This window comes from Carboxydothermus ferrireducens DSM 11255, assembly GCF_000427565.1.
Taxonomy (GTDB): Bacteria; Bacillota; Z-2901; order Carboxydothermales; family Carboxydothermaceae; genus Carboxydothermus; species Carboxydothermus hydrogenoformans.
In genome coordinates, this window is sequence record NZ_ATYG01000001.1 from 1 (window position 1) to 113602 (window position 113602).

Below are 113602 nucleotides of genomic sequence, written 5' to 3' on the forward strand. Positions count from 1 at the left end.
AATACCTACCCAGAAACAATCTCACGATTATATTGTGCCTGGTCCAGCAGCAAAAAGAAAGTCTAATTTCCAGTTTTCAAAGAACAATTTTTATAAAATCTAAACGGTTTTTATTACCGTTTAAAGATTGCTTCTAAAAACATTATACGAGGAGGAGAGCTATGGACAATCGGGAGTTGTGGAGGGTGCTAAATGTTGATTTAGAAAAGCATGATGAATTTTTAGCCCCGGTACCGGCGGTTTATCGTGAGCTTTTTTTAAATTGTCCCAATCGTCCCAGGGCAATGGCTTATTTTGATGCGGTAGTGGGGGATATTCACGGTATCCGGGTACATGAACTTTATAACTTAAAACAAGAAGGCAAAAAGGTTTTTGCTACTTTTTGCGTTTATGTACCGGAAGAAATAATAAACGCTACCGGCAGTGCTTGCATCGGTCTTTGCGGTGGTGCCCAGTATACGGTACCGGCGGGGGAAACGGTGTTACCGCGTAATCTCTGCCCTTTGATTAAGTCGGCGATGGGTTTTAAAATTGAAAGGATTTGTCCTTATTTTCAGGTGGCCGACTACGTGGTTGGGGAAACTACCTGTGATGGCAAGAAAAAGGCCTGGGAGATTTTAAATGAATATATTCCAGTTTATGTAATGGAGCTACCTCAGAAAAAAGAAGAACGGGATCGGAAATTCTGGGAAGAGGAAATTAAAGATTTTGCGCAATTTGTGGAAGAAAAAACGGGAGTTAAACTAAATGCAGAAAATTTAAGGGCGGGCATTGAAAAAATAAACAAAAAAAGAAAAGCTTTAAAAAGGCTTTCCGATTTAAGAAAGCACAACCCGGCTCCCATCCATGGCCTTGACGTACTGTTAATTAACCAGCTGGCCTTTTTTGATGACCCCGAGCGTTTTGCCACAAAGGTTAATGAACTGTGCGACGAATTGGAAGAAAGGGTGGCTAAAGGCGAAGGGGTAGTTTCCAAAGATGCTCCACGAATCTTAATTACCGGTACTCCCCAGCCCATACCCCACTGGAAAATCCATGCTTTAATTGAAGGCGCCGGCGGTGTTGTAGTGGGTGAGGAAACCTGCATTGGGGAACGATATTTTAAAGATTTAGTAGAACCGGCGGCGGATGTGGAAGGCATGCTTAAAAATATTGCGGCCAGGTCTTTAAAGGTAAATTGTGCCTGTTTTACCCCTAATACCGGCAGGCTTGAGGATATCTTATCTATGGTGCAAAAACTTCAGGTAGATGGAGTTATCCATTATTCTCTGCAGTTCTGCCAGCCCTATGGAGTGGAGAGTTACTTAGTCGGACGGGAATTGGAGAGAAGAAATATTCCTTTCTTAAAGCTCGAAAGTGATTTTTCTGAAGAAGACCAGGGGCAATTAAAAACGCGGATTGAAGCCTTTTTGGAGATGATAAAGTAGTGTTTGCAGGATTAGATTTGGGCTCAACCAACTCAAAACTGGTGATTATTAAAGAAGATGGAAGTTATACTTTTAAGGTTGTCCCTACCAGGTATGAACCGGTGAAAGCCGGGGAGTTATTACTGAAAAATACCGGTGAAATTAGGAACTTAGTTGTTACCGGCTACGGACGGGTAGCTTTTAACCGGGGAAAAGTCGTAACGGAAATAACCTGTCAGGCCAGGGGTTGCCACGAATTATTTCCGGAAGTGGATTATATCTTAGATTTAGGCGGTCAGGATGCCAAAATTATTAAAAAAGATGGTCAAGGAAGGGTAGTTAATTTTTTAATGAATGATAAATGCGCTGCCGGTACGGGGAGATTTCTTGAAATAATTTTAACGGCAATCGGTGATGATTACCGGGATGAGGATTTGATTAATGAAGAAAATGCCGTGCCTATCAATTCCATGTGCACGGTTTTTGCCGAATCGGAAGTCATTTCTCTCCTTGCCCGGGGAACTCCCAAGAGAGCAGTAATTGCAGGATTATTTAAAACAACCGCCAAAAGATTGGCTAAATTTGCAGAAAGCCTTGGTAAGCCTCGAAAGTTGATTTTTACCGGAGGAGGAGCAAAATATCCGGCTTTAAGACTGTTTTTGCAAAAGGAAATGGGTGTCGAGGTGGTTGTACCCCCAGAACCATCGGTGACCGCTGCCCTGGGTGCGGCTTTAATTGCCAGAGAAACCGGGAGTTAACCCTCCCGGTTTCTTTTTAAATTAAAATTTTCACAAATGCAGGAATTGTTGAATTAATGCGAATTTTGTTATAAAATGTATACAGAAAACTTAATACGGCGGATGAAGGCAGCAGGAGAGACCCGGTTTTTCGGGCGCCGAAGGAGTAAGCCTTTAAAGTGTTGCTTGGCTTTAAAGGTGAAACTCTCAGGCAAAAGGACTGTTGCCGGACGAAACTCTGGAGAGTCCCTTAAAGGGCACCCACGGGGAGTTTAATCTCTCAGGTCAAAGGACAGAGGCTAAAGCAGTTTGTTTTAGCTATCTGTCTTTTTTGTTTTTCTTGGGATGAAAAAAGTGTTGCTGTTAAAACTATTAAAAAGGGGTGATGGGATGGAGAACTTGAAAAGGACGCCGCTTTATGAGGAACATATTAAGCTTGGTGCGAAAATGGTTCCCTTTGGCGGATGGGAGATGCCGGTCCAGTATACCGGTATTTTAGAAGAACATATGGCCGTTCGAACCGATGTAGGCATGTTTGATGTTTCCCACATGGGGGAAATAGAAATTACCGGAAAGCAAGCGGAACGGTTTGTTAATTACCTTATCACCAATGATGTTTCCCGCCTTAATTCCGGCGACGTAATTTACACTACTATGTGCTATCCCGATGGAGGTACTGTTGACGACCTTTTGGCTTATAAGTATTCGACCGAACGGTATTTGCTGGTGGTAAACGCAGCCAATAAAGATAAAGATTTAGCTCATATTCTCCAATACAGGTGGGACGATGTTACTGTTACCGATTTATCCGACGAAACCGCCGAAATTGCTTTGCAGGGTCCAAGAGCTCAGGAGATTTTGCAGAAGTTAACCGCTTTTGATTTAAATCGAATTAAATATTTTGGTTTTGCCGAAATTGAGGTTGCAGGCGTTCCCTGTCTTGTTAGCCGCACCGGATATACCGGTGAAGATGGCTTTGAAATTTATTTTGCTCCAAATTTGGCTCCAAAAATCTGGAATGAACTCTTAAATCTTGGTGTCAAGCCGGCAGGTCTTGGTGCCCGGGATACGTTAAGATTTGAAGCCTGTCTTCCTTTATACGGCCATGAACTTTCCGCCGAAATCACACCCTTAGAAGCCGGACTGGGCTGGGCCGTTAAGTTTAATAAGGAAGATTTTATAGGAAAAGAAGCTTTACTTGCCCAAAAAAATGCCGGGCTTAAAAGAAAAATTGTTGGTTTGGAAATGATTGGAGCAGGAATTCCACGCCAAGGCTACGAAATAGTATTTAACCAAAGGGGAGTAGGTTTTGTCACCTCCGGTACCTTTGCACCGTTCCTTAAGAAAAACCTGGCAATGGCTATGGTGGATCTTGAGGCGGCGGAAATTGGTACCGAGGTGGACGTAATCATTCGGGGGAAGGGCGTGCGTGCCCGCGTAATTTCAAGACCATTTTATAAAAGGGGGAAATAAGCATGAGTGTGGTACCTAAGGATTTAAAGTACAGCCGTGAGCATGAGTGGATTAAGGTAGATGGCAATATCGGTATTATCGGGATTACCGATTTTGCCCAAAAATCTTTGGGAGATATCGTATTTATTGAGCTTCCCGGTGTGGGGGATGAAATTTCCGCCGGAGATAGCTTTGGAGTTGTGGAGTCGGTAAAAGCTGCTTCCGACTTATATGCTCCCGTTTCCGGAAAAGTTGTGGAAGTTAATGAAGAAGTTATTGAATCGCCGCAACTGGTAAATGAAGACCCCTATGGTAAGGGGTGGATGATTAAAGTGGAAATTAGTAACGAAGCGGAGTTAGACGAACTGCTCTCCCCCGAAGATTACGAAAAACTTCTCGAAGAGGAAGGCGAGTAATTTGAAATATACTCCCCATACCCCGGACGAAGTCCGGGAAATGTTAAGTAGCCTTGGCTTAAGTAGCATCGAGGAATTGTTTTCGGACATCCCGGAAGAGGTTAAACTTAAAAGGCCCTTAAATCTCCCTTCCGGGATGTCGGAATTGGAAGTAAAGAAACACCTGGCAAACTTAGCGGCTAAAAACGGTTCGGCGGATAAGTATACCGTTTTCTTGGGAGCAGGGGTATACGACCATTATGTCCCGGCGGTGGTCAACCACATTTTGCTGCGCTCGGAGTTCTATACCGCTTATACTCCTTACCAGGCGGAAATGAGCCAGGGAGTTTTACAGTCGATCTTTGAATATCAGACCATGATTTGCGAACTAACCGGTCTTGACATCACCAATGCCTCGATGTATGATGGCGGTTCGGCTTTGGCTGAAGCCGCTCTGATGGCGGTAAGCCAAACCCGGAGAGATAAAGTTTTGGTGTTAGCCACCGTTCATCCCGAGTACCGAAGTGTGGTAAAAACCTACACCTGGGGCCCGGAAATTGAGGTAGTAGAAGTGCCCTATAAAAACGGTACCGTTGACCTGGAAAAATTAGAAGAACTAATAGACGATAAAACTGCCGCGGTCCTGGTGCAACATCCAAACTTTTTTGGCCAATTAGAACCGGTTGAGGAAATCAGCCGTTTAATTCACGCCCAGAAAGGCCTGCTGGTGGTGGCAGTAGACCCCATTTCTCTGGGTATTTTAAAACCACCAGCGGAATACGGCGCTGATATTGCCGTGGGCGATGGGCAGGCTCTGGGTAATGGCCTTGCTTTTGGTGGTCCGCACCTTGGCTTTTTTGCCGCCCGGAAGGATTTAGCCCGCCGGATGCCGGGACGCCTCGTAGGTTTAACTACCGATAAAGAGGGTAATCGCGGCTTTGTTTTAACCTTGCAGGCGCGGGAGCAGCATATTCGGCGGGAAAAGGCAACTTCCAATATCTGCAGTAACCAGGCTTTAAATGCCTTAGCCGCAACCGTTTATCTGGCTACTGTTGGCAAGAAAGGATTAAAAGAAATTGCTCTGCAAAGTTTACAAAAAGCCCATTATGCTTTTGAACGTTTAATTGGTGAAGGTTACGAACCTTTATTTAGCGGACCGTTCTTTAAAGAGTTTGTGGTAAAAGTTAAAAATGAAGAAGAAATTACCCAAAAACTTCTAAAACATCATATTTTGGCGGGGCCGGGTATCAGCCGTTTTTATCCGGAGTTAGCACCCGCTTTAATGATTGCGGTTACGGAAAAACGCACCCGGGAAGAAATTGACAATCTGGTGGAAGTACTGGGAGGTGACCGGTAATGGGAAGCTATCCTCTGATTTTTGAATTATCTAAAGAAGGAAGAACCGGCTTTGAGCTTCCTGAGTTGGATGTTCCCGCTAAAGATATCAATAATCTCATTCCTGAAGAAATGCAAAGGAAAACCGAACTGGACCTCCCGGAAGTGGCTGAAGTAGATGTGGTTCGTCATTATGTGGGCTTATCCCGGCGGAATTTTGGCGTGGATAACGGCTTTTATCCTCTGGGAAGCTGTACCATGAAGTATAACCCCAAGATTAACGAAGACACTTCAAGGCTTGCCGGCTTTGCTGAACTTCATCCCTATGTGCCCGAGGAACTTGCTCAAGGGGCTTTAGAGCTGCTGTACGATGCGGAACAGTACCTTAAAGAAATTACCGGCATGGATCGTTTTACTTTCCAGCCGGCGGCGGGAGCCCACGGAGAATTTACCGGATTGATGATCATAAAAGCCTACTTGGAGAAAAAGGGCGAGAAGCGGACAAAAGTCATCGTTCCCGATTCTGCCCACGGTACCAACCCGGCAACCGCTGCCATGTGCGGTTTTAATGTGATTTCCATTAAGTCCAATGAACGGGGACTGGTAGACCCGGAGGAACTGGCAAAAGTTTTGGATAAAGAGGTTGCAGCATTAATGCTTACCAACCCCAATACCCTGGGACTTTTTGAAGAAGAAATTGTAAAAATTGCCAGAATGGTCCATGATGTCGGCGGGCTACTGTACTATGATGGAGCTAACTTAAATGCCATTATGGGGGTAACCCGCCCGGGAGATATGGGCTTTGATGTCATGCACATTAACCTTCATAAAACTTTTTCCACTCCCCACGGTGGCGGTGGACCCGGTTCAGGACCGGTAGGGGTTAAAGCCCATTTAGCCGAGTTCCTGCCGGTACCGGTGGTGGAGAAAGACGGAGATCGGTACTACTTTAATTACAACCTGCCCAATTCCATCGGCAAAGTAAGGACTTTCTACGGCAACTTCCTGGTAGTGGTTAAAGCTTATACTTACTTAAAAGCTTTAGGTGGCGAAGGCCTTACCGATGTCAGCCAAAAAGCTGTTTTAAACGCTAACTATTTAAGAGAAAAGCTGAAAAAATACTTTTATCTGCCCTATGACCGGCTCTGCAAGCACGAGTTTGTTCTGTCCGGTAAGTGGCAGAAGGAAAAAGGGGTTCGGACTTTAGATATTGCTAAACGCCTGTTGGACTATGGAGTTCACCCACCGACCATTTACTTCCCGCTTATTGTTGATGAAGCGTTGATGATTGAGCCCACGGAAACCGAGTCCAAGGAAACTTTAGACCGGTTTATTGAGGTAATGATTGCAATAAGCCGGGAAGTAGAGGAAAATCCCGAACTTCTCCATGAAGCTCCCCACGTCACCCCGGTGAAGCGGCTGGATGAGGTGGGTGCAGCGAGAAATCCAATTTTGAGGTGGAGTAAAGATTGGCAAAAATAACTTTCGTTTATCCCCATAAAACCAAACCGGTTACCGTTACCGGCCCCCACTGTGCCTTAAACTGCGCCCACTGTGGGGGCCATTATTTAAAAAGTATGCTTCCTGTAGAAAAAATACCGAATTTGCAAGAAGTTAAAAGTTTATTAATTAGCGGTGGCTGTACTAAAGACGGCAAAGTCCCGTGGTTAAAACATGCCGAGTTTTTAGCCGACCAAAAAGGAAACTTGAAATACAATTTTCATGTGGGATTAATCGATGACGACCGGGAAATTGACCTTTTGGCCCAAATAGCCGATACGGTGTCCTTTGATTTTGTGATAGATGACGAAACAATTGCTAAAGTTTATCACTTAAATAAAACCGGGGAAGATTATTTAAACACCTACCGGAAACTTAAGACGAAAGTTCCGGTGCTACCGCATATAACTGTTGGCCTTCTCGGTGGAGAAATTAAAGGGGAATTTGAGGCAATAAAAGCTCTTTTAGAATTTAACCCACCGGCAATTGTGTTTATTATCTTTCGCCCTACGCCTGATACTGACTTTTCTGACCGTCAGCCGCCGGAAATTGCCAATGTTGTGGAGGTTTTTGAATATAGCCGAAAACTTTTTCCGAAAACCCCGTTATATTTAGGTTGCATGCGCCCCGGAGGTGAGTACCGGAAAGAAATTGACTTAAAAGCGTTGGAGCTGGGCTTTGCGCGGATTGTGCAGCCCCATCCGGAGGTAGTGAAAAAAGCCCGGGAATTGGGATATGAAATTGAGGAAGCGGGAGAGTGCTGCGTGTTATGAGGGCATCGATTGGGACCCTGGCGGCGTTAAAGCTTAAAAAAGTCAAGGTAGAGGCTCTTCCCACTACTGCATATTTTATGCTCGGTGAAAAGTGCCAGCATGATTGTGCCTTTTGTTCCCAGGCGCGCTCCAGTCACGCCACTCCTGAGCTTTTATCCCGGGTAACCTGGCCAAAAATAGAGGAGGAGGCGGTTTTTAAAGCGCTGGGGGAGGAACCTTCTGAAATACGCCGGGCTTGTTTTCAAGTCGTACGCACTAAAGAAAGTTTTGCGGAAATTTTGGAGAAGGCCAAAAAGTTAAAAGAAAAAGCGGCAATACCTCTTTGTGTTTCGTATAATGTTCGGGATGCCATTGAGGCTCAACAGATATTTGCGGCCGGGGCTGACCATATAAGTCTTCCTTTAGACGGTGCGGTTAAAAGGGTTTATGAAAAAGTTAAAGGCAAAAATTATGAGAAGTTTTACAATAAGCTTCTGGACTTAGCCGAGAAGTTTCCGGGGAAAATAGGTACCCATTTAATTGCGGGCCTTGGGGAGACCGAAGAGGAAATGCTGAAAGTAATGGACGATCTTCTAAAACACCGGATTACCATAGCTTTATTTGCTTTCACTCCCGTACCCGGGACCCGGTTAGAAAAAGAAAGTCCACCGGATATAAAAAGTTACCGCCGGATTCAAGCGGGTTTTTATCTTTTAAAAAAGAATTTAAAAAGTATTTCTGAATTTACCTTTAGAAATGGACGGGTAGTAAGCTTTGGTTTGACGCGGGAGGAAATTCTGGAAATTTTTCAGGATGGCGAAGCTTTTCGCACCAGCGGTTGTCCTGACTGTAACCGTCCTTATTACAACGAACGGCCGGGAGGAACAATATATAATTATCCTCGCCCGTTGACTCCTGAAGAAAGAGAGCGGTGTTTGGAAGAACTTTTAACCGAACTGGAGGTGTAGTATGGAAACCTGGCGCTTTATCGATCACGGCTCCTTTTCCGGAGCAGAAAATATGGCGATTGATGAAGCATTATTACAGGAAGCTATAAATAATCACGGGGCGCCGGTTTTACGCTTTTATACCTGGACCCGCCCGACTTTAAGTCTGGGTTATTTTCAAAAAGCTCAGGAAGAGGTGGATTTTTCCGAATGTGAAAAATTGGGGGTTGATGTGGTACGCCGGCCTACCGGTGGGCGGGCGGTACTCCACGAATTTGAACTGACTTACTCGATTGTTGGCAGCATCCAGCATCCCAAGCTTTCCGGAACGGTTTTGGAGTCGTATTTAAAAATAAGCAAAGGTCTTTTACTGGGTCTTAAAAACCTGGGAATTGAAGGGGAAATTGCCGAAGGGAAAAAAACATCCGATTTATCGGCAATTTGCTTCGAAGCCCCTTCCTGGTACGAGTTGACGGTTATGGGGCGAAAAGTTATCGGAAGTGCCCAGGTTAGGCGGGGAGATTACCTTTTGCAACACGGGGCTATTGTTATAAAAATGGATGTGGATAAACTTTTTCGGGTACTAAAATTTAAGTCTTTAGAGCAAAAAGAACGAATACGGGCAAGTTTTCACAGAAAGGCGGGAGCTATTCATGATTTTTCATCCCGGGAATTTTCGCTGGCGGAAATAAAAGAAGCGTTTTTGGCGGGGTTTTCCGAAGGGTTTGAAGTTAATTTTATACGAAGTGAACTCTCCTTAAAAGAACGTGAACTCAGTAGGCAATTACTGAGGGAAAAATATAATACCCGGGAGTGGTTGTTTCGCTTTTAAAAAGCCCTGGCATGAGCCCGGGCTTTTTAAGTTTGATCCAAACTTGTCAGTACCGGATCAAACATCTTAATTTGGCAGGTAGTACCGTTCCAGTGGCGACAAGCTTCACAGCTTTTAGTACTGGTTTTACCGGTTTTTGCAGAAAATTTTGGGCAGTTTAATCCTACCAAGTTGAGCTGGTCGGAACTGGCGTAATTGGTCATTTTTCCACCTCCCGTTTTTCTCCTTTATTTTTTGAAGTAAAAGTTTTAAATATGCATTTAGTTAGTAAAAAACGGGGAATACTAAGAAAAAGATTTGCCGGGGGTGGAATGATGCGGGAAAACGTAGGTACCTGGGATGCATTTTTACGCAGTTCCATGGGAGCAATGCTTCTGGGGTTAGGTATCGTAAACAAATCAAAAAGTCTAATTTGTGTAGGAGCTATGGAGCTGGCCACGGGGATCACCCGCTGGTGTCCGGTGTTTGAGCTTTTTGGAATAAATACGGCCGAAGAAGATTTTTATTTTGAAGAGGATGAAGAAGAAATTTCTATTCCGTCGCCTAGTTAAACGCCTAAATAAGGGACGGTTCTGTAATTTGCGTTTTAACGCCTAATTTAAGAACCGTCCCTTTTTAGTGCTATAAACGCAAATAGTGGAACGGACTTTAAAATTATTCCATTATCCTTTTTTCACCGGAAATCGCCTGCAACGGCTTGATATCCTGGGTAACTTCCAAGACCCCCATAAACTCTCCTTTTTCATCCCTAACAGCAATATAACGGATCAAAACATATTTTCCTTGATAGTGAATCCAGAAATCTTCAAAATCTTTGCGCCCGGATTTTAAATCGTCCACTAACTTTTCTACAATATGGACGCTGGCCGGGGGATGGCAGTTTTCAACCCTTCGGCCAATAATGGTTTTGGGTCGGACGAAAACCCTCTCCTTACTTTCGGAAAAGTATTTTACGATGCCATCTTTGTCCACAAAAGTTATGTCTACCGGCAGGTGGTTAAAGATTAAACCTATTTCTTTTTGGGTTAAAAGACCGGTACTAAACTTTATATAACCTTCCTTTGTTATTTCCTGGTTCTTTACTGAAATTTCCCGCTTTGGTTTCCACCCGGTTTGCGGTTCAATTAAACAATAACCTATTTCATCGCTTTGTTCGTAAATTGCCCACCATTCGTCTTCGGATAGAGTTTCGAGACACATGGGAAATAAGATTTTTTCTTCCTTAAAAATCATTTCTTCAATTTTTGCCAAAACAGCTTCGGTTTTTTTCAGAAGCTCTGCTTTTTTGTCTGGATCGTAATGTAATGCTAAAAGGCGGGCTTCCTTTAACGCTGCCCGGATTTCATCATCAACTCCCCACATAACTTTGGGTGGCCCCATGATGTTGTGCTTTTCTAAAAAAGGAAAGAGGAGGTTTTCTTTCCGGCTGTAATGTTTATCTAAATCGTAAAGGAGGTTTAATTTTGCGGTAAGTTCTAATGAGATGTTTTTTTCTTCGCCGGCGGTGGTTGCTTTAAATTTTGCTAAAATTTCCCTTATTTCCTCGATGAGCTTTTCCACCGCGCGGTTTTCTTCTTTAAAGGTATAAACCGGATGGCCGGGCTGGGTTTCCGGGGCAGGTTGTTCTTCTAAGGATTCTTTAAAGACTGCGGCGTGAACGTCGCAGAGCCGTTGAACTTCTTCCACAGGTAAGCCTTCCTGTATCAGCATTTGTTCAATTAAGGTTATTTCGGTAGGAGCAACATCTTTTATAATCTCATCAAAACGCTCTTTTACTTCTTCTACCGTTTTGCCCCGGTGTAAATCTAAAATAATTTCCTTAATGGCTTTTTTTCTAAACTCCCGGTTGTTAATAAGTTCACTCATAAAAACCCCTCCTTTTTAATTCTGTCTTTAGTTTATCCCAGATTTTTCTACTTAACAGTGATATATTTAACAATTTTTGCATAAATTTTTACAGGATTTTTTAGGAGGTGAGAGTTTGAAAGTTCGCTATGTACCTTTAAGGCCAAACAAAAACTTGGAAATAGCGGGGAAAATTTTTCTTTTAATTGGTCTCATTTATTTACTATTTTTAGTTTTTTCCTGGGGGTATGTTAAGGTAGATAAAATTTTGCGGGACAAAAGCTTTTCCGAAATTATGAAGGAAGAAAAGGCCAATAAACCAAAAATTATGGCCAAGCAGCGAAAACTTTTAGAAGAAAGGTATAATCTTACCCCAAAAACTACAACCGAAGTAACCATGAGCGGGGGAAAACCGCTTCCGGTAGGACCTACTGCTAAACTAAAAAATGGTCTTACTTTTGAAGATTTAGCCAGTATGTCTCCCGAAGAAATTAAAGAAAAAGGTGTCTTTCCCTATTTGCCGTTACCCCACCCCCACCCTCAGAACGGCGGGATGGTTTTTCCACCGGTGCAGACTAAGATTCACCCGGAGTTAGTGCGCTTTGACGTTGATTTCGATTTACCCGATGCCTTTTTACCGGAATTTCCTCCGCCTCTATATCTTACCACCCATCCCGAATTGGGGGATGTATCCAAAGGAAAAGAAATTACCTTGGATAACTATTACGAACTTTTTAAAGATATTTTAACTCCGGTGCAATTAGAAGGCCTCAGGCTTCTTTTAACCAAGTTTCCCCAGCAGCAGTTTAACGCTACTGATGACCGGAAAAGTGAAAAACCAAGCCTTGGGGTGTCGTGCTTTGATTGTCACGTCAACAGCCATACTACCGGACAATTCCATTTAAATCCGGATAATCGCCCTCAAGAAACCCGTTTTCGAATTGATACGGTGAGTTTAAGGGGCACCCATATTCAACAATTATTTGGTTCTAAACGCTCCATTCGTTCGGTAGAAGATTTTTGTGAATTTGAGCAGCGGTCAGCTTATTTTGACGGTGATCATACTTTGGCGGCCAAAAAAGGAATAAACCCGCTTTCCCGGGAGCAGGTAATGCATATGGCCCAGTTTATCAATATCATTGATTTTCCGCCGGCACCCAAATTAAATCGTTATGGCAGGCTTAACCCGGCCAAAGCTACCGAAAAGGAACTTTTAGGAGAAAAAATCTTTTTTGGCAAAGGTAAATGCGGCTACTGCCATCCGGCACCGTACTATACCGACCAGTTAATGCACGATTTAAAGGTGGAGCGCTTTTACCAGGGTCGGCCGGAAGGGCCCATCAAAACTTTTACCTTAAGAGGACTTAAAGATTCACCGCCTTATTTTCACGATGGCCGCCTGTTAACCATTGAAGATACGGTAGAATTTTTTAATCTTGTCCTGGAATTAAAACTTACCCGGGAAGAAAAGGAAGCGCTCGTTGCGTTCCTACGCCAGCTTTAAAACTAAACGCCAAATTTGGGGACGGTTCTTTTTTTAGGCGTATAAACGCAAATATAAGAACCGTCCCTTTTTGCTTTATCTTTTTGCGGAAGTGGTGTATTTTAGGGGTAGGGGGTGTAAAAAGGTGGAGATAGTGCTGCGGCCGATTGGCTACGTGCGTAACAGCTTTAATTCCAAAGAAAAAATGGATTACGATGAGGATATTTCGGAAATTGTAGTCTATGAGGAATTTGTTCCGGGGCTTTACAGGATTGAAGACGAAGAGTACATAACTATTATTTTTTATTTTCATTTAAGCAATGAAGAAAAACTCATTACTGTTAGAAGAGACGGCAAGGAAACGGGGGTTTTTGCCTCGAGAAGTCCCAATCGTCCCAATCATTTAGGGATTGCCACCGGAAGGCTTTTAAAACGGGAAGGAAATGTCTTAACTGTAAAGGGAATTGACTGCTTAAACCAAACACCAGTTTTGGACATTAAGCCTAAAAGCCGGAAATTTGACGGGGTGGATGGGTAAATGGTGGAGTTTGTTTTTCTCGGAGATTCTTTAACTTACGGTTTTCCTTATGGACCTACCGCTTCCTGGGTAAATCTTAGTGCAGAAAAACTTGGAGTAAGTTTTCTTAATCTCGGAGTTTGCGGGGATACTTTAGAGGATATGAAGGAAAGATTTAAAAGAGAGCGGATTTTAGGTAATACCCTCGTACTTTTAGGGGGTACCAATGATATATACGTTAATCGTCCGACCTCAGAAATCTTACAGGATGCCCGGGAGATAATAACTGTAGCGAAAGAAAGAAATTTTTCTGCCATCGTATTAGCTTCTCCTCTGCCGGTTCTGGAAGAAGAGTGGGCTGATGAAAGATTAAAGATACTTGGAAAAAAATACCGGGAAATAGCCGGTGAATTGGGGGTAAAATATTTAGATTTTTACGAACCGTTTAAAAAGCTTTTAAAAAATAATCCGGGAGTTTTAATAGATGGTCTTCACCCCTCCCGGGAGGGTTACCGGTTTATGGCTCAAATCTTTTTGAGCTTTTTGGGTATTGAAAATGATTTTTAGTCTAAATTACTCAAAAAAAAGCAAAAATTAAAAATAAGTTAAAAAAGCTAATAAATCCTTGCTAACAGTCACTTTTTCCTGCAAAAATAATATATAATAATAAAAAAGTTTGCGGGAGTGTTTGGCTTTGAACGATAAAAAAGTTTCCTGGGCAAGACTTTCGATTATCTCCAATACTCTTTTGGTGCTTTTTAAGATAGTTGTCGGCTTTTTTACCGGTTCAGTAAGTATTATCGCCGAGGGCTTACATTCGGGAGTGGATTTATTGGCTTCCATCATTACCTTTTTTTCCGTGAAAGTTGCCAGTCGACCGGCGGATGTTCGGCACCCTTACGGCCATGGTAAAGTGGAAAATATTGCCGGAACAATTGAAGGGCTTTTAATTTTTTTAGGAGCGGTATTAATAATAAAAGAAGCTTTACCCAAGTTTTGGCATCCGGAAATGCCCGAAAGCCTTGGCTGGGGCATGGGAGTCATGGCAGTTTCATCTTTGGTTAATTTTTTTATTTCCCAAACTTTATTAAAAATTGCCAAAGAAACCGATTCTCCAGCCTTAGAAGCGGATGGCTGGCACTTAAGGACCGATGTTTATACCTCTGCGGGTGTGTTGTTGGGTCTACTTTTAATCAAACTTACGGGTATAACTTACTTTGACCCCATTTTGGCTTTGATTGTAGCCGGTATGATTTTAAAAGCAGCTTATGAGATTACCTTTGAAGGCTTTGCCAACATGGTTGATACGGCATTGCCGGAAAAGGAGATTGCTTTAATTAAAGATTCCATTGCCAATTACGGCGAAAAGTTTCTGGAGTTTCACAAGTTACGGGCTCGGAAAAGTGGCTCGGAGCGGTTTATTGATTTGCATTTGGTGGTACCGGAGAAGCTGTCGGTAAAAGAAGTTCATGACCTTTGCAATAAAATTGAGCGGGATATAGAAGAAAAGCTACCCAATTCGCACGTCTTAATTCATGCCGAGCCCTGCCAGAAAGAACAGCGCCAATGTGAAGATTGTCCTTATTGTTCCGAAAAAAAAAGCTAACCGCTCAAAGGTTAGCTTTTTTTTCATCTTTGGCTTTTGGCCAGTACTGGTCTAAAAACTCGGCGGTAAGCATTCCCGCTAAGATGAAGAATGCACCAATTCCTTGCTTTGCCACTAAACTTTCTCCGCCAAAAAGGACGGCAAAAAGCAAGGCAAAGACCGGCTCTAAGGTAAAGATGAGGGCTACGTGAGAAGCGCTGGTAAACTGCTGGGCTTTGGATTGAACTAAAAAAGCAAGGACGGTAGCAAAAATAGCGGTAAAAACAATTGCATAGTAAACTTCGTTAGGGTAGGATTTAAAAGGCTCTTCCAGCCACAGAGCCGCGGGCAGGCTTAAAACTCCTACGGTAGCAATTTGCCCGAGAGTTAACGAAGTTGCGGAAAAATTAGGAGAAAAACGCTCCACCGAAACAATTTGCATACTGAAAAATAATGCTCCGGCTAAAGTTAAAAGGTCTCCTGTATTAAAGCCGGCTTTAAAGTCAAAGGACATTATAAATAATCCCAAAAAAGATAATCCGGTACCGAAGATGACCCCTGGGGTTACCGGTTTTTTATTTAAAATACTGCTTAAAACCGGTACCATAACCACGGCCAGGCCGGTAATAAAACCGCTATTAGCTGCGGAAGTGTATTTTAAGCCGATGGTTTGTAAGATATAGCCAAGCCAGAGAAAAAAGCCGGCAATACTGCCGAAAAAAACTCCTTTTGGCGAGAAGCCTTCTTTTTGTAAAAGTAATGGTAAAAGGAAAAAAGTGCTAAGGAGGAAGCGAAAAGATAGAAAGGAAAAAGGTTCAATATTGGCCAAAATATTTTTAATAATGACAAAAGTTGTTCCCCAGAAAGCGGTGACTGCGATTAAACTTATATCGGCCAAGAGTTGTTTGGTTTTTAGCTCCATAATTTCCCTCCATTTTTTTAAGTACCTTTATATTATACAAAACAATTAATCGTTTGGAGAAGAACGAAGAAATAATCAGAAAATTTTAACATTGACTAATTGTACTAAACAATTTATAATTATTCAAAGGTTGATTCTTTAATATACTAAAGGGTATTAAAGGAGGAATTTTTAAATGAAAAAATTTGGAGCTTTGTTCTTGGTTGTCGTTTTAACCTTGGGGCTTATCCTGACAGCCTGTGGCAACAAGCAGGCGGAGCAAACAAACAGCGCCCAAAACCAGGAGCAGAAGCAGGAGCAAAAACAAAAAATTGTAGTGGCTTCCGATACTTCTTACGCTCCTTTTGAGTTTCAGGATCCTTCTACCGGAAAATATGTAGGTTTTGATATGGACTTAATTCAGGCAATTGGCGAAGCGGTTGGCTTTGAAGTGGAAATTAAAAGTATGAACTTTGATGGAGTTTTAACTTCGGTGCAAAGTGGTACGGTTGATGCGGCTATTTCCGCCATTTCGATTACCGATAAGCGCAAAGAAGTTATGAATTTTAGCGAACCGTATTACGATTCGGGTTTGGCCATTGTGGTAAAAGGTGACAACAACACCATTAAAGGTATTGATGATTTAAAAGGGAAAAGGGTAGCAGTGCAAATTGCCACTACCGGTGCCGATTATGCCAACGAGTTAAAAGCTAAAGGCATTGTGAAAGAGGTAAAAACCTTTAATACTCTTCCCGATGCTTTAATGGAACTTAGGAACAACGGTGTTGATGCGGTAATTAACGACTGGCCGGTTAATGCCTACTATATTAAGCAAAGCTTTTCCGATTTAAAAATGGTGGGGGATAAGTTAACCGGAGAATCGTATGGTATCGCTGTTCCCAAGTCCAAACCGGAAATTTTAGCCAAAATTAACGAAGGCTTAAAGAAAGTGAAAGAGTCGGGTAAGTACGCCGAAATTTACGAAAAGTGGTTTGGAGAAAAACCAAAGAACTAATTGAGGTGGCTTAAGTGGAACTAAAATGGTCGGTAGTAATTGAATCTTTACCTTTATTAGCAGAAGGTGCTTTAGTAACGCTTAAAATAACGGTTATTGCAGTTACGTTGGGGAGTATAATCGGTTTATTTGCGGGGCTTATGCGCATTGCGCGTAACCCCCTTTTAAAATTTATAGCTCGGGTTTATGTGGATTTTATCCGGGGGACACCTTTATTAGTGCAAATATTTATTATTTATTACGGTTTTCCCCAGCTCTGGGCAGCACTTACCGGTGGCCAGCCTCATGCTATTTCACCCTGGGCAGCGGCTATTGCCTCCACCAGTATTAACAGCGGGGCGTATGTGGCAGAGATTTTCCGGGCGGGAATCCAATCGATAGACCGGGGACAGATGGAAGCAGCCCGCTCTTTAGGGATGACTTACGGACAGGCAATGCGGTACGTTATTTTGCCCCAGGCGTTTAAGCGGGTAATACCGCCGCTGGGTAACGAATTTATAGCTATGCTTAAAGATACCTCACTATTATCGGTGATTGGTTTTGAAGAGCTTGCGCGCCGCGGAGCTTTAATAATTGGTTATAATGCCCGGGCTTTTGAAGTGTGGTTTGCTGTGGCAGTTTTATACCTGATTATGACCCTCCTGATTTCCCAGTTGGTGAGCTATACCGAAAGGAGGCTTAAAACCGGTGATCACCATTAAAAACCTTCACAAAAAATTTGGCAAGCTTCACGTTTTAAAAGGCGTAACCACTCACATTAAAGAACGGGAAGTAGTGGTGATCATAGGGCCTTCCGGTTCGGGGAAAAGTACCCTGTTAAGGTGCATTAACCTTTTAGAAACTCCCACTTCCGGCGAAGTGTGGGTGGATGGTTTTAACCTTACTGACCCCAAGACCGATATTAATAAAGTTCGTACGGAAGTGGGGATGGTGTTTCAGCGGTTTAACCTTTTTCCCCATAAAACAGCTTTAGAAAACATTACCCTGGCCCCCATTAAGGTGCGGGGCATGAAAAAAGATGAAGCGGAAGCGATTGCTTATGACCTTTTGAAAAAAGTGGGGCTTTCCGACAAAGCCCATGCGTATCCCGACCAGCTGTCCGGCGGTCAGCAGCAGCGGGTTGCCATTGCCCGGGCTTTGGCCATGAAGCCTAAAGTTATGCTGTTTGACGAACCGACTTCTGCTTTGGACCCGGAGATGGTTGGCGAAGTTTTAGAGGTAATGTTGGAACTTGCCCATGAGGGGATGACGATGGTGGTGGTAACTCACGAAATGGGTTTTGCCAAGGAAGTGGGCCACCGGGTATTGTTTATGGATGAGGGGGTAATTGTGGAAGAGGGAAAACCCGAGGAGATTTTCCAGAACCCCCAGCAACAGAGGACCAAAGACTTTTTAAGTAAAATCTTACATGTTTAAAACCCCGCCGAGGCGGGGTTTTTTATTTTCAATGGAAGAAGTTGTGTTATAATAGGGCAAATAGGGCAAAAAGTGCTGGGAGGGTAAAGTTTATGGAAGTGACCTTAAAAAATGGGCAAAAGGTGAAAATCCGCAAAGTCAGTTTGGAAGATGCCGAAGAGCTTTTAGCATTTTATAAAAGAGCAACCAACGAAACTACTTTTTTGGCTTATGGACCGGGAGAATTTAACTTTACTGTGGAACAGGAAAGAGAATTCATTAATGGACATCTTCAAAATAAAAAAGCCTTACTGGCAGTAGCCGACTGCCGGGGAAGGATTATTGGAAGTGTAAGCTTTAAGCCGGGTTTAGGTACGCAGTTTTCTCATTTTGGCGAAATGGGGATAGCAGTGTTACAAGAGTTCTGGGGACTGGGAGTTGGATGGGCTTTAATTTCTTATTTAAAAAAATGGGCAAAAGAGACGGGGATAAGGAAAATTAACTTAAATGTTCGGGTAGACAACAAAAGGGCTATTTCCTTATATGAAAAAGCGGGCTTTACTTACGAAGGACGGATTAGCCGTCATTACTTAATTAACGGTGTTTTTTATGATTCGTACATTATGGGATTAGAAATAGATTAAAGGTGGAGGAGTTTATGTTATACTATTTAGCCATTAGTTTGACTATTTTTTCAAATATTATTTACCATGTTACGCAAAAGTTGATTCCCCCTAAAGCCAATCCTTTTTTAGTTTTAACTTCAACTTATCTTACAGCAGCTTTTTTATCGTTGTTGCTTTCGCCAGTATCTAAAGGTAAAGCAAAGTTTGTTTTTGAACTTTCAAAGTTAAACTGGGTAGGATTCGCTCTGGGGATAGCTATTTTTGGTCTGGAACTGGGATTTTTACTGGCGTACCGGGCCGGCTGGAAGATAAGTACCGCTGCTTTGTTTTCCAATGCAGCGGTAAGCCTTTTTTTAATCCCCATTGGGATTTTATTTTTTGGAGAAAAATTAACCGTAACAAAAGTTTTGGGAATTATCTTTTGTTTAATAGGGCTCTGGCTTCTGGGTTAAAATTTTTCCTTGGCGTAAATATATGAAAATGTTATAATTAAAATTAAAGAATATTATAGAAGGGTGATGGTTTGTGGATATTTACGAATTAGCTGCAAAGCTGTCTCCTTTTTTTGCCAGAAAGGAGGAAATTGCCGGCACCGTTCTTTTTATTCAGGGAGAATCTCTTGGGCGAGGGGATGAGGAACTCGGGAAAATTCTGATGAAAAATTTTCTTACAACCCTGGCGGGGAATGATGAACTTCCCGAAGCTTTATTGTTTGTTAACTCCGGGGTAAAGTTAGTGGTGGAAGGCTCTCCGGTATTAGGACCTTTAAAAATTCTTGAAGAAAAAGGAGTTTATCTCGGGGCTTGCGGGACCTGCCTTGATTATTTTAAGATAAAAGATAAGGTAGTGGCCGGCGAAGTAACCAATATGGGAAATATTGTGAATTATTTAACAAAAAGCTTGAAAGTCGTAAGCCTTTAAAAATTTTTAAAAAACCAAGAAAAAGTGATGTAAATGAATTTAATGGGGTAATTTAAAAGAAAATCAAAATTTGACCGGTTGACCAACCGGTCAAATTTTTTTTATATTATTATTTGACTGACTGGTCAGTATAAATCTTAAAAGGGGGTGTGCAGGTGATTCAGTTTAAAGATGTTAAATTTAGTAAGGATCCCCGCTTTAAACCTCTCACTTTTTCCGTAGAACAGCCGGGGATTGTAGGAATTTACGGACCAGCAAAGACCGGTAAGACTGCCTGCCTTTTAGCAATGATTGGTGGCGTGAGACCGGTTGCAGGATCAATAACGGTTTTAGGTTTAAATCCGGTGAAAAAACAGCGGGAAATAAGACAAAAGGTGGGGCTTTCTTTTGTAGAAGGGGTTTATGAGCCGTACTTTTCCCTCTCAGTTTTTGATAACTTTAAATTTCAAGGAGCTTTGTTAGGGAAAAAAGTCACACCCGTCGAGGTGGATAGACTTTTGGAGAAGATTGAAGCAAATTTTACAAAAGAAAGTATAATTGCCGATTTAAATCCTTTACAGAGAATTAAAGTTGGTTTAGCCCTGGCTTTACTTGGGGAACCACCGGTGGTCTTAATTGATGAACCCTTCAGGAACCTCACCTGCCTTGAACGAAAACATATTGAAAAAATTCTTGTAAATTTAAAGCAAGAAGGGAAGTTAGTTATTTATACCACTTTAAAAGAAGAAGAGCTTGGTATTGCCGATACAGTAGTGGACGTTGTGCAAGGAGGTGTAAGCAATGAATTTCTTGAAAATTGCGCGGGTCGAGCTAAAACAGCTTCTTAGTACCCGTCAAGCCCGAGTAGCGTTAATTGTGATAATTTTAATGCCGTTACTGTACAGCTTTGTTTATTTGTCAGCGTTTTGGGACCCTTATGGCAATCTAAAAAATTTGCCGGTAGCGGTAGTTAATTTAGACCGGGGTTATAACGACGGAAAGGAAAAAATCAATGCCGGGAAAGAGCTTGTAGACGAGCTAAAAAGCAATAATGCGGTAAAATGGTACTTTGTTGAGGAAAAGGAAGCTTACCGGGGGTTACTGGGAGATAAATATTATTTAATAGTAAAAATACCTGAGGATTTTTCCGAGAAGTTATATAAAATGAAATCGTCGGATCCCCAAAAAACCGGGATTAAGGTAATTTATAACGAGGGCAAAAACTATCTGGCAGCCCAGTTAAACAGCCGGGTGGTTTTAGAATTAAAGCAAAAAATAGAAGAGAAAATAGTTAAAGAAGCAATGACTACTCTTCTTGAGAAAATGGACGACTCTTTAAAAGATGTGGAAAAAGCTGCTGATGGCAGCGAAAAGCTTGAAGGGGGTATCAAACAGGCGTACAACGGAAGTACGGAGTTAGCAAAGGGCGGGCAAAAAATAGCAGCAGGGGCCAAAAAACTTGCAGCAGGCACGGAGCAGCTTTATCAGGGAAGCAACCGGTTAAAAAGTGGAACCATGGAATTTAGCCGCAATATGTCGGTGTTTGCCGCCAAAATGGAGGATGTTAGACGCGGAAGTGAAAAAATTTATGAAGGGCTAAAACTACTTCCCGGAGATGAGTTAGGAGGTCAGTTTGCTGAATTAAACGGTGGGGTTAAAACCGTTGCTGACGGAGCTTATGGGATTTACAGCGGAAGTCTTACTTTAGAAAGAGGAGTAGCCAATCTTGCTGCGGGTAGTAGCGGTTATATAGCGGGTGTTAATTCTTTTTTGTCAGGGGTAGAAAGCTTTTGGAGTCAAGTGTCTTCCGGCTTAAAACAATTAGCTGCTGGTTATAATCAGCTTTTAGACGGCTTAAACAAATTGAAAGATAGCTTGCAAACGGGAACTACATTGGTAGCCGGAGTAGATCAATCCCAAAAAGCTGTCCAAAACCAAATTGAGCAAGCCTTAGATATCTTAGAAAATTACAAAGCTAACCATCCGGACCCGGAAATAGATAAGGCTATAAATTCTCTAAATGCAGCTAAAGAGAATTTAACAATGATTAATCAATATAATACCGGACTTTCAGCTTTGGTTAGCAAAGGCAATGAAGGAATTTCAGAGCTAAGTTCATCCCTTACAACATTAAATCTTGGACTCACGAACTTAATAAACCAGGGAGAAGAGGGTTATAAAAGTAAGTTAAAACCGGGAATGGTGGCTTTAGAAAAGGGTGGTCAGGACTTAACCGCAGGATTTAGCCAATTGCAAGATGGCGTTGGCACCCTGGTTTACGGCAGCAAGAAGCTTTCGGAAGGTACAAATCGTTTAGCATTGAAGACCCAGGAAATACCGGCTAAAATGGAAGAGCTGGGTAGAGGACTATCGGCTTTAAAAGATGGTTACAATCAACTGTATAACGGGATAAATCTTCTGGCAGAAGGAAGTAGTAAGCTTAATAATGCGGCATTGGCCCTTAGTAACGGAACTGCTTCCTTGAATAGCGGAATCTTGCCTGTAAAAAATGGAGCTTTGGAGTTAGAAAAGGGAGCGTTAAGGTTATCGACTGGCCAGGCGGAACTAAATGACGGTTTATTTAAGCTTTATAAAGGTTCCCAGGAGCTTACTTCAGGGCTTAAGGCCGGGGTAGAGGAAGGAAAGAAAGAGCTAACTCCTTCCTTAAAAGAAAAAAGGGCTAAAATAATTTCCGATCCGGTGGAAGTTAAAGAGGAGAAAAAATATTATGTTCCCAACTACGGAACCGCTTTTACTCCCTATTTCCTTCCGCTTTCCCTCTGGATTGGTGCTTTGGTGCTGTTTTTCCTGGTAAATTTAAAAGACCACCGTTTAACCTTATCTTCGGTTCGTTCGTGGGAGATATTAATCGGTAAATTTTTAGCGGTAGCTTTAATTGGGGTGCTTCAAGCTGTAATTTCTGGTATAATTTTAGAAAAAGGGCTTGACCTTCAGGTTGCATCTCAATGGAAATTCTTTGGATTTGCTATTTTAATGTCCCTAACTTTCTTAGCGATTATCGGTTTAATGGTTTCCCTTTTTGGCATGGCAGGAAGGTTTTTGGCGGTAGTTTTATTGATTTTGCAATTAGCTTCTTGCGGTGGTGCTTTTCCCTTTGAACTATTACCAAAATTCTTCCGGGAAATTAGCGTTTATTTGCCGATGACTTACGGAGTTTATGGCTTAAGGGAAGCCATTTCCGGTGGCTCCGGGATGAGCTTTAACCACAGTGTTTTCATGATGGCTTTGTTTGGGGTAACAGCCTTAATACTAAATTATTTTGTCACGCCAAGGCATGTAAGGCTTTCCGATTTATCGCCTAACGAAGGTAACGTAATTTAGCTGTTTGGAGGATAAGATGAATCCAAAGATTCGGGCGATTTTAAAAGCTGCGGCTAAAGTGATGGCCCAAAAGGGCTTTGAAAAAGCTACCATGGATGAAATTGCTAAAATTAGTAAGGTGGCCAAGGGGACTTTATATTACTATTTCAAAAGTAAAGAGGAACTTTTTTTAAAGCTTACCCTTTCTATTCTTGAAGAATTAGAGGAAAGAACTAAAAAGGTTTTAGAGTTAAAAGTTTCGGCGGCAGAGAAACTTAGAGCTTTAATAAAGGTCCAGGTGGAATTTTTCTTAGAGTTTCACGAGGAGGTAGTATTAGTTTTAGGGGATTTCTTTGGAAGTACCCTTCCCCGGGAAAGTTTTCGGGTAAAGATTAATGATTATTACCGGCTCATAAACCAACTAATAGCGGAAGGGATAAAAGCCAACGAATTTCGGGAAGTTAACCTGGAAATTTTTGTTCCGGCTTTTTTTGGAATGACTTCCTTTGCTACTATTCGCGGTATTTTAAGAGAGAAAGGGTTTTTAAAAGAGCAGCTTATCGATAATTTAACGGAGATAGTTTTAAACGGTTTAAAAAAATAACCGGGTTACCCCGGTTATTTTTTTGTAAAGGGTTTGAGAAAAAAGAGAAAAATTTTTGCACATTGTATACATTTTGTTATTTTATTGACAAAAGCGGTTGGTGTTTTATAAAATTATCAGCAAAACATTTTACAGAAAAAGCAGTGAATGGGAGCGGTGCAAAAGGAAGGCCCCAGAGAGCCGGGGGTAGCTGGGAACCCGGTGCCGGAATTTTGCACAGATCGCCCAGGAGCTTTCCGGTCGAAAGGTTAGTAGGCCGGAACGGTTTTTGACCGTTATGCCAATGAAGCGGCCGGGTTACCATGCCCGGCAAGCAGGGTGGTACCGCGGGCAAAACCCCCGTCCCTGAACGTTCAGGGGCGGGGGTTGTTTTTATATATTTTTGGCATAAAAATTTATAATTTTTAATAAAATTGCGGAGGTGTGGGAAATGGGGCTTCTTATTTACCTGGATGGAAAGTTTGTACCGGAGGAGGAAGCGAAAGTTTCGGTATTTGACCACGGTCTTTTATATGGTGATGGAGTATTTGAAGGTATCAGAGCGTACCACAACCGGGTATTTAAGCTAAAAGAACATATCGACCGGCTTTACGAGTCGGCCAAGGCTATTCTTTTAGAAATACCTCTAACCAAAGAAGAAATGACCGAAGTTGTTCTGGAAACCATGCGTAAAAACAACTTACGGGAAGGATATATTCGTTTGGTGGTTACCCGGGGAAAAGGTGACCTGGGCTTAGACCCCAGAAAATGTCCAAAAGCTACGGTTTTTTGCATCGGTTCTTCCATTACCCTCTATCCCGAGCGTTTTTACGAGGAAGGCCTTGAAGTGATTACCGTGCCAACCCGGCGCAACTTAAACGAAGCTTCCAGCCCCCGAATTAAGTCGTTAAATTACTTAAACAACATCCTGGCCAAAATTGAAGCCAATTTACACGGAGTCTTAGAAGCAATTCTTCTAAATCAGGAGGGTTATGTGGCGGAGGCTACCGGGGACAATGTTTTTATCGTTAAAAACGGTCGCTTAATTACACCCCCTTCTTATGCCGGAATTTTAGAGGGTATTACCCGTAATACGGTTATGGATTTGGCCAGAAAAAGAGGCATTCCCGTGGAAGAAAAGCTGTTTACCCGTTATGACATCTTTAATGCCGATGAGTGTTTCTTGACCGGTACTGCGGCGGAAGTAATACCGGTAGTAAAAGTTGATGGAAGAACTATCGGTGAAGGTGTACCCGGTCCTATGACCAAGACGTTAATCAAAGATTTCCGGGAATACGTTACTACCGACGGTCCATTTATTTTCAGCGAGTAGAGGGGGAGAAAGATGCCAAGTCACCTCATTAAGTCAGGCATTAGCAAAGCACCGCATCGAAGTTTACTTAAGGCTTTGGGAATTACCGATAATGAGCTAAAACGCCCGTTTATCGGCGTTGTTCACAGTTTTTCGGAAATTGTTCCCGGGCACCTTCATTTAAGAACGGTGGTTGAAGCGGTAAAAGCCGGAGTGAGAACTGCCGGCGGGGTTCCCTTTGAGCTCCCGGTAATCGGTGTTTGCGATGGTATAGCCATGAACCACGAGGGAATGAAGTATTCGCTTGCCAGCCGGGAACTTATTGCCGATTCGGTGGAAGTCATGGTTAAAGCTCACCAGTTTGATGCCCTTGTCTTTGTTCCCAACTGCGACAAAATTGTTCCCGGAATGTTAATTGCGGCAATGCGTTTAAATCTTCCGGCTATTTTTGTCAGCGGTGGGCCGATGTTAGCGGGAAGAGTAAGGGGAAAAAGCGTTTCCCTCAGCAATGTTTTTGAAAGGGTAGGGGCTGTTGCTGCCGGCCTTATGAGTGAAGAGGAACTTTTAGAGTATGAAAATTACGCCTGCCCCGGCTGTGGCTCGTGTGCCGGGATGTTTACCGCCAACTCGATGAACTGTTTAACCGAGGCCATAGGGATGGCCCTTCCCGGAAACGGCACTATTCCGGCGGTGTATGCCGAAAGGTTAAGGCTTGCTAAACTTTCCGGGGAAAAGGTAATGGAACTACTTTCCCAAAATATCCGTCCCCGGGATATCTTTACCCGGGAAAGTTTATTAAATGGTTTGGCGGTAGATATGGCTTTAGGGTGCTCGACCAATACGGTTTTACATTTGGCGGCGGTAGCTTATGAGGCGGGAGTGGAGTTCGATTTAAACCTGGTTAACGAGGTAAGTGAAAGAACGCCAAACCTCTGCCGTTTAAGCCCGGCGGGACCGCACCACATGGAAGACCTGTATTTTGCCGGGGGAATTATGGCGGTAATGAAGGAGCTTTCGAAGAAAGGTTTGATCAGAGAAGACCTCCTTACCGTTTCGGGGAAAACGGTGGGGGAAAACCTGAAAAATGCTGTCAATAAAAATCCCGAAGTTATCCGACCCATTGATAATCCTTACTCGGAGACGGGGGGCTTAGCAATTTTGTTTGGAACCCTGGCACCCCGGGGAGCGGTGGTGAAAAAATCGGCGGTTTTACCGGAAATGTTAATCCATACCGGTCCGGCCCGGGTTTTTGATAGCGAAGAAGATGCTACCACTGCCATTTTAACCGGGCAAATAAAGAAAGGCGATGTGGTGGTTATCCGCTATGAAGGCCCCAAAGGTGGTCCCGGCATGCGGGAGATGTTAACACCAACTTCGGCCCTTGCCGGGATGGGCTTGGATAAAGATGTGGCATTGATTACCGATGGCCGGTTTTCGGGAGCAACCCGGGGAGCAGCAATCGGGCATGTTTCTCCCGAAGGTTATGAAGGTGGACCGATAGCTTTGGTTCGGGAAGGAGACTTAATAAAAATAGATATTCCGGGGCAAAGATTAGATCTTTTAGTATCAGAAGAAGAACTTAACCAAAGAAAAGCCCGGTTACAAATTCCCGAGCCTAAGATTAAAGAAGGTTACCTTGCTCGTTATCAAAAATTAGTGAGCTCTGCTAATTTAGGTGCGGTGTTTTTAAAGTAGGGGTGAGCGAAATGGAGTTAACCGGAGCGCAAATTTTAATTAAAGTATTAGAGGATTTAGGAGTGGATACTGTATTTGGCTATCCCGGGGGAGCGGTACTGCCCATTTACGATGCCCTTTATGATTCAAAAATTACCCATTACTTGACCCGGCACGAACAGGGAGCGGCCCATGCCGCCGATGGCTATGCCCGCGCTTCGGGAAAGGTAGGGGTATGTTTTGCAACTTCCGGCCCAGGAGCCACTAACCTGGTAACCGGTCTTGCCACAGCCTATATGGATTCGGTTCCGGTGGTTGCTATTACCGGACAGGTGGCAACCTCGCTTTTGGGACGGGATTCGTTTCAGGAAGCGGATATTACCGGCATAACCATGCCGATTACCAAACATAATTATTTGGTAAAAGATCCGGGGGAACTGGCCCAGACGGTGGTGGAAGCATTTTACATTGCCCGGACGGGACGACCGGGGCCGGTTTTAATTGATATTCCCAAGGATGTTTCGGCGGCCAAGGCGCGCTATGAATTTCCCGAAAAAGTTGAGCTTCCAGGGTACAAACCGGTTTTAACTCCCGGCGAGGAAGAGGTTAATAAGGCTATAGCGTTAATAAATTCCTCCGAGCGTCCGTTAATTTTTACCGGAGGCGGGACTGTTAACGCCGGGGCCGAGAAATTATTGCTGGCTTTTGCCGAGAAAATCAATGCGCCGGTGGTTGCAAGTTTAATGGGTTTAGGAGGATTTCCCGGAGACCATCCATTATTCTTGGGAATGCTGGGTATGCACGGGACCAAGCCGGCTAATTATGCGGTCAGCGAATGTGATGTCCTGATTGCCGTGGGAGTGCGCTTTGACGACCGGGTAACCGGTGATGTTAAAAGCTTTGCCCCTAAAGCCAAGATTGTTCACATAGATATTGACCCGGCGGAAATCAATAAGAATGTGCTGGTGGAAGTGCCTTTGGTGGGGGATGTAAAGAACAGCTTAGAGCTTTTAATTAAAGGGGTAAACGAAAAAAAGCCGGAGAAATGGCTTAAGTATGTTTTTGGTTTAAAGGAAAAATATCCTTTAACTTATAACCGGGAGTGTGGCTTAAAACCCCAAAAAGTTATCGAAACTCTTTATAAGATAACCGGAGGCGAAGCCATTATCGTTACCGATGTGGGACAGCACCAGATGTGGGCTGCCCAGTTTTACAAATTCAATAAGCCCCGGAGATTTATTTCCTCCGGTGGGTTAGGAACGATGGGGTTTGGTTTACCGGCAGGAATTGGGGCTCAGGTGGCAAGACCGGAGCAGCAGGTAATAGTGGTATCGGGCGATGGTAGTATCCAAATGAATAGCCAGGAACTAATGACCGTTGCGGCCTATAATATCCCCGTTAAGGTTATTATCTTAAACAACGGTTACCTGGGGATGGTGCGGCAGTGGCAGGAACTTTTCCATCAGCGCCGTTATTCGCATACGGAACTTAAAAATCCCGACTTTGTTAAGTTAGCCGATGCTTACGGGATAAGAGGTTTGCGCATTAAAAAAGAAGAAAACCTGGAAGAAAAACTTTTGGAGGCAATAAATTATGCCGGACCGGTAGTGGTAGATGTTTGGGTAGACCGGGAGGAAAATGTTTTTCCCATGGTGCCACCGGGAGGCGCAATTCACAAAATGATCGGTTAAAGGGGGGATTTGATGCGGCATACCCTGGCAGTATTGGTGGAAAACAATCCTGGGGTTTTAGCAAGGGTGGCGGGACTTTTTAGCCGCCGGGGCTATAACATTGATAGCCTTGCGGTGGGCAGGACGGAAAATCCGGATATTTCCCGGATGACCATTGTTGTGGAAGGGGATGACCGGGTTTTAGAGCAGGTAGTAAAGCAACTGAGAAAGTTAGTTGATGTAATCAAAGTTCAGGACATTACCTCCGAACAGTATGTGAGCCGGGAGCTTTTGCTTTTAAAAGTTCATGCGGATTCCAGTACCCGGGGGGAAATTATGCAAATAGTAGAAATCTTCCGGGCCCGGATTGTGGATATTGGGCCCAAAACCCTGACCATTGAAGCTACCGGTGATGAAGATAAAATCGAAGCTATTGAAAATGCATTAAGGCCTTTTGGTATTAAAGAGCTGGTACGCACCGGAAAAATTGCCCTGCTGCGGGGCTCCAGAACTTCAAATATAAATGGAGTAAAGGAGGAGGAATAAAAATGAAAAAAGTTTATTATGATCAGGACGCTAATTTAGAGCTTTTACGGGAGAAAAAAATTGCGATTATTGGCTACGGTAGCCAGGGGCATGCTCAGGCCCAGAACTTAAAAGATAGCGGCTTAAATGTGGTGGTAGGTCTTCATAAAAAAAGTAAAAGCCGGGAAAAAGCCGAAGCTGATGGTTTTACGGTAATGAAAGTGGATGAAGCGGCCCAGTGGGCTGATATCATTCAAATTTTGGTTCCCGACCAAATTCAGGGAGAATTATACCGGGATAAAATCGAGGAACATTTAAAACCGGGTAAGGCCTTAATGTTTTCCCACGGTTTTAACATTCATTACGGACAAATAGTGCCGCCGCCGGATGTCGATGTCTTCTTAGTTGCCCCTAAAAGTCCCGGTCACCTGGTAAGGCGGATGTATTTAGAAGGCAAAGGGGTGCCTGGTTTAATTGCCGTCTATCAGGATGCTACCGGAAAAGCCAAGGATTTAGCTTTGGCCTATGCTAAAGGTATTGGCTGCACCAGGGCGGGAGTTTTTGAAACTACTTTTAAAGAAGAAACGGAAACGGATCTTTTTGGTGAACAGGCGGTGTTATGCGGTGGGGTAACCCACTTAATTAAAGCCGGTTTTGAAACTTTAGTAGAAGCGGGATATGCTCCGGAAATGGCTTATTTTGAGTGTCTCCATGAAATGAAGTTAATTGTCGACTTAATTTATGAAGGTGGCTTTTCGTTAATGCGGTATTCCATATCCGATACTGCCGAGTATGGTGACTACATGGTAGGTCCCAGGATTATAACCGAAGAGACCAAAAAAGAGATGAAAAAGGTCCTGGAAGAAATTCAAAACGGAACTTTTGCCAAAAACTGGATATTAGAGAACATGGCCGGTCGTCCGGTTTATAACGCCATCAAGCGTCGGGAACAGGAACATTTAATTGAAAAGGTGGGGGCAGAATTACGGCAGATGATGCCATGGCTGAAAAAGTAGGGGGGATGTCTTTTGGAGATAACTGGTGCTCAGGCTTTGGTAAAAGCGTTAGAACTGGAGGGGGTAACTACTATCTTCGGTTACCCTGGAGGAGCGGTTGTACCCCTTTATGATGCCTTAAGCCGATCCAAAATTCAGCATGTTTTGGTGCGCCATGAGCCGGGAGCAATTCATGCTGCTAATGGTTATGCCCGGGCTTCGGGGAAAGTTGGGGTATGTGTTGCCACCTCGGGCCCGGGGGCAACCAACCTGGTTACGGGGATTGCTACGGCATATATGGATTCGGTACCGGTGGTGGTGATTACCGGGCAAGTACCGACAACGATGGTGGGCACCGATGCGTTTCAGGAAGTGGATATTACCGGAATTACCATGCCCATCACCAAACATAACTTTCTGGTAAAAAATCCTGCAGATATTCCGGCGGTGGTGAAAAAGGCTTTTTATATCGCTTCCACGGGACGACCGGGGCCGGTACTGATTGATTTACCCAAAGATGTAGCAGCGCGGACCATAGATTTTCAGTATCCTGAAAAAGTAGAAATTCGCGGTTACAAGCCTAATTTAAAAGGGCATCCGCAAAAAATTGCCGAAGCGGTAAAGCTCATAAGGGAAGCGAAAAGACCGGTAATTATTGCCGGAGGCGGTGTGCTTGCGGCCAATGCCAGTCAGGAGCTTTATGAATTTGCGGTAAGAGCTGAGATTCCGGTAACTAATACGCTAATGGGACTTACTTCCTTTCCCCAGGATAGTCCGCTTTTCCTGGGCATGCTTGGCCTGCATGGAACCAGGTATGCCAATTTAGCGGTGACCGAATGTGATGTTTTAATTGGACTGGGAGTGCGTTTTGCCGACCGGGTAACGGGAGAGTTATCCGGCTTTGCTCCCAAAGCAAAAATTATCCATATCGATGTAGATCCGGCGGAAATCGGCAAGAACGTGCGGGCGGATGTTCCCATTGTTGGTGATGTCAAAAACGTTTTGCAGGAGATGTTAAAGCAAATTGAGCCGCAGAATCGTCAGGAATGGCTTTCCCAAATTAACACCTGGAAGCAAGAGTTTCCCTTAAAGTATGAAAAAGATGATTTTATCAAACCCCAGGAGACTATTAAGCTTTTGGGGGAAAAGACCACCGCCGACACTATAATCGCTACTGATGTGGGACAACATCAGATGTGGACAGCGCAATTTTATCCCTTTAAAAAACCCCGTACTTTCTTAACCAGCGGGGGTCTTGGCTGCATGGGTTATGGGTTGCCGGCAGCTATAGGTGCGGCGGTAGCTTTTCGGGATAAACAGGTAATTTTAATTACCGGCGATGGCAGTTTCCAAATGAATATGGGGGAGTTGGCCACTGCCCGGGAACAGAATTTGTCGTTGAAGATTATTTTGTTTGTTAATAAAAAATTAGGCATGGTAAAGCAGTTGCAGGAATATTATGCCAATAAAAATTACTTTGGGGTTGACTTGGGCTTTGTTCCGGATTTTGTAGCTTTAGCTAAGGCTTATGGAATTCCCGGACGGAAGATTACCAGACCCGAAGAGGTTGAGGGGGCTTTAGATGAAATGCTTGCCCATAAGGGAATGTACTTGTTGGAGGTCGAAATAAGCCCTGAAGAAAAAGTTTTACCCATGGTTTTATCCGGGGCTCCTATAGGAGAAGCGGTGGACTGGTAATCTAGAAGTTTGAAGTTGGAAATTAGAGGTTAGAATTAAACAAAAAAACATTTAAAGTGTGGTGAGGTAAATGGAAAGGGTTAGGATTTTTGATACGACGTTAAGGGATGGGGAACAGTCGCCAGGAGTTAGTTTAAATGCTATGGAGAAATTGCAAATCGCCCGGCAGTTACAAAAGCTGGGCGTTGATGTTATAGAGGCAGGTTTTCCTATAACTTCTCCCGGAGATAAGGAAGCCGTTTCCTTAATTGCCCGGGAAGTAAAAGGGGTGGTAGTGGCTGCCCTGGCCCGGGCTTCGGCTTTGGATATAGAAACGGCCTGGGACGCCATTAAAGATGCGGAAAGTCCCCGGATTCACACTTTTATTGCCACTTCCGATATTCATTTGAAATATAAGCTGAAAATGGACCGGGAAACGGTAGTGGAACGGGCGGTAGCGGCGGTCAAACTTGCTAAAAAATTTACCGCCGATGTGGAGTTTTCGGCGGAAGATGCTTCAAGAAGTGACCTGGACTTTTTGTGCCGGGTGGTGGAAGCGGCGGTAAAAGCGGGAGCTACTACCATAAACATTCCCGATACCGTTGGCTATGCCGAACCGGAAGAGTTTGGGGAGTTTATTCGCAAAATTTTAGAAAAAGTTCCGGTAATGGACCGGGCGGTGTTAAGCGTTCACTGTCATGATGATTTGGGCCTTGCGGTGGCCAATAGTTTAGCTGCCATCAAAAACGGCGCCCGGCAGGTGGAATGTACCATTAACGGAATTGGTGAACGGGCTGGAAACTGTTCCTTAGAGGAGATTGTGATGGCTCTTTATACCCGTAAAGATGTATTGCCTTTTTATACCGGCATTAAAACCGAGGAGATTTACCGGACCAGTAAGCTCGTTAGCAATTTAACCGGGATGCCGGTACAGCCCAACAAAGCGATTGTAGGGAAAAATGCCTTTTCCCATGAATCGGGGATTCACCAGGACGGGGTTTTAAAGGAAAGAACTACTTATGAAATAATGAATCCCAGGCTGGTGGGTATTCCCGAATCCCGTCTGGTACTGGGTAAACATTCGGGAAGACATGCCTTAAAGGAGAGGTTATTAGAGCTTGGTTATGAATTAACCGAAGAGCAGTTGAATGAGGCTTTTGTTAAATTTAAAGCTTTAGCCGATAAGAAAAAAGAAGTTACCGATCAGGATTTAGAAGCAATGATGGAAGAAGAAATAAGAAAAGTTCCCGAAACTTACACCCTGGAGTATTTCCATATTTCTACCGGTTCAACGATTATCCCCACGGCCACGGTGGGCTTAATCAAGGAAGGGGAAAAATTAGAAGACGCTGCCACCGGCGATGGACCGGTGGATGCCATTTATAAAGCTATCAATAAAATAACCGGTTTAACCCCGGTTTTGGAGCAATATTCAATTAATGCCGTAACTTCCGGCGAAGATGCCTTGGGAGAAGTAGTGGTGAAACTAAAAAATGGCCTCGGGAAAATTGTCACCGGTCGCGGAGTTTCCACCGATATTTTGGAAGCATCGGCCAAGGCTTATTTAAATGGTATCAATAAATTACTGTTTGATTACCAGGCGAAGGGGGAGAAGCAGTAATGGGGATGACGATGACCGAGAAAATTCTTGCTTATCATGCCGGAAAAGAGGTTGTTGAACCGGGAGAATTAATTTCCTGCAAGGTAGATGCGGTTTTAGCCAACGACATAACCGGGCCGGTAGCGATAAGCGAGTTTAAAAAAATTGGAGTGGACGCGGTTTTTGACCGGGACAGGGTTTATTTGGTGCCCGACCATTTTACCCCCAATAAAGACATTAAAAGTGCCGAACAGGCCAAAATTTTGCGGGATTTTGCTAAAGAGCAAAACCTAACCTATTATTTTGAAGTGGGTAAAATGGGAATTGAGCATGTGCTTCTGCCGGAAGAAGGGTTGGTATTGCCGGGAGAGGTGATTATCGGTGCCGATTCCCATACCTGTACTTACGGGGGAATAGGGGCTTTTGCCACCGGGGTAGGTTCAACTGACCTTGCGGCGGCGATGGCTCTCGGGGAAACCTGGTTTAAAGTTCCCGAAAGTATCAAGTTTTACCTTTACGGAGAAAAGCTTTTGCCTTACGTTTCCGCCAAAGATATCATTCTGTTTATAATCGGGCAGATTGGTGTTGACGGGGCATTATATAAAGCGATGGAGTTTGCCGGTTCGGCTTTAAAGCTTATTTCGGTTGAAGGACGGTTAACCATGGCCAATATGGCCATAGAAGCGGGAGCAAAAAACGGCATCTTTCCGGTGGATGAGCTTACCCTGGAATATGTAAAAGGCCGGGCAAAACGGGAGTTTAAAGTTTTTGCCAGCGATCCCGATGCCAGATACGAAGCGGTTTACGAAATTAACGTGGAAGAAATCGAACCGCAGGTAGCTCTTCCCCATCTTCCGGAAAATGCCGTGCCGGTAAAGGAGGTATCCGGCAAGGACATTGATCAGGTGGTAATTGGTTCGTGCACCAATGGCCGAATTGAGGATTTACGGGTAGCGGCGGCGATCTTAAAAGGTAAAAAAGTAAAAGATTATGTGCGGTGCATTATTATTCCCGGATCCCAGTCGGTTTACCGGCAGGCACTTAAGGAGGGACTTATAGATATTTTCCTTGAAGCGGGGGCGGCGGTTTCCACCCCTACCTGTGGCCCCTGCCTGGGCGGCCACATGGGAATTTTAGCCAAGGGAGAAAGAGCGGTTGCCACTACCAACCGCAATTTTGTGGGCAGGATGGGGCATGTAGAATCGGAAGTTTACCTGGCGGGACCGGCGGTAGCAGCAGCTTCAGCCATTGCCGGAAAAATCGTTCATCCCGAGGAGGTGCGGTAAATGCGTGCTTTTAAATTTGGCGATGACATTGATACCGATGTAATTATTCCGGCAAGGTATCTTAATACTTCTGATCCTTTGGAATTAGCCAAACACTGCATGGAGGATGCGGATCCGGAGTTTTCCAAAAAAGCTCGCCCCGGGGATGTGATCGTTGCCGGGAAAAACTTTGGCTGCGGTAGTTCCCGGGAGCATGCTCCTATTGCGATCAAAGCTCTGGGGATCGAAGCGGTAATTGCCAAATCCTTTGCCCGGATTTTTTACCGGAATAGTTTTAATATTGGGTTAAAAATTTTGGAATGTCCGGAAGCGGCGGAAAAAATTCGCGATGGAGATGAACTTTCCATCAATTACGATACCGGAGAAATAAAAAATCTTACTACTGGTGAAAGCTACTTTGCCAAACCCATACCGGAATTCATGCAGAATATTATTGCCAAAGGAGGACTTATTAACTATGTCCGGGAGAAGCTGCAAGGGACCGTTTAAAATTTTGGTGCTGCCGGGGGATGGTATTGGACCGGAGATAATAAAGGAAGCGGTGAAGGTTTTAAAAGCGTTAGGGGAGAAAAAGGGCATTACTTTTAATTTTCAGTACGGTTTAATCGGGGGAGCGGCCATCGACGAAAGGGGAGTGCCCCTTCCCGAGGAAACGGTGGAACTTGGAAACCAATGTGATGCTATTTTGTTAGGGGCTGTAGGGGGGCCCAAGTGGGATAATTTGCCGCCGGAAATTCGGCCCGAATTGGGAGGGCTTTTAAAAATTCGCAAAGTATTTGACCTGTATGCCAACCTGCGGCCGGTAATGTTTTTCCCGGAACTGAAAAATGCTTCCCCTTTAAAGCCGGACATAATTGAGGGTGTGGATATTTTAATGGTCCGGGAGTTAACGGGAGGTCTTTATTTTGGCGAGAAGAAGCGGTTCACTACCGAGCAAGGGGAACAAGCGGTAATAGATACCTTGATTTATACCGAAAAAGAAGTGGAAAGGGTAGTAAGACTTGGGTTTGAGTTAGCGCAAAAACGAAGAGGTAAACTTACTTTGGTGGATAAAGCCAATGTTTTAGAAAGCTCCCGTTTTTGGCGGGAGATAACCGAGGAGATTAAAAAAGAGTATCCGGATGTTGAGCTTTCCTACATGTATGTTGATAACTGTGCAATGCAGCTTATCAGAAATCCAAGGCAGTTTGATGTAATCGTTACCGAAAACATGTTTGGGGATATTTTAACCGATGAAGGCTCGGTTTTGGCCGGTTCCATTGGCCTTTTACCCTCGGCCAGCTTAAACGGAAAGTTTGGGTTATATGAGCCGATCCACGGTTCGGCACCGGATATTGCCGGACAAAACAAAGCTAATCCCCTGGCGACAATTTTATCCGCCGGGATGATGTTAAGATACAGTTTAGACTGCCCGGAAGAAGCGTTACTAATTGAAAAAGCGGTAAAAGCGGTATTACAAAAAGGTTACCGGACGGGTGATATTTTGGAGCCGGGTACTACGTTAGTTACCTGTGAAGAAATGGGTGATTTAGTAGCGGAAGAAATCTTAGGTGGGGTTTATGATGAAGGTTTACCTTTATGATACTACTTTAAGGGATGGAGCTCAGGCGGAAGGGATAAATTATACCGTTTCCGATAAATTAAAAATTGCCAGGAAATTAATTTCCTTTGGCATTGATTATTTAGAAGGTGGGTGGCCGGGAGCAAATCCTAAAGATTTAGAGTTTTTCCAGGAAGCCAAAAAGCTTGATTTTAATAAAACTAAGCTTGCGGCTTTTGGTTCAACCCGCCATCCAAGGCTAAAAGTTAAAGACGACCCTAACCTTCTGAACCTGATAAAAAGTGAAGCCCCGGTAGTTACGGTATTTGGTAAATCATGGGACTTGCATGTAGAGAGTGCTCTGGCTACAACCCTGGAAAACAACCTTTTAATGGTGTACGAAACGGTTGCCTTTTTAAAAGAGGTTGGGCGGGAAGTGGTTTTTGATGCGGAACATTTTTTTGACGGTTTTAAAAATAATCCCGAGTATGCTTTAAAAGTTATCGAACAGGCCGTCAGGGCTGGAGCCGATTTCATAGTATTATGTGATACCAACGGCGGAAGTTTGCCCAAAGAGATTCGGGCCGGGGTGGAAGCAGCTTTAAAAATTCACCCCCGTATCGGTATTCACGCTCATAACGATTCGGAACTGGCGGTGGCCAATAGTTTAATAGCGGTGGAAGCGGGAGCTACTATGGTTCAGGGGACGATTAACGGCTATGGAGAACGGTGCGGTAATGCCAACCTCTGTTCCGTAATTCCTAATCTTATTTTAAAAATGGGAGTGGAGGTAAATTGTCAGGATAATTTAAAAAACCTGACCCGGCTTTCCCGTTATGTAGCGGAGATAGCCAACCTCCATCCCAATCCCTATCAGCCGTATACCGGGCAGAGCGCCTTTACCCATAAAGGCGGGGTTCATGCCAGTGCGCTTTTAAAGGATAAGGGTACTTATGAGCATATTCCGCCGGAACTGGTAGGCAACCACCGGAAAGTTTCCATTTCCGACCAGGCCGGAGTTTCAAACCTTCTTTTTAACAGTGAGAACCTGGGGCTATCGGAAGAAGAGGTAAAAACCTATGGTAAAGAACTGGTGGCGGCAATTAAGGCGATGGAGCACCAGGGCTACCAGTTTGAAGGGGCCGAAGCTTCTTTGGAGCTTTTGGTCCGAAAAGTTACGGGAAAGCTTTCGGAACCGTTTAAAATTGACAACTCCAAGCTGATCATTGAAATCAAGGAAGATGGCCGGGTCTTATCCGAAGCGGTGGTTAAAGTCCGGGTGGGGGATACCACCATTCATACCGCTTCCGATGGCAACGGTCCGGTAAACGCTTTAGATAATGCCTTAAGGAAAGCTCTTTTAGAAATATATCCCAATCTTTCGGAGCTTAAGCTTACCGACTATAAGGTCCGGGTCTTAAACGAAAAAGCCGGAACGGAGGCGGTGGTGCGGGTGTTAATTGAATCGTCAGCCGGCGAGAAAAGTATCAACACCGTGGGAGTTTCCACCAATATCATTGAAGCCAGTTTAAAAGCCCTGACCGACAGCTTGATTTACTTTTTAATCAATAACAATGAAGGGACTGTTTCTTAAAACAGTCCCTTGTCTTTTTCATAAATGCTTATAAACTTTAAAAAGGGTTCGAGATTTATTTTATATTTTTGCAAGTGTAACTTAAGGGAATCTAATGTGATATTTTTTTGGTTATATTTTAAAAGCATTGCTACATCAAATAAATCTTTAGGTCCTCCAGCTAAAAGTTTTTGAGCAATTAAATCATAAAGACTAATTATTTTAAATTTTTCTTTTTCCTCAATGGTTACTTCTATAGCATTATTTACAAAATCGATTTCATGAGGGAAGCGTGCCATAATTATGTCAATAATCACATTATCAATTACAGCTTTAATTATGTCTCCTACGGGATCTGCTAAAGATGATTTTATATAGTTAAATTTTATTGAATTTCTTTCAAGGATATCAAAAAAAATTTCCCGGGGTTCGGGCCAAAGGGCTAAGATGTCAATATCAAAAGTGCTTCTTGGTTCAGCATAAAAAGAAACGGCCAATCCCCCGATTAGGCAATAACGAATCTTTTCTTTTTCAAAGATGTTAGTTATTTTCTTTAAACTTTGAATCACCTATTTCACCCTTTTTCAAGGTCAAAATCGTTTCGTTAATTTTTTCAATAATTAATAACTTTTCTTTAAAGGAGAGATTTGCCGTCGGCGATAATGGTCGAGAATCGTTTTTTATTTTTGCAAAAATGAATTCTAGCTGAGCTTGGAAATTGGATTTCATAGTAACCCCCTGAAGTAATTATAGCTAAAATACCAGATAATGTAAATATGGGGTTTTTACAGATATTTTTGGTAGCCGTGGTAAGTTTCTACCAGCCTTCCGGCGGCTAAGGATTACATTAAAATAACGACCAAAATTTTTGACACAATTACCCCTATAAAGCCGTTTAGTCTTAAAAACTTTTAGAAATATACCCCAATCTTTCGGAGCTTAAGCTTACCGACTATAAGGTCCGGGTCTTAAACGAAAAAGCCGGGACTTAAAAAAAGGGACTGTTTCTTGTTGGCGCTTGCTGACCTGGCTCATTTTTTATTTTGCAAAGCAAAATTTTTAATTGATTATTAACAAAATAACCAAATAAGGTAAACAAAAACTCGGTCAAAATCAGGAATTTTTTTGCTTCATTTTTCTGAAAATATACTTGACAGGGTTCAAATTTCGTAATATAATCAAAAACAAACAAATACAATCAAAAATAATCACAAAATAATCAAATATAAACAAAAGCTTTGGGGGGACTGTTTTGTTTGGCGAAGAACGAAAACTAAAAATACTTGAATACATCCAGAAAAATACTCGAGCTTCGGTTCAGGAATTAAGCCAGTATCTTGCGGTTTCCGAAGCTACCATTCGCCGGGACTTAAAAGAACTGGAGAAAGCAAGGCTTATAAACCGCACCCACGGCGGAGCAATGGCTCTTCATGGGGTAAATTTTGAGCTGACCTTTCGGGAAAAGGAAGATAAGTTCAAACAGGAAAAAGAGGCTATTGCCCAAAAAGCTCTGGAATTTATTGAAGAAGGAGATACCATTATTCTCGATTCCGGTACAACGGTTTTTCAGCTGGCTCAAAGGTTGAAAAATTTTGCTCGTCTTACGGTGGTAACTAATTCGCTAATAATTGCCCAGGAACTGCAGCTAACCTCGGGAATTGAAGTGCATTTAACGGGCGGGATTTTAAGGCGGGAAACCCTGGCTTTAGTGGGCCCGATTGCTGAGGAGAGTTTAGAACAGATTAGGGTTGATAAAGCTTTTATCGCCACCAACGGTATTGATTTAAAAGAAGGATTAACCACGCCAACTCTTGCGGAAGCGGCGGTGAAAAGAAAAATGATTAAAGCGGCCAAAGAGGTCTTTTTACTGGCCGACCACAGTAAAGCGGGAAAAGTTACTTTTGCTCGCTTTGCCAAAATTACTGATTTAAATCACTTTATAACCGATTCCGGTATCAATAAGAATTTCGCTATGGATTTAGGAAAGCTTGGGGTACAAGTAACAATTGCTGAGGTATAAAAGTCTTGGAGGCTAAAAAGATGAACAAATTAGTTTTTACAGTAACCTTAAATCCTGCCGTTGACAAAACAGTAACCGTGGAAAAACTTATAGTAGGTGGGGTAAATCGGGTACAAGGCTTGCGGGTTGATCCGGGAGGCAAAGGTATTAATGTGGCGAGGGTATTAAATAACTTTGGTACAGAAGTAGCAGCCTTTGGCTTAATTGCCGGCCACCAGGGTAGATTTATTCAAAGTAAGCTTGAAGGGGAAGGAATCAAAACTTATTTTATAAATGTTCCCGGTGAAACCCGAACTAATTTAAAAATTGTAGATATGGCATCAACAACTACAACCGAAATAAATGAACCGGGCTTTTGGGTCGAGGAAAAAAAGCTTTATGAGTTTACGGAATTGCTATTATCCCGTTTAAAGGAGGCTTCCTTTTTAGTTTTAAGCGGAAGTTTGCCGGCGGGCGTTTCTCCGGCTATTTATAAGGACTACATTGAAAACGCCCGTAAATTTGGAATAAAGACCTTTTTAGATGCCAATGGGGATGCGTTAAGAGAAGGAATTGCCGGTAAGCCTTTTGGGGTAAAGCCCAATCTTTTAGAACTTCAGGAATTAATGGGCCAGACCCTTGACACCACTGAAAAAATTGTTGATGCGGGGAAAATCCTGCTTAAAGAAGGAATAGCGCTGGTGGTCATTTCGCTAGGAAAAGATGGGGCAATTTTCTTAAGTAACCAGGAAGGATTTAAAGTCACTCCCTTTCCCGTGACACCACTTAGTACTGTAGGTGCGGGAGATACAATGGTAGCGGCAATAGTTTTTGCCCTCTTGCAGGGAAAACCATTAATTGAAATAGCCCGCCTGGCTACCACGGCGGGAACAGTTGCGGCGGCTAAATCTGGAACCCAGGCGTGTACTTTGGCGGAGGTACTAGAAAAGCTTTCGCTGGTGCACGTTGAGAGGTTATAGAGTATTAAAACCAAAAAGGAGGAGTAATTATGAAAAAAATCCTGGCGGTAACCGCATGCCCTACAGGGATTGCTCACACCTATCTGGCGGCTGAAGCTTTAAAAAAGGCTGCCCAGGAAAAGGGTATAGAGCTCAAGGTTGAAACCCGGGGTGCGGTCGGAGTGGAAAATGAGCTAACGGCTAAGGAGATTGCCGAAGCTCAGGCTATTATTATTGCGGCGGATACCGAGGTAAATGAGTCCCGGTTTGCCGGCAAACCGGTTATTAAGGTTTCTGTGGGGGAAGCGATTAAAAACCCGGGAGCCTTACTGGATGAAGCCTTAAACAAAAAGGCTACAGCTTCTGATTTTATTAATCAAGTGCAACAGGTTAAAGAAGAAAAAAGTAATCAACGTACAGGGGTTTATAAACACCTGATGACCGGCGTTTCCTATATGATTCCCCTGGTGGTAGCCGGAGGCTTGACAATAGCTCTTTCCTTTGTCTTTGGTATTAAAGCTTTTGAACAAAAAGGTACTCTGGCGGCCGCACTTATGGATATCGGTGGCGGCGCGGCGTTTGCCTTGATGGTGCCGATTTTAGCAGGTTTTATTGCTTATTCCATTGCCGAAAAGCCAGGTCTGGCTCCAGGATTAATTGGCGGTATGTTGGCTTCTAAAATAGGGGCAGGTTTTCTGGGGGGAATTGTAGCAGGATTTCTGGCGGGTTATATTGCTAAAGGATTAAAAGATTATGTTAAATTGCCAAAAAATTTGGAAGGTTTAAAGCCTGTGCTGATTATTCCTCTTTTCTCTTCTTTGGCCGTGGGCCTTTTGCTGATTTATGTAATTGGTACTCCGGTTAAGGGTATTATGGATGCTTTAACTACCTGGCTTAAGGGTTTAAGCTCCGGAAACGCCATTTTGCTGGGACTGATTTTAGGAGCAATGATGGCTTTTGATATGGGTGGGCCGGTAAATAAGGCCGCTTACACCTTTGCCGTAGGCTTACTGGGCAGCAATATTTACGAGCCCATGGCGGCAGTGATGGCGGCAGGTATGACGCCTCCTTTGGGGCTGTGGCTGGCAACGGTCCTGGCTCCCCAGAAATATACCGAGGAAGAACGGGAAGCGGGTAAAGCGGCGGCAATTTTGGGCATATCTTTTATCACCGAAGGAGCGATACCTTTTGCGGCGGCCGACCCTTTACGCATAATTCCCTCCATCATGACTGGCTCGGCTATTGCTGCTGCTCTTTCCATGGCGTTTCACGTAACCTTGCGGGCGCCTCACGGTGGAATTTTTGTGCTCCCGATACCCAACGCAGTAGGAAATTTAGGGATGTACGTAGTGGCAATTGCTGCAGGAACTATCGTTACGGCCTTAATGGTTAACCTGTTGAAGAAAAACAAATAAGTTTAAACTTTTGAGGGATAATAAGGAGTGGGCTAAGTCCCATTCCGTAATTTTTTGCTTGGTTTAGGGGGTATAACAATGGAATTACAAAATTTAATTACCAACGATACAATTTTAATTGGCTTAAATGTTTCTAATAAAGAGGAGTGCCTTTATAAGTTAGTGGAAAGCCTTTATAAGGCAGGATTTGTTTTTGATAAAAAGGAATATTTTGATGCTATTTTAAGCCGGGAAAAAAGCGGTACGACAGGGATTGGTTTTGGTTTTGCCATTCCTCACGGCAAATCTAAAGGTGTGCAAAAAGTGGGGCTGGCTTTTGCCCGATTGGATAAGCCGGTGGACTGGCAGTCTTTGGACGGTAAGCCGGTAGAAGCGGTATTTATGATTGCCGTTCCCGAAGAGTCGGCTGGGAATGAACATTTAAAGATTTTAAGCGAGCTTGCTCGTAAATTAATGGATGATAAATTTCGGAATGAGATTCTAAGTGCGTCTTCGGCTAGCCAAGTGGTAGAAATCTTAGGTAAATTATAAAGAACAGAGGCTGGTGAAATTATGTTTGCTAGAGAAGTAATCTTAACTAATAAAACCGGATTCCACCTGCGGCCGGCACAGCTTTTTGTCGAAAAGGCGGCAAAATACGATGCAAAAATTTCGGTAAAAACCGATACTGGCGCAAACGTAGATGGCAAAAGCATTTTAGGGCTTATGGCTTTAGGACTAAAGCCTGGCGCAAAAATTACTATTCAAGCCGAAGGAATTGATGAAGTTGAAGCAGTAAATGCTCTGGTAGAGTTAGTAGAAAGAAAGTTTGGTGAGGAGTAATGGGAGAGAAAAGAGTAACTGGTCTTGGTATTTCCGAAGGTATAGCTTTGGGCAAGGTATTAATTTATAAATCTTTTGCAGCTCAAAAAACCCGGAAATTTATTACGGAGCTGGAGATAAAAGCGGAAAGGGAGCGTTTAAAAGCGGCAAAAGAACGGGTAGTTTCGGAGTTAGAAGAGTTAATTGCTAAAACGGAAAAAACCTTGGGGACAGAAAAAGTAGGAATATTAAAAGGCCAAAAAAGTTTTTTAGATGACCCTGCCTTTTACCCGGAAATTGAAAAACTAATTTTAGAGAGAAATTATTCTGCCGAAGCCGCAGTACAAGAGGTTGTTGAAAAGTTTGCTGAAATTTTTGCCGGCATGGACAGCGATTATATGCGGGAGCGGGCTCAAGACATAAGGGATGTAGGAAGGAGACTTTTGGTTCAGTTAACCGGCGAAAAACCTTTTCAACTAACTGAAATAAATGAGGAAATAATTTTAGCGGCAGAGGATTTAACACCTTCCGAAACCGTGCAGTTAAATAAAAAATTTGTTTTAGGTATTATCGGTAAAATTGGCGGTAAAACTTCTCATACTGCTATTTTAGCGCGCTCTTTAGGAATTCCTGCAGTTTTAGGTTTAGGTGAAGGATTTTTGGAACTAAAAGATGGAGATTATATAATTTTAGATGGCAGTAATGGACTTGTTATTATAAATCCTGAAGAAAAAACTCTTGAAGAATACCGGGAAAAGGTAGCTATAGAACAAGAAAGGAATCAAAGCCTTAAAGAAATAATTATACTACCGGCAATTACCCGTGACGGTAAAAGAGTAGAGGTAGCAGCAAACATTGGGACACCTGAGGAAGCGGACCTTGCTTTGAATCAAGGAGCAGAAAGCATTGGCTTGTACCGAACAGAATTTTTGTTTATGAGCAAAAAAGAAATGCCTTCGGAAGAAGAACAATTTAAAGCCTACCGGCAGGTTGCCGAAGTAATGGGGGATAAGCCTGTGATAATAAGAACCCTTGATATCGGGGGTGATAAGGATTTACCGTATCTTAACCTCCCCCAGGAAAGGAATCCTTTCTTAGGTTACCGGGCTATTCGTATTGGTCTTGAGCAAAAAGAGCTTTTAAAAATTCAGCTGCGGGCAATTTTAAGGGCCAGTGCCTATGGAAACCTTAAGGTAATGCTACCGATGATTTCAAGCCTTGAAGAATTTCGCAAAGTAAAAATGATTTTCGAGGAGATTAAAGATGAACTTAAAGCTTTAAATATTAGCTTTAATCACAAAATAGAACTCGGAATCATGATTGAAGTCCCCTCAGCGGCACTTTTAGCCCCGGCGTTTGCGCAAGAAGTGGACTTTTTCAGTATCGGGACCAATGATTTAGTGCAATATTGTTTAGCGGTGGACCGAATGAATGAAAAAGTGGCTTTTCTTTACGACCATTTTCACCCGGCGGTTTTAAGATTAATAAAAATGGTGGCGGATGCTGCCAAAGCTGCAGAAAAATGGGTTGGCATGTGTGGTGGTATGGCGGGAGACCCTTTAGCGACTCCCCTTTTAGTGGGCTTAGGTTTAAAAGAGCTCAGTATGGAGGCAGGAAAAATCGGGAAAATAAAACAAATTATAAGAAAGCTTGATGCTCGGGATTGCCAGAAGCTTGCGGAAGAAGTATTAAAATTGCCTACCACCCAGGAAGTTCGGGAAAAGCTTTTGGAATACTCTAAAGCTAATATCGCATAAAAATTAAAACATTAATTTATCGAAAGTTAGGTGGACTGGCTTTATCCAGCACATCATTATAAAAAAACTCCGCGGATGCTGCGGAGTTTTTTTTAGAGATATTTTTGGTAGCCGAAGAATCCTTCTTAACGGCGGGATTTTTTCCTTTTTTTATCGTAATTCGACCAGACAATTCCGACTGCCGTTACAGCAGCTAAGGTAATCCCTTTAACTAATGCCCGCTTTGCAAGTTCTGGCTTTAAAAGGGGCGAAATTTTTAAGGCAAAAGGTAAAATTTTAGCAACTATAAGACTGATAAAGCCGTTTAACCTTAAAAAGGAAGGGGCCCCGTACATAAGCAGGACTAAAAGGGGATGAAGGTTAAAGCGATTTACCAGTAAACTTGCCACGAGAGTCAAAAGAATAAGGCTCGGCAGGTAAGTAATTAAAATGGTTTTGGCGAGAGCGATAATTTTTGGCGTGCCGAGAAAGAGAAAATCATTATCGGTCACATATAATGCTGCAATCAAACCAGCTAATCCCCAAAGAATTTTGTCAGTGAATTTTTCCATGATTTGGCCTCCTCAGGTAAACTACTTAAAATAAGGTAAGAGCGCCAAAATAAATTCTAAAAGTATCAGTAAAACAATGGTAATCTCTAACGCTAAAAAGCGGCTGGTGACCACTTCTTCGGACAGCATGGAGTAGCTTCGCTCCAGGACATTTAATTTATGACGAATTTGCTCAGCCCAGATGTTGGTTCGGAAAATCCGTAAAGCCTGGGAATAGACCCGGGCGTAAAAGACATCTTCGGTAACTTTTAAAGCATTTTGCACCCGCTCAGTAATTTCGGTGATATCGGCTACGGTTTTTAGCAGGCGTTTCATTATTGTCCGGTACTTACCAAGCTTTTTGTAGCCCCGTTCTTCTTCGGCCTGGTCGATATCCTGGTACATTTCGTTAATTGCTTTTGTTAGTAAGCTATCATAGTAACGAAGCTCTAAGAGCTGAGAGACGGCAAACTCTAAAAGGTCAATAACATCCATATTGCCATTGGCGTCATAGACGAAGGCTGCATCCCAGGTGATTATGGTCATATCGGTGTCGGCATAGGAAAAGCGGTTGTTTAAAATTTCCGCCCGGGTTGTGGAGGATATAGGTTCTTTTTCTCCTAAAAGAAGCGGAACCGGATCGTAATTTGGTTTTTCGGTTGTAAAAAAAATCAGGAAATCTTCTTCAAAAAGTTCTGGCGAAGGTTTAATTAAAGCAGGAGTTAAAAGGTCTTTTAAAAACTTCACTTCTTTTTTAAAAAGTCCGTCAAATTCTTCGGTATTGTTTAAGTAAACCATCAGTTCTAAAAACTCATCATGGTTTAAATCTTTAAGGTCCAAACTTAAGTTTAAACTTAAGACACCCCAGGCGAAAATTTTTCCCGCTATTTTTGTATGTAAAGTTTTACCATTAAAGAAATAAAAACCGGTAGAATATTCGAAGATTAATGGTGGTTCTTCTATGTGAATGGCTTTGGGCGGAATTTTTTTAAGCTTTAACCGAAAAGGCCTTTTTTCACTCAGGATTTCTTCGGCTTTGGCAAGGTTTATCTCTTCCGCAATATCAAAAAGACGGTATAAAAATATCTGATTCAAAAAAACCACCCCATAATTTTAATTATAAACAAAACTGGGGCAAAAGGGAAATAACGAGAGAAAAGAGAGGTTTTCAAGGGAAAATCGGTTTTTACTTAAAAAGGAATGTTTCCTGAAACAATCTGAGCCAGTTCTTCGGGTAGGCCTTTTTTTCTGATTGCAGCAGCGGTTATATCATACGGATAGGGAATAGGGCGAAAATTTACCGTAAGTTTATCATAAGTAACTTCCACCTGGGCGTAAACGGCCCGGGGGTCTTTGGTTTTGGGTTTACCGAGGGAGCCGGGGTTTAAAAAATGCCGTCCCCGGTGGAGGAAATAAAAAGGATAATGGGTGTGCCCGAAAACAAAAACATCGATATCCGGGTAATCTTCAATAAGTTTATTAAACCGCCCGGGGAAAAGATCCGGTGTTAAATACTCGTTTAACCGCTCGGGAGAGCCGTGAAACAGGAGAAAGTTTTTGCCGTGAATGACAAACTTAATAGTATTGGGTAGATTTTTTAGATATTCTCTATTTTCCGGCAACAGGCTTTTGGCGGTAAATGCCAAAGATTTTGCCCCAATTTCGTGTTCCTTGGCCGTTTTATAATCGCAACCACAGGTTGGCTTGTTATTGGCAGCACCGTCATCGTAATTGCCAAGAACTCCTTCAATATTTTTATCCCGGATAAGTTCAACAACTTCGTTGGGATAAGGGCCGTAACCGATAAGGTCGCCGGTGTGGTAGATTTTTTCCACTTTATTCATTTCGGCATCGGCCAGGACTTCTTTTAAAGCTGGTAGGTTACCATGGATGTCGCCGATAAAAGCTAAAAGCATAACTTACACCTCGTTTCTTTAGACTACTTTCTTAGTATACCAGGACTACTTTAATTTTAAAAAAAATTAAGTTAAAATTTAGTTAATTAAATTTTCTTAACGAAGGGGAATTTACCGTGATTGAGGCATTATTTTTTGTAATGGAAGAAGAAGAAACGACCTTAATTTTGGAAAAAAATAAAAGAAAAGTGGTCTCTCGAAGAAGAACCGGGCTTTGTAAATCCGTTAGGTAAAAACATTATCTTATTAAAACGAGGGATGGGAATAGGGGGCAGGTTTTCCTTTTTCTGGCAGAAGATTTATTGGTGTTGGTAAGAGAAGGAGAAGATAATTTACTTGATGGTACTACCATTAGTTCTTTTAGGGGTCCATTATTGACGAATCTAATATTTGACCATATAATATCATATGAGTTTAACTAAATTAGAAAAATCCTGTGAACGGGACGAGTAGCAAGGCTCAAGGCCCCAAGCGAGCCGGGGAGGGTGGAAGCCCGGCGGTCGTGGCTTTGGCGAAAATCCCCCGGGAGGAGGCGACCCAAAGGCGAAAAGCCCAGTAGGTTTGCCCGGCGCCTGTGCCGTTATTTTAACGAAGTGACCGGATTTTTCCGGTAATTTGGGTGGTACCGCGGTGTAAAGCCGTCCCTTAACCTTTTTGGGTTAAGGGATTTTTTATTTGGGTTACAAGCGCTTAATAATAAAATTTATGCCATAAAGGAGAGGATAGAGGAAATGGACTACGGAAAAACCTTAAATCTTCCCGTTACCGATTTTCCAATGCGGGGAAATCTTCCGGAACGGGAACCGGAAATTTTGGCTTACTGGCAAAAAATTGACCTTTACCGGAAGGTACAGCAAAAAAATGAAGGGCGTCCGAAGTTTATCCTGCACGATGGTCCTCCCTATGCCAATGGCGATATTCATATGGGCCATGTTTTAAATAAAGTCTTAAAAGATATGATTGTGAAATTTAAAAGTATGGATGGTTATGATGCACCGTATGTGCCGGGCTGGGATACCCACGGGCTTCCCATTGAACAGCGGGCCATAAAAGATCTTGGGATTAACCGTAAGGAAATAAGTCCCTTAGAGTTTCGGGCTAAATGCCGGGAGTATGCGGAAAGATATGCCCGGATCCAAAAGGAACAGTTTAAACGCCTCGGGGTACGGGGAGACTGGGAAAATCCCTACCTTACCCTCATGCCCCACTACGAAGCCAAGCAAATTGAAATTTTCGGGGAAATGGCGAAAAAAGGTTATATTTATAAAGGTTTAAAACCGGTCTACTGGTGTCCGGTTTGTGAGACCGCTTTAGCGGAAGCGGAAATCGAGTATGCTGAGAAAAAATCACCGTCTATTTATGTGCGCTTTAAGGTGGTAGAGGGTAAGGGAAAAGTGCCGGAAGATGCTTATCTGGTCATCTGGACTACCACTCCCTGGACCCTTCCGGCTAACGTGGCCATTGCCGTCCACCCGGAATTTACTTATGTTTTGGTTAAAACCGAAAAAGGCGATTATGTGGTAGCCGAGGGGTTAGTTCAGCAATTTTTTGAGGCAACAAAACTCACCGGAGAAGTGGTTGCCCGTTTTAAAGGGGAAGAGCTGTTGGGAGTAGTAACCCGGCATCCGTTTATCGAGCGGGAATCTCCGGTGGTATTAGCTGATTATGTTACTTTGGAATCCGGTACCGGTCTTGTCCATACCGCGCCAGGCCATGGTACCGAAGACTTCGAAACTGGGAAAAAATATAACCTTCCGGTGCTTTCCCCGGTAAACCACCAGGGAGTTTTTACCGAAGGGGCGGGGAAATATGCGGGGATGAAAATCGATGATGGCAACAAAGCCATTACCCAGGATTTAGAAGCTTCCGGGGATTTACTGGCAATGTCGTTTATTAAGCATTCGTATCCCCACTGCTGGCGGTGTAAAAACCCGGTGATTTTTAGGGCTACCGAGCAGTGGTTTGCCTCCATTGACGGCTTTAGAGAACAGGCTTTAAAAGAGATTGAAAAGGTCGAATGGATCCCTGCCTGGGGTAAAGATAGGATTTACAACATGGTGCGCGACCGGGATGATTGGTGTATTTCCCGGCAAAGAACCTGGGGCGTGCCGATACCGATTTTTTACTGTGAAGCCTGCGGCAAGGAAATTATTACCGATGAAAGCATCAAAGCGGTTTCCGATTTATTCCGCGTCGAGGGAAGCGATGCCTGGTGGAAATACGAGGCCGGGGAAATTCTCCCCGATGGTTTTAGATGTCCTCATTGTGGAGGGGTGAAATTCCGTAAGGAAACCGATATCATGGACGTCTGGTTTGATTCCGGTTCCAGCCATGCGGCGGTTTTAGAGCAGCCGGAATACTGGCCGGATTTGCGCTGGCCGGCTGACCTTTATTTAGAGGGTTCGGACCAGCACCGGGGCTGGTTTAACTCTTCCCTTTCTACTGCCGTTGCTACCAGAGGGATGGCACCTTATAAAGCGGTTTTAACCCATGGCTTTTTGGTGGACGAAAAGGGAAGGAAAATGTCCAAGTCTTTAGGCAATGTGGTAGATCCCCTGAAAGTTATTAAAGAACTGGGAGCGGATATTTTGCGGCTCTGGGTGGCATCGGCAGATTATCGCTCCGACTTAGCAATTTCCAATAACATTTTAAAGCAGACCGCCGAAGGCTACCGGAAGATTAGAAATACCATTCGGTTCTTACTGGGGAACCTCTATGATTACGACCATGAAAAACACCGGGTACCTTATGAGCGGCTGTTAGAAATTGACCGCTGGGCCCTTGCCAAGCTCCACCGCTTAATTGCCCGGGTGGTAAGAGCTTATCGGGATTATGAGTTTCACGTAGTATTCCATGCGGTTCATAACTTCTGTACGGTCGATATGAGTGCAATTTATTTAGATATTATTAAAGACAGACTTTATGTTGAACTGCCGGATAGCGAAAAACGCCGTTCAGCCCAGACGGTGCTGTATGAAATCCTCGATAGCCTTTTACGGCTACTGACACCGATTTTGGCTTTTACCACCGAAGAAGCCTATCGCCATTTCCCGGCCAAAGACAAAAAAGAATCGGTGCAGCTTTTAGATATGCCGAAAGTTGAAGAGAGATATCTGGATATAACTTTAGAAGAGACCTGGGATAAAATCTTAGAGGTTCGGGCTAAAGTCTTAAAAGCTTTAGAAATTGCCCGGCAGGAAAAGTTAATAGGCCACAGTCTTGATGCCTGGGTAACTTTAAAAGCTTCGGGCGAACTTTACGACTTTTTAGTAGAGCAGGTAAATGTGTGGCCGGAAATTTTCATTGTTTCCCAGGTTGATATTCAAAACGAGGAAGTTACCGGAGAAAATGGTGAATTACCTTTAGAAGTTGTGGTGAAAAAAGCTTTAGGAGAAAAGTGCCAGCGTTGCTGGATGTATTCCCCTGAAGTGGGATTGGATCCGGAATTTCCGGATACCTGTCCGCGCTGCGCTGGAGTCCTGCACGAGTTAAAAAACCGTCCGCTGTAGCGGGCGGTTTTTTGTCTATAGGTATGAAAATTTTGTTTTGCGGTAATACTACCAATAAAATTACCGCGGTGCGGAGGGGATACGATGAATTGTCCGATTTGTGGTGGACGGGCTACCGGAAAGGTGGGCACCGACCAGTATTTTTGCTGGAATTGTTGTGTTGAATACCGGATAAATAAAGAAGGGGTGCAGATTTTTGAATTGGGCGAGGATGGAAGCCTCATGGCCTTTGATCCTTACAATCAGCAACTGTACTAAAAGGGAGCAAGGGAGGTAGCATTATGCGGCGGAATTTTTGGAGTGGCCTTTTAGCCGGAAGCCTTTTGGGTATGACATTGCTGGCATCGGTAGCCAACCGGCGGGAGGGCCGGAAACTTATGCGGGAAGGCACTAAAGCCCGTAAGAAATTAATGCGGTTGTATGATGATTTGACCGATTTATGGAAATAGGTGAGAGAGTGTTCCCAAAATTTCTTTATTTCTTTCTAAGAGTAACCGGGATTGTTGTTGCCCTTATCTTTTTTTATCGGATAAGGGCAGTTTTTTTCCCTTTTATTTTAGCGGGATTTTTAGCTTATCTTTTGCACTGGCCGGTAGAATGGCTTGAACGAAAAAAAATTAATCGGGGCTTTGGTATATTTCTACTTTACCTGGTGCTGGCTATAATGATTTTTCTTATTACAAAATTTTTTCTACCGTCTTTTATAAAGCAAATCAATGAGTTAATAGCTGTTCTTCCGGGTTACTTGAATCAAGTGCAGGAATTTTTGGATCGACAGCAGGCGGGAATTGACCGGGGTAGTCTTCCCCCGGAAATAAAAAAGAGCCTTCTAATCCAAATAGATTCTTTAGAAAAAAGCGTAGCGGGGATTTTAAAGAGCCTTTTAGCTACCCTCTGGGGAATATCTTCCCATCTTTTTGATTTTCTTTTAGCTCCGATTCTTGCCTATTATATTTTAAAAGATGTCCATAATTTAAAAAAAAATATTCTGGGTTATTTACCCGTTGATTTCCGGGATGAAGCGGTTATTTTTCTTAAGGTCTGTGACCACGTCTTTGGGCGTTTTATCAAAGGCCATTTGTTAATTTGCCTAACGGTGGGTATACTAACCGGTTTAATTCTTTATATATTGAAGATACCTTACAGTTTTCTCCTGGGGCTATTAGCCGGAATTATGGAGTTGGTTCCTTATTTTGGACCAATTTTAGCTAGTATCCCCATTTTAGCTCTTGCTCTTTTGAAGGGAAAGGTTTTATTTATAAAAACTTTATTAGCAATAGTTTTAATTCAACAGATAGAAGGAAACGTCTTAGCCCCGAAAATTTTGGGAGATAGCCTTGGATTACATCCCCTTACCGTTATTTTTTTACTCCTTTGCGGTTTTAATTTAGGAGGGGTTTTGGGCATGATTTTAGCGGTCCCGGTTGCTGCAGTTGTTCGCAATTTATATTTTCTCTTTCGCTGGCGGGGGAATAGCCTTGAAGTTGACAGTAAAAATTTTGGTAAAGTATAATTAGATAAAGTTAAAACCGTTTGAATGGGGGAAATTTTGTGTTAGCGCGCGAAATCCGGGAAAAGTTCTTGAAATTTTTCGAAAGCAAAGGTCATAAGATTTTGCCCAGTGCTTCCCTTATCCCTGCAAATGACCCAAGTCTTTTGTGGACGGCAGCAGGGATGGTGCCTTTTAAGCCTTATTTTACCGGAGCGGCGGTACCGGAGGTAAGGAGAGTTACTACTTGCCAGAAGTGTCTCAGGACTCCCGACATTGAGTCGGTAGGACGGACTGCCCGCCACCATACGTTTTTTGAGATGCTTGGTAACTTTTCCTTTGGGGATTATTTTAAGAAAGAAGCGATTACCTGGGCCTGGGAATTTGTTACCGAACATTTGGGCATATCCAAAGATAAATTATACATAACGATTTATTTGGATGATGATGAGGCTTTTGATATCTGGCACAATGTGGTGGGGGTTCCGGCGGAGCGCATAACCCGCCTTGGAAAAGATACCAACTTCTGGGAGATTGGAGTAGGACCCTGCGGACCATGTTCGGAAATTTATGTTGACCTGGGCCCAGAAAAGGGTTGTGGCAGCCCTGACTGCGGTGTGGCGTGTGATTGTGGTCGCTTTTTGGAAATCTGGAACCTGGTGTTTATCCAGTTTTTCCGGGATGAACAGGGGAACTATACTCCTTTAGAGCAAAAAGGGATCGATACCGGCATGGGGTTGGAACGGGTGGCGTCGGTTTTGCAAGGGGTACCTTCCAACTTTGATACCGATATTTTCCGGGAAATAATGGATTATGCTGCTCAAATCCTTGGGGTCAAATACGGTTATGATGAAAAGGTAGATGTGGCTTTAAAGGTGATTGCCGACCATACCCGGGCAATTACCTTTGCCATTACCGATGGAGCCCTTCCTTCCAATGAAGGCCGGGGATATGTGATTAGACGCTTGCTTCGCCGGGCACTGCGCTTTGGCCGGCTTTTAGACCGGGAAGAGCCGTTTTTACACTTGGTAGCTGCCAAAGTAATAGAGCAGATGGGCGATGTGTACCCGGAACTAAAAGAAAAAGCCGACCATACTTTAAAAATCATTAAACTTGAAGAAGAAAAGTTCAGGGAAACTCTTAATCAGGGACTATCAATGTTAGCGGAACTGATGGAGCGCTTGACACAGGAAGGAAAAAAGGAAATTCCCGGACATCTTGCTTTTAAACTTTATGATACTTACGGTTTTCCCATTGAGTTAACCAAGGAGATCGCCGAGGAAAAAGGTTTTACGGTTGATGAGGAAGGCTTTAAACAGCAAATGGAAGAACAGCGCCGGCGGGCCCGGGAAGCACGGGAAGATGTGGATTATTTATCTACCAGGGATGCATTCTTAAAACAATTGAAAGAAGAACTGGGAGAGGTAACTTTTGTCGGCTATGAGAAGCTTTCGGAATCGACAGAGATAATTGCCATCATTAAAAACGGTCAAAAGGTTGAAAGCTTAGCAGCGGAAGAGGAAGGAGAGATTATTACCCGGGTAACTCCCTTTTACCCCGAAGGGGGTGGCCAGGTAGCCGATAAAGGCGAAATTTTAGGTGACGGTTTTAAACTTTCGGTTTTGGATGTAGAAAAGCCTTTAAGTGATTTTATCCTTCACAAGGTTAAAGTTGTTGAGGGCAGTGTAAAAGTGGGCGATAAAGCCACTTTGATGGTGGATGAAACCACCCGCATGAGTACTGCCCGCAACCATACCGCCACCCACCTGCTCCACAAAGCCTTAAAAATGGTGTTGGGTGAACATGTAAATCAGGCGGGTTCGCTGGTTACTCCGGAACGGTTGCGCTTTGACTTTACCCATTTTGAGGGAGTTAGTGACGAAGACCTCCGGAAAATTGAAAATATTGTTAATGAGGCAATTTTACGAAATCTTTTAGTGCAAATTGATTACACCACCTTAGATGAAGCGCGCAAAGCAGGAGTTATTGCCCTCTTTGACGAAAAATACGGCGACCTCGTTCGGGTTGTTAAAATAGGTGAGTTTTCCGCAGAACTCTGTGGTGGAACCCATGTTTCTTCTACGGGGGTAATAGGTTTCTTTAAAATCTTGGGCGAGAGCAGTATCGGTGCCGGGGTACGGCGCATAGAAGCCCTGACTGGCCTTGGAGCTTTAGAATACGTAAGAAGTTTGGAAGATACCCTGCAAAAGGCTACAGAACCTTATAAATGCACTTTTGCCGAATTACCGGAGAAAATAAGCAATACTTTAAAAACCCTGAAGGAAAAAGACCGGGAAATTGAAGCTCTTATGCAAAAAATTGCGTCCATTGAAGTTAAAAGTTTACTTAACTCCGTACGGGAGATAAAGGGAGTTAAGGTTCTTTCGGCCATAATTGATGGGGCCGATATGGAGGGACTTAGAAAAGCTTACGATGTGGTGAAGGCTTCCCTGGCCAATTACGTTGTTTTATTAGCGGGGGTTAAGGATGGAAAAGTAAACTTCCTGGCGGGCGTGGATAAAAACCTTACCGATAAATATCACGCCGGTGAACTGGTAAAGGAAGCGGCAAAAATCGCCGGAGGCGGCGGTGGTGGGAGACCGGATATGGCCCAGGCGGGCGGAAAGAATCCGGAAAAAGTTAAGGAAGCTTTACAGGTAATAGACGCCTACGTTCAGTCAAAATAACTTTAGCGGTATAAACCCCTCTTTTTTGGGGAAAATTCCCCTAAAGGGGGGCTTTTCTTATGAAGATACGCTGTCAATCCGACTGCTGGCATCAGATAAACGGTTACTGCAATCAGGAAAAAGTCTGGCTGAAACAGGAAGGTCTTAGGGTAGTGTGCCGGGATTATGACCGAAAAATGCCCGAAAAAGATACTACCACCGTCTTTTATTACCACTATAACGATAACCTCTGGACTTAAAGAAAATTTTTTTGGTTTACAGGAAATGTCTTTAAAGATGCCGAATAATATATATAAGATTTGGCGCAGAAAAGGGGGTGCTTATCATGGGTGAAGATATGGAAAAAACCATGCGCTTTGGTTTTGATAAAGAAAAAAACACCAAGCATAAAGCCCTTTTACTTACCATTTATGAAGCGTTGCAGGAAAAAGGTTATAATCCGATAAATCAACTGGTGGGATACCTTTTATCAGGAGATCCGGCGTACATTACCAGTCATAAAAACGCCCGGAATTTAATTCGCAAAATTGAACGGGATGAATTACTGGAAGAGCTTTTAAAAGTGTACCTGGAAAGGGAGTAAAAATTGGAAAGAAGGGTTCTTGGAAGAACGGGAATAGAAGTTTCGCGGCTTTGCTTTGGAGCTCTAACAATTGGACCGCTGCAAAGAAATTTGCCCTTAAAGGAAGGAGCCCGGCTTATACGACTTGCTATCGAAAACGGGGTAAATTTTATTGATACCGCAGAGCTTTACCAAACCTACCCGTATATCAGAAGGGCATTAAAAGGTTTGCCCCCGGATCAGGTGGTAATTGCCACAAAATCGTATGCGGCAACAGCTCAAGCTATGGAGAAAAGCCTTAAGGAAGCTTTAACTTCCCTGGGACGGGATTATATAGATATTTTTCTCTTACACGAGCAGGAGTCGTATTTTACCTTAAAGGGGCATGAAGAGGCCCTTTTTTATCTCCAAAAGGCCAAGGAAAAAGGCTATGTTCGGGCAGTAGGTATTTCTACTCATTTTATTGCCGGGGTAAGGGCGGGAATGATGCATCCTGCCGTGGAAGTGATTCATCCTCTGATAAATTACCGCGGCATAGGTATTGCCGATGGCACGGCTGAGGAAATGCTTGCAGCTATTTCTGAAGCTTATCTCATGGGTAAAGGGCTTTATGGTATGAAGCCTTTAGGTGGCGGGCATTTGGGAAGCGATTTTAAAAAAGCTTTTGACTTCGTTCTGGGGATAAAAGAACTTTCCGCAATTGCTGTGGGGATGAAATCGGAAATTGAGGTAATTGCTAATATAAACTACTTTCAAAAAAGTGAAATTGATGGTAAGATAGAAGAGAGTTTAAAAAAAACTGCCAGGAAGCTTCATATTGAAAGCTGGTGTCAGGGCTGTGGACGTTGTGTTAAGGTTTGTTCTCAGAAAGCTTTAACGCTGGGACCGAAGGGTAAAGTGCGGGTAAATCAGGAAAAATGCCTTTTTTGCGGATACTGTGGTGCTCACTGTCCTCATTTTGCCATCAAAGTAATTTAACCCGGCGGGTGGATGGATGAAAGTTTTAGGACTGGATGTTGGAGATAAAAAAATTGGGGTTGCGTTGTCCGATGAACTTGGCCTTACGGCTCAAGGATTAACGGTTATTTACCGGACAAGCTTAAAAAAAGATTTGGAGGAAATAAAAAAAATCATTGACCTGCATCATGTTACCGAAGTTGTTATTGGTTACCCGCGCAATATGAACGGGACTGCAGGACCCCGGGCGGAGCTGGTTGAACGGTTTGCCTGGGAGCTTTACAAATTTACAGGGATTAAACCCGTTTTTTGGGATGAACGTTTATCTACCGTGGAAGCGGAAAAGCTATTAATAAGCGGAGATATCAGCCGCCGGAAGCGAAAAAAGGTAATTGATAAGCTGGCGGCAACGCTCATCCTTTCGGGTTATCTAAATTATAAAAGTAAAAATTAGAAAGAGGTGGAATCTATGGAAGTAGGCGAAGTAATTACCCTCGTTGATGAGGAACAAAATGAATTTGAATTTGCCGTTATTGACCTTCTTGAAGTTGAAGGCAAGAAGTACGCAATCTTGGTTCCGGCAGTGGAGGAAGACGAAGAAGAGTTAGAAGATGAAGAAGAAGCGGTGATCCTCCGTTTAGAGATGGACGAGGATGGTAACGAAATTTTAGTTGACCTGGAAGATGAAGAATGGGAAATGGTTGCCGATGCCTGGACCGAAAAAATGGAAGATGAAGGTTCAGATGAGTAAAAAGAAAGCTTTTAAAGCTTTCTTTTTTTGTGGCATAAAAGGAAAAAAAGAAAAAACGTAGTATTATATAACGGTACCAAATTATTAGTTTAGGTGGGGAAAAATGAAAAAGAGCTACATTATTTTAATTGCAACAATTGCCCTGGTGGTTATGCTTTTAGCTGGTATGGTGGGTTTTTCTTACTATACCTACATAAAGCCTTACCAGGGGAAAATCGCGTACGGCGTGACCGTGCAAGGTGAGCCGGTAGGGGGCATGACTTTTAAGGAATTTAAACGTTACTTGGAGGGATTAAATAACGAACTTCAAAATCAACCGGTAGTGCTAACTCTTGGTAATAAAACCTGGACTTATAAAAAAGGCGACCTTGGTATATCGTTAAATACCGCTGAAATGTACCGGAAAGCTTATGAATTAGGACGTAAAGGTTCGTTATTAAAACAAATTATGGAAAGACGGCAATTAAACAAAGCAGCAGTCGATATAAAATATCTTGTTCGACTTGAGGAAAGAAAGCTTTTGGCCAAGCTTGACCAAATCAATAAAGAAATCTATGTCGAACCAAAAAACGCGGAGTTTCGCCTTTTGCCCAATGAAACTTTTGCCATAATTCCCCATAAAACAGGTATTGCCCTGGATAGTGAACAGGCTGTTAAAGATGTGCAGGCAAATTTATTGGAAAATCCCCTAAAAGTAAGTTTTAAGTTAAAAGAAGTATTGCCGGACAAAACCACCGAAGACATAAAAAAGATGCGTTTAACCGGTCTTTTAGCAAGTTTTACCACGAGCTTTGATGTCAGGAAAGTTAACCGGTCTTATAATATTGGAGTAGCTGCCGGAAAGCTAAACGGAATTTTAATAGCTCCGGGGGAAGTATTTTCCTTTAATAAAACGGTGGGGCCGAGGAGTGCCAAGGAAGGATATAAAAATGCCCCGGTGATTTTACGGGACCAGTTGGTGGAAGCGCTGGGCGGTGGAGTTTGCCAGGTATCGACAACTCTTTATAATGCGGTTTTGCTGGCCAATTTACCGATTGTTGAGCGGCATAACCATTCCCTGCCGGTAGCGTATGTGCCGCCGGGACGGGATGCAACGGTAACCGACGGGGGAAAAGACTTTAAATTTAAAAATAACTTGCCCTGTTACTTGTATATTAAATCTTACGTTAACGGCAATCGGATTACCTTTAAAATCTTTGGGGATGCCAGCTTAAAAAAGCACGTGGTAATTAAAAGCTGGGTAACCAAAACCCTTCCTTATAAAACAATCATTATAAAAGACCCGTCCCTTCCGGAAGGGAAAAAGGTTGTTAAGCAGGAAGGAGCCCCTGGTAAGTATGCTAAAGCCCAGCGAATAGTCTACCAAAACGGCCGGGTAGTAAAAGTGGAAAACTTAAGGGACAGTTACTACAAACCAATGAATGAAATTATATTGGTAGTAACCAAAAAAGTTCCAAACTCTACATCTTCCAAGGAAACTTCGGTAAAGGAAAATGTATATTAGAGGAGAGGATTGGATGATTTTAGTTACCGGTGGAGCTGGTTATATCGGCTCGCATATAGTTCGGCAGTTATGCCTAAAAAATGAAAAAGTTTTGGTAGTGGATAATCTTTCCAAAGGGCATAAGAAAGCTGTGGATATAAGGGCAAAGCTTATTGTGGGCGATTTCGGGGATGAAAACCTCCTTCTGGAAATTTTCAAGAAATATGATATAAAAGCGGTTATTCACATGGCGGCGCAAAGTTTAGTGGGGGAATCAATGAGTCAGCCGGAAAAATATTTTGAGGAAAATATCAGTAAAACCCTGAGTTTGTTAAAAGTAATGCTCAAAGCTAATGTTAAGAAAATGGTGTTTTCCAGTACTGCGGCGGTTTACGGAGAACCGGAAAAATGGCCGATAACCGAAGATTTTCCGCAAAAACCAACCAATGTTTACGGTTATTCCAAACTGGTAATTGAGCAGTGCCTTGAGTGGTATCGCCAAATACATGGTTTTAATTACGTATCTTTACGGTATTTTAACGCTGCCGGGGCAGACCCTTCCGGGGATATTGGGGAAGACCACAATCCGGAAACCCACTTAATTCCTCTGATTTTCAAAGTAATTTTAGGAGAACAGGAAGAGTTGACGGTTTTTGGGACAGATTATCCAACCCCGGATGGCACTTGTATCCGGGATTATATTCACGTAAACGACCTTGCCGAGGCCCATATTCTGGCTTTAAATAAACTCAATAAAGACGAAAGCGGCGTTTACAATCTCGGGAACCAAAAAGGTTTCTCCGTAAAAGAAATAATTAAGGTCGCAGAAGAAGTTACCGGGGTAAAAGTTAAAGTTCGTTACGGCCAGCGTCGTCCCGGAGATCCGGCGGTTTTGGTGGCTTCTTCGGAAAAAATTCAGAAAGAACTCAATTTTACTCCCAAATTTGGAGACATTAAAACTATCGTCCAAACTGCCTGGGAGTGGCACAAAAACAATCCCCGGGGGTATGACCGGTAAATGTCCAAGAAAATAGTATTAAAAGCCACCCTTTTAATAATGGCTTTAACATTAACCAGCAGGATTCTGGGTTTTGTCCGGGAGATGGCCATTGCTTCCGTTTTCGGGGCAAGTAAGCTTGTGGATGCTTATCTTGCTGCGCAAATTATCCCGACGTTTTTTGCCAGTTTCATAGGTGGCGGGCTGATGGTGGTAGTTGTACCGATAATTAACGAATTTTTGGCACAAAAAAAACATCAAGAAGCAACATATGTTACCAACTCTATCCTAACGCTATCTTTTTTGGCCCTTGGAATTATTATGGTTATCGGAGTTTTTACTGCGCCTTCTTTAATAAAATTTGTTGGTTATGGGTTTCAGGGGGATACTCTAAAACTTGCCCGGACCCTCTCCACCTGGCTTTTTCCCCTGGCAGTTTTAATGAGTTTGACCCAAATTTTAACCGGAGTATTAAATGCTTACCAGCATTTTTTTACACCGGCCTTGGGACCGGTGTTAAACAATGTGGTTTTAATAGCCGCAGTCATCCTGCTTGGGAAAAGCCAGGGAATTGTTGCTCTGGTAGGGGGAACGTTAGCCGGCTGGACTATTTACCTTTTAATTATGCTTCCGGCGTTTAAGAAAACTGGCTTTTATTTTAGGCCGGTTTTAGATATCCACCATCCGGCAGTAGTAAGGGCCTGGGAGATGTTTTTGCCGGTAATCATTGGTACCACCTTCACTCAAATAAATTTACTGGTAGACCGGATGCTGGCGTCATCCCTTACGGAAGGCAGCATTTCTGCTTTAAACTATGCGGCAAAGCTCTACCAGCTGCCACTGGGCTTGATTTCCCTGGCAGTTTCAAGTGCCATCTTTCCGAGTCTTTCAATTTTGGCGGCCCAAGGAGAAAAAACGAGGCTTTTAGAACTTACCCGCTTTGGCTTAAAGCTGAGCACGGTAATTTCCCTGCCGGCTCAGGTGGGACTTATGGTTTTAGCAACACCCATTGTGGCGGTGCTTTTTGAACGGGGGGCTTTTGATGCCCGGGCTACCGAGTTAACTGCTGGCGCCCTTTTCTTTTATAGCTTAGCAATCGTTTTTTACGTTATCAATGCGGTATTAACCAGACTTTTTTATGCCCAGAATGACACCCTTACCCCTTTAAAAGTGGGGGCTTTAGCGGTTCTGGGAAATATCGGGGCGAATCTTATTTTAGTCCGTTTTCTTGCCCACCGGGGGCTTGCTTTGGGGACAAGTTTTGCGGCAATTTTAAGTAATGTTCTCTTCTTTTATTTTGCCCAAAAAAAAATTGGCAATTTGTTTGACCGAGAAATGCAAAGCTTCTTTCTTAAATCATTAGCTGCCTCTCTTTTAATGGGAATAGGTGCTTATAAAATATACGATTGGTTATTATTTGAGGGACGGGCCGTTGCTTTATTTACCGCTATTTTGTTCGGGGTAACCCTGTATTTTGTTTTGCTTGTGGTTTTTGGGGTGGAAGAGGTAAAATATATTAAAAAGCTTTTTTTAAAATTTAAGGCAAAGCTTTCTTTATAAAATTAAATTCTTTTTTTATTTGCTGATTGTAAAAAGAAATGATATTTCGCTGGTTTTCCAAGATTTTTACGTAGCTTATACTTGCTCTGGGAATGCAAATCCCTTGAATTAAGCGGTTTTCGTGCTCGGTGGCAAAATTTAACGTAAGGTTATAAATTTCTGTACCCAAATTTAAGAGATGGGTTTTTAAGGTAGAGTTTTGGGTTAAGAGAAAATCTTTGAGGTCTTCTTCATACTGCAAAATCATGGTAAAGATTAGCTTTAATTCCTGGGCTGCTTTTTCACTGTAGAGGATTCCTTCGCTGATTTTTTCCAAAACTCCTGAAGCTAAGTTGTGGTGGTAGAGAATAAACTCAGGATTTGCCTGGTATTTATGGAGAATTTTAGCAAAAACTTTAGTGTCGGGCAGTAAATCCAAACGATTTTTCCAGAAAGCCGAAAAGGTTTTTTGCAAGAACTCTTGGCTATTTTCCACATAAATGGCTAACATAAAAACCCCTCCTTTTTTTGATAGTATAGGTTTCGGGAAAAAGTTTTGAAAGCATAAATTTGCAAATGGTAGGAAATGCTGGGTAAATTGTTGAGAAAAGAGTGGTAAAAGGTGAAAAAACTCCTTTATAGCATAACAGCTTCAGCATTGGTAGTTCTGGCGGTTTTTTTGGGCTTTTGGTCCTGGTGGCAGGAAAATATGGCTCCTGTAAACCCTGACGACCATAAACTTGTGGTGGTTAATATAAAAAAAGGTATGTCACCGGAGACAATTGCTCGAATTTTAAAGGAAAAAGAGTTAATTAAAAGTGAAACGGCTTTTCTTCTTTACCTTCGTTATCACAGCCTGAATTTAAAATTACAGGCGGGAACCTATGCGTTTACGAAAAGCATGACTACGCCGGAAATTGTTAAAACGGTAGTGGAAGGTAAAAGTTTAACTTTTAAAATTACCATTCCAGAAGGTTACAACGTGGCCAAAATAGCAAAGTTAATGGCAAGCTTTGGTTTTAATGAAAAAAAGGTTTTAGCTTTGGCCAAAAACCCTCCTTATGATTATCCTTATTTGAAAGAAATACCGGATAATGTCCAGTATAAACTTGAAGGGTATCTTTTTCCTGCAACTTACGAAATTTCCTATACCGATACTGAAGAAAAAATTATCGGTAGGATGTTAAAAAAATTTAACAGTATTGTTGAGGAAGAAAACCTTATAAAAGAAGCCCAAAAACGGGGGTTTACTTTACATCAGCTGCTAACTTTAGCGTCTCTTATCGAGCTGGAAGCCAAAAAGGCAGCGGAAAGGCCGTTAATTTCCGGGGTAATTTACAATCGCTTGCGAAAAGGGATGCTCTTGGAACTTTGCCCCACGGTGGAATATGCGCTGGGGCGCCATAAGCTACGGCTTTCAGCAGAGGATTTAAAAATAGAATCGCCCTATAATACCTATAAATACCGGGGATTACCCCCGGGGCCCATTGCTAACCCCGGACTTTCTTCCATTAAAGCGGCGTTAAATCCCGCAAAACACGATTATCTTTTTTATGTAGCCCGACCGGATGGTTATCATGCTTTTGCCAAAACTTATCAAGAACATTTGCAAAACGTGAAAAAATATCTGCCTTAAGGAGGCAGTTTATGAACTACGAGATTTTAGCTCCGGCAGGAAATTTGGAAAAACTTATTTTTGCCTTTGTCTATGGTGCCGATGCTGCTTATTTAGCCGGACCAAAATACGGTCTTCGGGCCCGAGCCGGAAATTTTACCTGGGAAGAATTAAAAAAAGCCCGGGAAATAGCCCGGGAGCTCAACCGTAAAATTTATATTACCATTAACATTTTTGCCCATAATAAAGATCTTAAAGAACTTCCGGACTATCTGGAGTATTTAAATAAGATAAAGCCGGACGGGGTAATTGTGGCCGATCCTGGGGTTTTTCGCCTGGTAAAAAGGTATCTTCCGGAGATACCAATCCACATCAGCACCCAGGCCAATACTACCAATATTGAAGCTGTAAAATTCTGGGAAGAACTGGGGGCCAAAAGGATAGTTTTAGCGCGGGAGCTAACTCTGGAGGAGATTGTCGAAATTCGTCAAAATACGGCAATGGAACTGGAAATGTTTGTTCATGGCGCCATGTGCATTTCCTACTCCGGAAGGTGTCTTTTAAGCAGTTATCTAACCGGACGGGATGCCAACCTGGGGGATTGTGCCCAGGTTTGCCGCTGGCCTTTTCATCTCTATGAAGAAAAAGCTCCCGGTCAGTTTTTTCCCATTGAAGAAGACGAGCGGGGAAGCTATATCTTTAACTCTTATGATCTTTCTTTAATCGAAGACCTGCCGAAATTGGTGGAAATTGGGATAAATAGTTTTAAGATCGAAGGACGGATGAAATCGGTTCATTATGTGGCAACAACGGCGCGAATTTATAAAGAAGCTTTAACCCTGGCTTTAGAAGGGAAAACTCTCTCACCGGAAAAGCAGAACGAACTTTTAAAAATAAGCCACCGGCCTTACAATAAAGGCTTTTTGTACGGAAAACCGCAGCAGGGAAGGGTGGATGAAAAAAATTATACCCTGGAATACGAATTTGTGGGCATCGTTTGGGGCTTTCAAGATGGCTTAAATTATGCGGAGCAGCGGGGAAAGATTGAAAAGGGAGATTATCTGGAAATCTTTACCCCCGACGGCCTAACGGTAAGGGGGATAGCGCAAAAACTTTATGATGAAGAACAAAGGGAAATTCCTTCAACTCCCCATCCGCAGATGCGCTTTTATTTTGCAGGGTTTCCGCCGCTCCCGAAATACAGTTTAATTCGCAAGGTTCCCAGGGGGGTTTACGATGAGTGAAAAAGAAATGGTGCTCGTTGAGGTAAACCCGAGCGAAATTGTTTATTTAGACTTTCTTTTAGAAGGGTTTAATGGCCTTGGCATTGGGCATACCCTTGATCCGAAAATTGCTCGTGTCGCTATTTACACTACTTCTTCCATGAAGGCGGAACTTATCTCAACCTTAAAAAAACTGCCTATTAACGTAACCCTTATCGGTGAAGAATAAAACCGGTAGGGGTTTTTACGTAAATAGCGAAATTTTCGCTAAAAATCGTTGACTATTTTAGTATAAGTAATATAAGATAATAGTATAATCAAAAAATGTAAAAAGAGGTGTAGGAAATGACGGTAAAGGGAAATAAAATTCGCGAGCTCAGGGAAGAGCGCGGACTGACCTTAAATGAACTTTCCAAAAAAGCGGGTCTTTCAATTTCCTACTTGAGCGAAATTGAAAGGGGTTCCAAAAAGCCGTCATTAAAAACCATTGACAAAATTGCCAAAGCTTTAAACGTTAATAAAGCGCAAATTTTAGAAACCGAGCAATTGGAAGTAAGCCTAACTTTAGGCGAGCGAATTCGCTTGATAAGGGAAGAAAAAAAGCTTACCATCAGTGAACTTGCGGTGCGGGTGGGCATATCGGTTTCCTATTTAAGTGAAATAGAAAGGGATACGGTGAACCCTTCCGTTGCTACCTTACGCCGGATTGCGGAAGAATTAGGTGTATCGGTGGCCGATTTAATGGGGAAGGAACATTCCCTTGGTTACAAGTTAAAAAAGTTAAGGGAAGATATGGGCCTTACCCAGGCGGAATTAGCCAGTCAGGCGGGGGTTTCTCCGGGATTAATTGGCCAGATAGAACAGGGGAAAGTTCAACCTTCGCTAAAAACTATCGAAAAATTGGCGGAAGTTTTGGGAACAACTCCTTGTTACTTTATTTTGGAACAAACCTCTCCGGAACAAATGTTAAATTTAATGAGTCCGGAATTAAGGGAGCTTTTGCTAAATCCCAACGTTCAATCGTTATTGAGCAGTATTTGTACCTTGAATGAAAAGGAACTCCAGTTTATTTTAAACTTTATCCAGCTGTTTAAAAAATCAGGGGTAATGGAAGAATAAATTTTACACATATATTATTGACAGCGAAAAATTTTTATACTATAATCGTAAAGTGTCGGAGGGAGGTTAAAAATGCCAAGGTACGATTTTCGTTGTGAAGACTGTGGCGAAAAATTTACTGCCTGGGCTTCCATAAACGACCGGGACAAAGTAGTTTGTCCAAAATGTGAAAGTAACCGCGTAAAACAACTTTTAACGGGATTTGGAATCATAGGCGGAAGCCAGAGTAGTAGCTCTTTAAGTTCTGCCGGAAGTTCGGGCTGTACTTCCTTTGGCTGAGGAATATAAGCAGTTTAGCCCGGGAGGCTAAATTTATGGATAAAAAAGCAAAATTACAGGAATTGGAAAAACGGTATCAGGATCTTTTAGCGCGCTGGCCGGCTCATTCGGTGAAGCCGGAAATGATTATCGAAAAAGAAGAACTGGAAGACGAAATAGCTGAGCTCAAAAAGGCTATTTCGGAAGAAAAGATGGGTCATGTTTTTGATCCGCAAAGTCGGCATAGGTTAAAAAACGAAAAACGGAAAAAAATCCTGCCCCCCGAGGAGACGGTGGCCAAACTGCCGCTAAATCCCGGGGAGGTTATTTTAGACTACGGTGCGGGGATTGGTTATTTTACCGTACCTCTTGCTAAAAGAACCGGGAGCTCGGGGGTGGTTTATGCCGTTGATATTTCCCCCGAGATTATAAAAGACCTGGAAGAAGAAGTGTTAAAAGAGGGACTTACAAATGTTAAAACAGCTTTAGTTCCCGGGGATGGGAGTCTACCGGAAGAGTTTCCGGAGTTTGATGTAATTTTTTTAGCAACGGTGTTGCACGAGCTTTCGGAAAAAGAAGCGGTTTTATCCGCATTGACCCAAAAACTGAAAAAACAGGGTAAGCTAATTATTATTGACTGGGAAAAGAAAGAAACCGAATTTGGCCCTCCGGTAGCCCACAGGGTTTCTGTGGAGGAGGGGGTTTCTTATCTTGAAAAAGCTGGTTTAAAGCTACTGCAGAAGATGAACGTAAGTGCAGCTCACTGGGGTATAATAGGGATAAAAGAATAAAAGGAGGAGATCTTTATGGTTTTAAAGTTTACCGATGCCAATTTTGAAGATGAAGTAATTAATTCCGATATGCCGGTATTAGTAGATTTTTGGGCGGAGTGGTGTGGTCCGTGCCGGATGATTGCCCCCATCATCGAAAGACTGGCGATTGATTATCTCGGTCAGGTTAAAGTTGGCAAGCTAAATGTTGATGAAAACCGGGAAACGGCTATTGCTCTTGGAATCATGAGCATTCCTACGGTAATGATTTTTAAAGGTGGAAAGGTGCTTGATACCATTATCGGTTATCAGCCGGAAAACGTCTTTCGCGAGAAAATAGAAAAAGCGTTAAAAAAGTAGGTTAAAAACGTAATTGAGAAAAGGGAGAATCTTAAGGTGTTTGCCAAAAAACAAGCGGTAATAATTTACGAGCGGTGCAAAAACTGTGAAGTTTGTGAACCCCAGGAGAAGTGTCCGGCCTACGCCATCATTAAGGAAGACGATGAATATTACATCGGACCCTCCTGTCAGGGGTGCGGTTACTGCCGTAAGTTTTGCCCTTATAATGCTATTGAGCTTACCAGTTAGGTGATTAAATTGTTAGAAAAGATTATAGCTCGTTACGAAAAGGAATCCGGTGAAGGTCTTTCCTGCGGCAACAATATAGCGGTGGGAAGCTTAAAACCGGGCATGATAGTACTGGATTTGGGATGCGGCAATGGGGGAGAAACAATTAGAGCTGCACAAATTGTTGCTCCGGGGTTTGCCGTTGGACTTGATATTACCGAAAAACTTTTAGAAAAAGGGCAAAAAAAAGCCCGGGAACAGGGAGTTAAAAACGTTGTTTTTATCAAAGGTGAAATAGAAAACTTACCCTTTGTCGGGGAAAGCTTTGATGTGGTAATTTCCAATTGTGCTTTAAATCATGCCCGGGATAAGTTAAAAGTATACCGGGAGATTTACAGGGTTTTAAAGGAAGACGGCTATTTTATTGTATCCGACCCGGTTAGCCTGGTGGAACTTCCACCGGAAATAAAAAATAACGAGGAACTCTGGGCCCAGTGTTTTGCTGGAGCGGAAGAAGAGTCGAAGTATTTACGCTACATTATCGAAGCGGGGTTTACTTTGGAGATTTTAAAAAGAAGGGAATACGAAAAAAACGGCTATCCTTTTGCCAGTCTTACCATTAAAGGTACCAAGAAAAGGAGGTGAAATCATGAAAGCTATTACCAGAAAACAAACCGCAAAGTGTGACTACAACCTTGGGTGCGCTCAGTGCTGCTCCAAGACCTCCAAGGTGGTTGCGGGTTGCCACGACTAAGTTTTATCCGGAAAAGAGGAGATAACCATGTATTTTAGTAAGTATAACTTAATTTTACCCTTTGCAGATAATTACTTACTTTTAAATCCTCTTTCCGGAGCGGTGGATTTGCTGGAAGAAAGCGATTACCAACTTTTAGAGGAGCTAAGAAAAAGCTCCTCTAAAAATTTTGACCGGCAATTTATCGCTTACCTCCGGGAAAGAGGTTATATATATGAAGATGAAGGGGAAGAAGAGGAGAAATTAACCGAAACCTTTAAAGAATTCTTGGAGATAAACAATACCTCCCCTACCCAGATTTTTTTTGTACCAACTTACAACTGTAATTTAGCGTGCAGTTACTGTTTTCAGCAGGGGATTAAAGATAAAAAAGATTTACCAACAAAAGAGGTTTTGGATGCCTTTTTTAATTACGTAAATCAAAATTTTAAAAACGAGCCGGAAAAGCCGTTTTTAACTTTATTTGGCGGTGAACCGTTAATTGCTTCGGAATACCAAAAAGAAGTTATAGCTTACTTTCTCTATCAGGCGAAGATTAACGGGTATGAAGTTTCTATAGTTACCAACGGTTATGCTCTTAAGGAGTACATGCCAATTTTAACAAAGGGTGTAATTAAAGAAGTGCAAATTACCGTTGACGGACCACCGGAAATTCACGACCAGCGGCGGGTTACCAAAGGCGGCGGTAAAACCTTTGACCGGATTTTTGAAGGGCTGCTTCTTTTAAAAGAAGCGGGCATTCCTATCAACCTGCGGGCAGTGGTGGATAAAAGCAATCTTATAACCCTGGTTGAACTGGCTAAACTTCTTGACGAGAACGGATTTTTGGATTTACCCAAAAGTAAGTTTAAAACCCAGATAGGGAGAAATTACGAGCTGTTTGAATGCCAGGACCAGAGTCAAAATCTGTATGACCGCTTAGCTCTCTGGGCAGAATATGCCAAGCTCTCTAAACAATATCCGATTTTACAAAAATTCCACCTTCCGGAATTTAAAGGAGTAAAGTACCTGGTGGATAACGGGGAGATGCCTTTTCCCACTTATGATAACTGCCCGGCATTTAAAAAAGAATGGGCTTTTGATTATCAGGGAAAAATTTATGGCTGCACCGCCAATGTAGGCCGGGAGGAGTTCATGGTAGGAACTTTTTATCCGGAAGTTAGCCTTGATGAAGAAAAAATCAAACCCTGGCAAAAGCGGTCAATTTTGACTATCCCAAAATGCCGGGAATGCGAAGTTGCCCTTTTGTGTGGTGGCGGTTGCGGTACCGTTGCTTACAACCGGGAAAAAACCGTTTTAGCACCGGACTGCCGGCCAATTCGCGAGCTCTGGGAAATCGGAGTAAATTACTACAGCAAAGAAATTAAAGCCTTAGGAGAGAACTAAAGATGGCGTATACCGAAGGCTGTCTGATTTGCGGTGCCGAGATTACTTACCAGGAGGAACCGGCGGAGAAAACCTGCACCATCTGCGGGAAAAAAGAATTAAGTCAGGCCCAGTGCAGTCAAGGACATTTTGTTTGCAGTGACTGCCACCGGGGGGAACATTTAAAGACTATCATAAATTTTTGTCAAAACACTGATTGGCAAAATCCGGTGGATATCTTTGATTATCTTACCCAGGTGCCGGGTTTTCCCCTGCACGGTCCAGAACACCATGCTTTAACTGCAGCAAGTTTAATTGCTGCTTATCAGAATATTATCGGGCAGAAAAATCCCAGAGCCATTCGGGATGCGGTGGTACGGGCTAAACAGTTAGTGGGCGGTAGTTGCGGGCTCTGGGGGGCCTGCAGTGCAGCTCTGGGTGCAGGAATTGCCTTTTCGATAATTTTTGGTAATACTCCGTTGTCCCGGGAAAGATGGGGGGATGCTAACCGGGCTACCGGTAAAATCCTGGAAAAAATCGGCGCTATCGGTGGTCCAAGATGCTGCAAAAGGACTTCTTATTTAAGCTTAATAAACGGAGCTAAAATCTTAGAACAGCTTACTGGAATAAAATTTCCGCTAACCACACCTAAATGTATGTTTAGCCGTCGTAATAAAGAGTGTTTAAAAGAAAAATGCCCCTTTTATCCCGGATGATTGATAAATTTTCGGGGAAAATAAGAAAAAATCGTATTAAGGGGGTAGTTAAATGACCGAGTTAATTTTAACACCGGAAGAAAGAGAAGTTTTATTAAAAGCTATTGACCATTGTTTAAATACGTGTAAATCCGGGGGAGCAGCAAGTGGATGCCCGGACTGCGAGACCCTGGAAAAAATAAAGCAAAAGCTCTAAAAATTTAAACTCAAGGGGGAGAGGAAAATGAGCGAAAAAGTTATATATTTAAGCCAAGAACAGTTTGACGAAGTGGTATTAAAAAGCGATGTTCCGGTAATTGTGGATTTTTATTCCGAAGATTGTCCGCCCTGCGAGGCACTGGCTCCGGCTTACGAGAAGCTTGCTCAGCAGTACGGGGATAAATTTAAGTTTGTCAAAATTTACCGGCAACAAAACCGACCTTTAGCCGAAAAGCTGGGAGTCAAGGGTAGCCCCACGGTCCTGTTTTATGTCAACGGGCAAGAAGTGGGCCAGAGGTTAACCGGCTATATTTCCAAGCGTCAGCTAAGGGAAGCCATGGAAAAAGCTTTTGGCCAGAAACTTTTGCCGGAAGTTCCGGAAACGGTTAAGTATGATGTTATTGTTCTTGGTGGCGGTCCGGCAGGTTTAAGTGCGGCTCTGTATACCGCCCGGGCCAAGTTAAGAACCATTGTGGTGGATGAAAGTGTTCCCGGTGGCCAGGCGGCGACCACCTACCATATTGCTAACTACCCCGGTACCTCCGGAACGGTTAGAGGTAAGGAACTAACTCAAAATATGCTTAATCAGGCCTTAGCTTTTGGTGCAGAAGTTGATGATTTAAAAGAAGTATTAAAAGTTGAATTAACTGGAGAGGTTAAGAGGGTTATCACCGAAGATAAGATTTATGAAGCTCCGGCCATCATTTTAGCCACCGGAGCAGAACCAAGAAAACTTCCGGCGGAAGGGGAAGACGTTTTCCGGGGCCGCGGCGTCCACTACTGTGCTACCTGTGACGGGGCAATGTACCAGGGCATGAAAGTAGTGGTGGTTGGCGGTGGCAACTCAGCCGTAGAAGAAGCGGTATTTTTGACCCGTTTTGCCACCGAAGTTACGATTATTCACCAGTTTGACCACTTCCAGGCTTCCAAAGTTGCCCAGGAAGAAGCTTTTGCCAATCCCAAAATAAAAGTTATCTGGGATTCGGAAGTACGTAAGGTTGTTGGGGATAAACACGTAACCGGTGTGGTGATTGAAAATCTGAAAACCAAAGAACTTTCTACCGTGCCTACCGATGGGGTGTTTGTTTACATCGGAACTCAGCCTAAAACCAATTTGTTTGCCGGACAGGTAGAGATGAACGAATGGGGTTATATTATTACCGATGAAGAAATGCGGACCAATATACCGGGAGTCTTTGCGGCGGGAGATTTACGGCAGAAGTCAGTACGGCAGGCGGTAACCGCTGCGGCCGATGGGGTAATTGCGGCGGTAAATGTGGAGAGGTATCTTGCCAGTAAAAAGTAAATTTAGTATTATTGAAAAGGGGCACCTCCGCGGGTGCCCTTAAATAATAGTTTATTGGTATAATTAAGATTAATACCCCCCGTTAAACATAGATGTGTTATAAGTTATAAAAAAGTGAAATGAAAGGGAGATGAGGAGATGAATATAACTTTTACCGAAGAAGCTAAAAAATATTTGGAAGGAAAAGATGACACCATTAGAATTGAATTTATGGCCTACGGAGGTGGGTGATGCCCGGTACAGCAATTGCCCACCGTGTTTGTGGGAAAACCGCAGGATGAAAGATTTTTTAATCTTTATGAAGTAGAAGGAATTAAGGTTTATGTGCCGAAAAATACAATAGCGGTTAAAGATCCGGTTAAAATCTACCTTGAAGGCAAGTGGATGTTTCAGCGCTTAGAGGTTGATGGTCTTGATCTTGCTTAATATTTCTTAGGGGGGTATTCTCTTGCCTTTAAAAAAGATTTTCCTCTTCACAGCGGTAATTTTAGTGGTGGTTAGTAGTTTTCCAACCCTGGGAGAAGTGGACCAAGACGTTTTAAACGATGTAATTCATACTTTTTGGGCTCCGGATTTTTGTGGTATGAACCTGGCCGATTGTCCGGCTTCTTCCGCTGAAGAAATGCGGAATCAAATCAAAGAAATGTTGGAACAGGGAAAAACCAAACAGGAAATAATAAATTACTACACAAACCTTTACGGTACCAAAATTTTAGCGGAACCTCCCAAAACGGGTGTATATGCGGCAATTTGGGTTATGCCGGCAATTGCGGTAGTTGCCGGCGGTGTATTAGTTTACACCGTGGTCAAGAAACGCCGGAAGGAAGAAAAGGTGGAGGAGAAGAAAGAGCTACCGGTAGACGATGACCTTAGTTTGGAAGTGGAAAAGGAGTTGAAGAAATATTTATAAGTGGCTAACAATTGTTGGCATTTCTCCAGTGGCTTTAAAGATTGGCTCGCTGGAAATTCGCTGGTACGGAGTTTTGATGGCGATAAGTGTATTGATTGGTACTTATCTTGCTTTAAAAGAAGCAAAACGGAAAAATATCCATGAGGACCATATTTACAACTTGGTTTTACTCGGAGCTCCAATAGGGTGGATTGGAGCCCGGATCTGGTACGTTCTCTGGAACTGGGATTATTACAGCAAGTATCCGGCCGAGATTCCGGCTATCTGGCATGGCGGGCTTGCCTTTCACGGTGGTATTTTAGCGGCAATCCTGGTGGGGATTGTTTACGCCCGGATGAAAAAGCAGTCTTTTTGGCAACTGGCGGATCTTTTTGCTCCCAGCATAATTTTAGGGCAGGCAATTGGCCGCTGGGGAAATTATTTTAACCAGGAAGCTTATGGCTACCCTACCGATCTTCCCTGGGCTATGTATATTGACGGTGCCTGGCGCCACCCCACCTTTTTATACGAATCCCTCTGGGATTTGGGGGTGTTTGTTTACCTCTGGCAAACCCGTAAAAAACAAAGGTATAGTGGCGAAATCTTTTTAAAATATCTTCTCTGGTATTCAGTAGGAAGGTTTATTGTAGAAGGTTTTCGGGTGGATAGCTTTTGGGTTGGCCCTTTTCGCTTAGAACAGCTTTTAAGTGTGGGGTTAATCGTATTTAGCCTTATTATGATGAGGGTGTTGGGGAGAAATGAGAGAGAAAATTAGCAGTATTCTTTCGGTTGTTACTGCGGTTTTAGGGTGCATTACCTGAGTGGGACCGGTAATATTAGCCTCCTTGGGTCTGGGAGGAGCGTCTTTTTCGTTTTTTGCGCCACTGGCCCCTTACCGGAGTTTCTTTTTAGTACTTACCTTTGTTTTTTTAGGTTACGCCTTTTATGAAACTTATTTTAAAGGCAAAAGTTCGAAGTTAAACAAAATCGTCCTCTGGTCGGCAACCGTTTTGGTTGTGATAGTTTTAACTTATACTTATCGCTATACCCTACTAAGCTTATTTTCTTTTTAAGGGGAGGGGTTTTGTTGCCGCGGAGCAAATATGTATTTTGGGTAATAATAGTTTTGCTATTATTTGCTTTGACGGGGTGCTTAAAAGCCGGTTATAAGGATTTAGAGCCCGATGAAGCCAAGAAGCTTATTGATGAAAATCCAATGCTTTTAATTATGGATGTCAGAGAACCTTATGAGTATGCCGAAGCGCGTATTCCCGGTTCCCATAACATTCCTATGGGAGAGGTGGAACAGCAGCTACCCAACATTGATAAAGAACAGGAAATTTTAGTGGTATGTGAAACCGGAAGTCGGTCGGCAAGTATTGCCCAGATGCTGGTGAGTAAAGGTTATAAGCATGTTTACAATTTAAAAGGGGGCATTGCTAACTGGCCCTATGAATTGGAAAAATAAAGAAAAACACACACGTCCAAAGGGCGGGTGTGTTTTTTGTTTTAAAGCTTAGCTTTCGTTTACCGCTTTTAAAATTCTTTCTTCATCCAAACCAATAATAACTTCTTTATCGTTAATAATCAATGTAGGTACCGTGGTATAGCCGGTTGTTTTAAACATCCGCTCAAAGGCATCAAGGTCTTTCGTAATATCGTAATCGGTAAAATTTAGCCCTTTTTCCTGCAGGAAATTTCGCACCAGGCGACAGTACGGACAGGTAGGGGTACTGAATAACTCAATTTTAGCCATGATTTTACCTCCTTACTCATAGTATAGCTTTTTCCTGGGGAAAATGATACCGAAAAAATTTTACCACAGGGTATTGACAGGAGGGAGAGAGTTTTTTAAAATTAAAAATGTAAATAATAACTATTACTAATAATAAAAATTAATGGAGGGATGGTTATGGATTTACAGCTTATTAATGAAAACCAAATCGGGGTTGCGAAAGACACAGAGGCTTTAGCGGCGGTTGAAGGTGAGTTTAAAGGTGAAACCTATGAAGTTGGAGTGTATCTGGCAATGGCCCGGCAGGCGGAAAGGGAAGGACTGCCGGAAGTAGCCCGGGTTTTAGAAAAAATTGCCTTGGAAGAAGCCTGGCATGCTGCCCGTTTTGCTGAACTTGCCGGTAAAATTTCTTCCAGTACCAAAGAAAATATCGAAAAAATGCTGAAAGGTGAAATGGAAGCCAATAAAGGTAAAAAAGAAGCAGCTAAAAAAGCCAAAGAATTAGGTTTGGATGAGGTACATGATGCTTTGGACGAATCTTCCAGGGATGAAGCAAGACATGCTCGTGCTTTAAAAGGTTTACTGGATAGGTACTTTAAATAAGAAAAAGGTCCGGGTAACCCCGGGCTTTTTTCTTTCTTGACAGTTTCAGGAAGTTTTAATATAAACTTAGTTATAGATAGAAAATTTTTTTCCGTGGATGGGGGACTGCGGTGTTTGGAAGTTATTTTGGGAAAATTATTTTAAGCTTTTTTTCCTTTTTTATCTTAACGGTTATTTTGCACGGGGGATTTAGAGGGTATCTAAAAAGCCTTTTTGTTTCCCTGAAACGATTATTAACAACCAGGGAGTATTTATTATATTTTCTGGGGATTCTCCTTCTTTTGCTTTTGGATGTGCTGGAATTAAAAGGGGAGAGTGGTTTTCCTTCTTCTTACCTTTATTCGTACTTTATTGCCAAAATTGAAGCTCCTTTGATTATTAAGTTACAGAGCTTTCAGCCTGCTTGGTTGGTATTTTTGTTGAGCTATGTCTATGTTTTTCTTTTTCCGGTTCTGTTTGCTGCCATCCTTTATTATGGTCTGATTAACGATAAAAAGACATTAATTGCCGGACTTTTTTATATTTATCTTATAAACTATTTAGTGGCCATGCCTTTTTATGTTAACCTGCCGGTATATGAAGCCTGGTCGATTCACCCGGGGATTAAACTTTTACTGGAAAAATACTACCCTCAATTTAATGTGGAGTACCGCTCCTTTTCCGGAATTAATAACAATTTTCCCAGTCTCCACACTGCCCTTTCGGTAAGCTTTTTCTATTTAGCATTTAAACTTCGAGATAAGAGGCTTACGGGTGTACTGGGAGTTTCTTCGAGCTTGATAGTAATTTCCACCATTTATCTGGGAATTCACTGGATAATTGACATTATTGCAGGCATCTTTTTGGGAGTTGGGGTGGTTTATTTTTACACCTACCAAATAGAAGAGCGGGAGTTTATGGTAAATTTTTACAAAAAATTAGCTTTTGCTTTTTTAGCAATAGTCTTTTTTCTTGGCGGATTGGTTAACGGCGCTCCCCATGCGGAAAAATATTATGCCTACTTAAAACAGCAGGTGAGTTACATGGAGATTCAGGAAAAAGCAGCAACGAAACTAAAAAGTTTGTATGATGTTTTTAAAAATGAGTTCAAGGAATTTACCGACCGGCTGTAATTAAGCCGGAATTTTCTTTTTTAGGCAGGAATTTTAAAAAGAATAGCGAAAGCATATAGTATTTTAAGAAAAATCAAAATATTAAAATATTATTAAAACTGGGGTGAGGAGATGGAACTATTAGAACAGTTCTGGAAAAAAGAAAAAAGAGCTCTGGCCCGGATAATTTCTTTAGTAGAAAATAACGGGCCGGAAAAAGAAGAAGTTTTGGCCAAAATTTATCCCCATACCGGGACAGCGCAAATAGTTGGGATTACCGGGGCTCCGGGGGCGGGGAAAAGCTCATTAACCGATAGTTTAATCGAACTTCTGCGGCGGGAAGGGAAAACGGTAGCGGTGGTAGCGGTTGATCCTTCAAGCCCGTTTACCGGCGGAGCTCTCTTGGGGGATAGAATTCGCATGCAAAACCATGCGCTGGATGAAGGGGTATTTATTCGCAGTATGGGAAGTAGAGGAAGTCTTGGAGGAATTTCTGCAGCCACCAAAGATGTTGTGAAAGTTTTAGACGCCTTTGGTTATGATTATATAATTGTGGAAACGGTTGGCGTGGGTCAGGGCGAACTGGATGTTATGCATGTGGCGGACACCGTTCTGGTGGTGTTAACTCCTGCTGCCGGTGATAGTATTCAGACCATAAAGGCGGGCATTATGGAAATTGCCGATATTTTTGTGGTTAATAAAGCGGACTTACCCGGTGCTGGGAAAATGGTAACGGATGTAAATGCTATGTTAGACTTAAAAGGTGAGCAGCTTGTCTGGCGTCCCCCGGTAGTTAAAACGTCTACCACCACCGGCGAAGGTCTGGAAGAGCTTTTAGAACTTATTAAAAAACATTTTGCCTTTTTAGCGGAAAGCTCTGAGTTGGAAAAGCGAAGACAGGAACGACGGGAGCGGGAAATTATCGAAATAGCCATGAATGCCCTTTACCGGAAACTTAAGTTTTTACTAACGGAAGAGGATATTAAACTTTTAATTGAGAGGGTAAACCGCAAAGAAATTCCGCCGCAGGCGGCTTCTGAGGAGCTCTTAAAAAGGTTGGGGGTAAGGAGGTAATGCTCCATCTTTACTATGGGCCGGGAAAAGGAAAAAGTACCGCTGCCCTAGGAATGCTTTTAAGGGCTTACGGCCATGGACTTAAGGTGGCGTACTTTGGTTTTCTGAAAGGCGAAGGGTTTTACGGGGAATTTGAGACGCTTAAGAAATTGGACATTGAGAAATATTGCCTTGGGAAAAGCTGCCCTTATGCTTCGTTAATCAAAACCGGAATAAAATCCTGTCCGGTAAAAGATAACTGCAACCTTTGCCACGTAAACCTTAAAAATCCGGACGAGGATGATAAAAAGCTTTTCCTGGAAGGATTTTTCTGGGCCAAAGCTCAAATTAACGCTTCATCCTACCGGCTGGTGGTGATGGATGAATTAGCTTTAGCGGCAAAGATTGATTTAATTGATGAAGAGAGTTTAACATCCTTTCTTAAGGAGATAAAAAGAAAAGAAAATCTTGAAATGATTCTTACCGGACGGGAAGCGCCGCTTTATCTAAAAGCTTATGCCGACTACGTTACTTATTTTGCCGAAGAGAAACATCCTTTTACTGAGCTTGGACTTACTTCCCGAAAGGGGGTTGAGTTTTAGCCAAAAAATCAACCGTTTAACCTCAAAATTTTGCAGTTCACGGTAAGTTTATTGGAAGCAGCAGCTTTTTGGATTATAACTTAAAGTAGCAAAACATTTTGAGGAGGGGTTTTAAATGCCAAACATGGTCGACTATGAAAAAACTTACCGTGAATTTCGGCACCAGGTGCCCGAGTATTTTAATTTTGCCCGGGATACTTTTGATGTCTGGGCTCAAGATCCGAATAAACTTGCTATGCTCTGGGTCGATGACTTTGGCAATGAACGGCGTTTTACTTTTAAACAATTTTCAGAATTATCAAAACAAACTGCCAATTTCTTTAATTCTCTGGGGGTTAAGCAGGGGGACCGAATTTTAGTTATTTTGCCGCGGTTACCGGAATGGTGGGTAATTTACCTGGCGGCAATTCGGGCTGGGATAATTTTTATTCCGGGGACTACCCAGCTGACTTCTAAGGATATTAAATACCGGGTGGAAACAGCGGAAACGGTTATGGTGATTACCGATGAGGATAATGCGGCCAAGGTGGAAGAAATTAAAGGAGAGTTACCGGTATTAAAACATCTCGTAATCGTCGGCAAGAGGGAGGGATGGCTTTCCTTAAACGAGGAGATTGCTAAATTTAGTCCGGAGTACGAAGCTGCTAACACTAAAAGCGATGACCCGGCAATTATCTTTTTCACTTCGGGAACCACCGGCTATCCCAAGATGGCCGTGCATACCCACGCCAGTTACCCGATAGGCCACTATATTACCGGAAAGTACTGGCTGGATTTAACTCCCGATGACCTGCACTGGAATATGTCCGATACCGGGTGGGCAAAAGCGGCCTGGTCCAGCTTTTTTGGGCCGTGGATTTGCGGTGCGGCAATTTTTGTCCACCATTCGGTGGGTAAATTTGACGCTAAAAAAACGTTGGAGCTTTTAGCTAAATATCCCATCACCACCTTCTGTGGTCCGCCAACCGCTTACCGGGTTTTTGTTCTGGAAGATTTAAAAAAGTATAAGTTCCCGCATTTACGCCATTGCGTAGCTGCGGGCGAACCTTTAAATCCCGAGGTAATCAAAGTGTGGAAAGAAGCAACCGGGCTAACCATCCGGGATGGTTACGGCCAAACGGAAACCTGCGTCCTGGTGGCGAACTTCCCCTGTTTTGAAGTAAAACCCGGGTCGATGGGTAAACCGGCTCCCGGCTATTATGTCTCGATCATTGACGATGAAGGGAACGAACTGCCGCCCGGCAAGGAAGGTAATATTGCCATTAAAGTTAAACCGGAGCGGCCGGTGGGACTGTTTAAAGAATACTGGAAGAATCCCGATAAAACCGCCGAAGTGTTCCGGGGCGACTGGTATTTAACCGGCGACCGGGCTATTAAAGATGAGGATGGCTACTTCTGGTTTGTGGGCCGGGCCGATGATGTTATCCTGGCTGCCGGCTACCGGATAGGACCGTTTGAGGTGGAAAGCGCCCTGGTGGAGCATCCGGCGGTGGCCGAGGCGGCGGTCGTGGCGAGCCCCGACGAAATCCGGGGAGAAATTGTCAAGGCGTTTGTGGTACTGGCTCCGGGATATTCTCCCTCGGAGGAACTGGTTAAAGAATTGCAGGAGCACGTGAAAAAAGTTACCGCTCCTTATAAGTACCCGCGGGAAATCGAATTTATCGATGCTTTACCCAAAACCGTTTCCGGTAAAATCCGCCGGGTGGAGTTGAGGGAAAGAGAGTGGGCCAAAAAGCTCGGTAAAAAGAAATAATTTACCGTGGAAAAGGGAGGGAGATTTATGGATGAGTTAAAAAAAGCTTATGAAGAGTGGCAGAAGAAGTATCAGGAAAAATGCCCCGATAAAGATGAAGATTTTGTAACCATTTCCGGTGAACCAATAAAAAGCCTGTATACTCCTCTTGATCTGGAAGGGCATAATTACCTGGAAAAATTAGGATTCCCCGGGGAATATCCCTTTACCCGGGGAATCCACTACAACATGTACCGGGGGAAGGTCTGGACTTTCCGCCAGTTTTCCGGCTTTGCCACTGCCAAGGAAACCAATGAACGGTACAAAATGCTTTTAGCCAAAGGGCAAACCGGTCTATCGGTAGCTTTTGATATGCCTACCATCATGGGGTACGACTCGGACCACCCGCGGGCCGAAGGAGAAGTGGGACGCTGCGGCGTAGCGATCGACTCGTTGGCGGACATGGAAGAGCTTTTTGACGGTATCCCCCTTGACAAGGTGAGCACCTCGATGACCATCAATGGTCCGGCAGCGGTACTCTGGGCGATGTACATTGCCTGTGCCGAAAAGCAGGGGGTACCCTCGGAAAAGCTTTCCGGCACCATTCAAAACGATATCTTGAAAGAATATATAGCTCAGAAATCCTGGATTTTCCCGCCGGAGCCGTCCATGCGGATTATCACCGATATCTTTGCTTACGGTGCCAAGCACGTGCCCAGGTGGAATACGATAAGCATTTCCGGTTACCATATTCGGGAGGCAGGAGCCACGGCAGTTCAGGAATTGGCCTTTACCTTAGCCGATGGTTTTGCTTATGTGGAGGCGGGAATTAAAGCCGGCCTTGATGTGGATGAGTTTGCTCCGAGACTTTCCTTCTTCTTCAATTCGCACATGGATTTCTTTGAAGAAATAGCTAAATTTAGAGCGGCCCGGCGCATCTGGGCCCGCCGGATGAAAGAAAAGTATGGAGCTAAGAATCCGCGGTCCTGGCTTTTAAGATTTCACACCCAGACGGCGGGCTGCAGTTTAACCGCCCAGCAGCCGGAAAATAATATTGTGCGTACAGCCTTTGAGGCTTTGGCTGCGGTTTTAGGGGGTACCCAGTCCCTCCATACCAACTCCATGGATGAAGTTTTAGCATTGCCTACCGAAAAAGCGGTCACCATTGCTTTAAGAACGCAGCAAATAATTGCCCACGAAACCGGTGTCATTAACACCATTGATCCCTTGGGCGGTTCGTATTATGTGGAAGCGCTAACCGATAAAATGGAGGAGGAAGCGGAAAAATACTTCAAGAAAATTGAGGAACTGGGCGGAGTTATCGAAGCCATTAACAAAGGTTTCTTCCAGCAGGAAATTGCCGATGCGGCTTATCGTTACCAGCAGGCGGTGGAGCGGAAAAAACGGATTATCGTGGGAGTCAATGAATACGTGGAAGAAGATGAAAAGATCGACATTCCAATCTTGAAAATTGATCCCGAGGTGGAAGAGCGGCAAAAACGGAAGTTAAAATCCTTAAGGGCTACCCGGGATAATGAAAAGGTGGAAATTGCCCTGCGGGAGTTAAAAGATGCGGCGCGGGGAACGGATAATTTAATGCCGTATATTTTAAATGCAGTTCGGGTTTATGCCACCGAAGGGGAAATTATTCAAAGCTTAAAAGAAGTGTTTGGGGAATATAAAGAAAAACCGATTTTTTAAGGGAGGGGAGAAGATGGCGCGGAAAATAAGGGTACTGGTTGCAAAACCCGGACTGGACGGTCACGATCGCGGCGCCAAGGTGGTGGCCAGGGCGCTTCGGGATGCGGGCATGGAGGTTATTTATACCGGATTGCACCAGACCCCCGAGCAAATCGTCCAGGCAGCCATTCAGGAAGATGTGGATGTGGTAGGTATCAGCATATTATCCGGTGCCCATATGACCGTTTTTCCCAAGGTAAAAAAGCTTTTAGAGGAAAAGGGAGCGGGAGATATCATCGTCATGGGGGGCGGAATAATACCGGACGATGATAAAAAAGAGCTGATTGAAAAAGGATATGCTGCCGAGCTCTTTACCCCGGGAACCCCTTTAGAGGAGATTATTGAATGGGTCCGGAAAAATGTAAAGCCGAAAGAATATTAAAGGGAATATAATAAATCCCCGGTTTTGGCCGGGGATTTTTTTTAAATTACCTTTAAACTTTGATAGCCGGTTTTCAGGGCTTTTTCGTTTACGGCAAGCACTTCCGGTTTATTTTTAAAAATATAGCTTAAATTGAGAGTGGCTGCTTCCAAGGAAATCAGGTTGGTTACGGCTAAAACTGCGCCTAACATCACCATATTGGAAGCCCGGGATTCGCCGATTTTAAGAGCAAGTTCATTGGCTGGTATTTGATGGATATGGATATCACTTTTTATTTCAGGGACGGAAGGGATAAGAGAGCTATTAATAAAAAGATGCCCGCCTTTTTTTACCGTATCTTTAAACTTTAGTAACGAAGGGTAGTTCATTGCTACCAAGACATCGGGCTCGGTAACTACCGGTGAGGCAATGAACCCTTTTTCTATCACTACGCTGCAGTTGGCAGTGCCGCCACGCATTTCCGGACCGTAAGAAGGGATAAACGAACTATTAAAACCTTCTTTAATGGCAGCATGGGCTAACAGCATGCCCATGGCCATAATACCCTGACCGCCAAAGCCTGCAAAGATAAACTCCATTTTACCACACCCCTTCCGGTTTTTTAAATTCCCCCGGAGGATAATACTGAGCCATTGTTTCTTTAACATATTTTAAAGCTTTTACCGGACTTAAGCCCCAGTTGGTCGGACAGGTGGAGAGGATTTCAACCAGGGAAAAACCTAAACCTTTTTCTTGAACGGTAAAGGCGGTTTTAATAGCTTTTTTGGCTTTTATGACCTGACCGGGATCCAAAAGCGCTACCCGGGCAATATAAGCTACCCCATCTAAAGTGGCCAGCATTTCGGAAACTTTAAGGGGAAAACCGTTATCTTTGGTGCGCCCTTCGGGGGTGGTAGTGGTCTTTTGGCCCATTAAAGTAGTGGGGGCCATTTGCCCTCCGGTCATGCCGTAAATGGAATTATTAATAAAGATTACCGTTATATTTTCTCCCCGGCCTGCGGCGTGAACGATTTCGCCCATGCCAATAGAGGCAAGGTCACCGTCTCCCTGATAAGTAAAGACAATTCTATCCGGCAGTGCCCTTTTAATTCCGGTAGCTACGGCCGGTGCTCGTCCGTGGGCAGCTTGCTGCATGTCAAGGTTAAAGTAGTCGTAGGCTAAAACCGAGCAGCCAACGGAGGCAACGCCAATGGTCTTTTCCATGAGTCCCAGTTCGTCGATGACTTCTGCTATTAAGCGGTGGGCGATACCGTGGGTACAGCCCGGGCAGTAATGAAAGGGTATCTTGGTTAAGCTTTCCGGCCGGGTTAAAATTTCTGCCATTATACCTGCCCCCCTTCAAGGATTTCTAAAGTTCTTCTAAAAATTTTCTGGGGTGAGGGAACAATACCGCCGGCGGTACCGTAAAAGTAAACCGGTTTTTGGCCTTTTACTGCTCGTTCGACATCTTCGACCATTTGCCCCATGCTCATCTCCACTACCATAAATCCTTTACTCTGGTTAACTTTTTCGGCAATTACGGTATAAGGGAAAGGCCACAGGGTTATCGGCCTGATTAACCCGGCATTGATACCTTTTTCCTTTAAAAGCTCAATTACTTTTAAGGAAATTCGGGCCGAGGAGCCATAGGCTACAAAGAAAAATTCAGCCTCTTCATTTATTACTTCAACCCGGACTTCTTTTTCGGCAATTTCTTGATATTTTTTAAAGAGTTTTTGGTTGTGACTGAATAATTTTTCCGGATCAAGGTACAGGGAGTTTATAATGTTGGGTTTCCGGTTCTTTCTTCCGCGGGTGGCCCAGGTTTTTTCCTCCAAGGGAAAAGCAGGGGAATAGGGTTTTAACGTAACCGACTCCATCATTTGTCCCAGTAAACCGTCGCCCAAGACCATGACCGGGTTTCGGTAGTGGTCGGCTAAATCAAAGGCTAACATTGTATGGTCGTATAATTCTTGAACCGACGAGGGAGCTAAGACAATTAACCGGTAGTCGCCGTGACCGCCGCCTTTGGTTGCTTGAAAATAATCCGATTGCGAAGGCTGGATGCCTCCAAGGCCGGGACCTCCCCGCATCATATTGACAATTACAGCGGGGAGTTCTGCTGCGGCGAGGTAGGAAATCCCTTCCTGCATTAGACTAATACCCGGGCCGGAAGAGGAAGTCATGGTTCTAACGCCGGCGCCGGCTGCTCCGTAAACCATGTTAATTGCAGCAACTTCGCTTTCAGCTTGCAAAAAGGTGCCACCGGCCCGAGGAAGATGTTTGGCTAAATATTCACCAACTTCGTTTTGGGGGGTGATGGGATAGCCAAAATAAACATTCAGTCCGGCCCTAATTGCCGCTTCGGCCAGCGCTTCATTGCCTTTCATTAAAACCGTTTCCATTTACCTTCCCTCCCTCTGGACCGTGATAGCAAGGTCCGGGCACATGCGGTAGCAGGTACCGCAGGCGGTGCAAACTTCCTGGTCAAAGCTTAAGACGCGGTAGCCCTTTTCATTTAAATTATCGGTAAAAGTTATCGCTTTAACCGGACAAAATTCCACACAAAGACCGCAGGCTTTACAGAGATTTTGATCGTAAATTATTTTTGGCAAGTTAAGCCCTCCTTTGTAAAAGCCGCTTTTTGGCATACATGATTGCAGCTTCCTGGGGAGTTATCTTTTGTTCCCGGGAAAGAGTTAAGACTTCTTTCACTTTATCGTAAATTGTAGCAACCTTAGCTTTTACCCGGTTCTGATCATAACCTTCCGGGTTTAATTCTTCGGCTACGTTAATTACTCCGCCGCCGTTTATGATGAAGTCCGGGACATAAACTATTCCGCGTTCCGCTAAAAGTTTACCGTCTTCCAACTTTGCCAGCTGGTTATTGGCAGCACCGGCAACTATTTTTACTTTAAGCCGGGGAATGGTGTTTTCGTTTAAAATTCCTCCTAAAGCACAGGGAGCAAAGATATCGGCTTCAACATCATAAATTTGCTCTGGTTTAACAAAACGGGCGTTAAAACGTTTTATTGCTTCAGCTACCCTATCCTCAAAAATATCGGTGACAATTAGTTCCGCCCCTTCCTGGTGAAGGTGTTCCAAAAGATACATTCCCACATGGCCTAAACCTTGAACGGCAACTTTTTTGCCCTTAAGGGAAGTCTCGCCAAAAACATATTCTAAGGCTGCTTTCATTCCCATGTAAACACCAAAAGCAGTAAAGGGAGCGGGGTCGCCGCTTTTGGCGGGAAGACCGGCAACATACGGGGTGTGTCTGGATACTTCCAGCATATCCTGCGGGGTAATTCCTACGTCTTCAGCGGTGTAGTATTTGCCCCCCAAAGCGTTTACTGCTTCAGCAAAGCGGGCAAATAGCTCTGAAGACTTATCGGTTCGAGGATCACCAATAATTACCGCTTTACCACCGCCAAGGTTTAAACCCATGGCGGAGTTTTTATAAGTCATTCCTTCGGCAAGCCGCAGGACATCGGTTAAGGCCTCTTCATCACTTTTGTAAAACCACATTCTGCATCCACCAAGAGCAGGACCTAAAACCGTACTGTGGACGGCAATTATGGCTTTAAAGTTAGTTTTTTTATCGGTAGCAAAAAGTACGGTTTCATAACCTTGATAATTTTCCTTTTTAACAATTTCCATTACCGTGCCCCCCAAACTTTTTATTTTAAAAATTTTCAATAAAAAAGACACGCAAAAAGCGTGCCATTTATTAATAAAAGGGATTTATCCGATTGTTGAAATAAAATTCAGATAATGTGAAAAAAATTTCCGGAAAAAAGATACTTATAATAAAAGATCAAACTCTTTTAGCTTGTTATACAAACTGCGGGGAGTTATTCCAAGAAGCTGGGCTGCTTTGGTTTTGTTATATTTAGCTTTTTCGAGAGCTTCTTTAACCACCGATTTTTCAAATTCTCGGGTAAGTTTCTTTAAGTTTAAGTCGGAGCTTTGGGTTTTAGAAAAAGAAGTTTGGGGAGTTTCTTCAAAAAGCTTTGGCAGATGTTCGGGGCCCAAGCGATTTTCGGCCAGGGATACTTTTAACATTGCCCGCCCTAAATAATTTTCAAGTTCCCGGATATTTCCCGGCCAGGAATAACTCATTAAATAGCGGAAAACTTCCGGATCAATAAATTTAATATTGCGGCCGTATTCCCTGTTAAGTTTTTGGACAATAGCCCGGGCTAAAGCGGGGATATCGGTTTTACGTTCTCGTAAAGCCGGTAAATTAATGGGGATTACGTTTATCCGGTAATAAAGGTCTTCCCGGAAGGTTTTATTTTTTACCGCTTCTTCTAAGTTTAAATTGGTAGCAGCGATAATCCTTACATCTACCGGAATTGGCTGATTACCGCCTACCCGTACAATTTCCTTTTCCTGAAGAACTCTCAAAAGTTTAGCCTGCAAATTGGAGGAGAGAGTGGTGATTTCATCTAAAAACAGAGTTCCCCCATTGGCTTCTTCAAAGACACCTTTTTTACCGCCTTTTTTAGCCCCGGTAAAAGCCCCTTCTTCGTAGCCAAAAAGTTCACTTTCTAAAAGACTTTCGGTTAAGGCGGCGCAATTGATCCGGATAAAAGGTTTTTTTGCCCTGGGACTCTGGTTATGGATAGCGTGGGCAAATAGTTCCTTACCGGTTCCGGACTCGCCGCGCAGCAAGACAGTAGCGGAAGTCTGGGCTGCTAACTTGGCAAGCTCTATAGCTGAAATTAGTAAGGGATGTTCTCCTATTATATCATCAAAGGTGTAGCGGGCGCTCGAAGCAAGGGAACGCTTTAACCGATCGATTTCTTCGGTAAGTCTTTTTAATTCCGAGACATCGTGAATAACGGCGACGCTTCCTTTTAGGGTGCCGTCGACAATTAGTGGTGCGGCGTTAACCACCACTTCCTTTTTTAAGGGACCGACTTTCATCGTGATATTTTTTATCGGCCTTTTTTCCTGTAGTACTCGAAAATGAACACTTTCCCCTTCGGCAATATCAACCGTTGCCGGTTTACCGATGACATCCTTTTCGGTCAGTCCGGTAAGTTCGGAATAGGCTTTATTGATTAAAAGCCCGTAACCCCGTTCATCGACCACCGAGATAGCGTCTTGCGTACAATCAATAATTGAAGTTAATAAGGTTTTAATTTCCTGAAGGTTGGTTAATTCTTCGGCTAACTTTTGCATGTCAGTAATATCTTTAAAAATAGCAAAGGCACCGATTACTTCTCCAAATTCATTGAAGAGAGGAATCCGGCTGGTAATAATTTTTGCTTGTCCCAAGTCTTGAAACTGGTTAATTTCGGCTTTGCCGGTTTTGAGGATAACGTGCAGCCGGGTGTTAGGGATGGCGTCAACGACGTATTTTCCCAGTGCCTGGTTGCGGTTTATCCCGGTAATTTTTTCGGCAGCGCTATTAAACCAGGTAATAATTCCTTCACGGTTTACCGCAATTAAACCGTCGTGGGCGGAGTTAATTATGGCTTCAAGCTCTTTTTCCTGGTAAAAAAGTTCATCAGCTAAAGATATAAAAAGTTTAGCGATATAGCCGCTAAGATAAGGGATATTTTCCTTTAAGTTTTTTAAAGTTTTTTCGATTTGGGGGTCGCCGGTGGTGTCAATAATAAGATTGGGAGCTTTCGTTAGCCCTTCCTCAAGGGTTGAGAAAACCGGGATATTTAAGTCTTTGGCAATTTTGACCCCCAAAGCTTCCGGGTTTTTTTCTACTGCCATAAGCTTTAAATTACTTTTTTTACCAAGAATTTTTAAAAATCTGGTTCCGCCCTGCCCTAAACCTAAAAGAAGGATCTTAATTGCTTCCATTGTCTCACCCTGTAAAATAAATTGTTTTTCCTTAATATATTCGCCGGAAAAATCTTTAAACCTCTATTTTTCGTCAAACCCTTGCATAGGGATTTGGGGTGGGGGTAAGATGTTTTTAGAAGCATTTCTGGAGGGAGATAAAAATGAAAATTATCGATGCTCTTTTTGCGCCAGGACTTACCGGTTTTTATTTTGATGATCAAGAGGCCATTAAAAAAGGTGCTGTACATAACGGGTTCTGGTATGAAGGGAACCCCCAAACTCCCGGTTACAAAAGGATTCGCCAGAAGGGTGAAGCAATTCTGGTTATGCTTGTTTTGGAAAATGGGGAAGTGGCGTATGGCGATTGTGCGGCGGTGCAGTATTCGGGAACGGGAGGCCGGGACCCTCTTTTTACTGCTGAAGAGTTTTTGCCGATCCTGGAAAATGAAATACGCCCGAAGTTAATCGGGCTTGAGTTAAATAGTTTTAGAAACCTTGCTCATATTTTTGACCGGGAGCTAACGGTTAACGGAAAACCTTTACATACCGCTTTAAGATACGGGCTAACCCAGGCGCTTTTAGATGGCGTAGCCCGGGCGCAAAAAAAGCTTATGGCGGAAGTGATAGCGGAGGAATATCAGCTACCGGTGATTCCCGAGCCGGTACCGATTTTTGTTCAAACCGGCGATGACCTATACACCAACGCCGATAAGGCAATTATTAAAAGAGCCGACGTTTTACCCCATGCCCTTATTAATAACGTGGAGGAAAAATTAGGGCGGCAGGGGGAAAAGCTTTTAGCTTACATAAAGTGGCTGAAAAAAAGGATATTTGAGCTGGCTGGTGATGAATATCGTCCGGTGATTCATATTGACGTTTATGGTACCGTCGGTTTAATTTTTGCCAATGACCTTGAGAAAATTGCCGGCTACCTCGCAACTTTAGCTCATGAGGCGGCTCCCTTTAAGCTTAGAATTGAAGGACCGGTAGATATGGGAAGCCTCTGGGGGCAAATCGAGGCTCTATCTAAGTTAAGGGAAATAATTGACCGAAGAGGGATTCCCGTGGAAATTGTGGCCGATGAATGGTGTAATACCTTGGAAGACATTAAATTATTTGCTGACCATAAAGCGGGACATATGGTTCAGATTAAAACTCCCGACTTGGGCGGGATAAACAACGTTGTGGAGGCGGTGCTTTACGCCAAAATGAAGGGTATAGGTGCATATCTGGGAGGTACCTGCAACGAAACCGACCGCTCAGCGCAAATTTCGGTACATTTGGCTCTGGCAACCCGCCCGGACCAGATGTTAGCCAAACCCGGGATGGGGTTGGATGAAGGGTTAATGATTGTTTATAATGAAATGCAGCGAGCAATTGCCCTGTTAAAGAGGCGAGGAGGTAAATAAATGGAAAAGGTGAAAATCCTATCCCCTACCGCTATTTTGGGGTACGGCTTTCCGGTTAAATCTTTTGAAGCTGGATTGGAAAAAAAGCCAGATGTTATCGCTGTTGATGCTGGTTCGGTCGACCCCGGACCGTATTATTTAGGAGCCGGCAAATCGTTTACCCAGCGGGCTGCGGTAAAAAGGGACCTTTATTACATGCTTAAAGCTTGTGTGGAACTAAATGTTCCGCTGTTAATTGGTACTGCCGGGGGAGCCGGCGGCAGGGTTCATTTAATGGAAGTAGTAGAAATTATCAAAGAACTGGCTTTTGAAAATGATCTTTCCTTTAAAATGGCGGTTATTGATACCGAAATAGATAAAGAGTGGTTAAAAGATAAAGTTAGACAAAGGAAAACCAAACCGTTAGGAAATTTACCGGATTTAACCATTGAGGAAATTGAGGAAGCGGTGCGGATTGTGGCCCAGGCGGGAATGGAGCCGTTTATCAAAGCGTTAAAAGCCGGTGCTCAGGTAATTGTGGCGGGAAGAGCTTTTGACCCGGCGGTTTTTGCTGCCTATCCGGTGGCCCACGGTTTTGATGTGGGTTTATCCCTACATTTGGGGAAAATACTGGAATGTGCGGCGATTGCTACCGAACCGGGCAGCGGCAGCGACTGCTTGATGGGGGAACTTGACCGGGAAGGATTTGTAGTTTACCCCTTAAATCCCGAACGGCGGGCTACACCCCTTTCGGTATCTGCCCATTCCCTTTATGAAAAAACCAGTCCCTTTGAGTTACACGGTCCGGGTGGTAAGCTTGACCTCTCCCAGGTGAACTTTCAAGCAGTAGATGACCGGACGGTGAGGGTTACCGGTACTAAATTCATTAAAACCCCCAATTACTACCTGAAAATTGAAGGAGTAAAAAAAGTGGGATTCCGGGCCATTAGCATTGCCGGCAGCAGGGACCCGAAATTTATTGAAAATTTCCAGTCCATAGCATCAGGGGTAAAAAAACGGGTGGAAGATAATTTTCCAGAACTTGCGGGAAAGTATTATCTAAACTTTATTGCTTACGGGATAAACGGTGTTATGGGGGCGTTAGAGCCGGAAAACAAGCTTTCCCATGAAATTGGGATTGTTATGGATGTGGTGGCGGAAGATAAAAATACTGCCGAACAGATATTGAGTTTTACCCGCAGTACCATGCTCCATTTTGGTTTTCCCGGGCGAATCTCCACCGCCGGAAATCTGGCATTTCCCTTCTCTCCTTCGGATATTCCGGTTGGCGATGTTTATAATTTCTCCATCCACCATTTGGTGGAAGTGGAAGATCCGGAAAAGCTTTTTCCCATCGAACACATTGAAATAGGAGGTAGAGGCGGTGGTAAAACTTATTGATATTGCCAAGGTAATCCGGAGTAAAAACTCCGGACCTTTTGAGCTTACTTTTGACATTATTTTTAAAGATAAGGAAATTTACGAAAAGGTTAAAGGGAAAAAAGCTATTAATAGCGAATTAATAAAAAGGCTTTATAAAATTTCTGAAGACAAAATAATAGGTATTTATTATTTTGATCCGGCACTGGCGGTGAAGTTTACTATAGTACGTCCCCTGCCAGCAGGACACCTGGGAGAAACCGATATTTACGGGGCCCAGCAGCATGCACCGCTTTTAAATGCAGAACTTGAACTGTAAAGGAGAGGCAAAATGGGGAGAATTGAGGTCATAACCGGTCCAATGTTCTCCGGGAAATCGGAGGAACTGGTGCGCAGAGCCTTGCGGCTTATGTATGCTAAGAAAAAAGTAATAGCTTTTCACCATGCTCTGGATAATCGCTTCGGGCATAAAAAAATAGTTAGTAGGAGCGGGTTTGAACTGGAATCCTACCCGGTTCAAAATTTTGCTTTTGAAGTAATCTGGGATTTAGCAAAAGATTACGATGCGGTTTTAGTTGATGAAGCTCAATTTTTTAGTGACGAACTGGTGGATACCTGTTTAAATTTGCGCCGGCGTTCGAAAATTGTGGTGGTTTCCGGTTTGGATTTGGATGTTTACGAAAATCCTTTTGGCCCAATGCCGAAACTGTTAGCTCTGGCTGACAGGGTGGATAAATTAAAAGCCGTTTGTTTTGAATGCGGAGAGGAAGCTACGATATCATATCGTTTATCGGGGGAGAAGGAACAAATAGTGGTTGGAGACAAAAATTACATCGCCCTGTGTTACCGCTGTTATTATGCCAAGAAAAAAGAAGAGCGGTAGAACGCTACCGCTCGTAGGAACGGCATTTTTCCCGGGAACAGCCGTGGGGGTGCTTTAGATATTCGCTGCATGATATTTTATAATTGAGGGGCAGATTTATCTCATAAATATCTCGCAGAAAATTTACCCCTCATGATTATTTTAAGAAAGAAGGGGTAGTATGGACATTAGAGAAATTTTGACCCGTTTTAAAAATATTGCGGTGGTAGGGGTTTCCGATAAGCCGGAACGCCCGAGTTATCAGGTAGCAAAATTTTTAATGGAAAAAGGGTACAGGGTTTTTCCGGTAAATCCTAACCTGGATAGTTTTCTTGGCCAAAAAGCTTATAGGTCTTTAGAAGAAATTCCAGAAACGGTGGAAATTGTGGATGTTTTTCGCAAGACTGAAGAAGTACCGGCAATAGCTAAGTCTTCCGTGACTATTGGTGCTAAGGTTTTATGGCAGCAGGAGGGAGTAAATAGCCCGGAAGCCAGGGAAATTGCCGAAGCTGCCGGTTTAATTGTTATTGCCGATCGCTGTATCAAAAAAGAATATCTTAAAAATTTCCCTTAAAAAGGGGTGAAGGTTAAATGGCCAATTGCACCGAGGTAATGGTAAAGGAACACGAACTTATCTTGAGAATGTTAGATATTTTAGAAACCGGAGCGGACAAGCTTTCCCGGGGAGAGTTTGTTCCGCCGGAAGTGTTTACCGGAGCGGTTATTTTTATCCGGGAGTTTGCTGATCGCTTTCATCACGGCAAAGAAGAAGATGTGTTTTTCCCTGCTTTGTATGAAGCGGGAATGCCGGAAGAAAACAGCCCTCAGGAGCTTTTAAATTTAGAGCACAAACTCGGGCGAAGGTTTGTGGGACGCCTGGATGAGGCAGCAGAGCAGTACATGGATGGGGATGACGGAGCAATACCGGCAGTGGTGGAAGCTGCCCGCGACTATGTAAGGCTCTTACGGCAGCATATTTTAAAGGAAAATGAGGGGCTTTTTCCTGTGGCTGAACGCCTTATGAGCGATAGCTTAAAGGAAAGGGTAAACCAGAACTATGCGGAAGTTGAAAGGGAAAGATTTCCCGAAGACACGGTGCTAAGATTTACCCAGTTAGTGGAACGTTTTGAACATTTACTGGATATAAAGAAAAATTAACCTGGAGGTTTTTATGGAGTACCGGTGGAGAGTAATGTGGGTAGTGGCTCTTGGGACTTTTATGGCGCCACTGGATGCCAGCGTTGTGAATATTGCCCTTCTTTCAATAATTAAAGATTTTAAGGCAAGTTTAGCGACCGGAGAATGGGTAATTTTAATTTACCTTCTTTTCATCAGCACCCTTTTGCTGACTTACGGACGCCTGGGGGATTTGTACGGTAAAAAATTGGTTTACGTTACGGGCTTTGTAGTTTTCACTGTTGGTTCTTTGTTATGCGGTCTTTCCCCGACCCTTGGTTTTTTAATAGGAGCGCGGGTTATCCAATCCCTTGGCGCAGGAATGATGATGGCCATGGCACCGGCAATTGTTACCGAAGTTTTTCCACCGCAGGAACGGGGAAAGGCTTTGGGGATTAATGGCATGATGGTGGCTGCAGCTCTGGCTTTTGGGCCTTCTGCCGGGGGATTTTTAACTCACTTTTTCGGGTGGCGTTCCGTGTTTTTTATTAATCTCCCTATCGGATTAATTGGGAGTATTTTGGCCTTTAAAATAATTAAGAACGATTTCACGCGGGAAAAACATTCCTTTGATTTTCTCGGGGCTTTTTTAAGCTTTCTTGGCCTTGGAAGCCTTTTAATCCTCCTTACCTTTTTTGAAAAATACGGCTTTACCCATCCCTTAATGATTGGTGCCTTGGTTATTTCAATCCTGGCTTTTCTTTTGTTTTTATACACCGAAAAAAAGGTTTCCGAACCAATGGTGGATTTGGGCTTATTTAAAAATCGTGATTTTTCGTTTAGTAATTTAAGTGCTTTTTTAAGCTATGTTGCCTTGTATCAAGTGGTGTTTTTAATGCCGATTTATCTGCAACAGTTGCGACATTTTACTCCCGAAAAAGCAGGGATGGTAATGTCGGTGCATCCGTTACTAACAATGATTGTAGCCCCTTTAAGCGGAAGCCTTTCCGACAAAATCGGTTCGAAGGTTTTAGCCCCTCTGGGAATGACGGTTATGGCTTCAGGGTTATTTGCCCTTTCCCGTTTAAATAGCGAGACAACAGTTGGCATAATTATCTTATCTTTAATGTTAATCGGGCTTGGCAGTGCCATTTTTCAGTCGCCCAACAACAGCACTATAATGGGGAGTGTGCCCAAAAATCGCCTGGGAACCGCTTCCGGATTTCTGGCGACAATGCGCAATGTCGGAATGGTAATGGGAGTAGCCGTTGCCGGGGCCGTGTTTACCGGCCGGCGTACTTATTATTTAACTTATTATTTGCAAAATCACTATACTAAAGAACTTGCAACCATAAAAGCCTTTGTTTTAGCTTTTAGGGAAGCATTTTTAGTGGGCGCTTTTATTGCCCTGTTGTCGGCTGCAGCTTCACTGGTAAGATCCCGGGGACGAAAAGAAAAGCTTTTACAAAAATAATTCTGGAGTGTTTACTATGGCCTTAAAAGAACTGGCGAAAAACTTCTGGCGGAAAAATTTTAATTTAAAACCCTTTGAAAAAGTAATAATTGTTTTTGATAATAAACGGGAAGAGCTGGCGCGGGCTCTTTCCGAAACTGCCGTCATGTTTAAAGCCGATTTGGGCCTGGTAAAAATTTATGATTCGGAGCTTCCTCCGGATATCGAAGACCGTCTGGTCGGGGCGGACGTAGTTGTCTTTTTAACCGAAAAATCTTATTCTCACCATCCCTTAAGGGTAAAGGCTTGTGAGGCAGGAGCAAGAATTGCCAGTCTTCCCAAAATAACTTCGGAAATCTTTAAAAGAGCTGCTCAGGCGGATTACGAAAAATTGGCGGCCAGAACGAAAACTTTGGCGGACCTTTTAACCGGTGCTTCTGAAGTCAAAATAACCTCTTCCCTTGGGACCAATTTTACGGTAAATATTCGGGGGAAAGAAGGCTTGCTGGATATCGGAAACTTTACCGAGCCCGGTAATTTTGGCAATTTTCCGGCGGGGGAAGCATCTTTGGCACCGGTCTTAGAGGGAACTTCAGGGGTTTTGGTGGTGGATGGCCGAAAAAAGCTTTTTGGGCCTCACCCCTTGATTGTTCGCGTGGAAGACGGCCGGGTGGTGAGTGTTGAGGGGCCCGGGAGTACTGTATTGGAAGAGTATTTTAATCAGTACGGTGAGAAAGCTCGCCTTATCGGTGAGTTTGGGATTGGCAGTAACGAGCAGGCACATATAGAAAGTATTCCCCTGGAAGCGGAAAAAGCAATGGGAACGGTCCACTTAGCCCTTGGCAATAATTTATCTTTTGGCGGCGAAAACGATGTTCGCTTTCACCTGGATTTGATCATTACTCAGCCTACGGTAGCGTTAGATGGGAATGTAATTATCAAGAAAGGTAAGCTTTTAATTTGACCGTTTGGGGGCAAAAAACGACCGTTTACCCCAAAAAAGATGAATATTGACATTGAATCCCCTAAAATTTATACAGGGGGTTTTTTTATGCGGATGGTTCATCAGGTTAAAGGTGTTGTCTACTTTGTGGAAGATGACTGTTTAAAAACCGGCTTTAATTATCTCATTCGCTACCCGCAGTTAATTTATCCCCTGGTAGGCTATAAGGGAAGGCTTTTGGGAGCTGTTGAGCTTTCTTCGCTGCTCTATGCTATATCCACCATGCAAAGCCACGCAACGCCAATAAAAATGTACGTTCGGGGAGATTATCCCGTGCTTCCGGCCGGTTTAAGGAAAGAAAAACTTTTAGAAATCTTTGTTCGGGAACCTTTTTTGTGGTATTTGCAGGAAAATGAAGGTAAAGGCTTTGCCGGCCTGGCTTTGGGATATAAACTGCTACAGGATGGAATTAGTGAGGGAAAAATAGAAGCGGCTACGGTTAAAAAATTCAGTGAGCTTTTTGGCGGAGAATTTTATAAAAGCTTAAAAATTTTGGATGCAGGACAAATATCTTTTTTGTTTAAAAAATTTTTAATGATTGCGACTTATAAAGCTTTTAATTTTAAAGCGGTGTATCCCTACCTTGATTTATCTTCCTTGGAGGAAAAAATCATTGAACTAAGTCTTAAACTTAATAACGGCCAGAAAGCTGAACTTTCCAAAATTGCCGGATTTAAAAGATCGGCTTTGTATCAACAGCTTAAGGGCCAAGCCAGGGAGGGGAAAAAAGCATGAATTTACTTTACGACCAGCCGCTAATTTTGGACTTAACCCGCCTTTTACCCGGTCCCTATGGTACGTTTCTATTGGCAGCGTACGGGGCGAAGGTGATCAAAATTGAAGAACCGGTGGTCGGGGACTATTTAAAAAGTATGTTTAGTTCTGAGGGCGAGGAGTCATTTATTTATCGGGTCTTAAACGCCGATAAAGAAAAAATTTATTTAAACCTTAAAGATGCCAGTGATCGGGAAAAATTTTTAGATTTAGTTAAGGAGGCTAATGTTTTAGTAGAAAGCTTTCGCCCCAAGGTTATGGAACGTTTGGGCATAGGTTTTAAGAAGCTTAAAGAAATAAATCCAAAGCTTATTTACATCAACCTGGGGGGCTATCTGGAGGGATCCGAAGAGGCAGAAAAAGCAGGACATGACATAAACTATCTGGCGCAAAGTGGAATCCTGGGGGATACCTATAAGGATGGACCGGTGATCCTTGGAGCGCCAATTGCTGATTTTGCCGGAGGACTTGCCTTGAGCTCCCTGGTGATGGGTGGCTTATATTATCAGCAACTTACGGGACTGGGGATGTATATCCAAATAGGAATGGCAGAGCTTATGAAAAGCTGGGGTGTACTGGCTGCCGCCGTTTACGGTGAAAAAAATAAAGTTCCGGGCCCGGGTAAAGGAATCTTAAAAGGTGGGGTAGTTTGCTACAATATCTATCGAGCTAAAGATGGTTACTTATCACTGGGAGCTTTGGAAGAAAAGTTCTGGTTAAATTTTTTAAGGGCTCTTGGGCGGGAAGATTTAAAACCGGGGCAATTTACCCCGGCGGTCAAGGGAAACCGGTACTATGACGAAGTTTGCGCTATCTTTGCTAATTTGACATTAATTGAGGTGGAGAAGCTTTTTAAGGATGTAGATTGTTGTCTGACTCCTGTGAAAGAGCTAAAGGATATTGCAACCTCCGATGTGGTTGAAGGTAGCGAGAAAGCTCTGGGATTTTTCCGGGTAGAAAGGTAAGTTGACGTGTTTAAGATATTTTTCTTTTGGTAAAAGGGATAATTTTTGTGGTAATGTTTAACTCCTCCATAAGCCTTTTTCTTTCCAAAAAGAGGTTTTCATTTAGCTTGTAAAAGTTTTCCCAGTATTCGTTTAACCAGGACATGGGAATATAAGCTTTTTGATTTATTTTAAATACTGGAAAATTGCCGTGAAGGATACGGTATAAATTTTCTTGCCGCTTGATTTCTTTCTCAATTTTTTTTAGCTTGATATTTAATAACATTTTTCTATCCATATTAACACTCCAAGGAAATTGTAACATAAATTTACAAAAATTACAATATTATAATGAAAGGTTTTGGTTGTTATGAACTTTCAATTAAATTTGGGAAAGATATTAAAGCGCGCCGCCAGCTACTTTGGGGAAAAAACCATCGTTTCTTATGAAGCTCTGGAGCGAAAGGAGATAACTTATAGAGAGTTTTACTCCCGGGTCTTAACCTTAATTGGTTATTTAAAAGCACTGGGGGTTAAAAGAGGAAGTCGGGTAGGGGTTTTTGCCTGGAATAACTTGGCCCATTTAATTCTTTATTTTGCTGTTCCGTGTGCCGAAGCGGTTTTACATCCGGTAAATTTGCGCTACAGTAAAGAACAAATGCTTTATACCATAAATCACGCTGAAGATGAAGTTTTATTTGTGGAAAAGGAATTTTTGCCTTTAGTGGCGGAAATAAAAAGCGAACTTCAAAGAGTGCACCAAATATTACCTTTAGACGCGGTTTTCACCAATTTTACTTCTTTTGCCGAAAATTTTGACCAAATTCCGGAAGACCTTCCGGCAAAATTATGTTATACCACCGCAACCACCGGGACTCCCAAAGGCGTAATGTATTCTCACCGGGACCTGTATCTGCAAAGCATGGCTCTTTGCATGACCGATAGTTTTGGCATATCGGAGAAAGAACGAATATTAATCATGGTTCCGATGTTTCACGTAAATTCCTGGGGAATTCCTTATGCTGCGGCAATGGTAGGTGCTACGATGGTCTTACCCGGGGGAAATTTTAAAGGGCAATTTTTAGCTAAAATAATTTCTGAAGAAAAAGTAAGTTTAGCTGCAGGAGTACCTACCGTTTTCCAGGAAATTTTAAAAGCAGCGCAAAGCGAAAATATTGATTTGGGAAGCCTGCGAACTGTTCTGGTGGGTGGAGCTCCCCTTACCAGAGAAATTATTGAGGGATTTGCCCGGTATGGTGTTGAAGTTCGTCAGGTCTATGGACTTACCGAAACCGCGCCTTTTGTAGCAAGTAATTACCAGAAATCAACCCTCGTCCATCTTAGCGAAGAAGAAAAGAAAAAACAGCAGCTAAAAATCGGCCTTCCCGCTCCTGGCGTTGAGGTAAGGGTGGTGGGCAAAGACGGAAAGGATGTGCCCTGGGATGGGGAATCCATTGGCGAGCTCTGGTTAAAAGGTCCCTGGCTTGCCCGGGAATATTACAATGATGAAAAGCATACCCGGGAAGCTTTTGTGGATGGCTGGTTTAGAACTTTTGATTTAGTTAAAATTGATGCGTTAGGGTATATTGAGTTTTGCGACCGGGAAAAAGATGTAATAAAAAGCGGTGGGGAATGGATTTCCTCGGTGGCGGTGGAGAAATATCTTCTGTCCCACCCCGATGTAAAAGAAGCGGCGGTGGTAGGTTTACCCCATCCCCTCTGGCAGGAACGACCGGTAGCCTTTGTGACTCTATGGGAACAGGCAAAGGTAACCGAAGAAGAACTTCTAAGTTATTTGCGGAGTAAACTTCTTTCCTTCTGGGTTCCCGACCGTATACTTTTTTTACGGGAGTTGCCCCGTAATTCGGTAGGTAAAGTAGCCAAAAAATTACTGCGGGAAAAATATCATGATTTATTGCTTAAAAATCCGAACGAAAGGGAAAAAGTATAAAAACAGGTTTTTAATGGGAATAATACCATACTAAGTGGTGCCAATTTACCCGTTGCTTTTTTAAAATCACCGGTATATACCGGTGATTTAATTTTGTGCGCTTTTAATTTAGTAAAAATAAAGGAATTTTTACGATAATTGCCGAATTAAAAATAAGGGTGAGAGTATGGAGAAAAAAGTTGGGAATTCGAAACTTATTTTAAAACTTGGTGATATAACCAAAGAAAAGGTTGATGCTATTGTTAATGCTGCTAATTCAAGGCTTGCCGGTGGAGGTGGGGTTGATGGGGCCATTCACCGGGCCGGTGGGCCGAAAATTATGGAAGAATGCCGGGAAATAATTAATAAAATAGGTGTTTTACCTCCCGGGGAAGCGGTAGCCACAACCGCCGGAAATTTACCGGCAAAGTACGTAATTCATACCGTAGGGCCCATTTACCGTGGTGGCCAAAAGGGTGAGGAAAATACTTTAAGGAACGCCTATTTAAATTCCCTGAAATTAGCAAAGCAGTTAAATGTCAGGACGATTGCGTTTCCTTCAATAAGCACGGGAGCTTATGGTTACCCAGTTAAGGATGCGGCGAGGGTAGCCCTGAAAGCGGTGATAGAGTTTTTAGAAGGAGAACCGGAAGATTTTACCGTGGTTTTTTTGCTGTTTGACGAAATTACTTATGCTGCCTACAAGGAGGCTCTGGAAGCTTATTTAAAGTAAAGAAGGGAGAAGGAAGATGAAAGTTTTTGCTTTAATGGGAAGCCCGCGGGAGGGTAGTAATACCGACATTTTAATTGAGGAAGCACTAAAGCCTGCCAGGGAAGCTGGCTGGGAAGTGGAGAAGTTTAATATCGATCAGCTCTACATCAATCCGTGTCGGGGTTGTATGGAGTGCCGGGGTACCGGTGATTGCAGCTTAGAGGAAGATGATATCCTGGTGGTGGCCAGGGCAATGGCGGAAGCTGATGCCTACATTATTGGAGCGCCGGTTTACGGTAACCATTTACCCGGCCAGGTAAAGGTTTTGTTTGACCGCTTGTCGGGTTTAATTCATAAGGTCAGTTATGATGGTGCAAGTTTGCGTTCGCAAAGCCGCTTACCCCATAAAAAGCGGCAGGTTTTTATCTTTGCCGTAGCAGCGGCCGGAAGACCTGAATCGTGCGATGGAGTTCTTAGGTATTTAAAGTTTTTTGTAAGACCGGAACTAAACGGTGGAGAGGTGTTTGAACTGGCAGTTACCGGAGTTGGGGCCAAAGGGCAGATAGGCTTTGGCCCCGAAGAGTTGGAAAAGATGCTGATAAAATATAATTATGATAACCCTGAAGAAAAAATTAAGGAATATCTTGATTTGCACCAAAAATATCTGAACCTTGCCCGGGAATTTGGGCAAAAGATTTTGACCCTGTGAGTGAAATATAAAAAAGGAAGGGTTTTTCGCCCTTCCTTTTTTACTTTAATAAGGAAATTAGCTGGTACATGAGAGCAGCCATCAATCCTGCCGCTGGTATTGTTAACACCCAGGCCGTTACGATGTTTTTACCCACTTCCCAGTTAACCCCGCTAAATCTTTTGGCAGAACCTACACCTAAAATCGAAGAAGCCACCACATGGGTGGTGCTAACCGGAGCTCCCAGGAGGGAAGAACCGTAAATGGTGATGGCCGATGAAAGGTCTGCGGCAAAACCGTTCACCGGTTCAATGCGGAAGATTTTACTGCCCATAGTCTTGATGATTCGCCAGCCGCCGGAATAAGTCCCGAAACCCATTGCCAAAGCACAGGCGAGCTTTACCCAGAGGGGAATTTCAAAAGTTGTAAGATATCCTGCACTAAAAAGAGCTAAAGTTATAATTCCCATCGATTTTTGCGCATCGTTGGAACCGTGGGAAAAGGAAGCCATAGCGGCGGATAACACCTGGAGTTTTCTGAACTTCATGTTCAGGGGAAAAGGTGCCGCTTTATCAAAAATCCAGAAAAAAGAAGTCATAATAATAAATCCTATGGAAAAACCGATAATTGGTGATAAAACCAATGGCAGCAGAACTTTTTCTAATATTCCTTTAATAAGTAAAGCTTTGACACCGGTACCGGCAATGGTGGCCCCAATTAATCCCCCGATTAAAGCGTGGGAAGAACTGCTGGGCAGTCCATAATACCAGGTGATAAGGTTCCAGGTTATTGCTCCAACTAAAGCAGCAATAATAACGTACTGGTTAATGGCGCTGGGCTGAACTATTCCTTTACCGATGGTTTTGGCTACTGCGGTACCGGATACCGCACCGACAAAATTTAAAACACCGGCTAATAGAACCGCCTGCTTCGGGGAAAGGGCCCGGGTGGTGACCGAAGTTGCTACGGCATTGGCGGTATCGTGAAAACCATTGACAAAGTCAAAGGTTAGTGCCAGGATGGTTACAATGACCACTAAGGTAAGCGTACTAAGCATACTTTAAGACTACCCCTTTAATTAAATCTCCTAAATCTTCGCATAAATCTAAAAGTTCTTCGATATGTTCGTATATTTCCTTCCACTTAATCAGTTCAATGGGGTCTTTGACATTTTTAAACAAATAAGAAGTACCTTCCTGGAAAATTTCATCGCCCACACTTTCTAAACGGTTTATTTCCATACAAAGTTCAATTAATTTTTCATGATGACCGGGAACGTTGTCTAAAAGTTTAACGGCTTCGTAAACTTGATGGGCTACTTTGTTAATTACTTCTACCATTTTTAAAGCCGTTGGGGTTGGGCTAATAGCGTCATATAAAACCATCTTAAGGTAAGTGGCGTAGATAAAATCTAAAATATCATCCAAGTTAGTGGCAATTTTCATAATATCTTCCCGGTCCATAGGGGTGGAAAAGCTTTTGTCAAGTTTGTCTAAAAGAGTGCGGGTCACTTCATCCCCTTTGCTTTCAATGGCCTTTAAATTGTACAAACTTTCCTGAGCCGAGTAGGGTGAATTAACTGCTGTGACTAAAACTTCTGCTCCTTCCACCACGTATTTGGCGCTTTCGGTGAAAAGTTCGAAAAAAACCGGTTTCTTTGGCTTCAAGGAAATCATGGGCTCCCTTTTCTCCTTCCTTAATCTTTTTTTTAAAATAATGTAAAGATTCCGTTGTTATTTTACTTTCTTCCCCCGGAAATGTTAAAGCGGGTTTACAATCTATTAACATAAAATTAACTCCTCAATAAATATGTTGTATAATATAGGCAAACTGACAAAAGAGGTAATATCACGATGTTAAAAACAAAGGTATTTCAGGAAATTTTAGCAATTAAAATGGGAAGAACCATCTTTGGCAAATTATTGTATCCCGTTCATGCTTTTTATTTTGATGGGGTATTAATCGATACCGGTTGCTGGCACTGCCGCTTTGAATTTAGTTCTTTTCTCAAGGAATTAAATATTGATAAGGTTATTTTAACCCACGCCCATGAAGACCATTTTGGCAATGTTTGGGCTGCAGAAAAATGGCAAATTCCAGTGTATGTGGATGAGAAGGGTTTACCTTTTTTACGGGAACCGCGAAGATTGAAGATGGAGCTCTACCGGAAGATAACCTGGGGGGAACCGGCAAAAGCCAAAGCCCTACCTTTACCCCAATTGGTAGAAACGCAGCATTTTACCCTGGAAGTAATAAAAACCCCCGGCCACAGTCCGGACCATGTCTGTTTTTATGAACCGGAAAACGGTTACTTATTTTCCGGAGACCTGTATTTAGGGGAACGCCAGAACTTGTTAATGGATACTGAAAATTTTTGGGAAATTAGAAATTCTTTAAAAAAGGTGTTAGCTTTAAACCCTAAAATTCTTTTTTGCGGTTTAAACGGGTATGTTCCCGGGGCTTCAGAAAAATTAAGAGCAAAACTTAACTACTGGGATGATTTAGCCGATAGGGTTTTAGATTTAGCCGACAAAGGACTTAGTCTCAGGGAAATTGACCAAGTAATGTTTAAAAAGAAACATGTTATTTCCATAGTTTCCGGCGGTTCTTTTTCTTCATTAAACCTTGTCCGGTCAATAATTAGAGACCGGAAGGACGGGGAAGAAATTTAAGAAAAATTTACCTGGACCCGGTACTGGGTCCTTTTAATTTTTATTTTTTGTGTAAGAAATTTGTAAGAAATGAAAGTTATTATTATAACAAACATAGTTGAAAAAGGGGGTAGGTTAGCGTGGCTCGAAAATTTACACGGCGTAAATTTTTAAAGGGCGCTGGTGCCGGGGCAGCGCTTATGGGTTTAAAGACCGTCGGAAAAAGTCGCTGGATTGAGAATTTTAGCCAGGATATAGCTGAAGCTGCCAATCTTCCGGCGGAAAAGTGGGTAAACAGCGTCTGCCCATATTGCGGTGCCGGTTGCTCCATCCTTTACGGGGTAAGGGAAGGAAAAGTGGTAAGTGTTCGGGGTAATCCCGAGGCCTGGAACCGGGGTGGTGTTTGTATAAAAGGAGCAACCCTGGCGGATTTGTACCTTAGCAATTCTCCCGGGGTCAAAGATCGGCTGAAAAAACCGCTTTTGCGGGACCCGGAGAAAAGGGGTAGTTTGGAGAATTTCCGGGAAGTTTCCTGGGACGAAGCGTTAAATTATATGGTTAAGAAAGTAAAAGAATACACAAAGACAAAGTTTGGGGATAAGCACCCCTTTGCCATGTACGGCAGTGGTCAGGTATCTACTGAATTTATGTACCTGCAGGCAAAATTCAATGTTATAGGCATGAATATTCATAACGACAACAACGGCCGGTTATGCCAGGCAACGAAAGCCAACGCTATGGTGATTTCCTTTGGTATCGATGCCCCGCCTATGAGCTTTGACGATGTTTTTGAGGCAGATAACCTGTTTATCTTTGGTTTTAACATAGCTGACACCTTACCGGGTTGGTTTGGCAAAATAGTGGAGGCTAAAGTCCAAAAAGGTGATAACTTAAAAATCGCCGTGATAAATCCCGTGAAGATTTCCGCCACCCAGATTTTAAATTATAAAGCTGGGGATTTATATCTTCCTATTATTCCTACCACCGATGTGGCCTTTATTAACAGTATGGCCCATGTAATAATTTATGAACTGGAGGGAGTAAACCGGGATTATGCCGGTGATGTGAGCAGGTGGGCCGATGATGTAATAAGCGGCAAAGTCAAGCCTAAACATATCGACACCGAATTTATCGCCAAATACGTAAATTTCTATCGGGGTGATTATCAAGTTTTAGCCCGGCTGGGTAAAGAAGGTCCTAAAATTTTCGAGGAAATTAAGCTTCCTTCCGGACTGGAAGGGTTTAAAGAATATGCCAAATTTTTAGCCGCGTACAAACCGGAAGATGTAGCCAAAACTACTGGATTAACCCCGGAAGATATTCGCAAGGCGGCTCAAATGTTTGTCCGAAATAAAAATACCATGTCTATGTACCTGCAGGGCTTTGGCCAGCAGTCAAATGGGGTTTCCAAGCACTTGGCTCTGGTAACCCTGCACGCGGTAACCGGCCGGATTGGCAGAGCGGGAGCAGGGGTAATGCCGACGGTAGGTCAGCCCAATGGACTTGGTCAAAGAGTTGGAGGTGCGGTGGTAGGCAGACTTCCGGGCAACCGTAATCACCCGCTGGCTGCCCATCGGGCATCACTGGCCAAGGCTATGGCCCGGGGGAACCAGGAAATGGAAGCCAAAATTTTGGAACGGCTTGAAGACCCGGTAACAAAGTATTCCCGACTTTCTCTGACCTCCGTTGATATCTTTAAGAACCTCAAAAATGGAAACATTAAAGGGATCTGGACGGTTTGCACCAACCCGATGGTGGCGTTTCCCAACCTCAACATGGTTCATAAGGCTTTACGGAAAGCCGATTTAGTGGTGGTTCAAGATATCTATCCTACCGAAACTATGGCTTTTGCCGATGTGGTGCTCCCGGCAGCGGCTATTTCCGGAGAAGCGTACGGGACATATTTAAATTCGGAGCGGCGGGTCCAGATATTAGAAAAAGCGGTGGAACCACCCGGGGACGCGTTACCCGATGAGATTATTCACCTTGCTTTTGTTTACAAGTACCAGAAGGCTTTGGCCGAAGAAGGGCGTCAGGAAGACGCAGATTTTCTAAAGTTTTTATTAGAGCCTATAATTCAGGGTTACGAGCCATTATTTGAAAATGTCCAGGCTAATATCCGGGAATTAAGGGAAGCTCATCAGGAAATTCAAAAACGACTGTTTAGCGAACTTGCGTATGTTTCTAAAGGAATACCGGGCAATGATTTAAGCGGCTTATCCTATGAACGGTTAAGGACGGAAAAAGATGCTAAAGGGTATGTGGGCTTTAAGCTTCCCGTTTTGGACAGCAGTCACAAAGGCCTTGAACGGCTTTACGATGAAAACTACGAAGCAATATACCAAAAACGTTTTGCTACTCCGGACGGAAAACTTAGATGTTTCTTATTTGAGCAAGTTCATCCCGCAGAGGAATGGATTGATGCCGAATATCCGTTTATGCTCACTCTACCCCGGATTTATGAGCACTGGCATACCAGGACCCGGACGGGACGCTGCGCATTGCCCCACCGGCTGCGCCCCGAAGCCTGGCTGTCCATAAATCCCAACGATGCGAAGAAACTTGGTATAAAGGACGGGGACTGGGTAGAAGTGGAAAGCCGTCGGGGTAAGGTTACGGTGAAAGCCAAAATCGATACTGTAAAAACACCGCGGGAAGGGGTGGTTTGGATGCCCTGGGCTTATGGCTTTTTAGGGAATTTGTTTACCGACCAAAAAGAGGCGCCTCCCGGAAAATCCGCCGGAAATGTCTTAAGTACCGATGCTTACGACCCCGTTTCCAAACAGCCCGAACTAAAATTTGCCGCGGTGAAAATAAGAAAGGTGTGATGACGGATGGCACGTTACGGAATGGTTATTGACCTGCGTAAATGCCGGGGGTGCCGCGGTTGTACCGCGGTTTGTGCCGTGGAAAATAATGTTCCGGTAGATAGAACCGGTGAAGAGGCCGGTGAGCAGTTAGCCCGGTGGGCTGCCGGGGAGCTTGATTACTACAACATGCGGGTTTTAACCGCAACGGTATATGGTCAAATTCGCTCCATACCCATGCCGTGCATGCATTGCGACAACGCTCCCTGTATCGCCGTTTGTCCCGTAAAAGCAAGTTACAAAAGAAAAGACGGTATAGTAGTCATCGATAAAGATAAATGTATCGGCTGCCGGCTTTGCTTAAAGGCCTGTCCCTATCAGGCCCGGTATATACGCAAAGTACCGGTAAAGGGTGAACCCAAGGGAGTAGCTGGAAAATGCGAGTTTTGCGCCCATCTGGTAGATAAAGGGGAAAAAACCATGTGCAGTAGAAGTTGTCACTCCGGGGCGATAAAATTTGGCGACTTGGATGATCCCAATAGTGAAGTAAGCCAGCTTTTAAAGCAAAACGCTAAAAAGGTAAAGAGGCTCAAACCAGAATATAAAACGTCACCCAGAGTTTTTTACATTACCTTTTAGGGGGGAGAGCGGTGAAAAAAAAGCTCCGGCTTTTTATTCTGTTCATTTTTTTAATGGTTATGGCAACTCCCGTAATGGCCAAATCCGATGGAAGTTACGGGAATAATTGCCTTAGCTGTCACACAAGGTATGAATTTCCGGAAATTAAGCCCCAGACGGGGAGCACCATTACCGAAGCCCAGTTTGTAAATTTGCTCTTAGAAAAGGTCTTGCAGCAAAAGGTGCAGGTGTTTGACCGGGAAGCAGCAGGAAATGTTACCGATCTAAAGTATTTGGCCGATACCGGCCTCGTACCTGCTATGGAAGTAAATGTAAAAAATCCCAATAAAGGCCTTACCAGGCTTGAAGCGGCGGGGTACCTGGCTCAGGTGCTAAAACCTTCCCTATCATCCAAAGAAACAGCGGCTATTTTAAGCCGCCTGGCCGACCGGAATAAAATCCCCTCTTCCTATCAAAAAGGGGTTGCCTATTTGCTGAAATATAAGCTACTAACCCCTGAAGCAAAAGTTTATAAAGTGCGGAAAAAAGTTAACGGAAAATGGATTTATCAAAAAGAAACCAGGTATTATTTTAACCCGGGTAAAATTGTTACTAACGCCGAAGCGATTAACTGGATAAACAAAATAAAGATTTAAATTGTTTGGGGGTGCAAAGTTGAAGAAAAAATTACTGTTAACTCTGGTAATAGCAGGTATTATTTTGCTATCGGCTCTTGGAATTGGGATTCACGAGACCAGCAAGCCAACCTTTTGTAATACGTGCCATTCGATGAAACCTTACGTGACTGCCTGGAAAACATCCGCCCATTCCAAGACCGACTGTATGGCTTGCCATCGGGACCCGGGGCTTGTAGGACTTGTAAAAGTTAAACTTGGTGGTCTTAAACAAGTGGCGATAGAGCTTACCCGTAAGCCTGAACCGGCAGAAATTAAAGGGAAGGCAGAAGTACCCAACCGCCGCTGCCAGTCCTGCCATGAATTAAATAAACTTCCCGGGCCTACGGCTATAAATTTTAGTCACGAGCTGCATGCGGGTAAAAAAGGACTGGAATGTGTAACCTGTCACGGGGATCTGGTTCATGGCGAGCCCAAAACCTTAAAGATGCAGGACTGCCTCGACTGTCATAAAGCGAAAAACGGGCCGGTAAAATGTGAAAGCTGTCATCAGAGTAAAGCGACCATGAAACCTCAGAATCACGATGCCAAATGGCTTGCAGCTCACGGAACTGCGGCGAAAAAAGATTTGGCAGCGTGTACCGGTTGCCATACGGGAGATTTGGGGGTAGAAAAATACTGTAACACCTGCCATAACGGGGTACAAATGCCCCACCCGAAAGGTTGGCTCCAAAATCACAAGGTTTCCGATGTAAAAGTATGCAATACCTGCCATGAAAAGCCTGTGGAAGGGGGAAAGGCCCAAACCTGTATTAGCTGTCACCAGGTTGAAATGCCCCACCCGGCAAACTGGACCAGTACCCATGGTAAGTTTACGCTGCAGAACAAAAACGTTAACTGCTACTCCTGCCATACCAAAACCGAATGCAGCAGTTGCCACAAGATAGATATGCCCCATCCAGCGACGTGGCTTTCGACCCACGGAAAGACTGCACTGGCAAAAGGGACAAGCAGCTGTTACGGCTCCTGTCATACAAAAGCAACCTGCGACAGCTGCCATAAGGTACCTATGCCCCACAGCAGCAGCTTTAAAACCACAACCCATGGAGTTACAGCTTTAGCCAAGGGAACCAGCACCTGCTATACCTGCCATAGTAAAAATAGCTGTAACAGCTGTCATACGAGAAAATCGCCACATAATAGCACCTTTTTAACCGTTCACAGTAAGGAATATAGGGAAAATCCGGCAAAATGTAATACCTGTCATACCAATAAAACTACCTGCAATACCTGCCACCAGAAGCTTGGTCACGATAGTAGCTGGATAGTACGTCACGGGCAAGTAGCAAAAACCCAAACGTCCTGCCTGCCCTGTCACCGGCAGCCGGATTATTGCAGTACCTGCCATCCTAAAACCGGTCACGATGAACGCTGGATACAAAACCATGGTATTACGGCCAAACTTCGTCCCGAAAGCTGTACGCCCTGCCATGATTTTAAGAGTTTTTGTAAAAAATGCCATAATTAAGAAATGTTAATACTCCGGGCACTGCCCGGATTTTTTTCTACGAATATTGTAGAAAAATTGTTATAATTATCGTAGAAAGTAAAAAGGGGCAGTAAATATGATGCATGAAATTAAATTAAGCCAAAAGCTTATGCTTGGCATGGGTGTTGTTATAGGCATTTTTTCGCTTCTGGCTTTTATCTGGAACGTTGCCGAAACCCGCTATAGTTACCAGAAAGAGCTTTTAGAAAAAGCCCGGGTTATTACTTCCGGCTTGATCGCTACCCGCCGGGTAATCGCCGAAAATCAAGATAAAATAAATTATGACAGCCGGGGGCATTTTGAATTTAAACATTTAAATCCGGCGGCGGTTGGACGGCAGGTAGCAAAGTATTTCAATCAAACTACCGGCTACCGGCTAAAGCAAACCCGCCTTAAATACCGTAATCCCGAAAATGCTCCGGATCCCGTGGAAAAAGAAATGCTCAAAGAGCTGGCCGCAAACCCGCAAAAACAGGAACTTTATCGCAATATAGAAAGGGATGGGCACCGTTATTTTTACTATATGAAACCTCTATACATGGAAGAGCCGTGCCTTGATTGTCACGGCGAACCGATGGGAGTCAAGGATATTGCCGGCTATCCCAAAGAAGGGTATAAACTTGGGGATTTTGCCGGTGCCATTTCTTTGGTAGTGCCGGCGGATTATGTACAGATTGAATTCTGGCGGAAAGTGAAGGGTAACTTTACCTTATTTTTAGCTTTTTTAGGAACAATCGGGCTTTTTAGCTTTTCGGTTATCAGGCACACCATTGAAGAGCCCATAAAACAGATAGTTGCCATGACCGAAGAGGTGGCCTCCGGTAACTTTGAGACCAGGGTATTGGAAACCGATAGCCGGGAGATTAAAGAGCTCTCGGAAAATTTCCATCAGATGGCCCAAAAGTTAAAAGAACTTTATCATAATCTCGAGGAAAAAGTAAGAGAGCGAACTGCCGAACTGGAACGGGCCAATGCTTTTAAATCCGAAATTATCGCTATGGTCAGCCATGAGCTCAAAACTCCGCTTACCAGCATTTTAGCCTTTGGCGAAATTCTTTTGGCCGATAGTAAAAACCTGCTTCCGTGGCAGAAAGAGTATTTAGAAGATATCATGGAAAGCGGCCAGGAACTTTTAAAACAAATTGAAACTCTTTTAACCATGGCCAAAATTGAAGCCGGAAAAATTACCGTTACCTATTCTCCGGTAAATTTGCAACAATTTTTTGAGCAATGTTTTAAGTTTTATAAAAATAAAGCCGGAGCGCGGCGCATAAGCCTTAAGATTAAACCGAATATTACCGGTATCTTAATAACCGATGAACATAAACTGAAATTAATCCTGGGAAATATAATCGGTAACGCTATTAAGTTTACTCCACCGGGGGGGAAGATTTCTGTAGGATTGCGGAAAATCTTTGGCCGACTGTATATCTATGTAAAAGATTCAGGTCCGGGAATTGCGACCGAAGACTTACCCAATATCTTTAATAAGTTCTGGCGCAAAGATCAAAAGGTTGACGGTACCGGCCTGGGGCTTACTTTGGCAAAAGACCTGTGTGAACTTCTCGGTTACGAAATTAAAGTAAAGTCTAAACTCGGCCGGGGAAGCAGTTTTTATATTGTTATTAAGGAAGGGTTTAGCGATGTATAAAATTTTGGTGGTGGAAGATGACCAGAAAATCCAAAAAGCTCTTGCCCATCTTTTAAAGGCTGAAAATTACGATTTTGTTCAGGTGTATGATGGAGAGGCGGCAGTTGAACATTTTTACCGGGAAAATTTTGACCTTGTTATATTAGATTTAAACCTTCCGAAACAGGACGGATTTTCGGTATTAAAGGAAATTAAAAACCGGGAAGACGTTCCGGTAATTATCCTAACTGCCCGAGGGGAGGAGATGGATAAGATTACCGGATTTACCCTTGGTGTAGATGATTACTTAACCAAACCCTTTAGCCCTGCAGAATTAATGCTTAGAATAAAGGCAGTCTTGCGGCGTTACCGCAAAGGCAGGGGTGAGGAGGAAATCCTGAAATATGGTAAGGTAGCTGTTAACTTAAAAACCCGGGAGGTCTTAAAGAACGGGGAAACGGTGGAGTTGACTTCTAAAGAATATGCTTTATTGGAACTCCTTTTTAAAAACCCCAACCGGGTATTTACTAAAGAGCAGATTATGGATAGGCTTTGGCCGGATACTTTTCCCGAGGATCCCAATATCGTTTCGGTATTGGTTCGAAGACTCCGGGAAAAAATAGAAGAAGACCCCAGTTCCCCGCGGATTATTAAAACGGTCTGGGGAGTCGGTTATAAAGCAGAAAAAATATAGAAAGGAGCCGGGAAAATGGATTTAAAATTGTCTCATGTTACATTATTTGTACGGGACCAGGAAGAAGCTTTAGCCTGGTATACGGAAAAACTTGGATTTGTAAAAAGAGAAGACAACAATTTTGGCCACGGTGTGCGGTGGCTTACTATCTCTCCGGCCAATCAACCTGAAATTGAATTTGTCCTTTTTAAACCTTTTGGGGAAAAAGCTGAGGAACAGTTAAAACTGGTAGGAAAAAATGGCACCTGGGTTTTCTTAACTTCTGACTGTCGGAAAACCTGCGAGGAGTTAGCAGCCCGTGGTGTTGAAATTGTTTCGCCTCCGCAGGAGGTACCGTGGGGAGTTTCGGCTCTTTTTAAAGATTTATATGGCAATATTTACAATTTAGTTGAAAGAAAGTAACCTTTTGGGGCGGTTCGGAGATGATAACTTTTACTCTTAAAGAAAACAGCCCGCAGCGTCCAAACTGCGGGCTGTTTTTATAAGATAAAGGGCGGGTGGATTATTTCTTAGCTTCCAAAGCTTTTAATCTTGCTTGATAGGCAAGTTCAATAGACTTATTTAAAGTAGCGAAAGCTTTCGCCGGGTTATGGAAACCGGTGGAGTTTTCCGCCGCTACATAATCCCAGTACCACTGGCTTTCCCGTTGAAGTTTTTGCGCTTCGGCTAAAATTGCCGGATCATAAGTGCCTGCTGCCACCGATTTGATAACCTTTAAGGTTTCGGCATTGGCTTCTCCTGCCCGGTCGATAGCGGCTTTCACCCGATCCTGAATGTAAAATACCCTCTCCATTAAATAATTGGCATCTTTAGTGTGGCACTTTTTACAGGCGGACATATCTTTTAAAGGTGATGTCCACTGGTGGCTTGCTATAGTAAACGTAAGATTTCCATTTTTTACGGTTTTCTTGGGCATGTGGCAGTCGGCACAGGTAGCACCGGCTTTCTGGTGCGTGCTTCCCTGGAACATTTCAAATTCCGGATGCTGGGCTTTTAGTTCTTTTACAAAGGTAGAGGGATTGGTCCAGTCGCTAAAGGCTCGTTCTTCATAGTACTGGTAGATGTTTTCCGGATCAAATCCTTTATCCCAGGGGAAGGTTAACTTCTTGCCGTTTTGCGGGTCAAAGAAGTATTCCACGTGGCACTGACCACAGACATAAGTGCGCATCTGGGACTGGGACGCTTTGGTTACATCAATTCCTCGCCGCTTCATAGCTTCAATGAACGCGGGCCGTGTAACAACTAACTTGAAGGTTTTTAAATCGTGGCAATCGCTGCAGCCGATGGAGTGTTTAAATTCATCCTGATAAACCAGCATTGGTAAAGTATAGTAGGCATCGCCGTACTTTTTCATTGCGGCCGGCACATCGGAAGACTTACAGGTCATACAGGTCATCGGAGTTGCGGGAGACAGTCGCTTGGTCGATTTTACATCTTCTAAAGTATAATAGTGTCCCCGGTCTTCGTTGTAGTCTTTACTGAAGGGATAGCCTTCCCAGAGGGTTTTTAAGTACGGAGATTCTTCTAAGTGGGAATAGGGTATTGAGCCGCCGTACTTACTGGGCTCCTTTTTCATTTCGCTGTTTTTAAAGAAAGTTTTAGAAACTTCCGCAATGATTTGCGAAAGGGTAGGTTTTGGCGGGGCTTTTTTTACAGCAGCTTCGGTAGTAACCACCGGGCTTACTATTACCAAAGCTAAAATTAAAAGTAAAAGTCCGCCGGAGATAAGATAATAAAACTTCTTCATGAACATCCCTCCTTGAAAGTGTTTGTTTTCACTTTTACTCTAAGAGATATTTCTTACAAAATTCTTACAAAATTTATTTTTTCATAAAATTTTCTTGACGAATGGGGAAGTAACTGGGAAAATAAAAGTAAAAATATACCAGTAAAGGAATGGTAGGCGTGACTTATTTTAATAAAGTTATCATTAAAGATATTTACGTAAAATCCTATTATCAACATTTATTAAAAGCTGAGTATGATAAAGCAGCAAACTACCTGTTTTACTGGGATAAATATTCTGATAGACCTGCAAAGCTTCCGGCTCTTGCAGCAAAGAATCTTTATCTGAAAAAGACTGAACTACTAACGGGTCGAGGTTACCCCTACCTAAGATACCGGGACGGGAAAATGTGAGGAGGCTACTTATGCCTTTTGCTTGGATGGATTTTTTGTGGACGGTAATTAACTTTTGTATATTAATTGGAATGTTTTATATTGCGGTAAGGTTTATTAAAAAATACTGGTAGTCTTATTTTTAAGGGTGGTAAAAAAGGTGAGGAGAAAAGGAATTTTTATCCTATTAATTGTTTTAATATTCCTCTTTTTATTTTTTACTCTAACACCAACCGCAGAAATTTTAAATGATAAATTTAAACAGTTTGGCGAGTTTCTAAAAGAGATTAATCACAATAAAAAGTATGATGTAGTTGTTGCCAGAATTGGTGACCGGGATGTGACGCTAAGAGAGTTTGAACTGTTTAAAAGAAGTTATGCTTTAGACGGCAGAACTGTTACTCCGGAAGAGGTGCTGGAGGAATTAAAGAGACGAACGGTGTTGAAGGAAGAAGCCGAAAAAAGAAAAATAACTGTTTCCGATGAAGAAGTAGAAAAGGCAATCCAGGATTATAAAGAAGGGATGGAAAACTTAAAAAAGACCAATCCGGCAGAGTATAGCGAGTTTCTAAGTTACCTTGAAGGGCTAAATATGACCGAAGAACAATACTGGAAAAGTAAAGAAATTTTTGAAATTTACCGTAAGGCTCTTGTAACAGGGAAGGTTCGGAAAGCGATTTTAAAAGAGTTAAGTGAAAAATGTAACCTTACTGGAAATGAGCTTCAGAAAAAGTATCGGGATTATCTCGAAGAAGCAAAGGCAAAACTTAAAGTTAAAATTTTAAAACCGGAACTTATCGGAATAAAAAACAGTACAGATTCCTAAGAGCCGCAGCCTGTGGGGGATATTGGATTTAACTATCTATTCCGGGATGGGTGTTGCTTTTTTTACGGGTTCTGAATAATTATGGTGGAGGCATTTTTTAATGAGCATAGGAATGAATGAACTTTTTATAATTTTAGTAATTTTATTAATTATTGGTGCTGCCCTTATAGTTGTGAAAATAGTAAAAAGATAAAACAGGGTGGTGTTGATTTTGGTTATCTTAAAAAATTTTAAAAAATTATTTTTCGTATTTTTCCTGTTGCTTTTATTAATAATACAAGACAAGGCAGGTTTTTATCTAAAAAAGTTAGTCGCCTATGGAGAACTAAATGGTTATTTTTATTTAGGTTTTTTAAGCCTTTATCCGGTTTTAATTGGAGGATTTTTGTTTTTGACGTTAGAAGAATTTGCTTTAATTAATTTACCGCAAAATACTTTGAAAACTACTGTAGTGCCGCTAATTGTTTTTCTTTATATCACCTTAATGCCGCTTTTATATTACACTCCGGTTGCAAAATATTTACCTCTTGGCTCAGCCCTTTTGCAGTATCCGGTGGTAATCAATATTAGCGGTATTGCTGCTGGTTTTCTATTACTTGGATTAATCTTTAAATCCCAAAAACATTTTTCCGGCTAATTTTTTGGACTAAGAGAGTACCTATCCAGGCGAAGGTTTGATAGCCCGCAATTAGACTTAGTAATAAAACGCCCGTAAGGACATTATTAAGCGTTCTACCGTAAACGAAAGGATTACCGGATTGACGATAATAGATTTTTCAAAGACCAAGGAAATTGTGAAGAAGCTTTTGCCACAGTTTGAGTTTATCTTCCAGCAAACTATGAATTAACAATTATGAGAGATTTTAAAATCCTGCTAAGTGGCAGGATTTTTTATGTACTGCAATTGATCGAGCATGCAAAGAATGCTATTTCTGCCCACATAATATGACCGTACCTTGAGGTACGCCGCTTTCTAAAGCGGTGTCATGCGGTTATAGCGATAGGATTTTTTACTTTTTTACCCATTTTCCAGTCACCCTTTTATTCCTCCAGCATATCATATAGGGAAGAGGATGCGGGAGGGATGGTATGGGTGTTTTAGGTGCACTTATTACCCTGGTAGTGGAAGGCCTTTTATTTCTACTTGGGTATTTGGCGGGCAGTGCTTTTCCCCAGCCGTTATCGGAAGAAGAGGAGGCTTACTACATTGATAGGCTTTTACAGGGTGACCGGGAGGCCCGGGATGTGCTGGCGGAGCGGAATTTACGGCTGGTTGCCCACATTGTAAAAAAATTTGAAGGTACCGGAGAGGCAACGGAAGATTTAATTTCCATTGGTACCATTGGGCTTATTAAAGCTATCGATACCTTTCGCCCAGATAAAGGAACCAAGCTTGCTACCTATGCGGCAAAATGCGTGGAAAATGAAATTTTAATGCATCTTCGTGCCACCAAGAAAAACCGGGGTGAGATTTCCCTTTATGATCCCATCGGTTTTGACAAAGAGGGAAATGAAATTACCCTTTTAGATATTCTCGGCACCCGGGGGGATATCGTTTTAGAGCAGGTGGTGCGGATGCTCGATGCCGA

General features: G+C 43.1%; 122 protein-coding genes, 2 riboswitches and 2 other annotated features (1 of these 126 cut by a window edge). Of the genes, 102 read left to right on the forward strand and 20 right to left on the reverse strand.

Features of this window, described 5'->3' with window-relative positions; all coding sequences use genetic code 11:
- Positions 1 to 161: 161 nt before the first annotated feature.
- From CARFE_RS0100010 to CARFE_RS0100050, 9 genes are all read left to right on the forward strand, one after another.
- Complete coding sequence (locus CARFE_RS0100010) at positions 162 to 1427, forward strand: double-cubane-cluster-containing anaerobic reductase (protein ID WP_028051289.1); 1266 nt, start codon at positions 162 to 164, stop codon at positions 1425 to 1427.
- The gene (locus CARFE_RS0100015; RefSeq protein WP_028051290.1) at positions 1427 to 2164 is read left to right on the forward strand and encodes an acyl-CoA dehydratase activase; all 738 of its coding nucleotides are present in this window, start codon (positions 1427 to 1429) and stop codon (positions 2162 to 2164) included. Before CARFE_RS0100010 ends, CARFE_RS0100015 begins: the two co-directional genes overlap by 1 nt.
- Before the next feature lie 102 nt (positions 2165 to 2266).
- Positions 2267 to 2376: riboswitch (glycine riboswitch) on the forward strand.
- A riboswitch (glycine riboswitch) is annotated at positions 2377 to 2448 on the forward strand.
- Between the two features lie 85 nt (positions 2449 to 2533).
- The gene (gene gcvT, locus CARFE_RS0100020) at positions 2534 to 3616 is read left to right on the forward strand and encodes a glycine cleavage system aminomethyltransferase GcvT (RefSeq protein WP_028051291.1); all 1083 of its coding nucleotides are present in this window, start codon (positions 2534 to 2536) and stop codon (positions 3614 to 3616) included.
- Between the two features lie 2 nt (positions 3617 to 3618).
- Entirely contained in the window at positions 3619 to 4011 is a 393-nt protein-coding gene (gcvH, locus tag CARFE_RS0100025) for a glycine cleavage system protein GcvH (RefSeq protein WP_011343424.1), read from the forward strand.
- Position 4012: 1 nt separating this feature from the next.
- Positions 4013 to 5347 (forward strand): aminomethyl-transferring glycine dehydrogenase subunit GcvPA, encoded by a 1335-nt coding sequence (gene gcvPA / locus CARFE_RS0100030; protein ID WP_028051292.1) that lies wholly within the window; start codon positions 4013 to 4015, stop codon positions 5345 to 5347.
- A complete protein-coding gene (gene gcvPB, locus CARFE_RS0100035; protein WP_028051293.1) occupies positions 5347 to 6807 on the forward strand; it encodes an aminomethyl-transferring glycine dehydrogenase subunit GcvPB in 1461 nt (486 codons plus the stop codon). Before gcvPA ends, gcvPB begins: the two co-directional genes overlap by 1 nt.
- Positions 6795 to 7598, forward strand: coding sequence for a radical SAM protein (locus tag CARFE_RS13695; RefSeq protein WP_051250039.1), 804 nt, complete (start codon positions 6795 to 6797; stop codon positions 7596 to 7598). Before gcvPB ends, CARFE_RS13695 begins: the two co-directional genes overlap by 13 nt.
- Positions 7595 to 8545 carry a radical SAM protein gene (locus tag CARFE_RS0100045; protein WP_051250040.1) on the forward strand — a complete coding sequence of 317 codons (951 nt, stop codon included), beginning with the start codon at positions 7595 to 7597 and terminating at the stop codon, positions 8543 to 8545. Before CARFE_RS13695 ends, CARFE_RS0100045 begins: the two co-directional genes overlap by 4 nt.
- A 1-nt stretch (position 8546) precedes the next feature.
- The gene (locus CARFE_RS0100050; protein ID WP_028051295.1) at positions 8547 to 9356 is read left to right on the forward strand and encodes a lipoate--protein ligase family protein; all 810 of its coding nucleotides are present in this window, start codon (positions 8547 to 8549) and stop codon (positions 9354 to 9356) included.
- Between the two features lie 26 nt (positions 9357 to 9382).
- On the opposite strand, the gene CARFE_RS16355 is transcribed toward CARFE_RS0100050, so the two are convergent.
- Positions 9383 to 9559, reverse strand: coding sequence for a hypothetical protein (locus CARFE_RS16355; RefSeq protein ID WP_162830796.1), 177 nt, complete (start codon positions 9557 to 9559; stop codon positions 9383 to 9385).
- Positions 9560 to 9670: 111 nt separating this feature from the next.
- Between CARFE_RS16355 and CARFE_RS13700 the strand changes: the two genes are divergently transcribed.
- Positions 9671 to 9907, forward strand: a complete 237-nt coding sequence (locus tag CARFE_RS13700) for a YgaP family membrane protein (RefSeq protein WP_011343431.1) — start codon at positions 9671 to 9673, stop codon at positions 9905 to 9907.
- 103 nt (positions 9908 to 10010) lie between these two features.
- Here the strand turns inward: CARFE_RS13700 and CARFE_RS0100065 are convergent, their stop codons facing one another.
- Positions 10011 to 11222, reverse strand: a complete 1212-nt coding sequence (locus CARFE_RS0100065) for a DUF438 domain-containing protein (RefSeq protein ID WP_028051296.1) — start codon at positions 11220 to 11222, stop codon at positions 10011 to 10013.
- Positions 11223 to 11337: 115 nt separating this feature from the next.
- Here CARFE_RS0100065 and CARFE_RS0100070 point away from each other — a divergent pair, with 115 nt between their 5' ends.
- From CARFE_RS0100070 to CARFE_RS0100085, 4 genes are all read left to right on the forward strand, one after another.
- Positions 11338 to 12705, forward strand: coding sequence for a cytochrome b6 (locus CARFE_RS0100070; protein ID WP_028051297.1), 1368 nt, complete (start codon positions 11338 to 11340; stop codon positions 12703 to 12705).
- Positions 12706 to 12829: 124 nt separating this feature from the next.
- Complete coding sequence (tsaA, locus tag CARFE_RS0100075) at positions 12830 to 13222, forward strand: tRNA (N6-threonylcarbamoyladenosine(37)-N6)-methyltransferase TrmO (protein WP_011343434.1); 393 nt, start codon at positions 12830 to 12832, stop codon at positions 13220 to 13222.
- Positions 13223 to 13768 (forward strand): SGNH/GDSL hydrolase family protein, encoded by a 546-nt coding sequence (locus CARFE_RS0100080; protein WP_028051298.1) that lies wholly within the window; start codon positions 13223 to 13225, stop codon positions 13766 to 13768.
- 127 nt (positions 13769 to 13895) lie between these two features.
- The gene (locus CARFE_RS0100085) at positions 13896 to 14807 is read left to right on the forward strand and encodes a cation diffusion facilitator family transporter (protein ID WP_028051299.1); all 912 of its coding nucleotides are present in this window, start codon (positions 13896 to 13898) and stop codon (positions 14805 to 14807) included.
- 4 nt (positions 14808 to 14811) lie between these two features.
- Here CARFE_RS0100085 and CARFE_RS0100090 read toward each other — a convergent pair whose 3' ends face one another.
- The gene (locus tag CARFE_RS0100090; protein ID WP_028051300.1) at positions 14812 to 15708 is read right to left on the reverse strand and encodes a DMT family transporter; all 897 of its coding nucleotides are present in this window, start codon (positions 15706 to 15708) and stop codon (positions 14812 to 14814) included.
- A gap of 175 nt (positions 15709 to 15883) precedes the next feature.
- Here CARFE_RS0100090 and CARFE_RS0100095 point away from each other — a divergent pair, with 175 nt between their 5' ends.
- From CARFE_RS0100095 to cimA, 20 genes are all read left to right on the forward strand, one after another.
- Positions 15884 to 16702, forward strand: a complete 819-nt coding sequence (locus CARFE_RS0100095) for a basic amino acid ABC transporter substrate-binding protein (protein WP_011343438.1) — start codon at positions 15884 to 15886, stop codon at positions 16700 to 16702.
- A 14-nt stretch (positions 16703 to 16716) separates the two neighbouring features.
- The gene (locus CARFE_RS0100100; protein ID WP_028051301.1) at positions 16717 to 17403 is read left to right on the forward strand and encodes an amino acid ABC transporter permease; all 687 of its coding nucleotides are present in this window, start codon (positions 16717 to 16719) and stop codon (positions 17401 to 17403) included.
- Entirely contained in the window at positions 17390 to 18118 is a 729-nt protein-coding gene (locus tag CARFE_RS0100105; protein ID WP_028051302.1) for an amino acid ABC transporter ATP-binding protein, read from the forward strand. Before CARFE_RS0100100 ends, CARFE_RS0100105 begins: the two co-directional genes overlap by 14 nt.
- A gap of 92 nt (positions 18119 to 18210) precedes the next feature.
- A complete protein-coding gene (locus CARFE_RS0100110; RefSeq protein WP_028051303.1) occupies positions 18211 to 18741 on the forward strand; it encodes a GNAT family N-acetyltransferase in 531 nt (176 codons plus the stop codon).
- A gap of 14 nt (positions 18742 to 18755) precedes the next feature.
- Positions 18756 to 19175, forward strand: coding sequence for an EamA family transporter (locus tag CARFE_RS0100115; protein ID WP_028051304.1), 420 nt, complete (start codon positions 18756 to 18758; stop codon positions 19173 to 19175).
- A gap of 73 nt (positions 19176 to 19248) precedes the next feature.
- Entirely contained in the window at positions 19249 to 19644 is a 396-nt protein-coding gene (yedF, locus tag CARFE_RS13705; protein WP_051250042.1) for a sulfurtransferase-like selenium metabolism protein YedF, read from the forward strand.
- A 155-nt stretch (positions 19645 to 19799) separates the two neighbouring features.
- The gene (locus CARFE_RS0100125; RefSeq protein ID WP_028051305.1) at positions 19800 to 20471 is read left to right on the forward strand and encodes an ATP-binding cassette domain-containing protein; all 672 of its coding nucleotides are present in this window, start codon (positions 19800 to 19802) and stop codon (positions 20469 to 20471) included.
- The gene (locus CARFE_RS0100130) at positions 20425 to 22965 is read left to right on the forward strand and encodes a YhgE/Pip domain-containing protein (RefSeq protein ID WP_028051306.1); all 2541 of its coding nucleotides are present in this window, start codon (positions 20425 to 20427) and stop codon (positions 22963 to 22965) included. Before CARFE_RS0100125 ends, CARFE_RS0100130 begins: the two co-directional genes overlap by 47 nt.
- 16 nt (positions 22966 to 22981) lie before the next feature.
- Positions 22982 to 23548: a TetR/AcrR family transcriptional regulator gene (locus CARFE_RS0100135; protein ID WP_028051307.1), complete on the forward strand. Its 567-nt coding sequence runs from the start codon at positions 22982 to 22984 to the stop codon at positions 23546 to 23548.
- 134 nt (positions 23549 to 23682) lie between these two features.
- Positions 23683 to 23898, forward strand: a binding site (T-box leader).
- Between the two features lie 80 nt (positions 23899 to 23978).
- Complete coding sequence (ilvE, locus tag CARFE_RS0100150) at positions 23979 to 24860, forward strand: branched-chain-amino-acid transaminase (protein ID WP_028051309.1); 882 nt, start codon at positions 23979 to 23981, stop codon at positions 24858 to 24860.
- A 12-nt stretch (positions 24861 to 24872) separates the two neighbouring features.
- Positions 24873 to 26534, forward strand: coding sequence for a dihydroxy-acid dehydratase (gene ilvD, locus CARFE_RS0100155; RefSeq protein WP_028051310.1), 1662 nt, complete (start codon positions 24873 to 24875; stop codon positions 26532 to 26534).
- A gap of 11 nt (positions 26535 to 26545) precedes the next feature.
- The gene (gene ilvB / locus CARFE_RS0100160; RefSeq protein ID WP_028051311.1) at positions 26546 to 28204 is read left to right on the forward strand and encodes a biosynthetic-type acetolactate synthase large subunit; all 1659 of its coding nucleotides are present in this window, start codon (positions 26546 to 26548) and stop codon (positions 28202 to 28204) included.
- A 12-nt stretch (positions 28205 to 28216) separates the two neighbouring features.
- Positions 28217 to 28729 carry an acetolactate synthase small subunit gene (gene ilvN, locus CARFE_RS0100165; RefSeq protein ID WP_028051312.1) on the forward strand — a complete coding sequence of 171 codons (513 nt, stop codon included), beginning with the start codon at positions 28217 to 28219 and terminating at the stop codon, positions 28727 to 28729.
- A gap of 2 nt (positions 28730 to 28731) precedes the next feature.
- On the forward strand, positions 28732 to 29724 hold the full coding sequence (gene ilvC / locus CARFE_RS0100170; RefSeq protein WP_011343453.1) for a ketol-acid reductoisomerase: 993 nt from the start codon (positions 28732 to 28734) through the stop codon (positions 29722 to 29724).
- Between the two features lie 12 nt (positions 29725 to 29736).
- On the forward strand, positions 29737 to 31401 hold the full coding sequence (gene ilvB, locus CARFE_RS0100175; RefSeq protein WP_028051313.1) for a biosynthetic-type acetolactate synthase large subunit: 1665 nt from the start codon (positions 29737 to 29739) through the stop codon (positions 31399 to 31401).
- Between the two features lie 70 nt (positions 31402 to 31471).
- The gene (locus CARFE_RS0100180; protein WP_028051314.1) at positions 31472 to 33001 is read left to right on the forward strand and encodes a 2-isopropylmalate synthase; all 1530 of its coding nucleotides are present in this window, start codon (positions 31472 to 31474) and stop codon (positions 32999 to 33001) included.
- Positions 33001 to 34266: a 3-isopropylmalate dehydratase large subunit gene (leuC, locus tag CARFE_RS0100185; protein ID WP_028051315.1), complete on the forward strand. Its 1266-nt coding sequence runs from the start codon at positions 33001 to 33003 to the stop codon at positions 34264 to 34266. Before CARFE_RS0100180 ends, leuC begins: the two co-directional genes overlap by 1 nt.
- On the forward strand, positions 34267 to 34755 hold the full coding sequence (leuD, locus tag CARFE_RS0100190) for a 3-isopropylmalate dehydratase small subunit (protein ID WP_011343457.1): 489 nt from the start codon (positions 34267 to 34269) through the stop codon (positions 34753 to 34755).
- Positions 34724 to 35848 (forward strand): 3-isopropylmalate dehydrogenase, encoded by a 1125-nt coding sequence (leuB, locus tag CARFE_RS0100195; RefSeq protein WP_028051316.1) that lies wholly within the window; start codon positions 34724 to 34726, stop codon positions 35846 to 35848. The genes leuD and leuB overlap by 32 nt, the downstream gene beginning before the upstream one ends.
- Positions 35826 to 37400 carry a citramalate synthase gene (gene cimA / locus CARFE_RS0100200; protein WP_028051317.1) on the forward strand — a complete coding sequence of 525 codons (1575 nt, stop codon included), beginning with the start codon at positions 35826 to 35828 and terminating at the stop codon, positions 37398 to 37400. Before leuB ends, cimA begins: the two co-directional genes overlap by 23 nt.
- Here the strand turns inward: cimA and CARFE_RS0100205 are convergent.
- The gene (locus CARFE_RS0100205) at positions 37397 to 37948 is read right to left on the reverse strand and encodes a DUF6036 family nucleotidyltransferase (protein ID WP_028051318.1); all 552 of its coding nucleotides are present in this window, start codon (positions 37946 to 37948) and stop codon (positions 37397 to 37399) included. The genes cimA and CARFE_RS0100205 overlap by 4 nt on opposite strands.
- Complete coding sequence (locus CARFE_RS0100210) at positions 37920 to 38108, reverse strand: hypothetical protein (protein WP_011343461.1); 189 nt, start codon at positions 38106 to 38108, stop codon at positions 37920 to 37922. The genes CARFE_RS0100205 and CARFE_RS0100210 overlap by 29 nt, the downstream gene beginning before the upstream one ends.
- Before the next feature lie 523 nt (positions 38109 to 38631).
- Between CARFE_RS0100210 and CARFE_RS0100220 the strand changes: the two genes are divergently transcribed.
- From CARFE_RS0100220 to ptsP, 6 genes are all read left to right on the forward strand, one after another.
- On the forward strand, positions 38632 to 39399 hold the full coding sequence (locus CARFE_RS0100220) for a DeoR/GlpR family DNA-binding transcription regulator (protein ID WP_028051320.1): 768 nt from the start codon (positions 38632 to 38634) through the stop codon (positions 39397 to 39399).
- Positions 39400 to 39419: 20 nt separating this feature from the next.
- Positions 39420 to 40358, forward strand: a complete 939-nt coding sequence (gene pfkB / locus CARFE_RS0100225; RefSeq protein ID WP_028051321.1) for a 1-phosphofructokinase — start codon at positions 39420 to 39422, stop codon at positions 40356 to 40358.
- 29 nt (positions 40359 to 40387) lie between these two features.
- Positions 40388 to 41752: a PTS fructose transporter subunit IIC gene (locus CARFE_RS0100230; protein WP_028051322.1), complete on the forward strand. Its 1365-nt coding sequence runs from the start codon at positions 40388 to 40390 to the stop codon at positions 41750 to 41752.
- A gap of 78 nt (positions 41753 to 41830) precedes the next feature.
- Positions 41831 to 42283, forward strand: a complete 453-nt coding sequence (locus tag CARFE_RS0100235) for a PTS sugar transporter subunit IIA (RefSeq protein ID WP_028051323.1) — start codon at positions 41831 to 41833, stop codon at positions 42281 to 42283.
- Between the two features lie 21 nt (positions 42284 to 42304).
- Positions 42305 to 42574 carry an HPr family phosphocarrier protein gene (locus CARFE_RS0100240; RefSeq protein ID WP_028051324.1) on the forward strand — a complete coding sequence of 90 codons (270 nt, stop codon included), beginning with the start codon at positions 42305 to 42307 and terminating at the stop codon, positions 42572 to 42574.
- Entirely contained in the window at positions 42574 to 44310 is a 1737-nt protein-coding gene (ptsP, locus tag CARFE_RS0100245; protein ID WP_028051325.1) for a phosphoenolpyruvate--protein phosphotransferase, read from the forward strand. Before CARFE_RS0100240 ends, ptsP begins: the two co-directional genes overlap by 1 nt.
- 125 nt (positions 44311 to 44435) lie before the next feature.
- Here the strand turns inward: ptsP and CARFE_RS0100250 are convergent, their stop codons facing one another.
- The 3 genes from CARFE_RS0100250 to CARFE_RS0100260 form a co-directional block, all read right to left on the reverse strand.
- Positions 44436 to 44861 (reverse strand): hypothetical protein, encoded by a 426-nt coding sequence (locus tag CARFE_RS0100250; protein ID WP_028051326.1) that lies wholly within the window; start codon positions 44859 to 44861, stop codon positions 44436 to 44438.
- A 21-nt stretch (positions 44862 to 44882) separates the two neighbouring features.
- Positions 44883 to 45935, reverse strand: a complete 1053-nt coding sequence (locus tag CARFE_RS0100255) for an RMD1 family protein (RefSeq protein ID WP_034541352.1) — start codon at positions 45933 to 45935, stop codon at positions 44883 to 44885.
- A gap of 95 nt (positions 45936 to 46030) precedes the next feature.
- Positions 46031 to 46756, reverse strand: a complete 726-nt coding sequence (locus CARFE_RS0100260; protein ID WP_028051328.1) for a metallophosphoesterase family protein — start codon at positions 46754 to 46756, stop codon at positions 46031 to 46033.
- A 427-nt stretch (positions 46757 to 47183) separates the two neighbouring features.
- Positions 47184 to 47405: a binding site (T-box leader), on the forward strand.
- Between the two features lie 82 nt (positions 47406 to 47487).
- On the opposite strand from CARFE_RS0100260, the gene ileS reads away from it, so the two are divergent.
- From ileS to murJ, 13 genes are all read left to right on the forward strand, one after another.
- The gene (gene ileS, locus CARFE_RS0100275; RefSeq protein ID WP_028051329.1) at positions 47488 to 50265 is read left to right on the forward strand and encodes an isoleucine--tRNA ligase; all 2778 of its coding nucleotides are present in this window, start codon (positions 47488 to 47490) and stop codon (positions 50263 to 50265) included.
- An 84-nt stretch (positions 50266 to 50349) separates the two neighbouring features.
- Positions 50350 to 50523 carry a hypothetical protein gene (locus CARFE_RS16360; protein WP_011343469.1) on the forward strand — a complete coding sequence of 58 codons (174 nt, stop codon included), beginning with the start codon at positions 50350 to 50352 and terminating at the stop codon, positions 50521 to 50523.
- Between the two features lie 23 nt (positions 50524 to 50546).
- Positions 50547 to 50714 (forward strand): hypothetical protein, encoded by a 168-nt coding sequence (locus CARFE_RS16090; RefSeq protein ID WP_011343470.1) that lies wholly within the window; start codon positions 50547 to 50549, stop codon positions 50712 to 50714.
- 8 nt (positions 50715 to 50722) lie between these two features.
- Complete coding sequence (locus tag CARFE_RS0100290; RefSeq protein WP_028051330.1) at positions 50723 to 51778, forward strand: AI-2E family transporter; 1056 nt, start codon at positions 50723 to 50725, stop codon at positions 51776 to 51778.
- Between the two features lie 38 nt (positions 51779 to 51816).
- The gene (gene alaS, locus CARFE_RS0100295) at positions 51817 to 54441 is read left to right on the forward strand and encodes an alanine--tRNA ligase (protein ID WP_028051331.1); all 2625 of its coding nucleotides are present in this window, start codon (positions 51817 to 51819) and stop codon (positions 54439 to 54441) included.
- Positions 54442 to 54500: 59 nt separating this feature from the next.
- The gene (locus CARFE_RS0100300; protein WP_011343473.1) at positions 54501 to 54680 is read left to right on the forward strand and encodes a hypothetical protein; all 180 of its coding nucleotides are present in this window, start codon (positions 54501 to 54503) and stop codon (positions 54678 to 54680) included.
- Between the two features lie 110 nt (positions 54681 to 54790).
- A complete protein-coding gene (locus CARFE_RS0100305; protein ID WP_226986733.1) occupies positions 54791 to 55024 on the forward strand; it encodes an IreB family regulatory phosphoprotein in 234 nt (77 codons plus the stop codon).
- Positions 55025 to 55027: 3 nt separating this feature from the next.
- Positions 55028 to 55981, forward strand: a complete 954-nt coding sequence (locus CARFE_RS0100310; protein WP_011343475.1) for an aldo/keto reductase — start codon at positions 55028 to 55030, stop codon at positions 55979 to 55981.
- Between the two features lie 16 nt (positions 55982 to 55997).
- Complete coding sequence (gene ruvX, locus CARFE_RS0100315) at positions 55998 to 56414, forward strand: Holliday junction resolvase RuvX (RefSeq protein WP_028051332.1); 417 nt, start codon at positions 55998 to 56000, stop codon at positions 56412 to 56414.
- 15 nt (positions 56415 to 56429) lie between these two features.
- On the forward strand, positions 56430 to 56711 hold the full coding sequence (locus tag CARFE_RS0100320; protein WP_011343477.1) for a DUF1292 domain-containing protein: 282 nt from the start codon (positions 56430 to 56432) through the stop codon (positions 56709 to 56711).
- A 103-nt stretch (positions 56712 to 56814) separates the two neighbouring features.
- Entirely contained in the window at positions 56815 to 58215 is a 1401-nt protein-coding gene (locus tag CARFE_RS13710) for a VanW family protein (RefSeq protein WP_051250045.1), read from the forward strand.
- 13 nt (positions 58216 to 58228) lie between these two features.
- Complete coding sequence (gene galE, locus CARFE_RS0100330) at positions 58229 to 59212, forward strand: UDP-glucose 4-epimerase GalE (RefSeq protein ID WP_028051333.1); 984 nt, start codon at positions 58229 to 58231, stop codon at positions 59210 to 59212.
- Entirely contained in the window at positions 59213 to 60751 is a 1539-nt protein-coding gene (gene murJ / locus CARFE_RS13715) for a murein biosynthesis integral membrane protein MurJ (RefSeq protein WP_011343480.1), read from the forward strand.
- Here murJ and CARFE_RS0100340 read toward each other — a convergent pair.
- Positions 60729 to 61241 (reverse strand): hypothetical protein, encoded by a 513-nt coding sequence (locus CARFE_RS0100340; protein ID WP_028051334.1) that lies wholly within the window; start codon positions 61239 to 61241, stop codon positions 60729 to 60731. The genes murJ and CARFE_RS0100340 overlap by 23 nt on opposite strands.
- A 111-nt stretch (positions 61242 to 61352) precedes the next feature.
- Between CARFE_RS0100340 and mltG the strand changes: the two genes are divergently transcribed.
- The 17 genes from mltG (at position 61353) to CARFE_RS0100435 (ending at position 72978) form a co-directional block, all read left to right on the forward strand.
- Entirely contained in the window at positions 61353 to 62366 is a 1014-nt protein-coding gene (gene mltG, locus CARFE_RS0100345; RefSeq protein WP_051250046.1) for an endolytic transglycosylase MltG, read from the forward strand.
- Positions 62367 to 62377: 11 nt separating this feature from the next.
- Positions 62378 to 63589: a peptidase U32 family protein gene (locus tag CARFE_RS0100350; RefSeq protein WP_028051336.1), complete on the forward strand. Its 1212-nt coding sequence runs from the start codon at positions 62378 to 62380 to the stop codon at positions 63587 to 63589.
- Positions 63582 to 63797: a DUF4911 domain-containing protein gene (locus tag CARFE_RS0100355; protein WP_011343483.1), complete on the forward strand. Its 216-nt coding sequence runs from the start codon at positions 63582 to 63584 to the stop codon at positions 63795 to 63797. Before CARFE_RS0100350 ends, CARFE_RS0100355 begins: the two co-directional genes overlap by 8 nt.
- Before the next feature lie 116 nt (positions 63798 to 63913).
- Positions 63914 to 64687, forward strand: coding sequence for a helix-turn-helix domain-containing protein (locus tag CARFE_RS0100360; protein WP_028051337.1), 774 nt, complete (start codon positions 63914 to 63916; stop codon positions 64685 to 64687).
- A gap of 72 nt (positions 64688 to 64759) precedes the next feature.
- Positions 64760 to 64966, forward strand: a complete 207-nt coding sequence (locus tag CARFE_RS13720; RefSeq protein ID WP_011343485.1) for an FmdB family zinc ribbon protein — start codon at positions 64760 to 64762, stop codon at positions 64964 to 64966.
- A gap of 35 nt (positions 64967 to 65001) precedes the next feature.
- Positions 65002 to 65736 (forward strand): class I SAM-dependent methyltransferase, encoded by a 735-nt coding sequence (locus CARFE_RS0100370; protein ID WP_051250048.1) that lies wholly within the window; start codon positions 65002 to 65004, stop codon positions 65734 to 65736.
- A 15-nt stretch (positions 65737 to 65751) separates the two neighbouring features.
- Positions 65752 to 66075: a thioredoxin gene (gene trxA / locus CARFE_RS0100375; RefSeq protein WP_028051339.1), complete on the forward strand. Its 324-nt coding sequence runs from the start codon at positions 65752 to 65754 to the stop codon at positions 66073 to 66075.
- Positions 66076 to 66111: 36 nt separating this feature from the next.
- Positions 66112 to 66303 (forward strand): 4Fe-4S binding protein, encoded by a 192-nt coding sequence (locus CARFE_RS0100380; protein WP_011343488.1) that lies wholly within the window; start codon positions 66112 to 66114, stop codon positions 66301 to 66303.
- A complete protein-coding gene (locus CARFE_RS0100385; protein WP_226986718.1) occupies positions 66304 to 66927 on the forward strand; it encodes a methyltransferase domain-containing protein in 624 nt (207 codons plus the stop codon).
- Between the two features lie 136 nt (positions 66928 to 67063).
- Entirely contained in the window at positions 67064 to 68422 is a 1359-nt protein-coding gene (locus CARFE_RS0100390) for a radical SAM/SPASM domain-containing protein (protein ID WP_028051340.1), read from the forward strand.
- Between the two features lie 2 nt (positions 68423 to 68424).
- The gene (locus CARFE_RS0100395) at positions 68425 to 69117 is read left to right on the forward strand and encodes a DUF5714 domain-containing protein (protein ID WP_028051341.1); all 693 of its coding nucleotides are present in this window, start codon (positions 68425 to 68427) and stop codon (positions 69115 to 69117) included.
- A 52-nt stretch (positions 69118 to 69169) separates the two neighbouring features.
- A complete protein-coding gene (locus CARFE_RS16095) occupies positions 69170 to 69313 on the forward strand; it encodes a hypothetical protein (protein ID WP_011343493.1) in 144 nt (47 codons plus the stop codon).
- Between the two features lie 27 nt (positions 69314 to 69340).
- Positions 69341 to 70621: a thioredoxin-disulfide reductase gene (gene trxB, locus CARFE_RS0100405; RefSeq protein WP_028051342.1), complete on the forward strand. Its 1281-nt coding sequence runs from the start codon at positions 69341 to 69343 to the stop codon at positions 70619 to 70621.
- A gap of 138 nt (positions 70622 to 70759) precedes the next feature.
- Positions 70760 to 71047: a CC/Se motif family (seleno)protein gene (locus tag CARFE_RS16635; RefSeq protein WP_268874187.1), complete on the forward strand. Its 288-nt coding sequence runs from the start codon at positions 70760 to 70762 to the stop codon at positions 71045 to 71047.
- A gap of 22 nt (positions 71048 to 71069) precedes the next feature.
- Positions 71070 to 71531 carry a cytochrome c-type biogenesis protein gene (locus tag CARFE_RS15380; protein WP_051250050.1) on the forward strand — a complete coding sequence of 154 codons (462 nt, stop codon included), beginning with the start codon at positions 71070 to 71072 and terminating at the stop codon, positions 71529 to 71531.
- Positions 71532 to 71559: 28 nt separating this feature from the next.
- The gene (gene lgt / locus CARFE_RS0100425; protein WP_051250052.1) at positions 71560 to 72285 is read left to right on the forward strand and encodes a prolipoprotein diacylglyceryl transferase; all 726 of its coding nucleotides are present in this window, start codon (positions 71560 to 71562) and stop codon (positions 72283 to 72285) included.
- Between the two features lie 312 nt (positions 72286 to 72597).
- The gene (locus CARFE_RS0100435) at positions 72598 to 72978 is read left to right on the forward strand and encodes a rhodanese-like domain-containing protein (RefSeq protein ID WP_011343500.1); all 381 of its coding nucleotides are present in this window, start codon (positions 72598 to 72600) and stop codon (positions 72976 to 72978) included.
- A 48-nt stretch (positions 72979 to 73026) separates the two neighbouring features.
- Here CARFE_RS0100435 and CARFE_RS0100440 read toward each other — a convergent pair whose 3' ends face one another.
- Positions 73027 to 73266: a glutaredoxin family protein gene (locus CARFE_RS0100440; protein ID WP_011343501.1), complete on the reverse strand. Its 240-nt coding sequence runs from the start codon at positions 73264 to 73266 to the stop codon at positions 73027 to 73029.
- A gap of 156 nt (positions 73267 to 73422) precedes the next feature.
- Here CARFE_RS0100440 and CARFE_RS0100445 point away from each other — a divergent pair, with 156 nt between their 5' ends.
- From CARFE_RS0100445 to CARFE_RS0100475, 7 genes are all read left to right on the forward strand, one after another.
- Entirely contained in the window at positions 73423 to 73848 is a 426-nt protein-coding gene (locus tag CARFE_RS0100445; protein ID WP_011343502.1) for a ferritin-like domain-containing protein, read from the forward strand.
- A gap of 110 nt (positions 73849 to 73958) precedes the next feature.
- Complete coding sequence (locus CARFE_RS15385) at positions 73959 to 74960, forward strand: phosphatase PAP2 family protein (protein WP_051250054.1); 1002 nt, start codon at positions 73959 to 73961, stop codon at positions 74958 to 74960.
- Positions 74961 to 75071: 111 nt separating this feature from the next.
- On the forward strand, positions 75072 to 76013 hold the full coding sequence (gene meaB / locus CARFE_RS0100455) for a methylmalonyl Co-A mutase-associated GTPase MeaB (protein ID WP_028051346.1): 942 nt from the start codon (positions 75072 to 75074) through the stop codon (positions 76011 to 76013).
- Positions 76013 to 76594 carry a cob(I)yrinic acid a,c-diamide adenosyltransferase gene (locus CARFE_RS0100460; RefSeq protein ID WP_028051347.1) on the forward strand — a complete coding sequence of 194 codons (582 nt, stop codon included), beginning with the start codon at positions 76013 to 76015 and terminating at the stop codon, positions 76592 to 76594. The genes meaB and CARFE_RS0100460 overlap by 1 nt, the downstream gene beginning before the upstream one ends.
- A 115-nt stretch (positions 76595 to 76709) precedes the next feature.
- Entirely contained in the window at positions 76710 to 78347 is a 1638-nt protein-coding gene (locus tag CARFE_RS0100465) for an AMP-binding protein (RefSeq protein WP_028051348.1), read from the forward strand.
- Between the two features lie 27 nt (positions 78348 to 78374).
- On the forward strand, positions 78375 to 80027 hold the full coding sequence (locus tag CARFE_RS0100470; protein WP_028051349.1) for an acyl-CoA mutase large subunit family protein: 1653 nt from the start codon (positions 78375 to 78377) through the stop codon (positions 80025 to 80027).
- A 13-nt stretch (positions 80028 to 80040) separates the two neighbouring features.
- A complete protein-coding gene (locus tag CARFE_RS0100475; protein WP_028051350.1) occupies positions 80041 to 80448 on the forward strand; it encodes a cobalamin B12-binding domain-containing protein in 408 nt (135 codons plus the stop codon).
- A 41-nt stretch (positions 80449 to 80489) separates the two neighbouring features.
- Here CARFE_RS0100475 and CARFE_RS0100480 read toward each other — a convergent pair whose 3' ends face one another.
- From CARFE_RS0100480 to CARFE_RS0100505, 6 genes are all read right to left on the reverse strand, one after another.
- Positions 80490 to 81026, reverse strand: a complete 537-nt coding sequence (locus CARFE_RS0100480) for a 2-oxoacid:acceptor oxidoreductase family protein (protein ID WP_028051351.1) — start codon at positions 81024 to 81026, stop codon at positions 80490 to 80492.
- A 1-nt stretch (position 81027) separates the two neighbouring features.
- On the reverse strand, positions 81028 to 81771 hold the full coding sequence (locus tag CARFE_RS0100485; RefSeq protein ID WP_028051352.1) for a thiamine pyrophosphate-dependent enzyme: 744 nt from the start codon (positions 81769 to 81771) through the stop codon (positions 81028 to 81030).
- On the reverse strand, positions 81771 to 82832 hold the full coding sequence (locus tag CARFE_RS0100490) for a 3-methyl-2-oxobutanoate dehydrogenase subunit VorB (RefSeq protein ID WP_028051353.1): 1062 nt from the start codon (positions 82830 to 82832) through the stop codon (positions 81771 to 81773). Before CARFE_RS0100490 ends, CARFE_RS0100485 begins: the two co-directional genes overlap by 1 nt.
- Positions 82833 to 83042 (reverse strand): 4Fe-4S binding protein, encoded by a 210-nt coding sequence (locus CARFE_RS0100495; protein ID WP_028051354.1) that lies wholly within the window; start codon positions 83040 to 83042, stop codon positions 82833 to 82835.
- Position 83043: 1 nt separating this feature from the next.
- On the reverse strand, positions 83044 to 84087 hold the full coding sequence (locus CARFE_RS0100500) for a Glu/Leu/Phe/Val family dehydrogenase (protein ID WP_028051355.1): 1044 nt from the start codon (positions 84085 to 84087) through the stop codon (positions 83044 to 83046).
- A 144-nt stretch (positions 84088 to 84231) separates the two neighbouring features.
- Positions 84232 to 86253 (reverse strand): sigma-54 interaction domain-containing protein, encoded by a 2022-nt coding sequence (locus CARFE_RS0100505; protein WP_028051356.1) that lies wholly within the window; start codon positions 86251 to 86253, stop codon positions 84232 to 84234.
- A 143-nt stretch (positions 86254 to 86396) separates the two neighbouring features.
- Here CARFE_RS0100505 and CARFE_RS0100510 point away from each other — a divergent pair, with 143 nt between their 5' ends.
- The 10 genes from CARFE_RS0100510 to CARFE_RS13735 all read left to right on the forward strand — a co-directional run bounded on the left by CARFE_RS0100510 (position 86397) and on the right by CARFE_RS13735 (position 95176).
- The gene (locus CARFE_RS0100510; protein WP_011343514.1) at positions 86397 to 87644 is read left to right on the forward strand and encodes a methylaspartate ammonia-lyase; all 1248 of its coding nucleotides are present in this window, start codon (positions 86397 to 86399) and stop codon (positions 87642 to 87644) included.
- A complete protein-coding gene (locus tag CARFE_RS0100515) occupies positions 87645 to 89024 on the forward strand; it encodes an acyclic terpene utilization AtuA family protein (RefSeq protein ID WP_028051357.1) in 1380 nt (459 codons plus the stop codon). It abuts the gene before it with no gap.
- On the forward strand, positions 89008 to 89322 hold the full coding sequence (locus tag CARFE_RS0100520; RefSeq protein WP_011343516.1) for a DUF4387 domain-containing protein: 315 nt from the start codon (positions 89008 to 89010) through the stop codon (positions 89320 to 89322). Before CARFE_RS0100515 ends, CARFE_RS0100520 begins: the two co-directional genes overlap by 17 nt.
- A gap of 12 nt (positions 89323 to 89334) precedes the next feature.
- Positions 89335 to 89886: a thymidine kinase gene (locus CARFE_RS0100525; RefSeq protein ID WP_011343517.1), complete on the forward strand. Its 552-nt coding sequence runs from the start codon at positions 89335 to 89337 to the stop codon at positions 89884 to 89886.
- A gap of 160 nt (positions 89887 to 90046) precedes the next feature.
- On the forward strand, positions 90047 to 90439 hold the full coding sequence (locus CARFE_RS0100530; protein WP_028051358.1) for a CoA-binding protein: 393 nt from the start codon (positions 90047 to 90049) through the stop codon (positions 90437 to 90439).
- A 17-nt stretch (positions 90440 to 90456) separates the two neighbouring features.
- Positions 90457 to 91023 carry a hemerythrin domain-containing protein gene (locus CARFE_RS0100535; RefSeq protein ID WP_011343519.1) on the forward strand — a complete coding sequence of 189 codons (567 nt, stop codon included), beginning with the start codon at positions 90457 to 90459 and terminating at the stop codon, positions 91021 to 91023.
- Positions 91024 to 91036: 13 nt separating this feature from the next.
- The gene (locus CARFE_RS0100540) at positions 91037 to 92455 is read left to right on the forward strand and encodes an MFS transporter (RefSeq protein ID WP_028051359.1); all 1419 of its coding nucleotides are present in this window, start codon (positions 91037 to 91039) and stop codon (positions 92453 to 92455) included.
- Between the two features lie 16 nt (positions 92456 to 92471).
- A complete protein-coding gene (locus CARFE_RS0100545; protein WP_011343521.1) occupies positions 92472 to 93398 on the forward strand; it encodes an aminopeptidase in 927 nt (308 codons plus the stop codon).
- Between the two features lie 87 nt (positions 93399 to 93485).
- Positions 93486 to 94172: a hypothetical protein gene (locus tag CARFE_RS0100550; RefSeq protein WP_028051361.1), complete on the forward strand. Its 687-nt coding sequence runs from the start codon at positions 93486 to 93488 to the stop codon at positions 94170 to 94172.
- Entirely contained in the window at positions 94169 to 95176 is a 1008-nt protein-coding gene (locus CARFE_RS13735) for a CaiB/BaiF CoA transferase family protein (RefSeq protein WP_051250056.1), read from the forward strand. Before CARFE_RS0100550 ends, CARFE_RS13735 begins: the two co-directional genes overlap by 4 nt.
- A 10-nt stretch (positions 95177 to 95186) precedes the next feature.
- Here CARFE_RS13735 and CARFE_RS0100560 read toward each other — a convergent pair whose 3' ends face one another.
- Positions 95187 to 95453, reverse strand: coding sequence for a hypothetical protein (locus CARFE_RS0100560; protein WP_028051362.1), 267 nt, complete (start codon positions 95451 to 95453; stop codon positions 95187 to 95189).
- Between the two features lie 72 nt (positions 95454 to 95525).
- Here CARFE_RS0100560 and CARFE_RS0100565 point away from each other — a divergent pair, with 72 nt between their 5' ends.
- The 3 genes from CARFE_RS0100565 to CARFE_RS15390 all read left to right on the forward strand — a co-directional run bounded on the left by CARFE_RS0100565 (position 95526) and on the right by CARFE_RS15390 (position 98506).
- Positions 95526 to 97106, forward strand: coding sequence for a long-chain-fatty-acid--CoA ligase (locus CARFE_RS0100565; protein WP_034541353.1), 1581 nt, complete (start codon positions 95526 to 95528; stop codon positions 97104 to 97106).
- Positions 97107 to 97272: 166 nt separating this feature from the next.
- Positions 97273 to 97818 (forward strand): O-acetyl-ADP-ribose deacetylase, encoded by a 546-nt coding sequence (locus tag CARFE_RS0100570; RefSeq protein ID WP_028051364.1) that lies wholly within the window; start codon positions 97273 to 97275, stop codon positions 97816 to 97818.
- Between the two features lie 16 nt (positions 97819 to 97834).
- Entirely contained in the window at positions 97835 to 98506 is a 672-nt protein-coding gene (locus CARFE_RS15390; protein ID WP_051250058.1) for a flavodoxin family protein, read from the forward strand.
- Positions 98507 to 98546: 40 nt separating this feature from the next.
- Here the strand turns inward: CARFE_RS15390 and CARFE_RS0100580 are convergent, their stop codons facing one another.
- Together CARFE_RS0100580 and CARFE_RS0100585 are read right to left on the reverse strand one after the other, a co-directional pair.
- Complete coding sequence (locus tag CARFE_RS0100580) at positions 98547 to 99542, reverse strand: inorganic phosphate transporter (RefSeq protein WP_011343528.1); 996 nt, start codon at positions 99540 to 99542, stop codon at positions 98547 to 98549.
- The gene (locus CARFE_RS0100585; protein ID WP_011343529.1) at positions 99535 to 100161 is read right to left on the reverse strand and encodes a DUF47 domain-containing protein; all 627 of its coding nucleotides are present in this window, start codon (positions 100159 to 100161) and stop codon (positions 99535 to 99537) included. Before CARFE_RS0100585 ends, CARFE_RS0100580 begins: the two co-directional genes overlap by 8 nt.
- Positions 100162 to 100338: 177 nt before the next feature.
- On the opposite strand from CARFE_RS0100585, the gene CARFE_RS0100590 reads away from it, so the two are divergent.
- The 8 genes from CARFE_RS0100590 to CARFE_RS0100625 all read left to right on the forward strand — a co-directional run bounded on the left by CARFE_RS0100590 (position 100339) and on the right by CARFE_RS0100625 (position 109471).
- Positions 100339 to 101157, forward strand: a complete 819-nt coding sequence (locus tag CARFE_RS0100590) for an MBL fold metallo-hydrolase (protein WP_028051365.1) — start codon at positions 100339 to 100341, stop codon at positions 101155 to 101157.
- Positions 101158 to 101276: 119 nt separating this feature from the next.
- The gene (locus CARFE_RS0100595; RefSeq protein ID WP_028051366.1) at positions 101277 to 103964 is read left to right on the forward strand and encodes a molybdopterin oxidoreductase family protein; all 2688 of its coding nucleotides are present in this window, start codon (positions 101277 to 101279) and stop codon (positions 103962 to 103964) included.
- Positions 103965 to 103970: 6 nt separating this feature from the next.
- The gene (locus tag CARFE_RS13745; RefSeq protein WP_051250059.1) at positions 103971 to 104582 is read left to right on the forward strand and encodes a 4Fe-4S dicluster domain-containing protein; all 612 of its coding nucleotides are present in this window, start codon (positions 103971 to 103973) and stop codon (positions 104580 to 104582) included.
- An 11-nt stretch (positions 104583 to 104593) separates the two neighbouring features.
- Positions 104594 to 105217: a hypothetical protein gene (locus tag CARFE_RS0100605; protein ID WP_028051367.1), complete on the forward strand. Its 624-nt coding sequence runs from the start codon at positions 104594 to 104596 to the stop codon at positions 105215 to 105217.
- A 19-nt stretch (positions 105218 to 105236) separates the two neighbouring features.
- Positions 105237 to 106724, forward strand: coding sequence for a NapC/NirT family cytochrome c (locus tag CARFE_RS0100610; RefSeq protein ID WP_028051368.1), 1488 nt, complete (start codon positions 105237 to 105239; stop codon positions 106722 to 106724).
- 97 nt (positions 106725 to 106821) lie between these two features.
- The gene (locus CARFE_RS0100615; protein ID WP_051250061.1) at positions 106822 to 108396 is read left to right on the forward strand and encodes an ATP-binding protein; all 1575 of its coding nucleotides are present in this window, start codon (positions 106822 to 106824) and stop codon (positions 108394 to 108396) included.
- The gene (locus CARFE_RS0100620) at positions 108389 to 109069 is read left to right on the forward strand and encodes a response regulator transcription factor (protein ID WP_028051370.1); all 681 of its coding nucleotides are present in this window, start codon (positions 108389 to 108391) and stop codon (positions 109067 to 109069) included. The genes CARFE_RS0100615 and CARFE_RS0100620 overlap by 8 nt, the downstream gene beginning before the upstream one ends.
- Positions 109070 to 109084: 15 nt before the next feature.
- Positions 109085 to 109471, forward strand: a complete 387-nt coding sequence (locus tag CARFE_RS0100625; protein ID WP_028051371.1) for a VOC family protein — start codon at positions 109085 to 109087, stop codon at positions 109469 to 109471.
- A 100-nt stretch (positions 109472 to 109571) separates the two neighbouring features.
- On the opposite strand, the gene CARFE_RS0100630 is transcribed toward CARFE_RS0100625, so the two are convergent.
- Complete coding sequence (locus CARFE_RS0100630; RefSeq protein WP_028051372.1) at positions 109572 to 110816, reverse strand: ammonia-forming cytochrome c nitrite reductase subunit c552; 1245 nt, start codon at positions 110814 to 110816, stop codon at positions 109572 to 109574.
- A gap of 158 nt (positions 110817 to 110974) precedes the next feature.
- On the opposite strand from CARFE_RS0100630, the gene CARFE_RS0100635 reads away from it, so the two are divergent.
- From CARFE_RS0100635 to sigK, 4 genes are all read left to right on the forward strand, one after another.
- Complete coding sequence (locus CARFE_RS0100635; RefSeq protein ID WP_028051373.1) at positions 110975 to 111208, forward strand: hypothetical protein; 234 nt, start codon at positions 110975 to 110977, stop codon at positions 111206 to 111208.
- A 139-nt stretch (positions 111209 to 111347) separates the two neighbouring features.
- Positions 111348 to 112013, forward strand: coding sequence for a SurA N-terminal domain-containing protein (locus CARFE_RS0100645; RefSeq protein WP_028051374.1), 666 nt, complete (start codon positions 111348 to 111350; stop codon positions 112011 to 112013).
- 391 nt (positions 112014 to 112404) lie between these two features.
- On the forward strand, positions 112405 to 112650 hold the full coding sequence (locus CARFE_RS16260) for a hypothetical protein (protein ID WP_161625125.1): 246 nt from the start codon (positions 112405 to 112407) through the stop codon (positions 112648 to 112650).
- Positions 112651 to 113102: 452 nt separating this feature from the next.
- On the forward strand, positions 113103 to 113602 hold the 5' portion of the coding sequence (gene sigK, locus CARFE_RS13750; RefSeq protein ID WP_034541354.1) for an RNA polymerase sporulation sigma factor SigK. 205 nt of this gene lie beyond the right edge of the window; 500 of the gene's 705 nt are visible here — the first part of the coding sequence; its start codon is at positions 113103 to 113105; its stop codon lies off the right edge, out of view.

What these genes read in the sequence shown, in the direction of transcription:
- CARFE_RS0100010 (WP_028051289.1), top strand. Translation starts at nt 162, where the DNA reads ATGGACAATCGGGAGTTGTGGAGGGTGCTAAATGTTGATTTAGAAAAG.
- gcvT (WP_028051291.1), top strand. Translation starts at nt 2,534, where the DNA reads ATGGAGAACTTGAAAAGGACGCCGCTTTATGAGGAACATATTAAGCTT.
- gcvH (WP_011343424.1), top strand. Translation starts at nt 3,619, where the DNA reads ATGAGTGTGGTACCTAAGGATTTAAAGTACAGCCGTGAGCATGAGTGG.
- gcvPB (WP_028051293.1), top strand. Translation starts at nt 5,347, where the DNA reads ATGGGAAGCTATCCTCTGATTTTTGAATTATCTAAAGAAGGAAGAACC.
- CARFE_RS0100045 (WP_051250040.1), top strand. Translation starts at nt 7,595, where the DNA reads ATGAGGGCATCGATTGGGACCCTGGCGGCGTTAAAGCTTAAAAAAGTC.
- CARFE_RS0100050 (WP_028051295.1), top strand. Translation starts at nt 8,547, where the DNA reads ATGGAAACCTGGCGCTTTATCGATCACGGCTCCTTTTCCGGAGCAGAA.
- CARFE_RS16355 (WP_162830796.1), bottom strand. Translation starts at nt 9,559, where the DNA reads ATGACCAATTACGCCAGTTCCGACCAGCTCAACTTGGTAGGATTAAAC.
- CARFE_RS13700 (WP_011343431.1), top strand. Translation starts at nt 9,671, where the DNA reads ATGCGGGAAAACGTAGGTACCTGGGATGCATTTTTACGCAGTTCCATG.
- CARFE_RS0100065 (WP_028051296.1), bottom strand. Translation starts at nt 11,222, where the DNA reads ATGAGTGAACTTATTAACAACCGGGAGTTTAGAAAAAAAGCCATTAAG.
- CARFE_RS0100080 (WP_028051298.1), top strand. Translation starts at nt 13,223, where the DNA reads ATGGTGGAGTTTGTTTTTCTCGGAGATTCTTTAACTTACGGTTTTCCT.
- CARFE_RS0100090 (WP_028051300.1), bottom strand. Translation starts at nt 15,708, where the DNA reads ATGGAGCTAAAAACCAAACAACTCTTGGCCGATATAAGTTTAATCGCA.
- CARFE_RS0100095 (WP_011343438.1), top strand. Translation starts at nt 15,884, where the DNA reads ATGAAAAAATTTGGAGCTTTGTTCTTGGTTGTCGTTTTAACCTTGGGG.
- CARFE_RS0100110 (WP_028051303.1), top strand. Translation starts at nt 18,211, where the DNA reads ATGGAAGTGACCTTAAAAAATGGGCAAAAGGTGAAAATCCGCAAAGTC.
- CARFE_RS0100115 (WP_028051304.1), top strand. Translation starts at nt 18,756, where the DNA reads ATGTTATACTATTTAGCCATTAGTTTGACTATTTTTTCAAATATTATT.
- CARFE_RS0100130 (WP_028051306.1), top strand. Translation starts at nt 20,425, where the DNA reads ATGAATTTCTTGAAAATTGCGCGGGTCGAGCTAAAACAGCTTCTTAGT.
- CARFE_RS0100135 (WP_028051307.1), top strand. Translation starts at nt 22,982, where the DNA reads ATGAATCCAAAGATTCGGGCGATTTTAAAAGCTGCGGCTAAAGTGATG.
- ilvE (WP_028051309.1), top strand. Translation starts at nt 23,979, where the DNA reads ATGGGGCTTCTTATTTACCTGGATGGAAAGTTTGTACCGGAGGAGGAA.
- ilvD (WP_028051310.1), top strand. Translation starts at nt 24,873, where the DNA reads ATGCCAAGTCACCTCATTAAGTCAGGCATTAGCAAAGCACCGCATCGA.
- ilvB (WP_028051311.1), top strand. Translation starts at nt 26,546, where the DNA reads ATGGAGTTAACCGGAGCGCAAATTTTAATTAAAGTATTAGAGGATTTA.
- ilvN (WP_028051312.1), top strand. Translation starts at nt 28,217, where the DNA reads ATGCGGCATACCCTGGCAGTATTGGTGGAAAACAATCCTGGGGTTTTA.
- ilvC (WP_011343453.1), top strand. Translation starts at nt 28,732, where the DNA reads ATGAAAAAAGTTTATTATGATCAGGACGCTAATTTAGAGCTTTTACGG.
- CARFE_RS0100180 (WP_028051314.1), top strand. Translation starts at nt 31,472, where the DNA reads ATGGAAAGGGTTAGGATTTTTGATACGACGTTAAGGGATGGGGAACAG.
- leuC (WP_028051315.1), top strand. Translation starts at nt 33,001, where the DNA reads ATGGGGATGACGATGACCGAGAAAATTCTTGCTTATCATGCCGGAAAA.
- leuD (WP_011343457.1), top strand. Translation starts at nt 34,267, where the DNA reads ATGCGTGCTTTTAAATTTGGCGATGACATTGATACCGATGTAATTATT.
- leuB (WP_028051316.1), top strand. Translation starts at nt 34,724, where the DNA reads ATGTCCGGGAGAAGCTGCAAGGGACCGTTTAAAATTTTGGTGCTGCCG.
- cimA (WP_028051317.1), top strand. Translation starts at nt 35,826, where the DNA reads ATGATGAAGGTTTACCTTTATGATACTACTTTAAGGGATGGAGCTCAG.
- CARFE_RS0100210 (WP_011343461.1), bottom strand. Translation starts at nt 38,108, where the DNA reads ATGAAATCCAATTTCCAAGCTCAGCTAGAATTCATTTTTGCAAAAATA.
- pfkB (WP_028051321.1), top strand. Translation starts at nt 39,420, where the DNA reads ATGAACAAATTAGTTTTTACAGTAACCTTAAATCCTGCCGTTGACAAA.
- CARFE_RS0100230 (WP_028051322.1), top strand. Translation starts at nt 40,388, where the DNA reads ATGAAAAAAATCCTGGCGGTAACCGCATGCCCTACAGGGATTGCTCAC.
- CARFE_RS0100235 (WP_028051323.1), top strand. Translation starts at nt 41,831, where the DNA reads ATGGAATTACAAAATTTAATTACCAACGATACAATTTTAATTGGCTTA.
- CARFE_RS0100240 (WP_028051324.1), top strand. Translation starts at nt 42,305, where the DNA reads ATGTTTGCTAGAGAAGTAATCTTAACTAATAAAACCGGATTCCACCTG.
- ptsP (WP_028051325.1), top strand. Translation starts at nt 42,574, where the DNA reads ATGGGAGAGAAAAGAGTAACTGGTCTTGGTATTTCCGAAGGTATAGCT.
- CARFE_RS0100250 (WP_028051326.1), bottom strand. Translation starts at nt 44,861, where the DNA reads ATGGAAAAATTCACTGACAAAATTCTTTGGGGATTAGCTGGTTTGATT.
- CARFE_RS0100260 (WP_028051328.1), bottom strand. Translation starts at nt 46,756, where the DNA reads ATGCTTTTAGCTTTTATCGGCGACATCCATGGTAACCTACCAGCTTTA.
- ileS (WP_028051329.1), top strand. Translation starts at nt 47,488, where the DNA reads ATGGACTACGGAAAAACCTTAAATCTTCCCGTTACCGATTTTCCAATG.
- CARFE_RS16360 (WP_011343469.1), top strand. Translation starts at nt 50,350, where the DNA reads ATGAATTGTCCGATTTGTGGTGGACGGGCTACCGGAAAGGTGGGCACC.
- CARFE_RS16090 (WP_011343470.1), top strand. Translation starts at nt 50,547, where the DNA reads ATGCGGCGGAATTTTTGGAGTGGCCTTTTAGCCGGAAGCCTTTTGGGT.
- CARFE_RS0100300 (WP_011343473.1), top strand. Translation starts at nt 54,501, where the DNA reads ATGAAGATACGCTGTCAATCCGACTGCTGGCATCAGATAAACGGTTAC.
- CARFE_RS0100305 (WP_226986733.1), top strand. Translation starts at nt 54,791, where the DNA reads ATGCGCTTTGGTTTTGATAAAGAAAAAAACACCAAGCATAAAGCCCTT.
- ruvX (WP_028051332.1), top strand. Translation starts at nt 55,998, where the DNA reads ATGAAAGTTTTAGGACTGGATGTTGGAGATAAAAAAATTGGGGTTGCG.
- CARFE_RS0100320 (WP_011343477.1), top strand. Translation starts at nt 56,430, where the DNA reads ATGGAAGTAGGCGAAGTAATTACCCTCGTTGATGAGGAACAAAATGAA.
- CARFE_RS13710 (WP_051250045.1), top strand. Translation starts at nt 56,815, where the DNA reads ATGAAAAAGAGCTACATTATTTTAATTGCAACAATTGCCCTGGTGGTT.
- galE (WP_028051333.1), top strand. Translation starts at nt 58,229, where the DNA reads ATGATTTTAGTTACCGGTGGAGCTGGTTATATCGGCTCGCATATAGTT.
- murJ (WP_011343480.1), top strand. Translation starts at nt 59,213, where the DNA reads ATGTCCAAGAAAATAGTATTAAAAGCCACCCTTTTAATAATGGCTTTA.
- CARFE_RS0100340 (WP_028051334.1), bottom strand. Translation starts at nt 61,241, where the DNA reads ATGTTAGCCATTTATGTGGAAAATAGCCAAGAGTTCTTGCAAAAAACC.
- CARFE_RS0100350 (WP_028051336.1), top strand. Translation starts at nt 62,378, where the DNA reads ATGAACTACGAGATTTTAGCTCCGGCAGGAAATTTGGAAAAACTTATT.
- CARFE_RS0100355 (WP_011343483.1), top strand. Translation starts at nt 63,582, where the DNA reads ATGAGTGAAAAAGAAATGGTGCTCGTTGAGGTAAACCCGAGCGAAATT.
- CARFE_RS0100360 (WP_028051337.1), top strand. Translation starts at nt 63,914, where the DNA reads ATGACGGTAAAGGGAAATAAAATTCGCGAGCTCAGGGAAGAGCGCGGA.
- CARFE_RS13720 (WP_011343485.1), top strand. Translation starts at nt 64,760, where the DNA reads ATGCCAAGGTACGATTTTCGTTGTGAAGACTGTGGCGAAAAATTTACT.
- CARFE_RS0100370 (WP_051250048.1), top strand. Translation starts at nt 65,002, where the DNA reads ATGGATAAAAAAGCAAAATTACAGGAATTGGAAAAACGGTATCAGGAT.
- trxA (WP_028051339.1), top strand. Translation starts at nt 65,752, where the DNA reads ATGGTTTTAAAGTTTACCGATGCCAATTTTGAAGATGAAGTAATTAAT.
- CARFE_RS0100390 (WP_028051340.1), top strand. Translation starts at nt 67,064, where the DNA reads ATGTATTTTAGTAAGTATAACTTAATTTTACCCTTTGCAGATAATTAC.
- CARFE_RS0100395 (WP_028051341.1), top strand. Translation starts at nt 68,425, where the DNA reads ATGGCGTATACCGAAGGCTGTCTGATTTGCGGTGCCGAGATTACTTAC.
- CARFE_RS16095 (WP_011343493.1), top strand. Translation starts at nt 69,170, where the DNA reads ATGACCGAGTTAATTTTAACACCGGAAGAAAGAGAAGTTTTATTAAAA.
- trxB (WP_028051342.1), top strand. Translation starts at nt 69,341, where the DNA reads ATGAGCGAAAAAGTTATATATTTAAGCCAAGAACAGTTTGACGAAGTG.
- CARFE_RS0100440 (WP_011343501.1), bottom strand. Translation starts at nt 73,266, where the DNA reads ATGGCTAAAATTGAGTTATTCAGTACCCCTACCTGTCCGTACTGTCGC.
- CARFE_RS0100445 (WP_011343502.1), top strand. Translation starts at nt 73,423, where the DNA reads ATGGATTTACAGCTTATTAATGAAAACCAAATCGGGGTTGCGAAAGAC.
- meaB (WP_028051346.1), top strand. Translation starts at nt 75,072, where the DNA reads ATGGAACTATTAGAACAGTTCTGGAAAAAAGAAAAAAGAGCTCTGGCC.
- CARFE_RS0100460 (WP_028051347.1), top strand. Translation starts at nt 76,013, where the DNA reads ATGCTCCATCTTTACTATGGGCCGGGAAAAGGAAAAAGTACCGCTGCC.
- CARFE_RS0100465 (WP_028051348.1), top strand. Translation starts at nt 76,710, where the DNA reads ATGCCAAACATGGTCGACTATGAAAAAACTTACCGTGAATTTCGGCAC.
- CARFE_RS0100470 (WP_028051349.1), top strand. Translation starts at nt 78,375, where the DNA reads ATGGATGAGTTAAAAAAAGCTTATGAAGAGTGGCAGAAGAAGTATCAG.
- CARFE_RS0100475 (WP_028051350.1), top strand. Translation starts at nt 80,041, where the DNA reads ATGGCGCGGAAAATAAGGGTACTGGTTGCAAAACCCGGACTGGACGGT.
- CARFE_RS0100480 (WP_028051351.1), bottom strand. Translation starts at nt 81,026, where the DNA reads ATGGAGTTTATCTTTGCAGGCTTTGGCGGTCAGGGTATTATGGCCATG.
- CARFE_RS0100485 (WP_028051352.1), bottom strand. Translation starts at nt 81,771, where the DNA reads ATGGCAGAAATTTTAACCCGGCCGGAAAGCTTAACCAAGATACCCTTT.
- CARFE_RS0100490 (WP_028051353.1), bottom strand. Translation starts at nt 82,832, where the DNA reads ATGGAAACGGTTTTAATGAAAGGCAATGAAGCGCTGGCCGAAGCGGCA.
- CARFE_RS0100500 (WP_028051355.1), bottom strand. Translation starts at nt 84,087, where the DNA reads ATGGAAATTGTTAAAAAGGAAAATTATCAAGGTTATGAAACCGTACTT.
- CARFE_RS0100505 (WP_028051356.1), bottom strand. Translation starts at nt 86,253, where the DNA reads ATGGAAGCAATTAAGATCCTTCTTTTAGGTTTAGGGCAGGGCGGAACC.
- CARFE_RS0100510 (WP_011343514.1), top strand. Translation starts at nt 86,397, where the DNA reads ATGAAAATTATCGATGCTCTTTTTGCGCCAGGACTTACCGGTTTTTAT.
- CARFE_RS0100515 (WP_028051357.1), top strand. Translation starts at nt 87,645, where the DNA reads ATGGAAAAGGTGAAAATCCTATCCCCTACCGCTATTTTGGGGTACGGC.
- CARFE_RS0100525 (WP_011343517.1), top strand. Translation starts at nt 89,335, where the DNA reads ATGGGGAGAATTGAGGTCATAACCGGTCCAATGTTCTCCGGGAAATCG.
- CARFE_RS0100530 (WP_028051358.1), top strand. Translation starts at nt 90,047, where the DNA reads ATGGACATTAGAGAAATTTTGACCCGTTTTAAAAATATTGCGGTGGTA.
- CARFE_RS0100535 (WP_011343519.1), top strand. Translation starts at nt 90,457, where the DNA reads ATGGCCAATTGCACCGAGGTAATGGTAAAGGAACACGAACTTATCTTG.
- CARFE_RS0100540 (WP_028051359.1), top strand. Translation starts at nt 91,037, where the DNA reads ATGGAGTACCGGTGGAGAGTAATGTGGGTAGTGGCTCTTGGGACTTTT.
- CARFE_RS0100545 (WP_011343521.1), top strand. Translation starts at nt 92,472, where the DNA reads ATGGCCTTAAAAGAACTGGCGAAAAACTTCTGGCGGAAAAATTTTAAT.
- CARFE_RS0100550 (WP_028051361.1), top strand. Translation starts at nt 93,486, where the DNA reads ATGCGGATGGTTCATCAGGTTAAAGGTGTTGTCTACTTTGTGGAAGAT.
- CARFE_RS13735 (WP_051250056.1), top strand. Translation starts at nt 94,169, where the DNA reads ATGAATTTACTTTACGACCAGCCGCTAATTTTGGACTTAACCCGCCTT.
- CARFE_RS0100560 (WP_028051362.1), bottom strand. Translation starts at nt 95,453, where the DNA reads ATGGATAGAAAAATGTTATTAAATATCAAGCTAAAAAAAATTGAGAAA.
- CARFE_RS0100565 (WP_034541353.1), top strand. Translation starts at nt 95,526, where the DNA reads ATGAACTTTCAATTAAATTTGGGAAAGATATTAAAGCGCGCCGCCAGC.
- CARFE_RS0100570 (WP_028051364.1), top strand. Translation starts at nt 97,273, where the DNA reads ATGGAGAAAAAAGTTGGGAATTCGAAACTTATTTTAAAACTTGGTGAT.
- CARFE_RS15390 (WP_051250058.1), top strand. Translation starts at nt 97,835, where the DNA reads ATGAAAGTTTTTGCTTTAATGGGAAGCCCGCGGGAGGGTAGTAATACC.
- CARFE_RS0100580 (WP_011343528.1), bottom strand. Translation starts at nt 99,542, where the DNA reads ATGCTTAGTACGCTTACCTTAGTGGTCATTGTAACCATCCTGGCACTA.
- CARFE_RS0100585 (WP_011343529.1), bottom strand. Translation starts at nt 100,161, where the DNA reads ATGATTTCCTTGAAGCCAAAGAAACCGGTTTTTTTCGAACTTTTCACC.
- CARFE_RS0100590 (WP_028051365.1), top strand. Translation starts at nt 100,339, where the DNA reads ATGTTAAAAACAAAGGTATTTCAGGAAATTTTAGCAATTAAAATGGGA.
- CARFE_RS13745 (WP_051250059.1), top strand. Translation starts at nt 103,971, where the DNA reads ATGGCACGTTACGGAATGGTTATTGACCTGCGTAAATGCCGGGGGTGC.
- CARFE_RS0100615 (WP_051250061.1), top strand. Translation starts at nt 106,822, where the DNA reads ATGATGCATGAAATTAAATTAAGCCAAAAGCTTATGCTTGGCATGGGT.
- CARFE_RS0100620 (WP_028051370.1), top strand. Translation starts at nt 108,389, where the DNA reads ATGTATAAAATTTTGGTGGTGGAAGATGACCAGAAAATCCAAAAAGCT.
- CARFE_RS0100625 (WP_028051371.1), top strand. Translation starts at nt 109,085, where the DNA reads ATGGATTTAAAATTGTCTCATGTTACATTATTTGTACGGGACCAGGAA.
- CARFE_RS0100630 (WP_028051372.1), bottom strand. Translation starts at nt 110,816, where the DNA reads ATGAAGAAGTTTTATTATCTTATCTCCGGCGGACTTTTACTTTTAATT.